Origin of the sequence: Streptomyces sp. NPDC047974 (genome assembly GCF_040653375.1) — a bacterium.
GTDB lineage: Bacteria > Actinomycetota > Actinomycetes > Streptomycetales > Streptomycetaceae > Streptomyces.
This window is the reverse complement of sequence record NZ_JBEZNU010000002.1, coordinates 279,039-372,250: the sequence shown is the minus strand read 5'-3', so window position 1 is coordinate 372,250 and position 93,212 is coordinate 279,039. Positions and strand designations below refer to the sequence as shown.

The 93,212-nt window shown below is 73.5% G+C and carries 75 protein-coding genes, 1 tRNA gene and 1 pseudogene (1 of these 77 only partly in view); 35 read left to right on the top strand and 42 right to left on the bottom strand.

What is annotated here, in order from left to right; translation table 11 throughout:
- The 3 genes from AB0E19_RS04825 to AB0E19_RS04815 form a co-directional block, all read right to left on the bottom strand.
- On the bottom strand, positions 1–945 hold a 945-nt coding region (locus AB0E19_RS04825), incomplete at its 3' end, for an SPFH domain-containing protein (RefSeq protein ID WP_362173289.1).
- A 90-nt stretch (positions 946–1,035) separates the two neighbouring features.
- Positions 1,036–2,145: a DMT family transporter gene (locus AB0E19_RS04820; protein WP_362173286.1), complete on the bottom strand. Its 1,110-nt coding sequence runs from the start codon at positions 2,143–2,145 to the stop codon at positions 1,036–1,038.
- Complete coding sequence (locus AB0E19_RS04815; protein ID WP_362173283.1) at positions 2,142–2,978, bottom strand: phosphatase PAP2 family protein; 837 nt, start codon at positions 2,976–2,978, stop codon at positions 2,142–2,144. The genes AB0E19_RS04820 and AB0E19_RS04815 overlap by 4 nt, the downstream gene beginning before the upstream one ends.
- A 191-nt stretch (positions 2,979–3,169) precedes the next feature.
- On the opposite strand from AB0E19_RS04815, the gene AB0E19_RS04810 reads away from it, so the two are divergent.
- Positions 3,170–3,772, top strand: a complete 603-nt coding sequence (locus tag AB0E19_RS04810) for a TetR/AcrR family transcriptional regulator (protein WP_362173278.1) — start codon at positions 3,170–3,172, stop codon at positions 3,770–3,772.
- A 29-nt stretch (positions 3,773–3,801) separates the two neighbouring features.
- Positions 3,802–4,170 (top strand): DUF488 family protein, encoded by a 369-nt coding sequence (locus AB0E19_RS04805; protein WP_362173275.1) that lies wholly within the window; start codon positions 3,802–3,804, stop codon positions 4,168–4,170.
- Here AB0E19_RS04805 and AB0E19_RS04800 read toward each other — a convergent pair.
- On the bottom strand, positions 4,167–4,688 hold the full coding sequence (locus AB0E19_RS04800) for a DUF309 domain-containing protein (RefSeq protein WP_362173272.1): 522 nt from the start codon (positions 4,686–4,688) through the stop codon (positions 4,167–4,169). The genes AB0E19_RS04805 and AB0E19_RS04800 overlap by 4 nt on opposite strands.
- 106 nt (positions 4,689–4,794) lie before the next feature.
- Between AB0E19_RS04800 and AB0E19_RS04795 the strand changes: the two genes are divergently transcribed.
- A tRNA-Pro gene (locus AB0E19_RS04795) sits at positions 4,795–4,868 on the top strand.
- A gap of 170 nt (positions 4,869–5,038) precedes the next feature.
- Here the strand turns inward: AB0E19_RS04795 and AB0E19_RS04790 are convergent.
- The 3 genes from AB0E19_RS04790 to AB0E19_RS04780 are packed head-to-tail and all read right to left on the bottom strand — an operon-like array spanning position 5,039 to position 14,055.
- Complete coding sequence (locus AB0E19_RS04790) at positions 5,039–10,015, bottom strand: hypothetical protein (protein WP_362173269.1); 4,977 nt, start codon at positions 10,013–10,015, stop codon at positions 5,039–5,041.
- Positions 10,016–10,048: 33 nt separating this feature from the next.
- The gene (locus tag AB0E19_RS04785) at positions 10,049–13,189 is read right to left on the bottom strand and encodes a caspase family protein (RefSeq protein ID WP_362173266.1); all 3,141 of its coding nucleotides are present in this window, start codon (positions 13,187–13,189) and stop codon (positions 10,049–10,051) included.
- Complete coding sequence (locus AB0E19_RS04780) at positions 13,186–14,055, bottom strand: hypothetical protein (RefSeq protein ID WP_362173263.1); 870 nt, start codon at positions 14,053–14,055, stop codon at positions 13,186–13,188. The genes AB0E19_RS04785 and AB0E19_RS04780 overlap by 4 nt, the downstream gene beginning before the upstream one ends.
- A 245-nt stretch (positions 14,056–14,300) precedes the next feature.
- Between AB0E19_RS04780 and AB0E19_RS04775 the strand changes: the two genes are divergently transcribed.
- On the top strand, positions 14,301–14,900 hold the full coding sequence (locus AB0E19_RS04775) for a HutD family protein (RefSeq protein WP_362173260.1): 600 nt from the start codon (positions 14,301–14,303) through the stop codon (positions 14,898–14,900).
- Here AB0E19_RS04775 and AB0E19_RS04770 read toward each other — a convergent pair.
- Positions 14,894–16,105, bottom strand: a complete 1,212-nt coding sequence (locus AB0E19_RS04770) for a pyridoxal phosphate-dependent aminotransferase (protein ID WP_362173256.1) — start codon at positions 16,103–16,105, stop codon at positions 14,894–14,896. The genes AB0E19_RS04775 and AB0E19_RS04770 overlap by 7 nt on opposite strands.
- A 110-nt stretch (positions 16,106–16,215) precedes the next feature.
- On the opposite strand from AB0E19_RS04770, the pseudogene AB0E19_RS04765 reads away from it, so the two are divergent.
- The 4 genes and pseudogenes from AB0E19_RS04765 to AB0E19_RS04750 form a co-directional block, all read left to right on the top strand.
- Positions 16,216–16,569: pseudogene (locus AB0E19_RS04765) on the top strand (helix-turn-helix domain-containing protein); the annotation flags it as partial.
- 93 nt (positions 16,570–16,662) lie between these two features.
- A complete protein-coding gene (locus tag AB0E19_RS04760) occupies positions 16,663–16,881 on the top strand; it encodes a hypothetical protein (RefSeq protein WP_362173253.1) in 219 nt (72 codons plus the stop codon).
- Between the two features lie 141 nt (positions 16,882–17,022).
- Positions 17,023–17,310 carry a hypothetical protein gene (locus tag AB0E19_RS04755; RefSeq protein WP_362173250.1) on the top strand — a complete coding sequence of 96 codons (288 nt, stop codon included), beginning with the start codon at positions 17,023–17,025 and terminating at the stop codon, positions 17,308–17,310.
- 202 nt (positions 17,311–17,512) lie between these two features.
- On the top strand, positions 17,513–18,718 hold the full coding sequence (locus tag AB0E19_RS04750; RefSeq protein ID WP_362173247.1) for an MFS transporter: 1,206 nt from the start codon (positions 17,513–17,515) through the stop codon (positions 18,716–18,718).
- Here the strand turns inward: AB0E19_RS04750 and AB0E19_RS04745 are convergent.
- The 3 genes from AB0E19_RS04745 to AB0E19_RS04735 are packed head-to-tail and all read right to left on the bottom strand — an operon-like array spanning position 18,696 to position 20,666.
- Positions 18,696–19,565 (bottom strand): class I SAM-dependent methyltransferase, encoded by an 870-nt coding sequence (locus AB0E19_RS04745; protein ID WP_362173244.1) that lies wholly within the window; start codon positions 19,563–19,565, stop codon positions 18,696–18,698. The genes AB0E19_RS04750 and AB0E19_RS04745 overlap by 23 nt on opposite strands.
- Positions 19,566–19,621: 56 nt before the next feature.
- Entirely contained in the window at positions 19,622–20,065 is a 444-nt protein-coding gene (locus AB0E19_RS04740; protein ID WP_362173241.1) for a hypothetical protein, read from the bottom strand.
- A gap of 4 nt (positions 20,066–20,069) precedes the next feature.
- Entirely contained in the window at positions 20,070–20,666 is a 597-nt protein-coding gene (locus tag AB0E19_RS04735) for an SRPBCC family protein (RefSeq protein WP_362173238.1), read from the bottom strand.
- 103 nt (positions 20,667–20,769) lie between these two features.
- Between AB0E19_RS04735 and AB0E19_RS04730 the strand changes: the two genes are divergently transcribed.
- Positions 20,770–21,438 (top strand): DNA alkylation repair protein, encoded by a 669-nt coding sequence (locus AB0E19_RS04730; RefSeq protein ID WP_362173235.1) that lies wholly within the window; start codon positions 20,770–20,772, stop codon positions 21,436–21,438.
- 206 nt (positions 21,439–21,644) lie between these two features.
- Here the strand turns inward: AB0E19_RS04730 and AB0E19_RS04725 are convergent, their stop codons facing one another.
- Complete coding sequence (locus AB0E19_RS04725; RefSeq protein WP_362173231.1) at positions 21,645–22,529, bottom strand: aldo/keto reductase; 885 nt, start codon at positions 22,527–22,529, stop codon at positions 21,645–21,647.
- Positions 22,530–22,543: 14 nt separating this feature from the next.
- Positions 22,544–23,482, bottom strand: a complete 939-nt coding sequence (locus AB0E19_RS04720) for an NAD-dependent epimerase/dehydratase family protein (RefSeq protein WP_362173228.1) — start codon at positions 23,480–23,482, stop codon at positions 22,544–22,546.
- Between the two features lie 126 nt (positions 23,483–23,608).
- Between AB0E19_RS04720 and AB0E19_RS04715 the strand changes: the two genes are divergently transcribed.
- Entirely contained in the window at positions 23,609–24,517 is a 909-nt protein-coding gene (locus tag AB0E19_RS04715) for a LysR family transcriptional regulator (protein ID WP_362173225.1), read from the top strand.
- A gap of 235 nt (positions 24,518–24,752) precedes the next feature.
- Positions 24,753–26,993, top strand: a complete 2,241-nt coding sequence (locus tag AB0E19_RS04710; protein WP_362173222.1) for a glycoside hydrolase family 9 protein — start codon at positions 24,753–24,755, stop codon at positions 26,991–26,993.
- On the opposite strand, the gene AB0E19_RS04705 is transcribed toward AB0E19_RS04710, so the two are convergent.
- A complete protein-coding gene (locus AB0E19_RS04705) occupies positions 26,990–28,006 on the bottom strand; it encodes a helix-turn-helix domain-containing protein (protein WP_362173219.1) in 1,017 nt (338 codons plus the stop codon). The two genes, AB0E19_RS04710 and AB0E19_RS04705, sit on opposite strands and share 4 nt — an antisense overlap.
- Positions 28,007–28,076: 70 nt before the next feature.
- On the opposite strand from AB0E19_RS04705, the gene AB0E19_RS04700 reads away from it, so the two are divergent.
- Complete coding sequence (locus AB0E19_RS04700) at positions 28,077–29,342, top strand: MFS transporter (RefSeq protein ID WP_362173216.1); 1,266 nt, start codon at positions 28,077–28,079, stop codon at positions 29,340–29,342.
- 9 nt (positions 29,343–29,351) lie between these two features.
- On the opposite strand, the gene AB0E19_RS04695 is transcribed toward AB0E19_RS04700, so the two are convergent.
- Positions 29,352–29,918 carry an NUDIX domain-containing protein gene (locus AB0E19_RS04695; protein ID WP_362173213.1) on the bottom strand — a complete coding sequence of 189 codons (567 nt, stop codon included), beginning with the start codon at positions 29,916–29,918 and terminating at the stop codon, positions 29,352–29,354.
- Between the two features lie 164 nt (positions 29,919–30,082).
- Between AB0E19_RS04695 and AB0E19_RS04690 the strand changes: the two genes are divergently transcribed.
- Positions 30,083–30,424: a GNAT family N-acetyltransferase gene (locus AB0E19_RS04690; protein ID WP_362173210.1), complete on the top strand. Its 342-nt coding sequence runs from the start codon at positions 30,083–30,085 to the stop codon at positions 30,422–30,424.
- A gap of 22 nt (positions 30,425–30,446) precedes the next feature.
- On the opposite strand, the gene AB0E19_RS04685 is transcribed toward AB0E19_RS04690, so the two are convergent.
- Both AB0E19_RS04685 and AB0E19_RS04680 read right to left on the bottom strand, forming a co-directional pair.
- Entirely contained in the window at positions 30,447–31,337 is an 891-nt protein-coding gene (locus AB0E19_RS04685; protein ID WP_362173207.1) for an acetylxylan esterase, read from the bottom strand.
- 144 nt (positions 31,338–31,481) lie between these two features.
- The gene (locus tag AB0E19_RS04680; protein WP_362173204.1) at positions 31,482–33,005 is read right to left on the bottom strand and encodes a cytosine permease; all 1,524 of its coding nucleotides are present in this window, start codon (positions 33,003–33,005) and stop codon (positions 31,482–31,484) included.
- 474 nt (positions 33,006–33,479) lie between these two features.
- Between AB0E19_RS04680 and AB0E19_RS04675 the strand changes: the two genes are divergently transcribed.
- From AB0E19_RS04675 to AB0E19_RS04665, 3 genes are read left to right on the top strand one after another with little or no spacing between them, the layout of a single operon-like run.
- Positions 33,480–34,889, top strand: a complete 1,410-nt coding sequence (locus tag AB0E19_RS04675) for a family 2B encapsulin nanocompartment shell protein (protein ID WP_362173200.1) — start codon at positions 33,480–33,482, stop codon at positions 34,887–34,889.
- A gap of 56 nt (positions 34,890–34,945) precedes the next feature.
- Positions 34,946–36,208 (top strand): family 2 encapsulin nanocompartment cargo protein terpene cyclase, encoded by a 1,263-nt coding sequence (locus tag AB0E19_RS04670; RefSeq protein ID WP_362173197.1) that lies wholly within the window; start codon positions 34,946–34,948, stop codon positions 36,206–36,208.
- A 29-nt stretch (positions 36,209–36,237) separates the two neighbouring features.
- Positions 36,238–37,116, top strand: coding sequence for a geranyl diphosphate 2-C-methyltransferase (locus AB0E19_RS04665; protein ID WP_362173194.1), 879 nt, complete (start codon positions 36,238–36,240; stop codon positions 37,114–37,116).
- 55 nt (positions 37,117–37,171) lie between these two features.
- Here the strand turns inward: AB0E19_RS04665 and AB0E19_RS04660 are convergent, their stop codons facing one another.
- On the bottom strand, positions 37,172–38,008 hold the full coding sequence (locus AB0E19_RS04660) for a glycerophosphodiester phosphodiesterase family protein (RefSeq protein ID WP_362173190.1): 837 nt from the start codon (positions 38,006–38,008) through the stop codon (positions 37,172–37,174).
- 89 nt (positions 38,009–38,097) lie between these two features.
- Here AB0E19_RS04660 and AB0E19_RS04655 point away from each other — a divergent pair, with 89 nt between their 5' ends.
- The gene (locus tag AB0E19_RS04655; RefSeq protein ID WP_362173187.1) at positions 38,098–38,220 is read left to right on the top strand and encodes a hypothetical protein; all 123 of its coding nucleotides are present in this window, start codon (positions 38,098–38,100) and stop codon (positions 38,218–38,220) included.
- A 64-nt stretch (positions 38,221–38,284) separates the two neighbouring features.
- Here the strand turns inward: AB0E19_RS04655 and AB0E19_RS04650 are convergent, their stop codons facing one another.
- From AB0E19_RS04650 to AB0E19_RS04635, 4 genes are all read right to left on the bottom strand, one after another.
- Positions 38,285–39,727 (bottom strand): GH1 family beta-glucosidase, encoded by a 1,443-nt coding sequence (locus AB0E19_RS04650; protein WP_362173183.1) that lies wholly within the window; start codon positions 39,725–39,727, stop codon positions 38,285–38,287.
- Positions 39,728–39,837: 110 nt separating this feature from the next.
- Positions 39,838–40,752 (bottom strand): carbohydrate ABC transporter permease, encoded by a 915-nt coding sequence (locus AB0E19_RS04645; RefSeq protein WP_362173180.1) that lies wholly within the window; start codon positions 40,750–40,752, stop codon positions 39,838–39,840.
- 3 nt (positions 40,753–40,755) lie between these two features.
- On the bottom strand, positions 40,756–41,763 hold the full coding sequence (locus AB0E19_RS04640) for a sugar ABC transporter permease (RefSeq protein WP_362173177.1): 1,008 nt from the start codon (positions 41,761–41,763) through the stop codon (positions 40,756–40,758).
- Between the two features lie 91 nt (positions 41,764–41,854).
- The gene (locus tag AB0E19_RS04635; protein ID WP_362173174.1) at positions 41,855–43,192 is read right to left on the bottom strand and encodes an extracellular solute-binding protein; all 1,338 of its coding nucleotides are present in this window, start codon (positions 43,190–43,192) and stop codon (positions 41,855–41,857) included.
- 360 nt (positions 43,193–43,552) lie between these two features.
- Between AB0E19_RS04635 and AB0E19_RS04630 the strand changes: the two genes are divergently transcribed.
- Positions 43,553–44,575 carry a LacI family DNA-binding transcriptional regulator gene (locus tag AB0E19_RS04630; protein WP_362173171.1) on the top strand — a complete coding sequence of 341 codons (1,023 nt, stop codon included), beginning with the start codon at positions 43,553–43,555 and terminating at the stop codon, positions 44,573–44,575.
- A 272-nt stretch (positions 44,576–44,847) separates the two neighbouring features.
- Here AB0E19_RS04630 and AB0E19_RS04625 read toward each other — a convergent pair whose 3' ends face one another.
- Both AB0E19_RS04625 and AB0E19_RS04620 read right to left on the bottom strand, forming a co-directional pair.
- The gene (locus AB0E19_RS04625; protein ID WP_362173168.1) at positions 44,848–46,599 is read right to left on the bottom strand and encodes a glycoside hydrolase family 6 protein; all 1,752 of its coding nucleotides are present in this window, start codon (positions 46,597–46,599) and stop codon (positions 44,848–44,850) included.
- A 53-nt stretch (positions 46,600–46,652) separates the two neighbouring features.
- Positions 46,653–48,230 (bottom strand): cellulase family glycosylhydrolase, encoded by a 1,578-nt coding sequence (locus tag AB0E19_RS04620; protein ID WP_362173165.1) that lies wholly within the window; start codon positions 48,228–48,230, stop codon positions 46,653–46,655.
- A 315-nt stretch (positions 48,231–48,545) separates the two neighbouring features.
- Here AB0E19_RS04620 and AB0E19_RS04615 point away from each other — a divergent pair, with 315 nt between their 5' ends.
- The 8 genes from AB0E19_RS04615 (at position 48,546) to AB0E19_RS04580 (ending at position 61,426) form a co-directional block, all read left to right on the top strand.
- Positions 48,546–51,461, top strand: coding sequence for a glycoside hydrolase family 48 protein (locus AB0E19_RS04615; protein WP_362173162.1), 2,916 nt, complete (start codon positions 48,546–48,548; stop codon positions 51,459–51,461).
- A 377-nt stretch (positions 51,462–51,838) separates the two neighbouring features.
- The gene (locus AB0E19_RS04610; protein ID WP_362173159.1) at positions 51,839–53,353 is read left to right on the top strand and encodes an alpha-N-arabinofuranosidase; all 1,515 of its coding nucleotides are present in this window, start codon (positions 51,839–51,841) and stop codon (positions 53,351–53,353) included.
- Between the two features lie 161 nt (positions 53,354–53,514).
- Positions 53,515–54,804 (top strand): extracellular solute-binding protein, encoded by a 1,290-nt coding sequence (locus AB0E19_RS04605; RefSeq protein WP_362173156.1) that lies wholly within the window; start codon positions 53,515–53,517, stop codon positions 54,802–54,804.
- Between the two features lie 11 nt (positions 54,805–54,815).
- Entirely contained in the window at positions 54,816–55,838 is a 1,023-nt protein-coding gene (locus AB0E19_RS04600; RefSeq protein ID WP_362173152.1) for a sugar ABC transporter permease, read from the top strand.
- Complete coding sequence (locus AB0E19_RS04595; protein ID WP_362173149.1) at positions 55,835–56,692, top strand: carbohydrate ABC transporter permease; 858 nt, start codon at positions 55,835–55,837, stop codon at positions 56,690–56,692. Before AB0E19_RS04600 ends, AB0E19_RS04595 begins: the two co-directional genes overlap by 4 nt.
- Positions 56,689–57,291, top strand: a complete 603-nt coding sequence (locus tag AB0E19_RS04590) for a hypothetical protein (protein ID WP_362173146.1) — start codon at positions 56,689–56,691, stop codon at positions 57,289–57,291. The genes AB0E19_RS04595 and AB0E19_RS04590 overlap by 4 nt, the downstream gene beginning before the upstream one ends.
- 311 nt (positions 57,292–57,602) lie before the next feature.
- A complete protein-coding gene (locus AB0E19_RS04585) occupies positions 57,603–60,335 on the top strand; it encodes a Tat pathway signal sequence domain protein (RefSeq protein WP_362173139.1) in 2,733 nt (910 codons plus the stop codon).
- A 17-nt stretch (positions 60,336–60,352) separates the two neighbouring features.
- Positions 60,353–61,426, top strand: a complete 1,074-nt coding sequence (locus tag AB0E19_RS04580; RefSeq protein WP_362173136.1) for a rhamnogalacturonan acetylesterase — start codon at positions 60,353–60,355, stop codon at positions 61,424–61,426.
- 24 nt (positions 61,427–61,450) lie between these two features.
- Here AB0E19_RS04580 and AB0E19_RS04575 read toward each other — a convergent pair whose 3' ends face one another.
- A complete protein-coding gene (locus tag AB0E19_RS04575) occupies positions 61,451–62,311 on the bottom strand; it encodes an ABC transporter permease (protein WP_362173133.1) in 861 nt (286 codons plus the stop codon).
- Entirely contained in the window at positions 62,308–63,303 is a 996-nt protein-coding gene (locus AB0E19_RS04570; RefSeq protein WP_362173130.1) for an ATP-binding cassette domain-containing protein, read from the bottom strand. Before AB0E19_RS04570 ends, AB0E19_RS04575 begins: the two co-directional genes overlap by 4 nt.
- Before the next feature lie 132 nt (positions 63,304–63,435).
- On the opposite strand from AB0E19_RS04570, the gene AB0E19_RS04565 reads away from it, so the two are divergent.
- Together AB0E19_RS04565 and AB0E19_RS04560 are read left to right on the top strand one after the other, a co-directional pair.
- Positions 63,436–64,629 (top strand): sensor histidine kinase, encoded by a 1,194-nt coding sequence (locus AB0E19_RS04565; protein ID WP_362173127.1) that lies wholly within the window; start codon positions 63,436–63,438, stop codon positions 64,627–64,629.
- A complete protein-coding gene (locus AB0E19_RS04560; RefSeq protein ID WP_362173124.1) occupies positions 64,626–65,297 on the top strand; it encodes a response regulator transcription factor in 672 nt (223 codons plus the stop codon). Before AB0E19_RS04565 ends, AB0E19_RS04560 begins: the two co-directional genes overlap by 4 nt.
- 216 nt (positions 65,298–65,513) lie before the next feature.
- Here AB0E19_RS04560 and AB0E19_RS04555 read toward each other — a convergent pair whose 3' ends face one another.
- Complete coding sequence (locus AB0E19_RS04555) at positions 65,514–68,396, bottom strand: glycoside hydrolase family 2 TIM barrel-domain containing protein (protein ID WP_362173121.1); 2,883 nt, start codon at positions 68,394–68,396, stop codon at positions 65,514–65,516.
- A gap of 263 nt (positions 68,397–68,659) precedes the next feature.
- Between AB0E19_RS04555 and AB0E19_RS04550 the strand changes: the two genes are divergently transcribed.
- The 4 genes from AB0E19_RS04550 (at position 68,660) to AB0E19_RS04535 (ending at position 72,620) form a co-directional block, all read left to right on the top strand.
- Positions 68,660–69,694: a LacI family DNA-binding transcriptional regulator gene (locus AB0E19_RS04550; protein WP_362173118.1), complete on the top strand. Its 1,035-nt coding sequence runs from the start codon at positions 68,660–68,662 to the stop codon at positions 69,692–69,694.
- Positions 69,681–70,223, top strand: coding sequence for a SigE family RNA polymerase sigma factor (locus tag AB0E19_RS04545; protein ID WP_362173115.1), 543 nt, complete (start codon positions 69,681–69,683; stop codon positions 70,221–70,223). Before AB0E19_RS04550 ends, AB0E19_RS04545 begins: the two co-directional genes overlap by 14 nt.
- Positions 70,223–70,858, top strand: coding sequence for a hypothetical protein (locus AB0E19_RS04540; RefSeq protein WP_362173112.1), 636 nt, complete (start codon positions 70,223–70,225; stop codon positions 70,856–70,858). The genes AB0E19_RS04545 and AB0E19_RS04540 overlap by 1 nt, the downstream gene beginning before the upstream one ends.
- 103 nt (positions 70,859–70,961) lie before the next feature.
- Complete coding sequence (locus tag AB0E19_RS04535) at positions 70,962–72,620, top strand: rhamnogalacturonan lyase B N-terminal domain-containing protein (RefSeq protein ID WP_362173109.1); 1,659 nt, start codon at positions 70,962–70,964, stop codon at positions 72,618–72,620.
- A 3-nt stretch (positions 72,621–72,623) separates the two neighbouring features.
- Here the strand turns inward: AB0E19_RS04535 and AB0E19_RS04530 are convergent, their stop codons facing one another.
- From AB0E19_RS04530 to AB0E19_RS04470, 13 genes are all read right to left on the bottom strand, one after another.
- Positions 72,624–73,742, bottom strand: coding sequence for a pectate lyase (locus tag AB0E19_RS04530; protein WP_362173107.1), 1,119 nt, complete (start codon positions 73,740–73,742; stop codon positions 72,624–72,626).
- A 40-nt stretch (positions 73,743–73,782) separates the two neighbouring features.
- On the bottom strand, positions 73,783–74,919 hold the full coding sequence (locus tag AB0E19_RS04525; RefSeq protein ID WP_362173104.1) for a pectinesterase family protein: 1,137 nt from the start codon (positions 74,917–74,919) through the stop codon (positions 73,783–73,785).
- A 105-nt stretch (positions 74,920–75,024) separates the two neighbouring features.
- Positions 75,025–76,320 (bottom strand): polysaccharide lyase family 1 protein, encoded by a 1,296-nt coding sequence (locus AB0E19_RS04520; RefSeq protein WP_362173101.1) that lies wholly within the window; start codon positions 76,318–76,320, stop codon positions 75,025–75,027.
- Between the two features lie 12 nt (positions 76,321–76,332).
- Positions 76,333–77,160, bottom strand: a complete 828-nt coding sequence (locus AB0E19_RS04515) for a rhamnogalacturonan acetylesterase (protein WP_362173099.1) — start codon at positions 77,158–77,160, stop codon at positions 76,333–76,335.
- The gene (locus AB0E19_RS04510; protein ID WP_362173096.1) at positions 77,157–78,494 is read right to left on the bottom strand and encodes a sugar ABC transporter substrate-binding protein; all 1,338 of its coding nucleotides are present in this window, start codon (positions 78,492–78,494) and stop codon (positions 77,157–77,159) included. Before AB0E19_RS04510 ends, AB0E19_RS04515 begins: the two co-directional genes overlap by 4 nt.
- Before the next feature lie 85 nt (positions 78,495–78,579).
- Positions 78,580–80,139, bottom strand: a complete 1,560-nt coding sequence (locus tag AB0E19_RS04505; RefSeq protein WP_362173790.1) for a family 43 glycosylhydrolase — start codon at positions 80,137–80,139, stop codon at positions 78,580–78,582.
- 32 nt (positions 80,140–80,171) lie between these two features.
- The gene (locus AB0E19_RS04500) at positions 80,172–81,023 is read right to left on the bottom strand and encodes a PmoA family protein (RefSeq protein WP_362173092.1); all 852 of its coding nucleotides are present in this window, start codon (positions 81,021–81,023) and stop codon (positions 80,172–80,174) included.
- A complete protein-coding gene (locus AB0E19_RS04495) occupies positions 81,020–82,189 on the bottom strand; it encodes a Gfo/Idh/MocA family oxidoreductase (RefSeq protein ID WP_362173089.1) in 1,170 nt (389 codons plus the stop codon). Before AB0E19_RS04495 ends, AB0E19_RS04500 begins: the two co-directional genes overlap by 4 nt.
- A 5-nt stretch (positions 82,190–82,194) precedes the next feature.
- On the bottom strand, positions 82,195–83,115 hold the full coding sequence (locus AB0E19_RS04490) for a carbohydrate ABC transporter permease (RefSeq protein WP_362173086.1): 921 nt from the start codon (positions 83,113–83,115) through the stop codon (positions 82,195–82,197).
- Complete coding sequence (locus tag AB0E19_RS04485; RefSeq protein ID WP_360607203.1) at positions 83,112–84,050, bottom strand: sugar ABC transporter permease; 939 nt, start codon at positions 84,048–84,050, stop codon at positions 83,112–83,114. Before AB0E19_RS04485 ends, AB0E19_RS04490 begins: the two co-directional genes overlap by 4 nt.
- Before the next feature lie 124 nt (positions 84,051–84,174).
- The gene (gene araD / locus AB0E19_RS04480) at positions 84,175–85,941 is read right to left on the bottom strand and encodes an L-arabinonate dehydratase (RefSeq protein ID WP_362173081.1); all 1,767 of its coding nucleotides are present in this window, start codon (positions 85,939–85,941) and stop codon (positions 84,175–84,177) included.
- Entirely contained in the window at positions 85,938–86,840 is a 903-nt protein-coding gene (locus tag AB0E19_RS04475) for a dihydrodipicolinate synthase family protein (protein WP_362173078.1), read from the bottom strand. The genes araD and AB0E19_RS04475 overlap by 4 nt, the downstream gene beginning before the upstream one ends.
- A gap of 2 nt (positions 86,841–86,842) precedes the next feature.
- Positions 86,843–87,502, bottom strand: a complete 660-nt coding sequence (locus AB0E19_RS04470) for a GntR family transcriptional regulator (RefSeq protein ID WP_360607197.1) — start codon at positions 87,500–87,502, stop codon at positions 86,843–86,845.
- Positions 87,503–87,780: 278 nt separating this feature from the next.
- Between AB0E19_RS04470 and yicI the strand changes: the two genes are divergently transcribed.
- Positions 87,781–90,021, top strand: a complete 2,241-nt coding sequence (gene yicI / locus AB0E19_RS04465; protein ID WP_362173074.1) for an alpha-xylosidase — start codon at positions 87,781–87,783, stop codon at positions 90,019–90,021.
- A gap of 171 nt (positions 90,022–90,192) precedes the next feature.
- Complete coding sequence (locus AB0E19_RS04460; RefSeq protein ID WP_362173787.1) at positions 90,193–90,993, top strand: alpha/beta hydrolase; 801 nt, start codon at positions 90,193–90,195, stop codon at positions 90,991–90,993.
- A gap of 103 nt (positions 90,994–91,096) precedes the next feature.
- Here AB0E19_RS04460 and AB0E19_RS04455 read toward each other — a convergent pair whose 3' ends face one another.
- Both AB0E19_RS04455 and AB0E19_RS04450 read right to left on the bottom strand, forming a co-directional pair.
- Positions 91,097–91,600, bottom strand: coding sequence for a hypothetical protein (locus AB0E19_RS04455; protein WP_362173071.1), 504 nt, complete (start codon positions 91,598–91,600; stop codon positions 91,097–91,099).
- Between the two features lie 164 nt (positions 91,601–91,764).
- Positions 91,765–92,970, bottom strand: a complete 1,206-nt coding sequence (locus AB0E19_RS04450) for an MFS transporter (protein ID WP_362173068.1) — start codon at positions 92,968–92,970, stop codon at positions 91,765–91,767.
- Between the two features lie 129 nt (positions 92,971–93,099).
- Between AB0E19_RS04450 and AB0E19_RS04445 the strand changes: the two genes are divergently transcribed.
- Positions 93,100–93,212, top strand: partial view of a metalloregulator ArsR/SmtB family transcription factor gene (locus AB0E19_RS04445; protein ID WP_362173065.1) — the beginning only. Its footprint extends 202 nt past the window's final position; only the first 113 of its 315 coding nucleotides appear in the window; its start codon is at positions 93,100–93,102; its stop codon lies beyond the right edge, outside the window.

Here is a 93,212-nt window from a genome sequence, read left to right as displayed (position 1 = left end):
GGTGAGGTGCTCGATCCGGGGCAGCTGCTCGGCGGCCCGGGTGAGCGCCAGGGCCCGGAGGACGGCCGGCTCGGCCGCGGCGTGCGCCTGGAGCCAGGCCGTCTGCGCGGCCGCCCGCGCCTCGCCGACCTCGCGCGCCGCCTCCGCCTCGGCCCGGGCCAGCCGTACCTTCCGTACGGCCTCCGCCTCGGCCCGTACCGCGTCGGCGGCGGCCGACTCCTCGGCCTCGCGCCGGGCGTTGGTGCCGCGCTGTTCGACGAGCCGCTCCTCCTGGCGGGCCAGCTCGATCTTGCTGGCGAGTTCGTTCTCGGCGATGGTCCGCTCGCGTTCGACCGCGACGGCGCGGCGCTCGTACGTGGCCCGGTCGGCCTCCTGCTGGATCTGCTCGCGCGCGGGGGTGCGCAGGGCGCGCTCGACCTCGGGCTCGGGCCGGAGCGCGACGACGCGGACGGCGACCACCTCGATGCCGGTGGCGGGGAGCCGGGGCTCGGCGGCGAGCCCGTCCGTGATCCGCTCGCGCACCGCCGCCACGCCGTCCACGAGCGCCTGGGCGAGCGAGGTGCGCGCGAGCACGTCGAGGGCGTGCTGCTGGGCGGTCTCGGTCAGCAGGGTCGCGATCTGCTCCAGCGGGGTGCCGCGCCAGACGCCGGTGTCGGGGTCGATGGAGAAGTCGAGCCGGGCGGCGGCGGTCGCCGGGTCCCCGATCCGGTACGTGACGGTGGACTGCACGCTCACGTCCTGGAAGTCCGCGGTCCTGGCGTGGAACGCCATCGCGAGCTCGCGGTCGTCCACCGGCACCTCGGAGAGCGCCGCGCTCAGCGGCCGGAACCAGAAGCTGAGCCCGGCCCCGTCGTGCGCGAGCCTGCCGCCCCGCTGGTGGCGGATGTGCGCGGTGGGCGCGGAGCGGAGATGGCGCCAGCCGGCCCGCCGGGTGATGTCGGCCATGAGAGAACCCCCTTGTCGTCTCCATGACGATAGGTCCGGGGACCGATTTTCGTCAAGGTGACGTTAAGGGGGTCGGGGGTGCGGGCGCGGTCAGCGGGCGGGCTCCGCCTCCGGTACGGGGGCGAGCGCGCCGCCCAGCGCCTCGGCGAGGCCCGTGGATCCGCCCGGCTCCGGCGCGGGCCCGCCCGGACCGGGCGCGGCGCCGGATCCCGGCACCGCGAGGGGCGCGCCCGGAACGTCCGCCGCCGCGGACCCCTGCCCCGCCTCCCGCTGCCCCGCCTGCGTCGGGACCCGCGAGCCTTCCGGTGCCGGCACCGGCGTGCCCGTCGTGAGCAGGACCACGCCCCGGGCCGCGACCAGCGCGCCCGCCGCGGCGGCCAGCCAGCCCCAGGCGCCCGCGCGGAAGGTCTCGCCGAGCAGCGCCACGCCGAGGACGGCCGCCGCGGCCGGGTTGGAGAGGTTCACGACCGCGAGCGGCGCGGCCAGGCCGCCCCGGTAGGCGGTCTGGGAGAGGAGCAGGCCGCCCATGGCGAAGGCGGAGATCAGCAGCGCGAGCGTGGCGGTCTGCCACCAGGCAGGGGTGCCGCCGGGCAGGCCGAGGGTCAGCGCGGCCGTGAGGGTCTGGGTGAGGGCCGACGCCACGCCCGAGGCGACGCCGGAGGCCGTGGCGTGACCCAGCCCGCCGGCCCGCACCCCGCCCCGCGCCGTGCCGTCCCCCGTACGCCCGGCCCGCCGGCCGCCCGCGAGCACCGCGATCAGCAGGGCCGTCGCCGCGGCGACCACCAGGGACTCCCGCAGGCTCAGCGCCTCGCCGGGCGCGGCCGGACCGGTCACCGCGACGAGACCGACCAGGCCCGCCAGGGTCCACAGCGCGCCCCGCCACTCGGTGCGGGTCACCCGTCGCCGGGCGGTGTACGCGCCCAGGGGCAGCGCCGCCACCAGCGTGAGCGCACCGAGCGGCTGCACCAGCGTCAGGGGCCCGTAGTGGAGGGCGGCGACGTGGGCGAGGGCGCCCGCCGCGTTGAGGCCGACGGCCCACCACCACTGGCCGCGCGCGAGCAGCGCCCGCAGTGCCCCGCGCCCCGTGGGGGTGGAGGGGGCGGCGGCGAGCCGGGCCTGGGCGACGGCGGCGAGCGCGTAGCCGGCGGCGGAGACGAGCGAGAGGAGCACCGCGAGGACGGTGGCCGCGACGCCGTTCATCGCCGCGCCCCGGCCGGTACGGCCCCGGTCCCGGCGGCGGACTCCCGCCGGGGACGGGGCACCCGCGGGGCGTCGGGCGCGGCGGGCGTCGCGGTGGACTGCCCGGGCGACGGCACGACGAGCAGCGCGAAGCCGAGCAGGACGGCCGCGGCGAGCGCGTCCAGCCAGTAGTGGTTGGCCGTGCCGACGATCACCAGGAGCGTGATCGCCGGATGCAGCAGCCACCACCAGCGCAGCGGCGAGCGGGTCGCGGCGATCAGGCCGATCGCCACCATCAGCGCCCAGCCGAAGTGCAGCGACGGCATCGCGGCGAACTGGTTCGCCATCGAGTCCGTCTCGGGGACCGCGCCGTACACGGACGGGCCGTAGACCCGCGCGGTGTCCACGAGGCCGCTCCCGGCGAGCAGCCGGGGCGGCGCGAGCGGGATCAGGATGTGCAGCGCGAGCGCCGCGCCGGTGACCAGCGCCAGGACGCGCCGGGACCACACGTAGTGCGCGGGGCGCCGCCAGTAGAGCCAGGCGAGGAAGGCGATCGTGGCCGGGAAGTGCACGGCCGCGTAGTAGGTGTTCGCGGCCCGGATCAGGGGCTCGGCGTGCAGCAGGAGCTGCTGGACGGCGCCCTCGCCGGGGAAGTGGAGGGCGCGTTCGGCGTCCCACACGAGGTCGGCGTTGCGGAAGGCGCGGGGCTCGTGGCCGTTGGCCAGCAGCCGGCCGAACTTGTAGACGAGGAAGAGTCCGGTGACGAGCAGCAGCTCGCGCAGGAGCGGTGGTCGCCCGCCCTCCGCCGGGGAAGCGGGGCGGAGCCCGCGTGCCCCGCGTATCCGGGTAGCCATGGCGCGGCACTTCCCATCCGTCAATCGGTCAAATGTGCAACAAGCGGAGGAACTCTAGATCCGATTTCATCGAGACGCAAGCGTCTCGATACGTTTGCGTCTCGATTGTGCACCCCCTACTCTCGTATGTGCAGGGAAGAGGGAGCTCGCGCCCCGCGCGCAGAGCCTCCGGAGGTATCCGGGAGGGACCGATGTCCACACAGGCCGCCACCGCCGCCGCCCGCCGCAGCAAGATCACGCCGGAGCGCGAGGCGGAGCTGTACGAGGCCGTGCTCCGCCTGCTGCGCGAAGGCGGCTACGACGCGGTGACCATGGAGGGTGTCGCGGCCCGCACCAAGTGCGGCAAGGCCACCCTCTACCGGCAGTGGGGCACCAAGCCGCAGCTCGTCACCGCCGCTCTCGCCGCCCGCCGCTGCGGGGTCTTCACGGGCATCGACACCGGCAGCCTCGCCGGCGACCTCCACGAGGCGGCCCGCATCGCCTCCGCCCGCCACGAGCACGACACCGAACTCATGGAGGCCGTCGCCCAGGCGTACCTCCACCACCCCGACCTGCGCGCCGCCATCCGCGACACCGTCATCGCCCCCGAGGTCGCCGCCATCGACGCCGTCGTGCACCGCGCCGTCGAGCGCGGCGAGGTCGCCGCCGACAACCCGGCCATCGCCTTCGTCGCCCCCAGCTTCATGGGCCTGCTCCGCATCGAACGGCTCCTGGAGGACCGCTTCCCCGACGCCTCCGCCGCCCGCGCGTTCGTCGACGCCGTCCTGCTGCCCGTCCTGCGCGTCGACGGGTGACGCGCCCCGGGCGCGCGCACCCTGGACCCATGCCCGCCACCACCCCCGACGTCCGCGTCCGCCGCGTCTACGACGCCCCGTCCCCCGACGACGGGATCCGCGTCCTCGTCGACCGCCTCTGGCCCCGCGGCCTCGCCAAGGCCGACGCCCGCATCGACGAATGGCCGAAGGACCTCACCCCGTCCACGGAACTCCGCCGCTGGTACCACGGCCCCGGCGAGGGCGACTACGAGGAGTTCCGCCGCCGCTACGAGGCCGAACTCGCCGCCCCCGAAGCGGCCGCCTCCCTCGACCGCCTCCGTGCCCTCGCCACGACCGCGACCCTCACCCTCCTCACCGCCACCAAGCACCCCGAGACCAGCCACACCACGGTCCTGCGGGACGAACTGACCGCCTAGGGCCCGTCCGGCCGCCCGCCCGTGAGCCGGGGCGCCTCCCCGCCGGCGTCCACCTGCGCGCCCCGCTCCACCCGGCCGGCCAGCTCCCCGGCCCAGCGCAGCAGGCCGGCGACGTCCACCCCGTACGTGGCGCCGCCCCCGTCCGCGTACCCCCCGACCCGCCCGGCACCCCGCCGGAGCAGCCGCGCCCCGCCCGTCGCGTTCCCCCGGGCGGCGTGCGTCAGCCCCACGGCCAGCTGCGCGAGTCCCTGCCAGAGCTCCCGCTCGCCGCCGGGTCCCGACTTCCAGGCGTCCTCGAACACCTCGTGCGCGTGGAACGGCATCCCGGCGTCCAGCAGCCGCTGCGCCTCCCGCACGGTCTCCCCGGGCGCCCGCACCACCCCCTCGGGCTGCCGTGCCACCCCCGCCGCCCCGTACGGCAGCGGCCGCCCCAGCCCGTCCCGGGGCCGGGCGCTGCGCGCCCGCCCCTCCGCGTCACGGTCCCGGCCGCGCTCCGGCCCTCCGGATTCCTCGCTCACCCGGCCATTCTCCGCCCCCGCCGACCGGAGTGTGATCGCCACCCGTGGAGTGGGGTAATGTTCTCCTGCACGCCGACGCGGGAAACACCCCGCCGCCGACGCGCACCGGGACGTGGCGCAGCTTGGTAGCGCACTTGACTGGGGGTCAAGGGGTCGCAGGTTCAAATCCTGTCGTCCCGACTCGAAAGAGTCGTCATCGTGGGGCCGTTTCAGAGAGATCTGAAACGGCCCCACGGTCGTTCTCGGCCTTGCGCGCCCCGAGCGGCCTTGCGCGCCCCGAGCCCGGGGACCGGCATCCCAGGCCTGGGGACCGGCAGCCCGGCCCCCCGGGGGCCGGGCCGTTCACGGGGCTACAGATCGAGCGCGCCCTTCGGGCTTGTGTTCGGGGCCGGCGGCCGGGGGCAGAGGCGATGCACGGCGGCGCGGAGTTCCTTCTCGCAGAGGTGGTGGGAGAGCCCGGGGCCGAGCGTCCTCCACATGCCTCCGGCGATCCGCGGGGTCCTGAAGTGCGCGCGGAGGACCGGGGAGCGGTCCGCCTCGCGGGTGAGCAGCGTGACGAGTTCGGGGTACGCGTCGGTGGCCTGGTGCCAGTGGGTGTCCAGCGGGCCCGCGGCCGGGAGCAGACCGGCGCGCGCGGCCGCGATCAGGACCCGGCAGGTGTCCTGGGGGTACCAGTGCTGGGTGCCGGACCGCTCGAAGGAGTCCACGGCCTGCGCGACCGTCGCGACCGACCAGTCGGACTCCGGCAGCCACGCGGAGGCCCAGGCCACCGCGGCCGGATGCGCCACGGTGTTGGGCCGGAGCGCCGGGACCACGTCCGGGATGTGGTTCCGGGCCCCGCACTCGTGCAGGGCCTGGGCCGCCCATCCGATGCCGTTCCAGTGGGCCTCCGCGTCCACCACGAGGCCGCGGCCCGCCACCTGCCCGATGAGCCGTCCCACGGCCTGCGCCAGGGAGTCGACGGACCGGTCCGCGGTCCGCGCCACCTTCAGCAGCTTGCTCGCCTGGTGGAGTCCGAGCGCGTGCGCCAGGACGTCGCCGGGCAGGCCGAGCACATGGCCGAGCACTGTGTCGAAGGCGTCCTCCCCACCGGTCAGCCACAGGGCCTGCAGCAGACCGGGGACCTCCTGGAGGTCCGACCGGAGCGCGAGACGGATCCGGTTGATCAGCCGGTCGACGTTGACGCTGGCGGCCAGCTGCTCACCCCACTGCGGCTCCCACATGTGGGCGAGCGTCAGCATCTCGTTGACCGCCCGCGGACTGGCGAAGAGGTGCAGGGTGGACTCCCACCGGGTGGTGACCAGGGTGTGCATCCACTCGGTCTGCTCGGTGCGGTTGGTCACCCCGAGCCGGGCCAGCGCCCGCCCGACGTGCCCCTGCGTCAGCGGGTCCTGGTCGAACTTGAAGGCCTCGACGAGCGTCATCCACCGCCGGCCGTCCCGCAGGGCGGCGAGCTCCGCTCTGCCGAGCCCCGGGACGCAGCGCTCCACCTCGCTCAGCAGCTCGGCGGTGAGCGGCGGATGCGCCACGCTGCGGAGGACGAGCTCCTGCAGATGCGAGAGCTCCTGCCCGGCGTGCGGCCGGCTCAGGGCGTCCACGGCCGTGGACGCGGCGCCCGGCTCCAGCGTCCGCAGCTGGCCGAGGGCGGTGGTGAAGGCGCCGATGCCACGGCAGACCTGGAGCCGCTCCGCCCAGTCCCACTGGGGGTGCTCCGCCATGAAGTTGTGCAGGACGATGCGGGTCGCGTCGGCGTGGCCGCCGGCCCGCAGCGTACCGGCCGTGACATGGAGCTTCTGGGCCACGTCGCTCGCGCCGCTCAGCAGCGGAGCCCGTACGGCCCGGTCGACCTCGATCCGCTTCGCGTAGTCCACGCCGATGTCGGGTACGAGCGCGAGCGCGAGGCGGTGGGTGTGCACCATGCTCTCCGGATCGAGCCCCGGCTGGGACATCCGGTCGCACAGCACCCTCCGGTCCAGGCGCTCGGCCAGCTTCTGCAGGAAGGTCTCGCCGAAGTACTCGTCCTGGATCAGCAGCATCCCCAGCCGCGGGCCCCAGGGCCGCGCCGTGCCGCGCTGGGTGTGGATGCTGGAGACGACGAGCCGCAGGGCCCCTTCCTCGATGTCCTGCCGGAAGTCCGCGCCCGCCTCCCACAGCCCCCGCAGCAGGTGGTAGACGATGGCGGGCCGGCGTTCCCGCCGCATGACGTTCTCGACGAACTCCTTGCCGATCTCCATGGCGAGCCGGTAGCTGAACCGCTCCCTGGTGGCGCAGTACAGGTCGTCCACGCGACTGACCGCGCCGAGCAGCATGCCGGCGCCCCGCGCGTCCTCGAAACTCCTGACGCTCTTGGCGAGTTCGCGGGCGAGCCGGGTGTCGGCGATCAGATCGCCGTCCCGGTTCTCCTGGTACAGCAGCGTCCGCAGCGTGCCGCCGTGGATGTTGCGGACCGTGGAGATCAGGATGGCCGCCTCGGCGGGCGGCGCCGCCTTCACCACGGGCACCAGAGTGCGCCCGAACTTCAGATGGTTGAGCAGCCGGTTGCACAGCCCGCGGTTGTTCTGCGCCAGGTCGAACAGGGCCTGGCTGATCTGGATGGCGTCCGAGTGCGCGAGCGCCGCCTGGAGCTGCGACTTGTACTGCTCGATGATCTTGTCCCAGTCGCCCGTGCCCTCGAAGTGCAGGCTCAGCGAGATCCAGGAGAGGATCGCGGCCAGGGACCTGTCCTTGGTGGGGGCCACCTCCAGGAGGCCCTGCGCGGGCTTGAAGAAGGGGCGCAGCGCCGTCGCCGGATTGTCCTTGCGGGCCTGCCGCGACTTGGCGAAGATCACGTCGTCCATGCGCCGCACGGCGATGAGGTCCCGGTGGTTGGCCGGATCGGCGTCGCGCGCGAGCTCCTCGGTGCGCTCCTCGAGCCAGTCGCAGACCGTCGCCGTCGGCGTGGTGCCCTCACCCGCCAGCTTGAGCAGCGCGCTGACGAGATGGTGCCGGTCGGTGAGGCTGGAGGGTCGTCCGAGGACCGTGTCCAGACCGGTCTCGCCGACCCACGCCACGAGATCCGCCGGCTCGGTCGTTCCCGAGAGCCGGAACTCGTCGTCCCACAGGGCCGAGAGCCCGAAGGTCAGGTCGCGTACCGTCAGATCGTCGACGCGCCTGAGGTGCCGCAGTACCGCCGGGAGGGCCGCCGCGGTCCAGTCGGCGTCGCTGTTGCGCCGGCACAGCCGCAGGACCTGCAGGGCCTTGCGCGGATGCGCCCGGGCGGCCCACTCCGTGATCGCCTCGCGGACCGACGGGAGCTTCAGCAGCAGCGCGAGCCGTTCCGGAGCGTACGCGGCGCACTTGCGCAGCAGCGCGTCGAGGCGCGGCTGGTCGTCGTCCCGGAAGAGCCCCACCACGTACGCCTCCAGGCGGGCGGGGAAGGCGTCGAGGCCGTCGGGGCTGGCGGCGGCGATCAGCGCCTCCGTCCGGACGGTGCTGGGGACCCGTGCCAGTCCCTGGTGGACGACGACGCCGAGCGCCTGCCGGGTCTTCTCGGGGATCGCCGCCACGCGGGCGACCGGGACCCCGTCGTCCAGCCAGGACACGGCGGCCAGCAGGTACACCGCGGCCCGGGCCTCGTCGTCGAGGGCGTCGCAGACGGCCTGCGCCCGAGCCCGTACGCGGCCTGCCCCGAGGCCCTTGTCGGGGAGCGTCCCGGCGGCGGCCGGCTTGTCGGCGGGTTCCTCGCGCAGCAGGTCGCCCAGGACGCCGAGATCCCCGTGGCACGCCTCGACGGCCAGGCCGACCGACGCCGTGTCGTCGGCGCGGACCCGGTACTCCCCGGGCGCCTGACGGATCATCCGCCGGGCCAGTTCGGGGACGTCCTCGGGCGGCACCAGGGTGACGTAGGCGGTCACCCCGTGGTTCTCCCAGCGGTTGGCGGCCCCGTCGACGAAACGGGTCAGCGCGAGCACGCCCACCTTCAGTTCGCCCAGGCACTCCAGGGCCTCCCCGATGTTGCCGTCCTCCAGGGCGAGGAGGTCCTCCAGGACCACGAGGGCCTTCCTGCGCCCGGTGTCGACGCCGGCGGCGGTCAGCGCGGCGCGCACCACGGGCAACAGGTCGCCGTCCGGAGGGAGTTGACGACTGTTCGGCGACAGGACGACGCTCTGCCAGCCGGCGGCCTCCAGCTTCCGCACCACCTGCTGGGCGCAGACCGTCTTGCCGCTGTTGCGCGCCCCGGACTGGATCACCCGGGACAGGGGCCGCTGGTGGTACCGCTGGAAGAGGAAGGAGGACCGCTCGAAGTCGACCAGGCGTTCGTCCGCCGGCCCGCTCCACCCCGGCTCGGAGTCGCCGGCTCCGGTCGCGTGGAGGATCCGCCACCCCTCCTCGTCGAGGATCTGCGCCGCCCGGCGGCCCACCGCGGCCTGCCACCGCTCGCCCCAGAGCAGCCGGGCGGCCCCGAGCAGGGTCGGTTCGGGGTCCGACGCCACGCTGCCCGCCCGGTGCAGCCGCCAGCCGTCGGCGGCCCGCCACAGGACGTCGAGGCCGGCTTCGGCGGCGGCCGCCGCGGCCTGTTCGGGGCCGGCCGGAGGCAGCCAGTCGCCGTCCTGCGAGATGCCCGCCAGGGCGAGGACGCCCAGCGTGCCGAGGTCGGGGAGGCCGCCCGCGGCGGCGATCCAGGACAGGGCGACGGCCAGCGGCGCGGAGTCCGGGGCGACGGTGGAGGGACTGAGCACGTACGGGGCGTCGATCCGCGGGCGCGCCTCGCCGGCGGGCTTCCGGCCCACCGTCGCCACGAGGGGCTCCGCCGCGAGCAGGCCCCGGTCGACCGCGGCGGGGTCGGGGAGCGGCGAGGCGGCCAGGGCCCCGTCACGGCCGGCCGGCACGAGGTCGGCGCCGGCGATGACGTACCAGTCGTCCACCGGTGCGAGGAGCAGGGGCATCCCGCCCACCGGCCTCGGCCCGGGCACGCCGACGCCGTCGGGCTTCACGTCGTCGACCCGGCCCACCAGCCGGAAGAGCTCGTCCAGCAGTCCGGCGTCGAGCTCGCCGAGGACGTCCTCCAGGTACGTGGCGCCCTCTCCCGCGTACTCGGACACCAGCGCGCCGGGGCCGATCGGCGTCTCCTCGCCGGAGAAGTCGAACGGGCGTCGGGGGAGGGGGATCCCCCCGTCCAGGGACCGCTGCCCGAGGTCCACGACCATGCGGAGCCGGGACTCGACGCGGACCCTGTCGACCGCGGGAGCCGTCAGGTCGGTGGCCAGCGCATGGAGCGCCATGTGCAGTTCATGGGCCAGGGACGACTCCCTGACGGCCGCGGGCACGCTCTGCTTCTCGTCGCTCACACTCGACTCCTCGACTCCCCGTATGCGTGCGGTTCATGGCGTGATGCGGACGAGGCCCTCGGCGGTGCCGACGAGGATCCGGCCGTCCCTGTGCAGGTCCACCGAGTGGACGTCGAGACCGATGTCGAAGTGCCGGGCCGGACCCGCACCGGTGGGGGACGAGAGCCGGATGTCGCCGTGGACCCCCGCGCTGACCAGCACCTGCGTGCTTCCCACGGTGCACAGGCGCAGTTCGCCGACACCGCTCGCGTGTTCCGTGATCCAGCGATGGGTGCGGCCGTCCCAGGCCGTCCACCGGACCGAACCGTCACCGGCCCCCGTGTAGACGCCGTGGGCGTCGGAGGCGATCTTCACCAGTCCGCGCTTCTGCGGCGGTTCGAAGGCGTGCAGGCGCTGCCCGTCGCCGTCCCACACGACCACCTCCCGGGCCGTGCGCGCCGCCACCCGGACTCCGGCGGCGGTCACCGCGCCCGTGGCTCCGCCCAGGCGGAGCCCCGGCCGGTCGACGCGACCGCCGGTGACCTTCGCCCTCCGCCGGTGCCACCCCTCGCTGCCGACGATCAGCAGGTCCGGCCCGACCTGGAAGCAGCTGTGGACGGGACCGGGCAGATCCAGATCCGGGATCTCCATCCCCCTGCGGTCCCCCAGGAGCGAGACCCATGCCCCGCCCGTGAGGTCCCCGACGAACAGTGCGGGCAGGCCCTGGTAGTCGATGACCGAAGAGGTGGTGATCCGCGGCGGGGCCTTCGCGCGGCTCCGCACCCATGCGGGATCGGGCTCGAACACGGTCCAGGCGGTGTCGTCGGCGTCGCCCGGCCGGTGGAGGACGGTGCTGCCGGTCAGCGCCAGTTCACCACCGTCGGGAAGGCAGTGGACCATCTTGACGCCCCGTTCCTCCGGGAGGTCGCGGTCCTCCGGCTCCGGGAGCGGGGACGGCGGCCGGCAGGCGACGGCCACGGCCTGCCAGCCCGAGGCGTACGCACGGGCCCGCCGGGCGAGTTCGTCCAGGGCGCGCACCTGGGCGTGGAGCGCGAGGCGGGCCAGGGTGTGCCCGTCGGGCTGCCACCGCGAGCCCGTCAGCTCCCGGCACAGGGCCCGGACCTTGGCCGCCCGGTCGTCGGTGGACTCCTGGAGGTGGCCCAGGGTCCGGTACAGCGCCTCGCCGTTCATGGCGAGCAGGAACTCGGGATCGTCGAGGAACTCGTCGAGTCGGCCGGCGAGGCGTGCGTGGTGCGGGAGGTGTTCGCGGGTGTACTGGTCGGCTCCGGACCAGTCGCGCTGTCCCGACGGCAGCAGGGGGAGCTGCTCGGTCATCGCCTGGACGAACCACTCGTGGTACTGGCGCGTGTCGGCGGACTCGGCCAGGTAGCCGGCGGTAGGAGGGCGGATGAGCCTCCAGCCGTGACTGTTCATGCCGTCCTCCGGGACGTCGAGGTGGTCCCCCGCCTCCGCGCACACGTCGTCGATGGCCGCCGGGCCCGCCGTGGGTCTGCCGGCCTTGCGGACCACCGCGGCCCACAGCCGTCCGTCGGCCGGGAGCCCGTCGCCGTGCGCCAGAGCGACCGGCAGGAGCAGGTCCCGGGCCCAATGGGGATCGTCGTCGTCGCGGTCGCGGCTGAGCCGTTGGAGCGCGTCGAGGAAGAGGTCGGTGTTGGACCGCTCGGCCTGGACCCTGGCGGTCGCGGGGTCCTGGCCGCTGGTGTCGAGGGCGAAGAGGTAGGCGCGGAGCCAGGACCGGCCGGCGGCCGCGGCCGTGGCGAGCGCGATGTCGCGCACCGACCGGGCGCTCGTGGTCGACCACCGGGTGCCCTCGCGGTTCCTGAGGACGTGTTCCACGAGCTCGACCAGGTCGGCCTCGTCGAAGTACGCGTCCGCGTCGAGGTCGACGACCGGCCCGTCGAAGCCGTCCGGCACCTCGCTGGTGGCCATGACGACCCGGGTCCGGGGCTGTGCGGCCAGGGGGACGAGGAGGGTGCTGTGGAGGAGCTCGGGTTCCTGGCTCGCGTCCACGGAGTCGAAGACGAGGCGGAGCCCCCGGTCGCCGAGGGCCTCCACCGGATCGACGCCGTCCTCCTGGTCGGCCGGAGCGAGGCGGGCCAGCTTGGACATCACGGAGGCCACGCTCTGGCCGCGGACGTCGAGGAGCAGGTCGACGCAGCCGTCGGGCGCGGCGGCGGGCGCTCGCGTCCCGGTGGGCAGCGGACGCTCCGGGGACGACGAGACGTGGATCCAGTCGAGGAGTACGGACTTCCCGGAGCCCTGCCCGCCGATGACGACGAGCGGCGCCCCCGGCTCCGCCGTCGGCGCTTCGACCAGATGGGAGGTGACGTCCTGGACGGCTCGGGCGCGCCCGCAGAAGACCCAGCCGTTGCGGTCGTTCGCCTCGGGCGGCCGCCGGACCGGGCGGCGGGGGTTGTGCCGGGGGTTGCGGAAGGCCCGGGTCTCCTCCCGAGGGGGGAACCAGTCGGGCAGCTGGGGCTCCCGGGGGTTCTTGGACCCCTTCCGCATGCGCTCCTTCAGCTCCGCGAAGAGCTTGTAGGCACCGAGGTACTCCTCGTCGTCTCCGGCGCGGGTGTTGCGCAGGGCGCCCGCGAAGGCGTCGGCGAAGTGCATCTGCTGGGCGTCGGTGGTGCCGTCCGTGGAACTGATCAGCGTGAGCAGAGGCAGGTCGGCACTCTTCGCGCCCTGCTTGCGCACCTCCTCCGCCAGCCGTTCGATCGCCAGGCCCGACCGGCAGGCGTCGAACAGGACGACGACCTCGCGCGGACGGGGGCGGCCGTCCGCGCCGGGAAGGATGATCGACATCAGCTTGGCGGCGTCCAGCATGCTCGCCCGCCTGGTGCTCGTGCTGTCGTGGGCGGCGAGCAGGCCGTCCCGGTCGCCGATGTCGACGCCGTGTCCGGAGTAGTAGAAGAGCAGGACGTCGGGGGGTGTGCCGTCGTCGCCCTCCAGGGCCGTCTCGAAGCCGTGCTCCAGGTCCGCGACCCCGGGATCGGTCTGCGAGCAGCGATGGATGGTGAAGCCGGCCTCGGCCAGGACGGCCCGCATCATCCGCAGCTCGTCGGGCACGCGAGCCAGCGGCTTCAGTCCTTCCCCGAACGTACTGGTCCCGGAGACGAGCGCCACCCGGACGAGGTCCGACGGCCTGCGGGCCGCGTGCGGAGCCGTCGTCACCGGTCGGTGGCCGGCAGCGCCCTGGCGACGGCCTCGGCCACCTCTTCGGTCGTGAGGTAGCGGAGCACGGAGTGGCTGCCGAAGAAGTACTTGCCGGGCCTGTGCCAGGGAAGGTTGACGACGGGGCGGTCGTCGACGTCGCCGAAGGCGGGCGCGAGGTGCTTGACCAGGGCGATGGGATCGTCCTTGGCGGCCACGTTGACCCAGCGCTCGACGGGCGGCAGCGCGTCGCCCGCGGAGGGCGGCGACGGCAGCAGCCGGTCCTGGACCGCGCGCAGCCCCAGGGGGGAGCCGAGGCTGATGAAGGTGTGCACGTTCCACTCGGGGTGGGCGCGGAGCGCCTCGTAGGCCACGACGGAGCCGAGGGAGTGCCCGATGACGACCCGGGTCTCCGGGGTCACGACCCGCGCGAAGCGCTGCTGCGCGCAGGCCCGGACGGTGTCGGAGGCGTCGAGATACCGGCGGACCTGCCGGATCATCCAGATGACGGTACGCCCCATGGGCTTGCCGAGCCCCTCGTACCGCTCCAGGCGGCGCAGGGCGATCTGGCCGATGCCCTTGCCGTCGGCCAGGGGGGCGTCGGTCCCCTCGGCGAACGCCTCCAGGAGCTCCAGTTCGAACGGGTCGCGCACGTCGCCGATCTTGAACGAGGGGATGTCCGCCAGCTCGTCGTCGGCGCCGACGCTCTTGGTGTCCCGGCTGCGGAAGCAACTGCCGTAGTACACGGCGGCCACGTCCGCCGCGTCCGGCACCGGGTGCGCGGCGTCCGTCATGCCCACCCGCAGGGCGTCGTACCACTCGGTCAGCATCGTCTCGGCGTGCTTGTACTGGTAACCGATGCCGTGACAGACGACCACACGCGACATTGCGCCCCCCTCGTGCCCCGGCCGCAGCGCCGGACCAGAAGACCTGAGGGACCATCATGCCGCATTTCCCGGCGGCGGTTAACTGCTACGTACGTTCGGTCGGAGCGTGTGCCGGATGGTGTGCCGAGGCGGCGCGGGAGGGGGTGCCGAGGCGTGCGGGACGCGTGCCGGGAAGGGCCGCCCGGGGCGTCGCGGGTTAGGATCCTGCGGCCCTTCGACCGCCCCGTGGACCAGGAGTCAGCCCTATGCACCGCTTCGATGTCGAGACCCTGGCGGCGGGACGGTGGCGGAACGGCGGGGGCGTGACGCGGGAGATCGTCTCCTGGCCGGCGGGGGCCGCGGACTTCGCATGGCGGGCGAGCGTCGCCGACATCGAGGCGGACGGGCCGTTCTCGGCGTTTCCCGGGGTCGACCGGACGTTCACGCTGCTCGCGGGCGGGGGCGTGCGGCTGACGGCGCCGGGGGGTTTCGACCGGACGGCGCGGCAGGGGGAGCCGCTCGCCTTTCCCGGTGACCTGGAGCTCACCGCCGAGCTGGTCGCGGAACCGCCCGGGGGCGCCTGCCGCGTGCTGAACCTCATGGTGCGGCGGGGGCGCTGGACGGTCCGGGTGGAGCGCGTCACCGGTGCCGTCGCACCGCCGGCCGGTCACGCCGGGGTGCTCCTCGTGCGGCGCGGGCTCTGGCGTGCCGGCGGGGAGGAGCACCCACTGTCCGCGGGGCGGGGCGTGTGGTGGGGAGGGGGCGAGGGCGTCGGGGGAGAGGGCGTCGGGGGAGAGGGACTCGTGCCGCTGTCCTCCGAGGCCGTCGCCCTGTGGGCGGATCTCGCGCCGGCGCCCGGTTACTGACGGTACGTCGAGAGGAAGCGGCCGATGCGGTTGATGGCCGTCTCCAGGTCGTCGGCGCGCGGCAGCGTGACGAAGCGGAAGTGGTCGGGGCGCGGCCAGTTGAAGCCGGTGCCCTGCACGATGTGGATCTTCTCGCGCAGCAGCAGGTCGAGGACGAGCCGTTCGTCGTCGACGATCTTGTGCACGGCCGGGTCCAGCTTGGCGAAGGCGTAGAGGGCGCCCTTGGGCTTGACGCAGCTGACGCCCGGGATCTCGTTCAGCGCCTGCCAGGCGACGTCGCGCTGCTCGGTGAGCCTGCCGGTCGGCAGGGTCAGGTCGTGGATCGTCTGGTGGCCGCCGAGCGCGGCCTGGACGGCGTACTGCGCCGGCACGTTGGGGCACAGGCGCATGCCGGCCAGCATGGTCAGCCCCTCCAGGTAGTCCGCGGCCTGGTCCTTGGGGCCGGAGACGACCAGCCAGCCGCTGCGGAAACCGGCCACCCGGTAGGACTTGGAGAGGCCGTTGAAGGTGAGCGTCAGGACGTCGTCGGCGAGCGCGGCGAGGCAGTGGTGCTCGGCGCCGTCGTAGAGGATCTTGTCGTAGATCTCGTCGGCCAGCACCATCAGGCCGTGGCGGCGGGCGAGTTCGAGGATCCCTTCCAGGAGCTCCTTCGAATAGACCGCGCCCGTGGGGTTGTTGGGGTTGATGACGACGATGGCCTTGGTGCGGTCGGTGATCTTCGACGCGATGTCGTCCAGATCGGGGAACCAGTCCGCGTCCTCGTCGCACAGGTAGTGCACGGCCCGGCCGCCGGCGAAGCGCACGACCGCCGTCCACAGCGGGTAGTCGGGCATCGGCACGAGGACCTCGTCGCCGTCGTCCACCAGTGCCTGCACGGCCATCTGGATCAGCTCGGAGGCGCCGTTGCCGAGGTAGACGTCGTCGACGGTCACGCCCGTGACGCCGCGCTGCTGGTAGTACTGCATCACCGCGCGCCGGGCCGGCAGGATGCCCCGGGAGTCGCTGTAGCCGTGCGCGCGGGGCAGGTTGCGGATGATGTCCTGGAGGATCTCCTCCGGCACCTCGAAGCCGAACGGCGCGGGGTTGCCGGTGTTCAGCCGCAGGACGCTGTGACCCGCCTCCTCCAGGGCGTTGGCCTGGTCGACGACCGGGCCACGGATCTCGTAGCACACGTCCTTCAACTTGCTGGACTGTCGAAACGTCATCTGCGGCCTCCCGACCGTCACTGTCACCACCGTCATCCGCGCCGCTGCGGTTACTTTGTTCTACCAAGTACCCACTTGGAAAGTCCAACCTTTTGGCTATGCTGGCCACCATGCCACGCCGAAGCTACGACCAGTACTGCGCCGTCGCCCGAGCCCTCGACGCGGTGGGGGAGCGCTGGAGTCTGCTGATCGTCCGGGAGCTGCTGCACGGCCCGCGGCGGTACACCGACCTCCACGCCGACCTCCCCGGCGTCTCCACCGACATCCTCGCCGGCCGGCTCAAGCAGCTGGAGGGCGAGGAACTGGTCGAGCGACGCCGCCTGGAGCGGCCCGCCAACGGGACCGTCTACCAGCTCACCGCGCGCGGGGCGGAACTCCGCCCGGTCGTCGAGGCCCTGGCCGCCTGGGGCCTCGACGCGCTCGGCACCCCCCGCCCGACGGACGCCGTCCGCACCCACTGGTACACCGGGGCGTGACGGCGAGGGAACCTTTCCTCCCTCCGCGCCGTCCTTCCTTTCGAAACGGTGATCCATCGTGTGCGAGCCGAGCGAGGTGCCATGCGGACGAACGACCCGAACACCCTGGAGACCACCCTGGCCGACGGCCGGCGGATGACCCTCTCCCTGCCCGCCACGGACGCCGGCTGGGCCGCCGACGGGCTGGCCGCGCTGCGCCCCGTGCGCCCCACCCACACCGGCCGCGGCGAGGAGCCGCCCGCCCTGCCCGAGCGCCCCGCCCTCCCCATGGAGGTCGCCCTCCTGGGCTTCGGGATCTAGCAGCCCCGGCTCCGGCGCCCCGGCTCCGGCGCCCCGGCTCCAGCGCCCCTCCGGGGCGGCGGAGCGGGTGCCGTGGCCGGCCCGCCGTGGTGTGCTGGAAGGCGAGGGGGGCGGACCGTCGCCTCACGAGGAGGAAGGGTCATGGCGATCCTCGTCCACGCCGTCCTCGACGGAGTCACCACGGAGCAGTACGACACCCTCAACGCCCGGCTCCAGTCGACCCCCGAGATCTTCGACGGATGCATCTCGCACGCGTGCGTGCCGACCGAGAGCGGCCTGGAGATCTTCGACCTCTGGGAGAGCGAAGAGCGGATGAAGGCCTTCGCCGACAGGATGATGCCCATCGCGACCGGCCTCGGCTGGCCGGAAGGACCGAGGCCGCGCGTGGCGGAAGTCCACCACCACTGGGTACCGGGCGCCGGCGGCTGACGCGGGCGGCTGACGGCCGCCGCACGGCCGCGGCCCCCGGCCGGGCCCGTACGGCGGACTCCTCACACCCGCCGCACGACGGCGCACGCGTACGCGCACCCGTCGTCGTACGCGCACCCGTCGTCGTACGCGTACGACAACGGTGTGGCCGGCCTGCCGCGCTGCCCGTGCCCGACGGGACGGGCGGGTTACGGTCGCCGGTATGGCCGATGATCGACGCGGATGGCTGCGGTGTCTGCTCGCCGGAGCGGTGTTCGTGGTGTGCATGGCCGGCACCACGCTCCCCACCCCGCTCTACCCCCTCTACCAGGAGGAGTTCGGCTTCTCCGAACTCACCGTCACCGTGGTGTACGCCGTGTACGCCTTCGGCGTCCTCGCCGTGCTCCTCCTCGCCGGCAACGCCTCCGACACCATCGGCAGACGCCCCACCCTGAGCTGGGGCCTCGCCTTCGCCGCCGCGAGCGCCGTCTGCTTCCTCTGCGCCGACGCCCTCGGCTGGCTGTACGCGGGCCGGCTGCTCTCCGGCCTCTCCGCGGGCCTCTTCACCGGCGCCGCCACCGCCTACGTCATCGAGCTGGCCCCGCCCGGCGGCACCGCCCGCGCCACCCTCGTCGCGACCGCCGCGAACATGGGCGGCCTCGGCTGCGGCCCCCTCCTCGCCGGACTCCTCGCCGAGTACGCCCCCGAGCCCCTGCTGCTGCCGTTCGCCGTCCACCTGGCCCTCGTCGCGCTCTCCGCCCTGGTGCTGCGGTGGCTGCCCGAGACGGTGGAGGAACGCCGGCCCCTCAGCGCCGTACGCCCCCGCAGACCCGCCCTGCCGGCCCGCGTCCGGGCGGTGTTCGTGCCCGCGGCCGTCGCCTCCTTCGTGGGCTTCGCCCTCTTCGGCGTCTTCACCTCCGTCAGCCCCGCCTTCCTCGCCCGCTACCTCCACGTCGACGACCACGCCGTCAGCGGCCTCGTCGTCGCCCTCGCCTTCTTCGCCTCCACCGCCGGGCAGGTCGGCGCCGGCCGCGTCGGCGCCGACCGCTCACTGCCGCTGGGCTGCGCCGTCCTCTTCGCCGGACTGCTCCTGCTCGCCCTCGCCCTCGCCACCGACCACCTGCTCTTCATCGTGCTCGCCGCCCTCGTCGGCGGCACCGGCCAGGGCCTCGCCTTCCGCGCCGCGCTCTCCGCGGTCGCCGCCGCGTCGCCGCCCGACCAGCGGGCCGCCGTCATCTCCTCGCTCTTCGTCGCCGCGTACACCGGCATCTCCCTCCCGGTGATCGGCGTCGGCCTCCTGGCCGACCCCCTCGGCCTGGAGGGCGCGGGACTCGTCTTCATCGCCTGCATGCTGGTCCTCGTCGCCACCGCCGGCGCCTACCTCCTGCGGCGCGCCCGCGCCGGGACTAGCGCCGGCCCCACACCGTGAGCATCCCGGCCGACAGCGCCGCGCACTCCTCCGACTCCAGATAGCGCACCGCCTCGTCGAGGCCCGCGTCGTCCACCAGGCCCGTCGCCACCATCGCCGCCCTGCTCCGCTCCCAGGTGTCCGCCCAGAACCGGCTGATGGGGCTGCCCGGCAGCAGCGGCGGCACATGGATCTCCGCGCCCACCCGCCGCAGCCCGGCGGCCCGCAGCCACGCGGGGGAGGACGGTACCCAAGAGACGTCGGTGCCGATCGTGTCCCGCAGCCCCCGCCACATCGCCCGCATCGCCCGGGTGTACGGCGTCTCCGGCGCCACCCCGCTCGTCAGGTCGACGGCGTCGCTCAGCACCAGCACCCCGCCGGGCTCGACCAGCTCGGCGAGCCGGGCCACCATCCGCTCCCGCCCGGGCAGGTGCATCAGCACGAACCGCGCGTGCACCAGCCGGAACCGCCCGGGAGCGAAGTCCGGGGCCGTCACATCCGCTTCCCGTACGTCGAGCCCCGGCACGGGCCGTTCGGCGAGGAACCGCACGTCCCGGTCGACCGCGAGCACACCCTCCACGCCCGCTTCCGTGAGCAGCCGCCGGGACACCGTGCCCGTCCCGGCCCCCACGTCGAGGCAACGCCAACCGGGCCCGGCCCCGAGCGCCCTCAGCCGCGTCAGGGTGACGTCGTCGTAGGCGAGCGCCCCGTAGTCGATCCGCCGCCCCTCGCCCGCCGCCTCCGGCGGGAACACGTCCTCCCCGTACCGCCCGCCCCCACCGGCTCGGGACGGCCGAGGGTCGGGGCCGGGGTCGGGGCCGGGTTCGGGTTCGGGGCCGGGTTCGGGTTCGGGTCCACGCGATTCCATGCACCGATCGTGCGCCGCCCCGGTCACCCGGCCCCCGCCCGAGGCGGCCGTTCGGCTCAAGCGGCGTCCGGGGCCGTCCGGGCCTCGGGCGTCCCCGTCAGATGGACGAGCATCAGCGCGTGGTCCGCGCGCGCCAGCTCGTGGCCCTGCCCGTCGGTCAGCCGCCCGGTGACCCGGTAGAGGCCGCAGTGGGCCCGTCCGACCGGCATCCGCCGGGGCGGCAGCCGCACCTCGTACGGCCCGCCGCGGCGGAAGCCGCCGAGCGGCGTCCGGGTGGTGACCGGCGGCTGCTCGCCCCCGGTGCGCCGCTCCTCGAAGGCGAGCCCGTCGACCGCCCGGCCCACCAGGAAGGTCAGGCCGACGCTCACCACCGCGCCCTCCGGGACCACCAGCGGACCGGCCTCCTCGGCCGGGCCGTCCAGGCCCACCACGAGCCGTCCCCGCTCCTCCGTGTGCAGGGACACGTCGAGGAGCCGGAAGCCCGGTCCGGAGCCGCTCACGGTGTCACGGTCCGTCGTCGTGGGGCGGTGGGGCGTCACGCCGCGGCATACCGCCGGGCGCGGCCCGGGGCATGCCGCCCGCCGGCCTGTCGTCGCCCGGTGGCATCCGGTACTCCGGCAGGTCCGCGCCCGGCTCGGCAGCGGAGCTGTCGGCGGGGCGGAGCCGTCCGCGCCAGCCGCCCGTCGCCCGCTCGCGGTCCTCGATGAAGTCCTTGAACCGGTGCAGGTCGCCCTCGACCCGCTGCTCCACGAAGCCCATCGCCTGCGCGGCCCGGTCGGCCAGGCCGGAGGTCTCCACCTCCATCCTGAGCCGCACGAGGGTGTGCGCGTCGTCGACCCGTTCGAAGGTGACGACGCCCCTCTGCCGCACGTCCCCGCCGACCGTCCGCCAGGCGATCCGCTCGTCGGGGAGCTGGTCGACGATCTCCGTGTCGAACTCGCGGCTCGCGCCCGCGACCTTGGTCCGCCAGTGGCAGAGCCGGTCGTCGAGCTGCCGGACCTCCTCGACCCCGTCCATGAAACGCGGAAACTCCTCGAACTGCGTCCACTGGTCGTAGACCCGGCGCAGCGGGGCCTCCACCTCGATCGTGTCGTACACCATCCCGGTCATCTCCCTGTTCCCGGCGCGGCTACCCGCGCCGGGAACCCGTAACCCTCGGACCGTAGGGTGAGGGCGGTACGCGAGGAGAGCGCAGGAGGACCGGATGGCCGGGGAGACGGTGGACGAGGTGCTGGCCGAGCTGGCCGCCCTGGAGGACCCCCGGACGCGCGAGGTCAACGCGCGGCGCGGTGACGACCACGGGGTGAACCTCGCCAGGCTGCGCGCGGTCGCCAAGCGGCTCGGGCCCCGGCACGAGCTCGCCCGCGAGCTGTGGGCGACCGGGGACACCGCCGCCCGGCTCCTCGCCACGCTCGTCTGCCGCCCCAAGGAGTACGGGCGCGACGAGCTCGACGCGATGCTCCGCGAGGCACGTGCCCCCAAGGTCCACGACTGGCTCGTGAACCACGTCGTGAAGAAGAGCCGCCACACCGAGGAGCTCCGCCTGGCCTGGCGCGCCGACGCCGACCCCGTCGTCGCGAGCGCCGGCTGGGCGCTCACCACCGAGCGGGTCGCGAAGCGGCCCGACGGCCTCGACCTCGACGGCCTCCTCGACACGGTCGAGGCGGAGATGAAGGACGCCCCCGACCGGCTCCAGTGGGCGATGAACCACTGCCTCGCCCAGATCGGCATCGAACACCCCGCCCTGCGCGAACGGGCCCTCGCCATCGGGGAACGCCTGGAGGTCCTCAAGGACTACCCGACCCCCAAGGGCTGCACCTCCCCCTACGCCCCCGTCTGGATCACCGAGATGGTCCGCCGCCGCGAGGGCTAGGCCGTTTCTTTCGGATCATGCCGGGCTCGCGTCGCCTGGCACGCGCGCTCGCCGCGTTGTCGTCGGTCGCCGATGCTCCGCATGGACTCCCTCCTCCGCCTTGCGACCGCACGCACCAGACGCCGCTCCCTGATCCGGCCTGATCCGAAAGAAACGGCCTAGGCCGGAAGCGGCAGCGGCCCCGGCAGGTGCCCGTCGTCGGGGTCTCAGCCCGGCTGATCGCCGTCCAGTTCCCTCAGCTCGCGCGGGTCCAGCGTGAGCTCCGCCGCCTCGGCGGAGTCGGTGATGGACGCGGGGCGGGTTGCTCCCGGTACCGGGAGCATCGCGGGGGAGCGGGCCAGGAGCCAGGCCAGGGCGACCCGCTGGGGGCTGACCTCGCGGTCGGCGGCGACGCGGTGGAAGGCCGTGCCGGCGGAGGTGGGGCCGGACGGGCCGTCGAGGGAGCTGCGGGAGATCCCGCCGAGGGGGCTCCAGGGCAGGAAGGCGAGGCCGAGCCGTTCGCACAGCCGCAGTTCGGGCTCGCTGTCGCGGACGGCGGGCGAGTACCGGTTCTGGACGGAGACGAGTCCGTCGCCGAGGATCCGGTGCGCCTCGTGGATCTGGTCGGTGGTGACGTTGGAGATGCCGGCGGCGCGGATCGTACCGGCGTCGAGCAGCTCGCGCAGGGCGCCGACGGAGTCCGCCCAGGGCACGGCAGGGTCCGGCTTGTGCAGCTGGTACAGGCCGATCGCGTCGGCGCCCAGGCGCCTCGCGGAGGCTTCGGCGGCCCGCTTCAGGCGGGCGGGGGTGGCGTCGACGGTCCAGCTGCCGTCGCCGGGGCGGCCGCGGCCGCCCTTGGTGGCCACCAGGACCCGGGAGGTGTCGCCGCCGTACCGGGCCAGGGCGCGGGCGATGAGCAGCTCGTTGTGGCCCATTTCGTCGGCGTGCCAGTGGTAGCTGTCGGCGGTGTCGAGGAGGGTGACGCCGGCGTCGAGGGCGGCGTGCAGGGTGGCGAGGGCCTGGTTCTCGTCCGGGCGGTGCTCGATGGACAGCGGCATGGCGCCCAGGCCGATGACGCTGACGGTGGTGTGGGCGAGGGCGCGGTAGCGCATGGGGACCTCGTTCGTCAGGGGGTGGGAGCGGGGGACACGGCGAGGGCCTCGGCGGCGGCGCCGGGCAGCCAGTCGGCGGTGCGGGAGAAGCGGAAGCCGAGCGCCTTCGCGCGGGCGTTGTCCATGGCGTAGTGGCGGTCGAAGGAGAACGGCGAGGCCTCGGCGCCCGCCGGGACGGTCCGGTACACGGCCTCCCGGCCGGCCGCGGCGGCCACGGTCCCGGCGAGGCCGTACACGTCGAGCGGGCCGTCGGAGCAGGCGTTGACCGGGCCGGTGAAGCCGGCCGTGGCCGCCCACTCCAGAAGCCCGGCCAGCTCCTCGTAGTGGAGGAAGACCGTGGGCAGCGCCCGCGCGTGCACGGCGATCTCCTCGCCCCGGGCGATCCGGCCGGCGTAGTGCGCCAGCCGGCCGGTGAACTCCCGCGCCCCGCCGCCGAGCACATGAGCGGCGCGCACGGTGGCGAAGGCGAAGCCGCCCGCGCGGGCGAGGACGGCCTCGGCCTGGCGCTTGCCCTCGGCGTAGTGCGCCTCCAGGTAGGCGTCGTCGTGCCAGGGGAGGTCCATGGCCACCCGCCAGACGGCCGGGTCCACGCTCTCCTCCGGCACGGGCGTCCCCGGGGGCACGGCGGGCAGGGCGGCGGTGGCGGGGTCGTAGACCTCGATCGTGGAGGTCATGACGTAGCGCCGGGTGCGGCCGGCGAAGGCGCGGGCGGCGACGGCGGCCTGGACGGGGGTGTAGCAGACCTGGTCCACCACGGCGTCGAAGGCCCGGCCGGCGAGGGCGGCGGTCAGGGCGGCCTCGTCGTCGCGGTCGACGACGAGGTGCTCGACGCCGGCGGGCGGCGCGGCGGAGCCCCGGTTGATCACGGTGACCCGGTGGCCCGCGCCGCGCAGGCGCTCGACCAGGAGCTTTCCGAAGTACCGGCTTCCGCCGATGACGCAGATCCTTTGCATGCCCCCATCCTGGAGACCTACCGTCATCAGCAGAAGTACCGATCTTCTGGATGCGTATGAAGGAAAACTGTCGATGAGGGAGGACTGTCGAGTCGATGAGGGAGGACCGTTGATGGGGGAAGACCGTTGATCGACGTGCAGCGGCTCCGTGTCCTGCGTGCCGTGGCGGAGCACGGCAGCTTCAACCGGGCGGCCGCGGCCCTCCACCTGACTCCCTCGGCCGTCTCCCAGCAGGTGGCCGCCCTGGAGCGCGGCCTCGGCGCCCAGGTGGTCGCGCGCAGCACCCGCGGTGTGACGCTCACCCGGGCCGGCCGGATCATGCTGGGCGCCGCCGAGTCCGTCGCCGCGGAGCTGGAGCACGCCCGGCAGCGGATCGCCGCGCTCGGCACCGGCCGCACCCAGCTGACCGTCGCCGCCTTCACCAGCGGCGGCAGGCTCCTGCTGCCCGCCGCCCTCACCCGGCTCATGGCGGACCATCCCCGCACCGTGCTCCACGTCAGGGAGGGCGAGCCCGAGGACACCCTGCCGCTGGTGCGCCAGGGCGCCGTGGACCTCGCCCTCGCCTACCACTTCGACGGTCCGCTCCCGGTCGGACCGGGCGCCGGTTCCGGCCTGGAGTGGACGCCGCTCCTGGAGGACCCGTTGCACGTCGTCCTGCCGCGGGGGCACCGGCTGGCCCGTCGCGACGCGCTCGACCTGGTGGACCTGGCGGCCGAACCCTGGGTGCTCGGCTGCCTGAAGACCGAGGCGTACCTGCGGCGCTTCGCCGAGCGCGCGGGCTTCGATCCGGAGATCCGCGGGACCACCACCGACTACTTCTTCGCCCGCTCCCTCGTCGCCGCGGGCATGGGGATCTCCCTGGTCCCCTCCGTCGCGCTCGTCCCCGAGGTCCCGGGGGTGCGCACCGTCCCGATCACGTCGCCGGGCCCGGTCCGGCACATCGGCGTCGCCACGCTCGGCGGCCGTGACCGGCCCGACGTCACCGCGCTCGTCCGGGCGCTGCGCGAGGAGGCGGCGCGGCACGGCGGGGGGTGAGCCGCCGGTGACGGACGGTGGACGGGCGCTTCCTCCGGGCCCGTTCGCGCCCGTCCGCGTCCCTCGGCGTCCGTCCGGGCCCGTCCGTGCCCGTTCGCGTCCGGACCGTTGACGGCCCCGCGCTCCGGCCACAAGGATGGCCCCACTCGCTTGGGAGCGCTCCCACCTCCGCCGAGAAGCGCGGCGGCGCAGGGGGGCGGGCGCGCTCCACCGACACCCCCACGAGGAGCGGACGTTGAACCGACGCAGAACCGCCCTGCTGTCCCTGACGGCCCTGCTGGCGGCCGGCCTGAGCGCCGTGCCCGCGGGCACGGCCGGGGCGGACGAGGTGGAGCAGATCGTGAACGGCGCCTTCGACGACGGCACCGCCCCCTGGTGGACGAGCGGTGTCACCGCCGGCCCGGCCGACGGCGGACTCTGCGCCGACGTGCCGGGCGGCACCGTGAACCGCTGGGACGCCGGGGTCGGCCAGAACGACCTCACGCTCGCCGCGGGAGAGACGTACCGCATCGCCTTCCGCGCCACCGGCACTCCGGCGGGCCACTCCGTCCGCGCCGTCGTCGGCCTCCAAGTCGCCCCGTACGACGCCTATTACGAGGTCGTGCCGCAGCTCAGCGTCTCCGGCGACAGCTACGCCTACACCTTCACCTCCCCGGTCGACACCACCCAGGGGCAGGTCGCCTTCCAGCTCGGCGGCGCCGCCGACGCCTGGCGGTTCTGCCTCGACGACGTCTCCCTCCTCGGCGGGGTGCCGCCGGAGAAGTACGAGCCCGACACCGGCCCCCGCGTCCGGGTCAACCAGGTCGGCTACCTGCCCCGGGGCCCCAAGAACGCCACCCTCGTCACCGAGGCGACCACCCGGCTCCCCTGGCGCCTCGACGACGCGGACGGCACGGCGGTCGCACGCGGCTGGACCGTGCCGCGCGGACTCGACGCCTCCTCCGGGCAGAACGTCCACTCCCTCGACTTCGGCCGGTTCCGGGAACGGGGAACGGACTTCACCCTCACCGTCGACGGCGAGACCAGCCACCCCTTCGACATCGGCACCGCCGCCTACGACCGACTGCGCCTGGACGCGGCGAAGTTCTACTACACCCAGCGCAGCGGCACGCCCATCCGCGAGGACCTGCGCCCCGGTTACGGCCGCGCGGCCGGCCACGTCGGCACCGCGCCCAACCAGGGCGACACCCGCGTCCCCTGCCAACCGGGCGTCTGCGACTACACCCTGGACGTCAGCGGCGGCTGGTACGACGCCGGCGACCACGGCAAGTACGTCGTCAACGGCGGCATCTCCGTCTGGCAGCTCCTCTCCACCCACGAGCGCGCCCGGCACGCCCGCACCGGCGACGCCGAGGCGCTCGGCGACGGCACCCTCGCCCTCCCCGAGAGCGGCAACGGCGTCCCCGACCTCCTCGACGAGGCCCGCTGGGAGCTGGACTTCCTCCTCAAGATGCAGGTCCCCGACGGCGAACCGCTCGCCGGCATGGCCCATCACAAGATCCACGACGAGCAGTGGACCGGGCTGCCGCTGCTGCCCTCCGACGACCCGCAGAAGCGCGAACTCCACCCGCCGACCACCGCCGCCACCCTCAACCTCGCCGCCACCGCCGCCCAAGCCGCGCGCGTCTACGAGGAGTTCGACCCCCGGTTCGCGGCCACCGCGCTGACCGCCGCCCGCAAGGCCTGGGCCGCCGCCCTCGCCCACCCCGACGTCCTCGCCTCCGAGAGCGACGGCGTCGGCGGCGGCACCTACGCCGACGCCGACGTCTCCGACGAGTTCTACTGGGCCGCTGCCGAGCTCTACCTCACCACCGGGGAAAGGCCGTTCAAGGACCACGTCCTCGCCTCGCCCGTCCACACCGCCGACATCTTCGGCGCCGTCGGCTTCGACTGGGCCAGGACGGCCGTCCCCGCCCGCCTCGACCTCGCCACCGTCCCCAGCCGCCTCCCCGGCCGCGACCGGGTCCGCGCCTCCGTCCGCGCCGGAGCCGACCGCTACCTGGCCACCCTCAAGGCCCACCCCTACGGCATGCCGTACGCCCCCGAGGGCCAGCGGTACGACTGGGGCTCCACCCACCAGATCCTCAACAACGCCGTCGTCCTCGCCACCGCCTACGACCTCACCGGCGCCGCCGCCTACCGCGACGGCGCCCTCCAGAGCATGGACTACGTCCTCGGCCGCAACGCCCTGAACCTCTCCTACGTCACCGGCTACGGCGAGGTCGGCGCCCGGAACCAGCACAGCCGCTGGTACGCCCACCAGCTCGACCCCGCGCTGCCGCACCCGCCCGCCGGCTCGCTCTCCGGCGGCCCGAACTCCAGCATCCAGGACCCGCTCGCCCAGGCGAAACTCCAGGGCTGCACCGGGCAGTTCTGCTACATCGACGACATCCAGTCCTGGTCCACCAACGAACTGACCATCAACTGGAACTCCGCCCTGACCTGGATGGCGTCCTTCGTCGCCGACCAGGCCTAGCCTGCCTCCGGCACCGCCCCCGCCCCCGCCCCCTGCGCCCGGAAGGCGCGCCGGTAGGCGGCGGGGGTGGTGCGCACGGCCTCGTGGAAGCGACGGCGGAGGTTCACCGCCGAGGAGAGGCCCACCCGGTGGGCGACGGTCTCCACCGGCAGGTCCGTCTCCTCCAGGAGGGCCCGGGCCGCCGCGATCCGCCGGTCGAGGAGCCAGCGTCCCGGGCTGATGCCCAGCTGCTCGCCGAAGCGCCGGGTCAGCGTGCGGGGCGAGACCCGGGCGCGGGCCGCCATGTCGGCGACGGACAGCGGCTGTTCGAGCCGCTCGCCCAGCCACTCCAGGAGCGGCGCCAGCGAGTCCGCCGCCGGCCCGGCCGCCGGTGGCTCGGCGTACTGGAGCTGGCAGCCCTCCCGGTGCGGCGGCATCACCAACCGCCGGGCGATCCGCGTCGCGTACCCGGCGCCCTGGTCCGCGCTCACCAGGTGCAGGCACAGGTCCACGCCGGCCGCGCCGCCCGCACTGGTGGCGACGTCGCCGTGGTCCACGTACAGCACCGCCGGGTCGACCCGCACCCGGGGGAATCGGGAGGCCAGTTCGGCGGCGCGGGACCAGTGGGTGGCTGCCCGCCGCCCGTCGAGGAGCCCGGCGGCGGCGAGCACGAACGCCCCCGCGCACAGGCCGACGACCCGTGCCCCGCGCGCGTGCGCCCGCCGCACCGCCGCGACCACGGCGGGCGGCACCTCGCTCCCGGCCCCGGGCCCCCACCCCGGCACCAGCACCGTGTCCGCGTCCTCCAGCGCGTCGAGCCCCGCGCCGACCAGGAGGTCGTAACCGGCCTCGGTGCGCACCGCCCCCGGCCGCTCCGCGCAGACCTCGAAGGCGTACCGCGCCGGCACCTCGGGCCCGTGGTCGCCGAGGACCGCGGACGCGCAGGCCAGCGGGAAGACCGGCTGCGGCGGCACCAGCAGCGCCACGACCCGGTGCGGGGCGGGGAGTTCGGACCGGGGCGGCGGCGAGGTCATGGCGCGAAAGTACCCCATCGTGTCGTTCGGGACACTGGGGACCGCCAAAGGTCCGGACCAGCATCGTCAGGTGACCACCGAGCAGTCAGAACAGCAGACCACCCACGCCCTCCCGGCCGGCCCCCAGGACTCCCCGACTCCCTTGTGGGACCGCCGGTTCGGCCTCTACTTCACCGCCCGCGCGGTCTCCCTCCTCGGGGACGCGATGATGCCCGTGGCCGCCGCGCTCGCCGTCGGCGCGCTGTACGGCGTGACCGGCGTCGGCCTCGTCCTCGGCGCCTGGACCGGCACCTTCGTCCTCCTGGTCCTCTTCGGCGGCGTCCTCTCCGACCGCTTCGGCGCCCGCCGGATGATGGTCGGCGCCGACCTCGTACGCGTCGCCACCCAAGGAGTCCTGGCCGTCGCCTTCTTCGCCGGCAGGCCGCCGTTCTGGCTGCTCGTCGCCATGGCGGCGGTGGCCGGGGCGGCCGTCGCGATGTTCCTGCCCGGGGTGAACGGCATGGTCCCGCACGTGGCCCGCGACCCGCACCGGGCCAACGCCACCCTCAAGGTCGCCGACGCGCTCGCCCACCTCCTCGGCCCCGCCCTCGCGGGCCTGCTGATCGTCGTCGCCGACGCCGGCACGGTGTACGCCATCGACGCCGCCACCTTCCTCGTCAGCGCCCTCTGCCTCGCCCTGCTCCGCCTCGCCCCACAGGCCGACACGTCCCGTCAGGTGAAGGAGAGTTCGCTCCGGAGCGATCTGCGCCGAGGGTGGCGGGAGTTCCGCGCCCGCACCTGGATGTGGGCGGTGGTCCTCGTCTGGGTCGTCCACGGCGTGCTCGTCTTCGGCCCGCTGGTGCCGCTCGGCTCGGCCCTCATCGGCGCACGCCTCGGCCCGGACGCGTACGGCCTGGCGGTCTCCTTCCTCGGCGCGGGGACCGTGCTGGGCGGACTCCTGGCCCTCCGGCTGCGCCCCGCCCGCCCCCTCGCCGCCGGAGCCGGAGCGATGCTCCTCTACGGCGCGCTGCCGCTCGCGATCGCCCTGGACACCGGGCTGCCCGTCCTCCTCGCCGCGCACGCGCTGGCCGGGGCGGCGCTCGCCTTCTGGTCGGTGATGTGGGCCACCAGCGTGCAGACCCACACCCCGCCCGAGGTCCTCAACCGCGTCAGCGCCTACGAACTCGCCGGCTCGGTCTCCGGCATCTCCGCCGGCCAGCTCCTCGCCGGCCCCGCCACGGCCCTCACCAGCCCCCACCACTTCCTGCTCCTGTCGGCGGCGACGTGCGTGGCGGCGAGTGCCGCCCTGCTGGCCGTCCCGGCGATCCGCGGCCTCCGCCGCGCGCAGGGCACCTGAGCGCGGGGGCTACTCCTCCTCTCCGGCGGGCGGCTCGTCCCAGTCCCAGGCGCCGACGTACGCGGCCGTGCCGGTGCGCCGGGCCTCCGCGAAGGCGGTGAGGCGGGCGAAGTCGCGCGGCGGCATCAGCGGTCGCCACCGGGGGAGCGGCAGGACGCGCACCTCGTCGTGCTCGTCCGGGTCGAGCACGAGGCCCTCGATCTGCCGGTCGGTGAGGCGCCCGCCGTCGAAGACGTACCCGGCGGTCGCCAGCGGCCACGCGGCCCCCGGAAGCCCGAAGACGGCGGCGAGGAGACGGGGCGGTCCGTGCACCACGAGCCCCGTCTCCTCCTCCGTCTCCCGCACGGCGGTCCGCCACGGCCGTTCCCCCGCCTCGGCGGTGCCGCCCGGCAGCTGCCAGGGGTGGTCCGGGCTGTACACGGCGTGGAGCTGCACGGGCCGGTCGTCCATGTCGGTGAAGTACACGGCGCCGAAGAGGGTCGCCTTGGGCAGCGTCGCGACGAACTCGTCGACCGGGAGCATCGCCCGGCACCCCGCCGGGTCGGCGGCGGGGGCGGGGGAGGGCAGGGGGTGCATGTCGGGCCTCCGGGGTGGGGGAGTGCGGAGCGGCTTCGCCGGGTTCAACGAGCCCGCCCCGTTCGGAGTGCACAGCGGTTTCGGCCGTGCGCCCGCCCGCCACCTGCGGATACCGAGGCGTAGGGTGGAGTCGCGTCCGACCGCCACGACTCCGAAAGGCCCCCATGAGCGAGCAGACCGTCGCGCCCGTCGTCCGCCGCGTCGACGAGCGCCACCGGTACGAGATCCTCGTCGACGGAGCCCGGGCCGGGCTGACGGCCTACCGGGACCGCGACGACCGCCGCGTCTTCTTCCACACCGAGGTCGACGGGGCCTACGCGGGCCAGGGCCTGGCGGGGATCCTCGTCCAGCAGGCCCTGGACGACGTACGCGCCTCCGGCATGCGGATCGTGCCGGTCTGCCCGTACGTCGCCAAGTTCCTCAAGAAGCACGAGGAGTTCGCGGACATCACCGACCCGGTCACCCCCGACGTCCTCCAGTGGCTCGACGCCCGCCTGGGTCGCTAGGCCGTCTCCTCCGGGTCAGGGGTCAGACTCCGCCCGGGCCCGGGATCAGCCGGGCGCGTTCGTTGCGGTCCCAGCCCGACCACAGCCCGTCGTCCGCGCAGTAGCCGCAGCCGGGGCCGAAGAAGAACCCGCGCGCGTTCTCGTCGTCCATCAGCCAGAACCGCAGCCACGCCGTGGTCGGCGCGCGGAATGCGCCGCCGTCCCCGATGGACGACAGGTGACCGGCGCCCCGCACCTCGCCGTACACGGCGGGCAGGTGGTCCGAGTCGCGGTAGAGCGCCTTCACCAGCGCCGGCCACACCGTCAGGTCACGCTCGCCGGCCAGGTAGAAGACCGGTACGCCGGTGAGGTCGGGGTCCGTCAGAGGCCCCGGCTGGATCGGGACCGCCGTGTCCACGCGCGCGTCGACCGCCGCGTTCACCGCCGCCGCCCCGCCCTGCGAGTGCCCCGCCGAGCCGATGCGCGCCAGGTCGACCCGGCCGAAGTACTCGCTGCCCGGGTCGGCGTTCCGCCGCTCCAGGACGTCGATGCCGGCGCGCATGCTCAGCGCGAAGTTCGAGGTGGGCGTGTTGGCAGCGGCGACGATGAAGCCGTGGCTCGCCCAGTGCCGCAGCAGCGAGCTGTAGATCCCGGGTACGGCCCCGGTGCCGTTCCCCCAGATCACCACCGGGTGCCGCTCGCCCGAGGCCCCCATCGTGCGCGGGTGGTAGAAGGTGTGCACCACCTCGATGTCGACGTCCACCTCGTAGGGGCCGGGCCGGTCCCAGTCGGTGCCGACCGGCGGGATCCCCGCAGCCGTGACCGTGGTCGTGGCCGTCGTGTCCGGCTCCGCCGTCGCGGCCGGTGTCGCGCCGAGCGTCAGCAGCACGCCCAGCAGCAGGCCGCCCAGCAGGCGGCTCGTTCTCCCTGACATGGGAACTCCTCCGTCGTTCCGTGGGGTCGCGCGTCCACGCGACCGTGGCCAGGGACATCGTGGAGCGGCGCGCCCCGCCTGTCTGTGCGCGCGGGCCCAGTCCTGCGGGAGCGGGACTGGGCACCTGCCCAGCCCGGCGGAGCGTCAGCCGCCCGCCGGGGCAGCCGTGGCGGCGGTGGCCCGCGCCCGCAGGGTCAGCGCCGTGTACAGCCCGCCGGAGACGATCAGGCCCACGAGCCACCCGTAGGCGTCGAGCGGCGCCAGGAAGGGGAGCGGCGGATCCTCGCCCGCCCCGCCCACCGCGAGCACCCCGCCGGCCAGGAAGGCCACGACGGCCCGCCAGTTCCAGCCGCCCGCGTACCAGTACGGGCCTCCGCGCCGGTACAGCTCGGCCGGGCGCAGCCGGGTCCTGCGGACGACCCAGTACTCGGCGACGAGGATGCCGGACACGGTGCCGAAGAAGCCCTCGACCGTGTCCGCCCACTCCAGCACCGGGTAGTCGCCGGTGTCGCGGGTCTGCCACACGACCGCCGAGCCGACGAGCGCCGCCACCACCGCCGCCCCCCGGAAGCGGAGCAGCGACGGGACCGTGCTCGACAGGTCGTACGCCGCGGAGACCAGGTTCATCCCCAGGTTGGTGCAGAGCGTGGCGACGAGCAGCATGACCGCGGCGAGCAGGGTGCCGCCGGGCATGTCGCCCAGGGCGTGCCGCACCAGCGGACCGGAGCCGGACTCGTACCCGGACCCGGAGACCAGCGCCATCGTGTACAGCAGCGTCCCCGTCATCACGAGCGCGAGCAGCCCCGCGACGCCCGGCCGCGGCCCGGAGCCCGTCCGCTCCGCCCGCCGGCGGGCGCCGCCCAGGTGCACGAGGTCGGGCACGGTCAGGCCGACCGCGGCGAACAGGGCCGTCGCGGAGGCCAGCGCCGGCGCGGCCGCCGTCCAGAAGTCCGCGCCCCAGCCGATCGGCCGCTCGGGCGCGGGCAGCATCGGGCCCTCGGGGTACGCGTACACCCGGAGGTAGGTCACCAGGAGGCCCAGGATCAGCACCGGCGCGGCGAGGTTCGCGAAGACGCGCAGCCCGTTCGGACCCTTGGTGATGATCCACAGCTGGAGGCCGACGAAGACGAGGAAGGCCGGGCCCACGAAGCCGCCGAAGTCGGAGGAGTCGTCCCCGGCCGCGAGCAGCAGGAGGCCCTGCACGGCCAGGTCCGCCTGGAAGCCGAACCACACGCACGCCGAGGCGAAGCGGAGCATCGCGGGCAGCGCGGCGCCCCGGATGCCGAAGGCGCTGCGCGCGAAGACCGCGAAGGGCACCCCGTACCGGTCCCCGGCGTGCTCCACCAGGAACGACGGCAGCAGGACGAGCAGTTGGGCGATGCCGCAGATCAGCAGGGTCTGCTGCCAGGAGAAGCGGTCCTGGCCGGGCATCCCCGAGAGCATCAGGTGCGCGAGGCTCCAGGACACGCAGACCCAGACGGCGGCGAAGTCCCACCAGTGCCAGCGGAACTCCCCGGAGTCGGCCGGCAGCAGATCGGCGTTGGCGTACCGCGGGTCGGGCGCTCCCGGCGCCCCCGGCGGGGGAGCGGACCCCCGCGACGGCGCCTGCCCCCGCGCCCGAGCCGGCCCCTGTTCCCCCTGTGCGTACGGATCCGGTGACGCGCTCACCACGCTCCCCCCACGACCCCCTGGTCGCACTCCCGTCATCGTCCCACGAACGCCCGCTCGGGGCACAGGAGTCCGCGTTGACGCCCGCCGTTGACTTGTGTGATGGACAGGGCGGGTTGTCAAGAGGGGGCTGGTGGGGTCGAGGTGGCCGGAACGCATGCCGTCCGATCGGGGCGCCGGGGCACCCCGAGGCGCCCACCGGCCAGCTTGCCGCCCCGCCACCCCCACGCGTGGCGGAAAGTCGACCGACCGGGCGGTAAACCGGCCCACGAACAAGATCACTGCATCGAGGTAATGCCCCTCGGTCGGCAAGGCACGGCGTGCTGACGGACCGTTACTGTTCCCCGGGTCTGGGCGGACGGCATGACCACCTCCCCCCGGACCACCTCCCTCCGTACCTCCATTCCTCCCCTTCGACCGGTCCGGCGTGCCGCCGTGCCCGGTCACCACCCTCGCTAAGGAGAGACCGGTCCGATGACCGTCGACACCAGCCCGGAAGCCCAGGCGGCACCCCCGCAGCAGTCCCTCAGCACCCACGCCGCGCGGAACCTCGCCTCCACCACCAAGTCCGCCCCGCAGATGCAGGAGATCACCTCCCGCTGGCTGCTGCGGACGCTCCCGTGGGTGGAGACCAAGGGTGGCGCCTACCGGGTCAACCGCCGCCTCAGCTACACCGTCGGCGACGGCCGGGTGGAGTTCGTGCAGGACGGCGCCACCGTCCGCGTGATCCCCCGCGAGCTCGGCGAACTCGCCCTGCTCCGCGGCTTCGACGACGTCGAGGTGCTCACCGCGCTCGCCGACCGCTGCGTCCAGCGCGACTTCTCGGCCGGCGAGATCATCGTCACCCGCGGCAACCCGGCCGGCGAGATCCACCTCCTGGCCCACGGCCGCGTCGCCCAGACCTCCGAGGGACCCTACGACGAGGACATCGCCGTCGCCGTGCTCGGCGACGGCGACCGCTTCGGCGAGAACGCCCTGCTCGACGCCGACGCCACCTGGGACTACACGGCCACCGCCGAGACCGCGGGCACCCTGCTCACCCTCTCCCGCGCCGACTTCGCCGCCGTCATGGCGAACGCCCCGGCCCTCCAGGCCCACATCCAGGCGTTCTCCAGCCTCCCCGACCAGGCGCAGAACAAGCACGGCGAGGCCGAGATCGCCATGTCCTCCGGGCACGTCGGCGAGGCCGTCCTCCCCGGCGCCTTCGTGGACTACGAGCTCAAGCCGCGCGAGTACGAGCTCTCCGTCGCGCAGACCATCCTCAAGGTCCACACCCGCGTCGCCGACCTCTACAACGGCCCGCACAACCAGACGGAGGAGCAGCTCCGCCTGACCATCGAGGCCCTCCGCGAGCGGCAGGAGCACGAGCTCGTCAACAACCGCGAGTTCGGCCTGCTGCACAACGCCGACTTCAAGCAGCGCATCCAGACCCACTCCGGCCCGCCCACCCCGGACGACATGGACGAGCTGCTCAGCCGCCGCCGGGGCACCAAGCTCTTCCTCGCCCACCCGCGCACCATCGCCGCCATCGGCCGCGAGTTCAACGCCCGCGGGCTCTACCCGGACCACGTCGACCTCGGCGGCCAGTCCGTGCCGGCCTGGCGCGGCGTCCCGATCCTGCCCTGCAACAAGATCCCGATCACCAAGGAGCAGACCAGCTCCATCATCGCCATGCGTACCGGCGAGGAGAACCAGGGCGTCATCGGCCTGCGCCAGACCGGCCTCCCGGAGGAGTTCGAGCCCGGCCTCTCCGTCCGCTTCATGGGCATCAGCGAGCAGGCGATCATGTCGTACCTCGTCACCACCTACTACTCCGCCGCCGTCCTCGTGCCGGACGCCCTCGGCGTGATGGAGAACGTGCAGATCGCCCGCCGCCGCGACTGACACCCCGTCCGTCCCGGACCCGGGACGGACCAGCCCACCCAGCAAGGAGCTGACGGATGCCCGACCCCGGGCTCTCCCCCCTGCCGGCGCACCCGCCCGCGGCGGCGGCCCGCCTCGGGGCCGACGTCCTCGCCGCGGCGCTCGCCGGCCCGGCCGCCGAGGCGCCCGCGCCGGCCGCCGCGCCCGGCTGGATCCCCGGCGGACCCACCGGACTCGGCACGACCGCCCTCTCCCTCGCCCGTCCGGCGGCGGTCCCGGAAGCGTTCCCCGTGCCCGTCCCGGCGCCGGACGCCCTTCCGGAGCCCGCCGGGCAGCCGTCCGCCGCCCCCTCGGCGGCGGAGGGCCGGCCCATCCCGGGCCTCTACTTCCACCCCGTCCCCGACCCCGATCCCGTCCGCGTGGACGAGCTCAGCCGCCGGATCAAGGACTGGGCCCTGGACGAGGTCCAGCTCTACCCGGAGGAGTGGGAGGGGCAGTTCGACGGCTTCTCCGTCGGGCGCTACATGGTGGCCTGCCACCCCGACGCCCCGACCGTCGACCACCTCATGCTCGCCACCCGGCTCATGGTCGCGGAGAACGCCGTCGACGACTGCTACTGCGAGGACCACGGCGGCTCGCCGATCGGCCTCGGCGGCCGTCTCCTCATGGCGCACACCGCGCTCGACCCCGTCCACACCACCCCGGAGTACGCGCCGGCGTGGGCGGAATCGCTCGGCTCGGACGCCCCGCGCCGCGCCTACCGCTCCGCCATGGACTACTTCGTCCGGGCGGCCTCGCCCTCCCAGGCCGACCGCTTCCGGCACGACATGGCCCGGCTCCACATGGGCTACCTCGCCGAGGCGGCCTGGGCCGAGACCGACCACGTGCCCGAGGTGTGGGAGTACCTGGCCATGCGCCAGTTCAACAACTTCCGCCCCTGTCCCACCATCACCGACTCCGTCGGCGGCTACGAACTGCCGGCGGACCTGCACGCCAGGCCGGAGATGCAGCGGGTCATCGCCCTCGCGGGCAACGCGACGACCATCGTCAACGACCTGTACTCCTACACCAAGGAACTCTCCAGCCCCGGCGTCCACCTCAACCTGCCGGTGGTGCTCGCCGAGCGCGAGAAGCTCTCCGAGCGCGACGCCTACCTCAAGGCGATCGAGGTCCACAACGACCTCATGCACGCCTTCGAGGCCGCCGCCGCCGAGGTGGCCGCCGCCTTCCCCGTCCCCACCGTGCTGCGCTTCCTCAAGGGCGTCGCCGTCTGGGTCGACGGCAACCACTACTGGCACCAGACCAACACGTTCCGCTACAGCCTGCCCGACTTCTGGTAAACACCGTCCCGCAAGAAATGGATTCCTCTGTGACCACCGAGCTGACCTCCACCGACGCCTCCGCGATCATCCCCGGCCCGGCGACGCCGTACCAGGGCGACATCGCCCGCTACTGGAACGCCGAGGCGCGGCCCGTGAACCTGCGCCTCGGTGACGTGGACGGCCTCTACCACCACCACTACGGCATCGGCGCCGTCGACCACGCCTCCCTCGGCACCCCCGAGGACAGCGAGTACGAGAAGAAGCTCATCACCGAGCTGCACCGTCTGGAGTCCGCCCAGGCCGAGGTCCTCCTCGACCACCTCGGCACCGTCACCCCCGCCGACACCCTCGTCGACGCCGGCTGCGGCCGCGGCGGCTCCAGCGTCATGGCCCACCAGCGCTTCGGCTGCAAGGTCGAGGGCGTCACCCTCTCCTCCACCCAGGCGGAGTTCGGCAACCGGCGCGCCCGCGAGCTCGGCATCGACGACCACGTCCGCGCCCAGGTCTGCAACATGCTCGACACCCCGTTCGAGAAGGGCTCCGTCACCGCCTCCTGGAACAACGAGTCCAGCATGTACGTCGACCTCGACGACCTGATGGCCGAGCACTCCCGCTTCCTCAAGGTCGGCGGCCGCTACGTCACCATCACCGGCTGCTGGAACCCGAAGTACGGCCAGCCCTCCAAGTGGGTGTCCCAGATCAACGCCCACTTCGAGTGCAACATCCACTCGCGCCGCGAGTACCTGAAGGCGATGGCCGACAACCGCCTGGTGCCCCAGGCCGTCATCGACCTGACCCCCGACACGCTGCCCTACTGGGAGCTGCGCGCCACCTCGTCGCTGGTCACCGGCATCGAGGAGGCGTTCATCGAGTCGTACAAGGACGGCTCCTTCCAGTACGTGCTGATCGCCGCCGACCGCGTCTGATCCCCTGCGCGGCCGGTCAACGGGCCGGGTCCGTCCACCGCGACGGGCCCGGCCCTCAGCGCTGCCCGGCGCGCGCGGCGTTCCAGCCGGCCAGCTCCGCCGGACGGTCCGTGATCACCCCGTCCACCCCCAGATCGGCGAGCGCCCGCCAGCGCGCCGGCGCGTCGACCGTCCACACGTTCACCGCCACCCCCGCCGCCCGCAGCTCCGCCACCACACCCGGCCGGGCCGACAGACCCCGGTCCGACACGTGGTACGCGGCCAGGCCGAGGTCCCGCGCCACCGCCACCGGATCCTGGTCGAGCCGGTCCCGCAGCAGCGCCCGCGGCAGCTCCGGCGCCAGCTCCCGCGCGTACCGCAGCGACACCGCGTCGAAGCTCTGCACCACCACCCGCTCCGCCATCCGCTGCTCCCGCACGTCCCGCACGATCCGCGCCACCTCCGCCCGGGAGTGCGCCCCCTTGACCTCCAGGAGCAGCCGCCCGCCCCGCTCCCGCAGGTCCGCCAGCTGCGCGGCGAGCGCCGGCACCCGGGCCCCGGCAAAGGACGGCGCGAACCAGGCGCCCGCGTCCAGCTCGTCCAGCTCCGCCGAGGTCAGCTCCCGCACCGCGCCCGAACCGTCGGTCGTCCGGTCCACCGTCGCGTCGTGCACCACGTACGGCACCCCGTCGCGGCTCGGCCGGACGTCGTTCTCGATCCACTCCGCCCCGCCCCGGCGCGCCACCTCGCCCGCCACCAGCGTGTTCTCGGGCGCCGCCGAGGACGCGCCCCGGTGGGCGATCACCGTGAGGGTACGGGCCGGGGCCGCCGTCGGCGCGGGGGCGGCCACCAGGAGCGCGGTGAGCGCGGCACCGGCGAGCGCGGCGCGGCGGCGGAGGCGTACGGGAGTCACGGGCGGTGACCCTACCGGCGGCCCCGGACCGTACCGCCGCGACGCACCGGCGCCGAACCCCTCGGTGATGCGTCCGGGTCTGCGGCATCGTGGGAGGGCGCCCGGAGCCGTGCCATGGGGGACACCGGCCGGGCCCGGGACGGCTCGACGCGCTCGGCGAGGGCGTCGCCGGCGGCATCTACGTCATCGGCTACCGGGTCGTCGACATCTGAGGAACCATCGGACATGCCCGGTGGCCGTGCCGGTGAGGACCGGCACGGCCACCGGGCCGTCGGCTCAGTCCGCTTCGGGCGCCCGCAGCTCGCCCGAGCGGGCCACGCCCGCGTACCAGCGTGCGCTGGTCTTCGGGGTGCGCCGCAGGGTGTCGTAGTCGACGTGGACCATGCCGAACCGCTTCGCGTAGCCGTACGCCCACTCGAAGTTGTCGAGGAGCGACCACAGGTAGTAGCCGCGGACGTCGATGCCGTCGGCGATCGCCCGGTGCACCTCCGCCAGGTGCGCGTGCACGTAGGCGGTGCGCTCCGGGTCGTGCACCCCGCCGTCCTCGCCGACCGCGTCCTCGTACGCGGCGCCGTTCTCGCTGATCACCAGCGGCAGCCCCGGGTACGCCTCCGAGGTCCGGCGCAGCAGGTCGTACAGGCCGCTCGGGTCCACCGGCCAGCCCATCGCCGTCCGCTCGCCGGGCGCGCGGTGGAAGGCGACGGAGTCGGCGCCCGGCCACGGCGAGTGGGCGCTGTCGCCGTGCCCGTCGTCCTGCGGCTTCTCCTCGCCCTCGGCGACGTGCGCCACGAGCGTGGGCGCGTAGTAGTTGATGGCGAGGAAGTCCAGCGGCTGGTTCGCCGTCGCCGTGTCGCCGGGCTGCACGAAGGACCAGTCGGTCAGGTGGCGGGTGTCGGCGATCAGGTCCTCGGGGTAGGCACCCTCCAGCATCGGGCCGAGCCAGACGCGGTTGCCGACGGCGTCGATCCGGCGGGCCGCCTCCAGGTCCTCGGCGGAGCCGCTGCGCGCCCGTACCTCGTGCAGGTTGAGCGAGACCGCGATCCGACGGTCCGCCGGCAGCGAGGCGCGCAGCGCCTGGACGGCGAGCCCGTGGCCGAGGTTGAGGTGGTGCGCGGCGCGCAGCGCGGCGACCGGGTCGGTGCGGCCGGGGGCGTGCACCCCGGAGCCGTACCCGAGGAAGGCGCTGCACCAGGGCTCGTTGAGCGTGGTCCACCGCTTGACGCGGTCGCCGACGGCGTCGGCGACGATGCCCGCGTACTCGGCGAACCGCTCGGCCGTCGCGCGCTCGGGCCAGCCGCCCGCGTCCTCCAGCTCCTGCGGCAGGTCCCAGTGGTAGAGGGTGAGGGCCGGCTCGATGCCGGCGGCGAGCAGCTCGTCGACGAGCGACCGGTAGAAGTCCAGGCCCTTCTGGACGGCCGGACCCCGGCCGGTGGGCTGGACGCGGGACCAGGAGACGGAGAACCGGTAGGCGTTCAGGCCGAGTTCGGCCATGAGCCCGACGTCCTCGCGGAAGCGGTGGTAGTGGTCGACGGCCACGTCCCCGGTGTGGCCCTCGAAGACCTTGCCGGGGGTGTGGGAGAAGGTGTCCCAGATGGACGGGGTGCGGCCGTCCTCACGGGCGGCCCCCTCGATCTGGTAGGCGGCGGTCGCCGCGCCCCAGAGGAAGTCGGAGGGGAACGTGCGGGTGGCGGTGAGCGGCCGGGTCTCGGACGCGGTCATAGGAGGGCGCTCCCAACGCGGGGTACGGGTCGGCCCGTGACGGGTCCGGCGACTGCGGCGGACCCGTACGGAGCCGAGAGGGTGGCGGTACGGAGAGGAGGGCGGGCCGGTCAGCTCTTGACGGCGCCGGCGGTGATGCCGCCCACGATGTGCTTGCCCAGGAAGGCGAAGACCAGCAGCAGCGGCACGGTCGATATCAGCGCGCCGGTCAGGACGATCGCGTGGTCGACGGTGTGGTTGCCCGCGCCGAGGCCGGCGAGCGCGACCTGGAGGGTCGGGTTGCCGTCCGGGGTGAGCGCGATGAAGGGCCAGAAGAAGTCGTTCCAGGACTGCACGAAGACGAGCATGCCGAGCACCGCCATCGCCGGGCGGGCCACCGGGAAGACCACGTGCCAGATGATCCGCAGGCTGTGCGCCCCGTCCATGCGGGCCGCCTCGACCAGCTCGACGGGGAGCGCCTCGACGAGGAACTGGCGCATGAAGAAGACGCCGAAGGCCGCGACGAGCGAGGGCAGCACGACCGACTGGAGCTGGTCGAACCAGCCGAGGTCGGTGATGATCTGGTACAGCGGGATGACGCTGAGCTGCGGCGGGATGGTCATCGTGGCGACCACGAGGGAGAGCAGCATGCCGCGCCCCTTGAAGGGCAGTTTGGCGAAGGCGAAGCCGGCGAGCGTGGAGAAGAGGACGGTGGAGGCGGCCACCAGGCTCGCCACGACCGTGGTGTTGATCAGCGCCTCGCCCATGTCGACCTGGTCCCAGGCGAAGCCGAGGTTGTCGAGGAGGCGGGAGCCGGGCAGCAGCGGTGCGGGGGCCTGGACCACCCGGTCGCCGGTGTGCGAGGCGGCGACCACGTTCCAGTACAGCGGGAAGAGCGAGACCACCGTGGCGACGACGAGCAGCACGTAGGTGAGCGGTCCCGCGTGGTGCTGCCGGCCCGCGGTCTGGCGGAAGCGGCGGCGCGGCGGGCGCTCTCCGGCCGTCTTCGGTTCGACGGCGGGCGTGGAGTCGAGGGTGCGGGCCATGGGTCAGTCCCCCAGCTTCTTGCGGTTGCGGCGGGAGACGAGGGCCTGGATGCCGCCGATGAGCAGCAGGAGCGCCAGCATGACCCAGGCGATCGCGGAGGCGGAGCCCAGCGCGCCGGTGATCCAGCCCTTTTCGTACATCAGGAGGCTCAGTGTCTGGAACTGGTGGCCGCTGCCGCCGCTGATGCCGACGCTGCCGCCGAAGAGCATCGGTTCGCCGAAGAGCTGGGTGGCGCCGATGGTGGAGACGATGATCGTGAAGAAGATCGTCGGCCGGATGGAGGGGATGGTGACGCTGAGGAACTGGCGCCAGCGGGAGGCGCCGTCGAGCGAGGCCGCCTCGTAGAGGTCCTGCGGCACGGCCTGCATGGCGGCCAGGTAGATCAGCGCGTTGTAGCCGGTCCAGCGCCAGGTGACGATGACGGAGATCGCGATCTGCGCCGGCCACTTGGAGTTCTTCCAGTCGATCGGCCCGATCCCGACCCAGTCGAGCAAGCTGTTGATCATGCCGTAGTCGGTGTTGAAGAGCTGGGCGAAGACCAGCGTCGCCGCCGCGATCGAGGTGGCGTACGGGGCGAGGATCGCGACCCGGAAGAAGCCGCGGCCGCGGAGCTTGTAGTTCAGCAGGTGGGCGAGGCCGAGGGCCATCAGCAGCTGCGGGACGGTGGAGATGACACCGATGGTGAAGGTGTTGAGGAGCGCGTTCCAGAAGAACTCGCTGGTGGCGAGGTCGGTGTAGTTCTCCAGGCCCTTCCACTCGGCGGTGCCGCCGAGTTCGACCCGGTTGAGCGAGAGCCAGCCCGTGTAGATCAGCGGGAAGAGGCCGAAGGCGGCGAAGGTCAGGAAGAAGGGGGCGACGAAGACGTACGGGATCGCCTTGACGTCCCAGCGGTAGAGGGTGCTGCGCCAGCCGCCCGGGCCGGAGCGTCGGCGGCGGCCGCGCGGGGCGGGCGGGGAGGGCGGTGCGGGGGGCGGGGTGCCGCCCCGCTCCGCCCGTACGGAGGTGGCCACGGGTGGCGTCCTTCCAGGTCGATGCGTGCGGTGGTGCGGACGGCGCCGGCCCGCCGCCGGCAGGTGGCGGCGGGCCGGCACGCGGTCCCCGCTACTGGGCGATCTTGTCGTCGACCAGCTTCTTGACGTTCTCCCAGGCCTTGGCCGGGTCGGTGCCCCGCTGCTCGATGTCGAGGATGCCGTTGTCGGTGAGGAAGGTCTTCACCTGGCCGTCGTAGCGGCTGATGACGGCGGGGGTGATGCCGGCCGCCGCCGAGGAGAAGATCTTGCCGACCGGGGTGTCGCCGAAGTACGGCAGCTTGGCGTTCTGCACCGCCGGGGAGAGGAGGGTGTCCTTGGAGGACGGGATGTTGCCGTTCACCGCGAAGACCTTGGCGTGCTGCTCGGGGGCGGTCAGCCAGGCCGCGAGCTCGGCGGCCTCCTTCGGGTGCTTGCTCGCCTTGGGGACGCCGAGGAAGGCGCCGCCCCAGTTGCCGGCGACCGGCGGCGCGGCGATGTCCCACTTGCCCTGGTTGGCGGGGCCGGCCTGGTCCTTGATGATGCCGGTCATCCAGGACGGGCAGGCGACGGTGGCGAACTTGGAGTTCTTGAAGGCGGCGTTCCAGGTGCCCGCCTCGTCGAACTGGCGCAGCTTGGCGGTGAGTCCGCCCTCGGCGGCCTTGACGCCGAGCTCCCAGGCCTTCTTCACGCCGGGGCTGTTCTCCCAGTCGAGCTTGCCGCTGGAGTCGGCGTACTGGACGGGGTCGCTGGAGAGCACCGCGTTGAACAGGCCGCTCGCGGAGTCGTGGAAGGCGGTGCCGGCCGGCGCCTTCTTCTTGTACGTCTCGCCGACCGTGAGGAACTTCGCCCAGTCGCCGCTCCACAGCTTGCCGACCTCGTCGCGCTCGGTGGGCAGTCCGGCCTTGGCGAAGAGGTCCTTGTTGTAGCAGACCGCCATGGGGCCGATGTCGGTGCCGAGGCCGATGACCTTGCCGTCGGCGGTGGTGGCCTGCTTGACCTTCCAGTCGAGGAACTTGGAGGTGTCGGCGCCGCCCTCCTTGACGACGTCCAGCCACTTGGCGGCCATGCTCGGGCCGGTGGCCTCGGCGATGTAGCCGACCTCGATCGCCTGGATGTCGGCGGTGCCGCTGTTCTGGGAGAGGCGCAGCTTCAGGGTGTCCCAGTACTTCTGACCGTCGGAGACGTTCGACTCCTCGATCTTGATGTTCGGGTGGAGCCGCTCGTACTCGGCGTAGAGCTTCGCGCCGGTCTTGTTGTCGTAGCCGAACGAGCCGAAGGTGCCGACGCGCAGGGTGATCTTCCCGCCGTCCTTCCCGGCCTCGTCGTCCTCGTCGCTTCCGCAACCGGTGAGCAGGACCGTCCCGGTCACCACTGCGGCGACCGCCGCGGCGGCCGTACGGCGTCCGCGTCTGCTGCTGGAAGTGCCCATTCCACTCTCCTCGTCCAAGGTGGTGCTCGTTGTGCGCCAAGAGGTCCGGTCGGCTGCTCGCGGCTCGGCGGGCCCTGCGCGGACCTGATGCAGGCTGTGCCGCCCCCCTGATGGGAGCGCTCCCACGTCGTTGCCGGAAGGTTGCCGCCGGGGGGGTGGGGGTGTCAAGACATGAACGCGGATTCGTTACCGGAAGGTGTTCCGCGGGTTTCCGGAGCCCCCGGCGCCGGTCTTCACGTCATCTCCTGAACGCGCGCGTGGCGGATTCGCGTCGCCGTACTCTAGGGTGGGAGCGCTCCCATTCCGGTGTGCCCGGCTCTGGCGAGCGGCACGAGGTCCGACGAGGGGAGCACGGCGACGGTGAACGGACGGCAGAACAGCAGACCCACCCTGGAGCAGGTCGCGGCCCGCGCCGGAGTCGGCCGGGGCACCGTCTCGCGGGTCATCAACGGCTCCCCGCGCGTCAGCGAACAGACCCGCGCCGCCGTGGCCCGGGCCGTCGCCGAACTCGGCTACGTACCCAACCAGGCCGCCCGCGCCCTCGCCGGCAGCCGCACGGACGCCGTCGCCCTCGTCATCCCCGAGGCCGAGGCGCGGCTCTTCGCCGAGCCCTACTTCCTCGACCTCATCCGCGGCGTCAGCGCCGAACTGGCCGAGGCCGACAAGCAGTTGCTGCTCACCCTGGTCCGCAGCGAGCAGGAGCGGCAGCGCTTCGAGCAGTACCTCGCCGCCCAGCGCGTCGACGGCGTCCTGCTCGCCTCCGTGCACGGCGACGACCCGCTCCCCGACCGCGTCCGCGAACTCGGCATCCCGGTCGTCATGAACGGCCGACGCTCCGAGGCCGAATCCGTCCCGTACGTCGACTCCGACAACATCGGCGCCGGCCGCGCCGCCGTCGCCCACCTCGTCGGCGGCGGCCGGCAGCGCATCGCCACCGTCACCGGCCCCCTGGACATGTACGTGGCCCGGGCCCGCCTCGGCGGCTACCGCGCCGGCCTCGCGGAGGCGGGCCACGCCCCCGACGAGGGCCTGGTCGCCGCCGGCGACTTCACCGAGGACGGCGGCCGCGCGGCCATGCGCGAGCTCCTGGAGCGCCGCCCCGGCCTGGACGCCGTCTTCGCCGCCTCCGACGTCATGGCCGCCGGAGCCCGGGCCGCCCTCCGCGAGGCCGGCCGGCGCGTCCCCGAGGACGTCGCCCTCGTCGGCGTCGACGACTCCCCGGTCGCCCGCCTCATGGACCCGCCGCTCACCAGCGTCCGCCAGCCCATCGAGGAGATGGGCCGCACCATGGCCCGCATGCTCCTCGACGATGCCACGGGCACCCGGGAGGACACCCCGAAGCGCGTCCTGCCGACGGAACTGGTGGTCCGGGAGTCCTGCTGACGGGCCTTGCGCCGGCGCGCGTGCCGCCGGCGGGTCTTCTGCCGCCGGGCCTCCTGTGGAGGGGCGGGCTGCCGGCGTCTCCTGCCGCCGGGTCTTCCGCCGGGCGTGCTGCCGGCGGGTCTTCCGCCGCCGGTCTTCCGCCGAGGGGCCTCCTGGCGGCCGGCGGCATGCGAGAGGCCGGACGGGGTTCCCGGGCCCGTCCGGCCTTTGTCGCTTCCCCACGGGGCGCCGTCCCGGTCCCGCCGGGCCGGGACGGCGCCCCCTGCGAGGGGTTACAGCGCGGGGTGCGCGTTCTTCATGAGCTCCTGGAACTGGGCCGAGAACCACTGGCCCGAGATCGGGGCGTCGGGGAGCGCGCCGGACATGCTGTTGCCGTTACGGGCGTTGCCCGTGTAGGTCGGGTCGCACATGCGGTCGAAGCCCTTGCCCTCGGTGTTCGGGATCTCCTTCGACGCGCCGTCGGACTCGCCCGGGGGCTTCATCCAGACGTACGCGTCGATGCCCGCGGCGGGAGCCGCCTGGGGCCGCTCGCCGAGGCCGGCGCCGGACTGGTTGCACCAGTTGCCGAGGTGGATGCGGCGGTCGTAACGGCCGCCGTTCACGTAGGTGTCGACACTGGTGAGAGCACCCGGGGCGGTGGGCCGGGCAGTGCCGCCCCAGCCGTTGCGGGAGGTGTCGATCAGCATGCCGAGCTTGCTGTCGAAGCCGATCGAGACGAGCTTGTCGCGCATCGCCTGGGCGTAGGACAGCTCGTCCGTGTACTGGTTCCAGTCGATCCACTTCGACGTGCGCACGGAGGTGCCGTTGACGCTGTCGGAGATCTTGAAGTGGTCCTCCTTCAGGGCGCTGTAGTTGGCCGTGTTCACGATGAAGCCGTGGACGTTGGCGACTGTGGAGCCCTCGGCGGTCGCGGCCGTCTTGAACAGCTCGGCGGAGGGACCGAAGTTGGAGTCCCAGCCCAGCCAGCCGTGGTGGCCCGCGTCGACGTAGTTGTAGACGTTGGGGATCGCGCCGAGCTTGTTGAGCGCGTAGCCGACGCCCTTGATGTAGTTGCCGTTCGCCTTCATCACGTCGCAGTTGTCGGTCGCGGTGGGGCGGCCGGAGACGTTGGTGACGAGGTTCGGGAGCGAATCGATCTCGACCGTGGTGACGATCCGCAGGCCCGCGTACTTCGGGTCGGCGAGGATCGCGGCGATCGGGTCGATGTACTCGCTCTTGTAGCGGTCGATCTCCGTCGGGCCCAGCTCGCCGTTGGAGGCGAGCGCGGCGCAGTCGCGGCCGGGCAGGTTGTAGACGACCAGCTGGACGACCAGCTCGCCGGAGCCCTTCTGCACCAGGGCCTCGTCGAGGTGGGCGCGCAGGCCCCGGGCGCCGGGCGTGCCGTTGATGGCGGCGATGCGGTCCATCCAGACGCCGGTGGGCTGGTCGGCGATCCGGCTGCCGCCCGGCTCCGCCGCGGCCTTGGCGCGCCAGTCCGGGTTGACGTACACCTTGGCCCCGGCGTACGGGTTGTCGGCCTTCGCGCCCGGCGGGGTGGTGGGCGGCGTGGTCGGCGGGGTCGTCGGCGGCGTGGTGGGCGGGGTGGTCGGCGGGTCGGTCGGCTGGGTGGCGGTGTTGCAGGTGACGCCGTTCAGCTTGAAGGTGGCGGGCACCGCGTTGGTGCCGCTGTAGGAGCCGTTGAAGCCGAAGGACGTCGAACCGCCGGTCGCGAGCGCCCCGTTGTAGGACATGCTCTTGGCGGTGACGGCGGCGCCGGACTGGGTGATGGTGGCGTTCCAGCCCTGGGTCACCTGCTGGTTGCCGGCGTAGGACCACTCCAGGGTCCACGAGGACGTCGGGTCGCCGGTGTTGGTGACGACGACGTTGGCGCCGAAGCCGGTGCTCCACTGGTTGGTGACGGAGTAGTCCACCTTGCAGCCGGGGGTGGCTGCGCCGGCGGTGGAGCCGAAGACCGTGGCGGTCGCTCCGGACGCTGCGATGAGGCCGAGGGCCGCCAGGAGGGCGGTACGGCTGGTGCGGCTCATGGGGGTGGGGATTCCTTTCTGGGGATTCTTCGGATGTACGTGACCGGCGGAGGTCACGGGGCGAGGGCGCGCAGGTGGTCGCGCAGCCCGATGCCGAATGCGGTGGGCGTGCCGTCGTACGAGGTGATCAGCGCGGGACCGGAGTTGCAGTTCCAGGTGTTCCAGGTCCAGCCCAGGTACGAGAGCCCGCGGTCGTCGAACCACTCCATGACGCGGTCGATGAACGCGTGCCCGCAGGTGTTCTCGCCGATCTCGCCCGCGAGGAGAGGCACTTGGGCGGCCACGGGGGCGAGGGTGTCGTTCCAGCACGTCTCGGTGGAACAGGTGTTGAAGTTGTAGACGTGCCAGGCGGCGGCCAGGTTCGCCGCCGGATCCGTGGGGCGGTACGTGAGCCACTGGCTCAGGTCGTTGGAGTACGCGATGCCCGGGACGAGGACGAGGTTCTTCGCCCCCGTGGCGCGGACCGCGTCCACCAGGTCCTGCATGCCGGCGACCTCGTACCCGATGCCGGGACAGGTGCCGCCGTCGCGCCAGCAGGTCCATGCCTGGGTCGCGGTGGAGGTCGCCCGGTCCGGATAGGGCTCGTTGAAGAGGTCGAGGACGACCCGCTTGTCGTTCTTGAAGGTGTTCGCCACCGAGGTCCAGAACGCCGGGGTGTACTGGGCGTTCGGCATCGGCTTCTGGCAGCTGGCGTGCACGTCGGCGCAGCCGGAGGAGTTTCCGGTGTACTGGCCGTGGGTCCAGTGCAGTTCGACGACCGGGGTCATGCCGTGGGCGAGGACCTTGGTCACCAGGTCCTTGACGGCGTCGATGTAGTTCGTGCCCCGGTACTCGGGCTTGATGTTGTCCAGGCCCAGCCAGCACTCCTCGTTGAGGGGGATGCGGACCGTGTTGGCCTTCCAGTCGGCGATCGCCTTGACGGAGGCGTCGTCGACCGGACCGTCCCAGATCCCGTAGCCCTGCACGCACATGAACTCGCCGCCGGAGCGGTTGACGCCGAGGAGTCGGCGGACAGCACCGTTCTGGTCGGTGAACTTGTTGCCGGTGACGGTGAGTTCGGGCGCGCCGGAGACCGGGGTGGGCGGCGGAGAGGTGGGCGGGGTGGTGGGTGGTGTGGTCGGGGGAGTGGTGGGCGGGGTGGTCGGAGGGTCGGTCGGGGGAGTCGTGGGCGGAGTGGTCGGAGGCGTACCGGTGGGCGGAGTGGTCGGCCCGTCCGCGTTGCAGGGCACACCGCCGAGCGTGAACGCGGTCGGGGCCGTGTTGGCCCCCGTCCACGAGGCGATGAAGCCCGTCGTCACCTGCGCGCCGGAGCCGAGAGAGGCGTTCCAGCTCTCGTTGACGACGGTCACGGCGGCGCCGGACTGGGTCCACTTGCCGCCCCAGCCCTGGCTGACCTGCTGGCCGGCCGGGAAGGAGAAGCCGAGGCTCCAGCCGTTCAGCGCCGTGCTGTTGTTCGTGACGGTGACGGCACCCTGGAAGCCTCCGGTCCACTGGTTGGTGACCGAGTACTCCACGGTGCAGACGGGTGCGGCCGCGGCTCCTGAGGCCGTACCCACGACGGCGAGCGCGGTGCTCGCCATCGTGACCGCTGCTCCTGAGAGCAGCGCGGTGAGACGTGGGGGTCGTCGCATGAGCGAGTCCTCACAGCGAGGGCACGCCCCCTACGGCGTGCCGACTGGATGGAATCGCTCCCACTGGTCGGGCAGACCGTAGCGGCAACGGCGGCCAAGCAAAAGAGGAGTTGGGGAAATTGCTCGTCGTTTGCCTTCGACTCTTCACGCATCTTGACGTGGTTGCGTCACGCTTGCACAGTGGGAGCGCTCCCACTGGTTCATGGCTTGTTCACGCACCCCCCGTACGGCCCGTTTCCCCGCACCACGACCGCGCTCCGTACGGCCCGCTCTTCGCACCACCCGACCTCCCGAGCCGCGAGGAGATCCACCCGCATGCAACGCCTGAGACCACGCCGCCCACGCAGGCACCTGACCGCCCTGACCGCCGCGCTCGCGCTCCCCCTCGGCCTGCTGGCCGCCGGCGCCGGAGCCGGCACCGCGCAGGCCGCCGCCATCGCGTGCAGCGTCGACTACAAGACCAACGACTGGGGTTCGGGCTTCACCGCCGAACTCACCCTCACCAACCGGGGCACCGCCGCCATCGACGGCTGGACCCTCACCTACTCCTACGCCGGTGACCAGAAGCTCACCAACGGCTGGAGCGGGGTCTGGTCCCAGACCGGAAAGAACGTCACCGTCACCAACGCCGGCTGGAACGGCACGATCGCCGCCGGCGCCGCCGTCACGGCCGGCGGCCAGTTCACGTACAGCGGCGCCAACGCCGCCCCGACGGACTTCGCCGTCAACGGCACGTTCTGCGCCGGCGCCCACCAGCCGCCGGTCGCCGTCCTCACCAGCCCCGCCGCCGGCGCGGTCTACGCCCAGGGCGACGCCGTCCCGCTCGCGGCCACCGCCGCCGCGGCCGACGGCGCCACCGTCGACAAGGTCGAGTTCTACAGCGACACGACCCTGCTCGGCACCGACACCACCGCGCCCTTCACCTACAGCGCCGCGGGCCTCGCCACCGGCGCCCACTCGCTCTACGCCAAGGCGTACGACAGCCAGGGCGCCTCCGGCGAGTCCGCCCCGGTCGGCATCACCGTCGCCGCCGGCCCCGCGCTCGTCGCCACCCCCGGCCAACTGGCCGTCCGCCAGGGCTCCACCGGCACCTTCGACCTCAAGCTGTCGAAGGCCCCGACGGCGAACGTGACCGTCACCGTGGCCCGCGCCTCGGGCAACACCGGTCTGACGGCCTCCCCGGCCACGCTCACCTTCACCCCGGCGAACTGGAACACGGCCCAGAAGGTGACCGTCACCGCCGCCGCGACCGGCACCGGCGTCGCCGTCTTCACCGCGACCGCCCCCGGCCACGCCGCGGCCGAGGTCCAGGCCACCCAGCTCGCCGCGGACTCCACCTACGACGCCCGCTTCCTCGACCTGTACGGGAAGATCACCAACCCGGCCAACGGCTACTTCTCGCCCGAGGGCATCCCGTACCACTCCGTCGAGACCCTGATCGTCGAGGCCCCCGACCACGGGCACGAGACGACCTCGGAGGCGTACAGCTACCTCATCTGGCTCCAGGCCATGTACGGCAAGATCACCGGCGACTGGGCCAAGTTCAACGGCGCGTGGGACACCATGGAGAAGTTCATGATCCCGACCCACGCCGACCAGCCGACGAACTCCTCCTACAACGCCTCGAAGCCCGCCACCTACGCCCCCGAGTGGGACCTCCCCTCGCAGTACCCGGCGCGCCTCGACTCCGGTGTCACCTCCGGCTCCGACCCGATCGCGGCCGAGCTGAAGAGCGCCTACGGCACCGACGACATCTACGGCATGCACTGGATCCAGGACGTCGACAACGTCTACGGCTTCGGCAACGAACCGGGCAAGTGCGCCGCCGGACCGACGGCGACCGGCCCCTCCTACATCAACACCTTCCAGCGCGGACCGCAGGAGTCCGTCTGGGAGACCGTCACCCACCCGACCTGCGACAACTTCTCCTACGGCGGCAAGAACGGCTACCTCGACCTCTTCACCGGGGACGCGTCCTACGCCAAGCAGTGGAAGTACACCAACGCCCCCGACGCCGACGCCCGCGCCGTCCAGGCCGCCTACTGGGCCGACCTCTGGGCCAAGGAGCAGGGCAAGGGCGCGCAGGTCTCCGCCACGGTCGGCAAGGCCGCCAAGATGGGCGACTACCTGCGGTACGCGATGTTCGACAAGTACTTCAAGAAGATCGGGAACTGCGTCGGCCCCACCGCCTGCCCGGCCGGCACCGGCAAGGACAGCTCCCACTACCTGATGTCCTGGTACTACGCCTGGGGCGGCGCCGTCGACACCTCCGCCGGCTGGTCCTGGCGGATCGGATCCAGTCACGCCCACGGCGGCTACCAGAACCCGCTCGCCGCGTACGCGCTCAGCGAGTACGCCCCGCTCAAGCCCAAGTCGACCACCGGGCAGGCGGACTGGGCGACCAGCCTCGACCGGCAGCTGGAGTTCTACCGCTGGCTCCAGTCCAGCGAGGGCGCCATCGCGGGCGGTGCCACCAACAGCTGGCAGGGCCGCTACGCCACCCCGCCGGCCGGCACCCCCACCTTCCACGGCATGTACTACGACGAGAAGCCCGTCTACCACGACCCGGCGTCGAACCAGTGGTTCGGCTTCCAGGCCTGGTCCATGGAGCGCGTCGCCGAGTACTACCAGCAGACCGGTGACACCGCCGCGAAGACCGTCCTCGACAAGTGGGTCTCCTGGGCGCTGTCCAAGACCACCATCAACCCCGACGGCACCTTCCGCATCCCGTCCACCCTCCAGTGGTCCGGCGCGCCCGACACCTGGAACGCGGCGAACCCCGGCGCCAACAACGGCCTGCACGTCACCGTGGCCGACTACACCAACGACGTCGGCGTCGCCGCCGCCTACGCCAAGACCCTGACCTACTACGCGGCCAAGTCCGGCCACGCGGAGGCCAAGCGGGTCGCCAAGGCCCTGCTCGACGGCATGTGGGACCACCACCAGGACCCGCTCGGCATCGCCGTCGAGGAGACCCGCGCCGACTACAACCGCTTCGACGACCCGGTCTACGTCCCGAGCGGCTGGACCGGCGTGATGCCGAACGGCGACGCGGTGAACAACACCTCCACCTTCGCCTCGATCCGCTCCTTCTACCAGGACGACCCGGCCTGGCCGAAGATCGAGGCCTACCTGGCGGGCGGCGCCGCCCCCGTCTTCACCTACCACCGGTTCTGGGCCCAGGCGGACATCGCCCTGGCCATGGGCTCGTACGCGGAGCTGCTCGAATAACAGCCCGCCCCGCGAGAGCGGGCTCCGCGTACGACGAGGCCGGGCGGTCCCCGAAGGGGGCCCGCCCGGCCTTCGGCTTAGGCGGGTGGGGATATTCAGGACATTGGATCCGAGACCTTGGATCCTGGATCCAACCTCCTGGATCCAACCTCCTGGATCCAACCTCCTGGATCCAACCTCCTGGATCAGGCGTTTGGGATCCCGGATCCGAGCTCGTGGATCCGATCTATGGGATCCGATCCCCCGGATCCCGGATCCCGGAGGTTGGATCCAGGATCCAGACCGCCGGTGATCCATTGACCCCACGCCGACCCCCCTCTTACGTTCTCGTTCGGACATGCGGCCGTTGGCCGAAATCTCGAACGAGAGGATTCTCCGTGTCACTTCCCGAGCGCACCGCCCGCTTCACCCTCGACCCCGACTTCACCGTCGGCCCCGTCGACCCCCGCCTCTTCGGCTCCTTCGTCGAGCACCTCGGGCGCTGTGTCTACACCGGCGTGTACGAGCCCGGCCACCCCGCCGCCGCCGCCGACGGCCTGCGCACCGACGTCCTCGACCTCGTGCGCGAGCTGGGGGTGACGGCCGTCCGCTACCCCGGCGGGAACTTCGTCTCGGGGTACCGGTGGGAGGACGGTGTGGGGCCGGCCGAGGAGCGGCCGCGGCGGCTGGACGTCGCCTGGCGGTCGACCGAGTCGAACCGGTTCGGGCTGAGCGAGTTCATGGGGTTCCTGCGGAAGCTGGGGCCGCAGGCCGAGCCGATGATGGCCGTGAACCTCGGCACCCGGGGCATCGCGGAGGCGATGGACCTCGTCGAGTACGCCAACCACCCCGGCGGCACGGCCCTCTCCGACCTGCGGGTGAGCCACGGCGACAAGGACCCGTTCGGCATCCGCCTGTGGTGCCTGGGGAACGAGATGGACGGCACCTGGCAGACGGGGCAGAAGACCGCCGAGGAGTACGGCCGGCTCGCCGCCCAGACGGCCCGCGCGCTGCGCCAGATCGACCCGGACCTGGAACTCGTCGCCTGCGGCAGCTCCGCCCGTGACCTGCCGACCTTCGCGGCCTGGGAGGCGACGGTGCTGGCGGAGACGTACGAGGTGGTCGACCACGTCTCGCTGCACGCCTACTACGAGGAGACGGACGGCGACCGGGACTCCTTCCTCGCCTCCGCCGTCCACATGGAGGCGTTCATCGAGGAGGTCGTCGCCACCTGCGACCACGTGGCCGCGCGGCTGAAGTCGGAGAAGCGGCTCACGCTCTCGTTCGACGAGTGGAACGTCTGGTACCAGCGCCGTCCCAACCCGCACCCCTTCGACGACTGGCAGGAGGCGCCGCGGCTCCTGGAGGACGTCTACACGGTCACCGACGCGGTCGTCTTCGGCTCGCTCGTCATCACGCTGCTGCGGCACGCCGACCGGATCGCCGTGGCCTGCCTGGCCCAGCTCGTGAACGTGATCGCGCCGATCATGACCGAGCCCGGCGGGCCCGCGTGGCGGCAGACGACCTTCTATCCGTTCGCCCAGGCCGCGCGGTACGGACGCGGGACCGTGCTCGACGTGCGGCCGGTCTCGCCGGCGTACCGCACCGAGAAGTACGGCGAGGTGCCGCTGCTGCACGCGACCGCCGTGCGGGCGGAGGACGGGAGCGTGACGGTCTTCGCGGTCAACCGCGACCGGCACCGGGCGCTGCCGCTCGACGTGACGCTGCGCGGCTTCGGCCTGGCCGAGGTGGTGGAGCACAGCGCGCTCGCCGACGCCGATCCGGAGGCCCGCAACACCCTGGCCGCGCCCGACCGGGTGGTGCCCCACGCGGTGGCCGGCACGGAGCTCGTGGGCGGGGTCCTGAGGGCGGTCCTGGAGCCGATGTCCTGGAACGTCATCCGGCTGGCCTGACCGGCCCCTCTTTGAATCCTTTCACTGTGGTGGGGTGCGCCCGGGGTTCGAAGCGCTTCGAAAGATCCTGTCCGAAGCGTTGACGTGGCTGACGGGCAACCCTACGGTGACCCAGCAAGCGCTTTCCTGAAACGTTCTAATCACGCGCGGGAGGACGAACTGTGCGTACTCATGGCACTGTCGACCGTCGGAGTCTGCTGAAGATCACGGGTGGCTCGGTGGCGGCACTCGGCCTGACCGCGGCGGGCTGCGGAGGCGGCTCCGACTCCGCCGGCGGCGACGGAACCGTCACCATCCGGTACACCTGGTGGGGTTCCGACGACCGCGCCAAGCGGATCAACCAGTCGATCGCCCTCTTCGAGAAGAAGTACCCGAAGATCAAGGTGAAGACCGACTTCCAGCCGTACGCCGACTTCTGGAAGAAGTTCAACACCCAGGCGTCCGGCGGCAACACGCCCGACGTCTTCCAGAACGCCATCGGCTTCCTGCGCAAGTACGACGCCAAGAACGTCCTCCTCGACCTGCGCGAGCAGGTCGAGGCCGGGAACCTCCGCCTGGAGGGCTTCCGGGCCGGCCTGGAGAAGTTCGGAGAGGTCGACGGCAAGCTCGTCGGCGTCCCCGTCGGCTCCAACTCGATGGCCCTCGTCGTCGACGAGACCGTCTTCGCCAAGGCCAAGGTCACCCCCAAGCCCGGCTGGACCTGGGACGAGTACCACGACGCCCTGGCGAGGATCCAGGAGACGGCCGGCCGGGCCGGCGACGCCGGACCCTACGGGATCATGTACCTGTACGACCTGTTCCTGCGCCAGCAGGGCAAGGCCTTCTTCACCGCCTCCGGACTCGGCTTCACCGAGGCCGATCTGACGGACTGGTGGAACAAGGCCGCCGAACGCGTGAAGTCCGGCGTCTACGCCGACCCGAAGAAGACCATCCAGGCCAAGCCGAAGTCGGCGGTCACCGCCGAACTCGCCGGCTGCGAGTTCACCTGGGACAACTTCACCGTCCGCTACGCCTCCGAGGGCAAGAGCCGGTACGGCCTCGCGCCCATCCCCACCACCGACGGCAAGCGCACCGGCCAGTACCTCGGCTCGCTCATGCTCAGCGCCTCCAAGCGCACCAAGCACCCCAAGGAAGTCGCCCAGTTCATCGACTTCATGGTCCACGACCCCGAGGTCGGCGCGATCATGGGCTACGACCGCGGCGTCCCCGCCACGGAGGCGCAGAACGCGGCCTACGTCCCCACCGACGAGGTCGGCAAGCAGATCGCCGCGTACGAGAAGCAGCTCGTCGAGAGCCGTGTCCTGGAGCCGATCACCCCGCACCCGGCCGGCGCCGACGTCTGCGAGGCGGCCTTCCTGCGCCTGTCCGAGGAGATGTCCCTCGGCACCCGGACCGTCGCCGACGCGGTGAAGCAGTACTTCACCGAGGCGAAGACGGCCCTCTCGGCCTGATGGACGCCGCCGTGACCACCGCACCGAACCCCGCCGCGCCGGAGTCCCCGGCGGCGGCCCCGCCGGGGGAGGGGGCCGCGCCCGCGGTCCCCGCCCCCTCGGTCGGGCGCCCCCGCCGGACGGCGGGCCGCGCCCCCCGGCGCCGCAACGCCCGCGAGAACCTCGCCGGCTACCTCTTCATGTCCCCCTGGATCACCGGCTTCCTGCTGCTGACCGCGGGGCCCATGGCCGTCTCGCTCTACTTCGCCTTCACCGACTACAACCTCTTCGATGCCCCCCGCTGGATCGGGCTCGACAACTTCACCGAGATGTTCGGCGACCCCCGCTGGCGCACCTCCGTCGAGGTCACCGGCTGGTACGTGGTCCTCGGCACCCCGCTGAAGCTGGCCGCCGCCCTCGGCGTCGCCCTCCTCCTCAACCAGAGCCGGCGCGGACAGGGCTTCTACCGGGCCGCGTTCTACGCCCCCTCGCTCATCGGCGCCAGCGTCTCCATCGCCATCGTCTGGCGCGCCCTCTTCGCCGACAACGCGCCCGTCGACCGGGCCCAGCAGCTGATCGGCCTCGACCCGGGCGGCTGGATCGGCGACCCCGACAAGATCATCTACGCTCTGGTGGCGCTCACCGTCTGGCAGTTCGGCGCTCCCATGGTCATCTTCCTCGCCGGGCTCAAGCAGGTGCCCCGCGAGCTGTACGAGGCCGCGCAGATGGACGGCGCCGGACCGTGGCGCAGGTTCTGGAGCATCACCCTGCCGATGATCTCCCCGGTGCTCTTCTTCAACGTGCTCCTGGAGACCATCCACTCCTTCCAGATCTTCGGCTCCGCCTACATCATCGGAAGCCAGGGCAACGCCTGCGGTCCGGCCGACGGCACCCTCGTCTACACCTGCTACCTCTACGTCCAGGGCTTCGAGAACAGCCGGATGGGCCTCGCCTCCGCCATGGCCTGGATGCTGCTGCTCGCCGTCGGCCTGGTCACGGCGGTCCTGTTCTGGTCCCAGCGGCGCTGGGTGCACTACGAGGAGGGGGGCCGATGAGCCTCGTCCGTACCGGAGCGCGGGGCTTCCGTGCCGGGTCTCTCGCCTGGCACCTCGGCTCGCTGGCCGTCCTCGCGGTGGTGCTCTACCCGGTGATGTGGGTGATCGGCGGGTCGTTCAAGCCGAACGACGAGATCGTCGGCAGCCTGAACGTCCTGCCGACGGACCCCATCACCGACAACTACCGGCGGCTCGCCGACGGCATCGCCGACATCCCCATCTCCACCTTCTTCGGCAACTCGCTCTTCCTGGCCCTCGCTTCGGTCGTCGGCGTGCTGGTCTCCAGCTCGCTCGCCGCCTACGCCTTCGCCAAGATCGGCTTCGCCGGCCGCAATCTGCTCTTCACGCTGATGATCGGCACCCTGCTGCTGCCGTACCACGTGCTGCTCATCCCGCAGTACGTGCTCTTCCAGAAGCTCGAACTCATCAACACGTACACGCCGTTGCTGCTCGGCAAGTACCTCGCCACGGATGCCTTCTTCGTCTTCCTGATGGTGCAGTTCATGCGCGGGCTGCCGAAGGAGCTGGACGAGGCGGCCCGGCTCGACGGGTGCGGGCACCTGCGGACGTACTGGTCGATCGTGCTGCCGCTGTGCCGGCCGGCGCTGATCACCAGCGCGATCTTCACCTTCATCAACGCGTGGAACGACTTCATGGGCCCGCTGATCTACCTCAACGAACCCGAGAAGTACACCGTGTCGCTGGGCCTCAAGATGTTCGTCGACCAGGACGGCGTCGCCAACTACGGCGGCATGATCGCGATGTCGCTGGTGGCGCTGCTGCCCGTGGTCGCCTTCTTCCTCGCCTTCCAGCGGTACCTGATCGACGGCATGGCCACCTCGGGGCTCAAGTGACCACCGCCGGCGCCCCGGTGCGCGGCGCGCGCTTCCTCGCTCGCTTCGCCGTCTTCGCCGAGTGCCTGCTGACGGGGGTGTGGATCGCCGTCGCCGCGCTCCCGCTCGTCACCCTGCCGGCGGCGCTCGCCGCCGGCGCCGGGCACCTGCGGCGCACCGTCGAGGACCAGGAGACCGGGCTGCGCTCCTTCGCCGCCGAGCTGCGCGGCGCCCTGCGGGGCGGCGGCTGGGCGGTGGGCCTGGCCTGGTGGGCGGCGCTCGCCCTGGTCGGGGCCGACCTCGCGCTCGTACGGGCGCTGCCGGTGCCCGGCGGGCGCGCGGCCGGGGCCCTCGCGATCCTCGCGGTGCTCTGGGCGACCGTCACCGTGCTCCGGGCGGCCACCGCCTGGCGGCCGGGCGCGACCTGGCGGGCGCTGCTCCCGGGCGCCTGGCGCCGCTCGCTGCGGGACCCGACCGGCTCCCTGCTCGTCGTCTGCGGCCTGGCGGTCGTCGCCGCCTCCGCCTGGTTCTCCGCCCCGCTGGCGCTGCCCGCCCTGGGCCTCCTGGTCGCCGGGGCCCTCGCCGCCGAGCGCCGTACGGGCGCCCCCGCGGCCGTCTGACCCCCTTGCCCCTCTCCGGGGCGGGGGCTCCCGGGCCGGGACCGCCGCGCCGGGCGGCGCGGGCCCGCCGGCCCGCGGGACCGCGCGCCCGGCTCCGTACCCACGTGCACATGTACCCCACGTGCGCAGACACTCACGTGCGCAGACACCCACGTGCACACGCACCCCGTGTGCCTACGCGTCCCACGCGCACGCGTACCCGCGTACCTCCCCCTATCCCCGCACCCCCGCACCCCCGCGCCTCCTCCGCGCCTCCTCCGCTCCTCCCCTCCCTCGGGCGTGCCGCAGGCGTGCCCTCGAAAGGAGTCCACGTGTCCTCGATACCTCGTCGTTCCCTCCTCAAGGCGGCGGCCGTCGCCGGTGCCGCCGCCCAGTTCAGCTGGGCGCTCGGGCGGAGCGAGGCGCAGGCCGCGCCCGCCGCCGAGCCGGCCGCCGAGGAGCGGCCCGCGAGCATCACCTGGCTGGAGCCGGGCGGGCTCGGGGCCGCCGGCGGGTCGACCTTCGGGGTCGCCTGGCCGAAGGGCGTGCACCCGGGGGACCGGGAGTTCGCGCTCACCACCGCCGACGGGGCCCCCGTGCCCGTACAGACGTGGACGACCGCCCGCTGGCCCGACGGGTCGCTGAAGTGGACCGCGCACGCGGTGGGGCCCGAGGCGGCCGGGGCCGAGCGGTACGCGCTCGCGCCCGGTGCGCCCGCGGCCGGCGCGCGGCAGGTCGCCGTCACCGAGACCGACCGCAGGATCACCGTCGACACCGGTGTCGTCAAGGCCGTGCTGTGGAAGGACGGCGGCAAGCTCGTCGAGTCCCTCACCCGCGACGGAGTGAGGATCGCCACCGACGGGCGGCTCGTGCTGCTGCGGCAGAGCGACCTCGACGACGGCGACCAGGGGAACGCCAAGTGGGAGCGGTTCGACGGCGAGATCTCCGGCGCCGTCGTCGAACAGGCCGGTCCCGTACGGGCCGTGGTCCGGATCGACGGCAAGCACCGCAAGGGAAGCCGGAGTTGGCTGCCGTTCTCCGTCCGGCTCTACTTCTACGCCGGCTCCGAGGCCCTCCGGATGATCCACACGATCACCTACGACGGCGACCAGAACAAGGACTTCATCCGCGGACTCGGCGTCCGCTTCACCGTCCCGATGCGCGACGCCTCCTACGACCGGCACGTCCGTCTCGCCGGCGAGGGCGCGGGCTTCCTCACCGAGGCCGTCCAGGGCATCACCGGTCTGCGCCGCGACCCCGGCGCCGCCGTCCGCGCCGCGCAGGTCAAGGGGGAGCGGCTGCCCGACCCGGCCACCTGGGACCAGCGGGTCACCAGCCGGCTGCAGTACATCCCCACGTGGGGCGACTACACGCTCTCGCAGCTCACCGCGGACGGGTTCGGCATCCGCAAGCGCACACAGGACGGTCACGGGTGGATCCCCGCCGGCGGCGGGCGGCGCGCCGGCGGATTCGGTTACGTCGGGGGCGTGAGCGGTGGCCTCTCCTTCGGGCTGCGGGACTTCTGGCAGAAGCACCCCGCGCAGCTCGACGTCCGGGGCGCGGCGGGCGACGAGGCCGAGGTCACCCTCTGGCTCTGGTCGCCCGAGGCACAGCCCATGGACCTGCGCTTCTACCACGACGGCATGGGTCAGGACACCTTCCCCGAGCAGCTCGAAGGCCTCAACATCACCTACGAGGACTACGAGCCCGGCTTCGGGACCCCCTACGGCATCGCCCGCACCAGCGAGCTGATGTTCTGGGCCAACGCCGCCACCCCGACCGCGAGCGCCCTCGTCGCCCAGGCCGCCGCCGTCCGCGTCCCGCCGCAGCTCGCCGCGAGCCCCGAGGACCTGGTCCGGGCCCGCGTCTTCGGCGGACTGTTCTCGCCGGTCGACCGCTCCACCCCCGCGAAGGCGCGGATCGAGGACCGGCTCGACTACCTCTTCGCCTACTACAAGGACCAGGCCGAACAGCGCCGTTGGTACGGCTTCTGGGATTACGGCGACATCATGCACACGTACGACGAGGACCGGCACCAGTGGCGGTACGACGTCGGCGGCTACGCCTGGGACAACTCCGAGCTCTCGCCCGACCTGTGGCTCTGGTACGCCTACCTGCGCTCCGGCCGCTCCGACGTCTTCCGCTTCGCCGAGGCCATGACCCGGCACACCGGCGAGGTCGACGTCTACCACCTGGGCCAGTGGGCCGGGCTCGGCACTCGCCACGGCGTCCAGCACTTCGCGTGCAGCGCCAAGCAGCAGCGGATCTCGACCGCCGTCTACCGTCGGCCCTACTACTTCCTCACCGCCGACGAGCGCGTCGGCGACCTCATGCACGACCTGGTCGACTCCGACGAGACCTTCCTCGTCCTCGACCCCATCCGCAAGATCCGCACCGAGCCCTACACCCCCGACCGCCACGCCCTCTCCATCGGCTTCGGCACCGACTGGAGCGGTCTCGCCGCCGCCTGGCTCACCGAGTGGGAGCGCGGCGGGCCCAAGGCGGCGAAGGCGGAGGCGCGGCTGCGCTCCACCATGGAGACCATCGCCGCCCAGCCGAACGGCTTCGTGCAGGGCACGGGCCTCTACGACCTCGACACCGGCCGCTTCGCGGTCGCCGAGCAGCCCGTCGTCGGCGTCTCCCACCTCTCCGCCATGTTCGGCCTCGTCGAGATGTGCGCGGAGCTCATCGACCTCGTCGACATGCCGGACTTCAGGTCCGCCTGGCTCGACTACTGCCGCTACTTCAACGCCTCCAAGACCGAACAGGCCGCCCGCTACGGCAAGAACTTCGGCACCCTCCTCCTCTTCCAGGGCCACTCCCGCCAGGACGCCTACGCCGCCGCCCAGCTGAACGACGCCCAGCTCGCCCAGCGCGCCTGGGCCAGGTTCGACAAGAGCGACGGCTACACGTCCGCGATGGTCTGGGACAAGACCCCCGTCCAGGGGCCGGCGGCCCTCGAACCCGGCTACGAACACCTCTGGATCAGCACCAACACCACCGCCCTCTACGGCCTCGCCGCCATCCAGAACCTCGCCCTCGTCGGCGACCACCTCCCCAAGTGACGGACAGGAGAAGCCCGATGAAGAGGACCGTGGTCCTCGCGGCGAGCCTGCTCGCGCTCCTCGCCGCCACCGCACCCGCCACCGCCCACGCCGCCACCCCGTACGGCCAGGGCCTCGACCACTGCACCCCGGCCGCCGAAACCGGCGCCCTCGCCTGCCACTTCGACCTGCCGCCCGGCACGTACGACGTCACCGTCACCCTCGGCGGCGACACCGCGGGGGCGACCGCGATCAGCGGCGAGACCCGGCGCGCCCTGCTCGCCGAGACCGCGACCGGGGCCGGCGAACGCGTCCGCCGCTCCTTCACCGTCGACGTCCGCGACCCCGAGGGCGAGCCCACCGGCGCCACCGGCACTCCCGGCCTCGACCTGCTGCTCGGCGGCGCCGCCCCGAGGGTGGAGGCCCTCCGGGTCACTCCCGCCCCCACGGCCACCCGCCTCTTCCTGATCGGCGACTCCACCGTCTGCGACCAGCCCGGCGACCCGTACACCGGCTGGGGCCAGCGGCTGCCCGTCCACCTGAAGCGGGGGGTGGCCGTCGCCAACCACGCCGACGGCGGCGAGAGCACCGTCACCTTCCTCGCGAACCCGGCCCTCTTCGACCGGGTGGAGGCCGCGATACGCCCCGGTGACCCGGTCCTGATCCAGCTCGCCCACAACGACAAGCAGACCGACGCCGCCGGCTACCGGGCCAACCTCACCACCCTGGTGGAGCGGGTGCGGGCCCGGGGCGGCGAGCCCGTCCTCGTCACCCCGATCGTCCGCCGCTGGTTCAACGCGGACGGCACCCTGGACAACGGCATCGCCCTGCTCGTCAACGGCCTCGGCGTCGACCACCCGGCCGAGATCCGGGCCCTCGCCACCGCCCTGGCCACCCCGCTGATCGACCTCACGGCCCTCACCAGGGCCCGCGTCGAACAGCTCGGCCCCGAGCCCTCCAAGGCGCTCTACCTGACGACCGAGAAGCGGGACAACACCCACACCTCGGTCCGCGGCGCCACCGAGTACGCGGCGCTCGTCGCCGCCGAGTTGAGGGCCCAGGGCCTGCTGCCCGAGCGGGCGCTCCGCCGGGGGACCGTCCGCCAGGGATAGTCCGGCCCCGGTGTCCGGGCCGGCTCAGACGTCGCGGTGGCGGACCGCCGCCACCGCGACGGCGAGCCCGGCCACGCCCCAGGCGCCGAGGACCGTCCACGCCTCCGCCACCGTCGCCGGGTACTTCTCCATGACCGGCAGCGCCGGGTCGCGGACGAGCGTCGCCCAGGCGTCCAGGGGCAGCAGATGGCCCGTCTCCCTGACCCAGCGGTACGTGTCGCCCTGGAACAGCGCGGGCAGCAGCACGAGCACGCCGATCACCGTGACGGCGGCCCCGGCCGCGTGGCGCACCAGCGCGCCCGACGCCATGCCCACGAGCCCGCACACCGGCGCGAGCAGCGCGGACGCGGCGACGGCCCGCGCCGCGCCCGGATCCGACAGCGACAGCCCGCCGTGGTCCCGCAGCAGCGCCTGCGTCGCCGCGAACGACGCCAGGGCCACACCGGCGCCGAAGACCAGCAGCACCGCCGTCACCACGACCGCCTTCGCCGCGACGACCGACCGCCGGTCCGGCACGGCGGCGAACGTGGTGCGCGCCAGGCCCGTCGCGTACTCGCCGGACAGCGCGGCCGCGCCGAGGCAGGCGGCGAGCACCATCAGCAACTGCCAGGCGGGATCGACGAACGCGGTCCCGAGCGCGTCGAACGCGAAGGGAGCGGGGTCGGGCGCGCCGTCCCGTCCCGGGCGCGGACCCCGGTCGAGCCGGTCGGCGTTCGACCGGGCCGCGTTGACGCAGATCCCGGTCACCACGAGGCCGCCCAGGCCGAGGGCGTACGGGGTCGAGCGCAGCGACCACAGTTTGATCCACTCCGAGCGGAGCAGGTGGCGGAAGAGCGCCCGGACCGGCGGCGGGGCGAGGTGGCGGACGGGGGCGGTGGCGCTCATCGGGCGGACTCCTCACGGCGGGACACGGGCGGTACGCGCGGGGGAGCGGCCGGGTGTTCCGGGTGTCCGGTCCCCGGCCCGGCGGGCTGCGCGGCACCGAACTCGACCCGGTCGGCGGTCAGTTCCAGGAACACCTTCTCCAGTGAGGCCGTCGTGGCGGTCAGTGCGTGCAGCCGTACGCGGTGCGCGTGCGCGAGGTCGCCGACGCGTTCGGCGCCCACGCCGGTCACCGTCCAGGCGCCGTCATCCGCCTCCCGGAGCACCGCTCCGGGTTCGGCCCGCAGCGCGTCGGCGAGGGCCGACGGGTCCGGGGTGCGGACCGTGACGGTCGTGCCCCCGCCCCGCGCGGCGAAGACGGCGAGCGGCTCGGCCGCGACCACCCGGCCCCGGCCCACCACGAGCAGGTCGTCGGCGGTGTGCTCCATCTCGCCCATGAGGTGGCTGGAGACCAGGACCGCCCGGCCCTCCGCGGCCAGCGACCGGAACAGGCCGCGCACCCACCGCACGCCCTCCGGATCGAGGCCGTTGAGCGGCTCGTCGAAGAGGAGGACCGGAGGGTCGCCGAGGAGCGCGGCGGCGATCCCGAGCCGCTGCTTCATGCCCAGGGAGAAGCCGCCGATCCGCCGGCCGGCCGCCGCGGCGAGACCCACGGACCCGAGGACCTCCTCGACCCTGCGGGCCGGAAGCCCGTTGCCGTGGGCCAGCGCGCAGAGGTGGGCGCGGGCGGTGCGGCCCCCGTGCACGTCGTGGGCGTCGAGGAGGGCGCCGACGTGCCGGAGGCCGCGCGGCCGGTCGCGGAACGGCCGCCCGTCGACCGTCACCGTGCCGGAGGTCGGCGTCGTGAGACCGAGGATCATGCGCAGGGTGGTGGACTTGCCCGCCCCGTTGGGTCCGAGGAAGCCGGTCACACGGCCCGGCCGGACGGTGAAGGACAGCCGGTCGACCGCGGTGACGGGGCCATAGCGTCTGGTGAGTGCGTTCGCTTCGATCACGCCGTCCACGCTGCCCCCGGACCGCCCCTCCCCGCATCGGCCGGCGGGCGCGCTCCAGGGCCCGCCGTGCCGCCCACGGGCGTAAGCCCCCGGGCCGATGCGCCGTCCCCGGGCGCTTCCTAGGATTCCCGCATGACCGTTCCCCCGGCCGTGACCCGCGCGCTCACCTGGGTCGCCGCCCTCGCCTACCTGGCGGTGCCGACCGTCGTGGTCCTGCACACCGCGGAGCCCACCGGGATCCGCCTGGCGCTCCCCGTGCTGTCGGCGGCCCTGGTCGTGCCGCTCTTCCCGCGCCACCCGGGGACCGCGCTCGGCGTGCTGCTCGCCGGTTCGGCCCCGGCCGCGATCGCCGCCTCCTCGCGGATCGCCGCCGTGTACTCGCCCGGCACGACCGCCGGCTGGCAGCTCGGCCAGGCGCAGGCGCTCCTCGCCGCCCTCGGCGTGGCGTACGTGGCCGCCACCCGCCGGCCCCGCGCCGCCGCCGCGGCGGCCGCCGCGACCCTCGCCGTCCAGGCCCTCTCCCTGGTGTTCGCGCGCACGGGCGCGGACACGCACGTCTCGCACCTCGTCGTCCTCGGGCTCACCACCGCGCTGGCGTGGACGGGCGGGCACCTGCTGCGCGAGCGGCGCCGGCACGCCCGGGAGCTGCGGTCCAGGGAGGCGGCCGAGGCCGTCACGGCGGAACGGCTCCGCATCGCCCGCGAGCTGCACGACATGGTGGCCCACAGCATCGGCGTCATCACCATCCAGGCCGGTGTCGGCCGCCGGGTCGCCGGGGCACGGCCGGAGGAGGCCCACCGGGCGCTCGCCGCCATCGAGAGCACCGGGAAGGACACCCTGGCCGGGCTGCGCCGGATGCTCGTCGCCCTCCGCGCGGACGACCCCGAGGCCGCGCCGCGCGAACCCGCGCCCGGCCTCGCGGACCTCGACCGGCTCGTCGCGGCGACCGCCGACGCGGGCGTGCGCGTCGGCCTGGAGCGGCGCGGCACGCCCCGTGGGCTCCCGCCGGACGTGGAACTCGCCGTGTACCGGATCGTGCAGGAAGGAGTCACCAACGTGGTGCGGCACGCGCACACCGACGCCTGCCGGGTCGTCGTCGACCTGAGCGGTGACGCGGTCGGCGTCGAGATCACGGACGACGGCCCCGGCCTCCCGGCCCGGAGCGGCGGCCGCGGGGACGGCCGGCAGGGGTCCGGCGCCGGCTACGGCATCACCGGCATGCGCGAGCGGGCCGCGCTCCTGCGCGGCGAGTTCACGGCCGGACCGAGGCCGGGCGGCGGGTTCCGCGTCGCGGCCCGCCTGCCCGTCCCGGAGGAGGCCCGGTGACGGCCGCCCCGGTCCGGCTCCTCCTCGTCGACGACCAGCCCCTCATCCGGGCGGGCCTGCGCCTGCTCGCCGCCGAGACGCCCGACCTCGACGTGGTCGGCGAGGCCGCCGACGGCGCCGAGGCGGTCGCCCTGGCCGAGCGGACCCGGCCCGACGTGGTGCTGATGGACGTACGGATGCCGGGCATGGACGGCATCGAGGCGACCCGGCTCATCTCCGAGGGCCCCAGCGGCGCCCGGGTGCTGGTCCTCACCACCTTCGACGACGACGAGAACGTGTACGGGGCGCTGCGCGCCGGAGCGTGCGGCTTCCTCGTCAAGGACATGGACCTCGACGACATCCTGGGCGCCGTCCGGGTGGTCGCGGGCGGGGACGCGCTGATCGCCCCGGCCGTGACGACCCGCCTGATCGCCGCCTTCGCCCGGCAGCCCGCCCCCGTCGTCCCCGCTGCCCGGCCCCTCCCGGAGGCCGTCACCGACCGCGAGCGGGAGGTGCTCACCCTGGTGGGGCGCGGACTGTCCAACCACGAGATCGCCGGGGAGCTCTTCATCAGCCCGGCCACCGCCAAGGCCCACGTGGCCCGGCTGCTCGGCCGGCTCGCCGCCCGCGACCGCGTCCACCTGGTGATTCTCGCGTACGAGTTCGGGCTCGTGGGCCCCGGCCGGTGAGCCGCGGGCGGCCGCAGGATGCCGCTGATCACCGCCGCCGTGCTCCGTCGCGGCGGCGCCATCGCCTTCCCGGGCGGAAACAGTCCAAGGACGTCCTCGACCCCTTCGACTACCGCGACCCCGTCGACCAGAGCCTCGACATCCTGCGCGCGGTCCTCGCGATCGCGGTGATCCGGCGGGTGACGTCCGGTCGGCCCGCCGGTCCGCTGCCCTACGTCACCATGACCCGAGCGGCGCGAAGGAGAGCGAGAAGGACGCCGGGGCCGCCTCCAGGCGGTGCTCGGGCAGCACGCCCGGGCCGCAGGACTGCGACCCGATGCCGTGCAGCGCGTGGTCCAGGTTCAGCCACAGCGTGTCGCCCGGCACCAGGTCGGGGCGGTGAGCGGCGGCGTCCAGCTCCGCGTGCGTCCAGCGGCGGGCGGTGAACCAGAACGACGGCTCGCCCTCGATCCGCAGTCCCGCGCCTCCGCCCGTCAGCTCCAGCCACCGGGTGTCGATCCGGGCGCCGTTCTCCTGCGGGCGCACGTACGGGGTCTGCAGGCCGGCCACCGTGGACCCCCAGGTCCCGAGGCGGGCCGCCGCGCGGGTGTCCGGGTACGCCTCGCCGGGGCCGCCGCCGTACCAGTCGGCCCGGTCGAGCGCGGCCGGAAGGCCGAGCCGGACGCCGAGCCGGGGGAGCGGCACCGGCCAGTCGCCCTCGGGCGCCACGTCCACGCCGAGCCGCACCGCCGTGCCGTCCGAGGTCCAGCGGTACGTGACGGCGAGACCGACGTCGCGGGCCGCGGGCGCCACCCGGGCCCGCACCGTCACCCCCTCGCCGTCCACGGCCACCCCGTCCGTGCGGTGCCGCATCCGGTGCAGGCCCAGCTCCCGCCACAGCGGGCCGAAGCGGGCGTCGGGCTGCCACGGCGCGCCCTCGTCGTTGTCCGTCGGCGCCCGCCACACGTCGAGGCCGAAGCCGGTGACCGGCTGCCCCGCCAGGAGCAGCGGCACGCCGGTGCGGGCGTCGAGGACCGCCGGTCCGAGGGCGATCCGGCCGCCGTCCGCGACGGCGGCGACCCGCGCGCCGAGGCCCCGGGCCCGCCGCGGTGCCGCCGCCGGCAGCTGGCCCCACGCGACCTCGTGCCCGGCCGGTGCCCAGGCCGTCGCCTTCGCGAGCAGCGCGCGTACCGTCCACACGCCCTCGGCGCCGGCCGGGTGCTCCGGCACGGCCGGGAGCTCCACCTCGGCCTGCTCCCCGGGCGCCGACGGCGGTACGTCCAGGGCCCCTTCCGCCACCACCGCGCCGTCCGCCAGGAACTCCCACGCGAAGGCGAACCCCGACAGGTCCGCCACGTCGTGGAGGTTGGTCACCCGGGCCGTGCCCGCCCGTCCGCCCGGCTCGATCCGGACCGGCTCGATCACCTTCTTGTACGCGGCCAGGCCCGGCGAGGGCGTGCGGTCGGGGAAGAGCAGGCCGTCACAGACGAAGTTCCCGTCGTGCAGCTCCTCGCCGAAGTCGCCGCCGTAGCCGTACCCGTGGACCGGGTGCGCCAGGCCGTGGTCGATCCACTCCCACACGAAGCCGCCCTGGCAGCGCTCGTACCGCTCGAAGAGCCGCTGGTACTCGTCGAGCCCGCCCGGGCCGTTGCCCATCGCGTGCGCGTACTCGCAGAGGACGAAGGGGAGTTCGCGGCGGCGCTCCGGTCCCTCGTCCGCGCGCCGGCCGATCTCCTCGACCTCGGCGTGCGGCGGGTACATCCGGGAGTACACGTCCACGTCGGCGCAGGAGCGGTCGCCCTCGTAGTGCACCGGCCGTGAGGGGTCCCGGTCGTGGATCCAGCGCGCCATCGCGCCGAGGCCGGCGCCCGTGCCGCACTCGTTGCCGAGCGACCACAGCACCACCGACGGATGGTTCTTGTCCCGCTCGACCAGCCGGGCCGCCCGGTCGAGCAGCGCGGGCGTCCACCGCTCGTCGTCCACCGGATTGCCGCGCCAGTCCAGCTCCTCGAAGCCGTGCGTCTCCAGGTCGCCCTCGTCGATCACCCACAGCCCGTAGGAGTCGCACAGGTCGAGGAAGGCCGGGTGCGGCGGATAGTGCGAGGTCCGTACCGCGTTGATGTTGTGACGCTTCATCAAGTCCACGTCGGCGCGCATCGTTTCGAGATCCAGCGTCCGGCCGGTCTCGGGGTGGAACTCGTGCCGGTTCACGCCCCGGAAGAGGATCCGCCGCCCGTTCGCCTTCAGGACGCCCTCCTCCACGTACACCGAACGGAAGCCGATCCGCAGCCCGATCCGCTCCCCGCCGGCCGTCAGCTCCCCCTCGTACAGCCGGGGCACCTCGGCGCTCCACGGCTCCACCGGCACCGTGACGGACTCCCCGGCCGCCAGGTCGAGTCCCAGCTCCGGCACCCGCACCCGGGCGGGCACGTCGCAGTCGACCCGCAGCTCGCCGGTCCCCGCCGCGTGGTCGTACGAGGCGTGCACGAAGAAGTCGCCGGGCGCTCCGGACGGCCGGTGCAGCAGCGTCACCTCCCGGAAGATGCCGGGCAGCCACCACTGGTCCTGGTCCTCCAGGTACGACCCCGAGGACCACTGGTGCACGCGGACCGCGAGCACGTTGTCCCGCTCCCGCAGCAGCTCCCCGACCGCGAACTCGTGAGCGAGCCGCGACCCCTTGAACCAGCCCAGCTCCGTGCCGTTCAGCCACACCCGGGCACAGGACTCGACGCCGTCGAAGCGGAGCACCGCCCCGCCCTCCGCCGGCCAGCCGTCCGGCAGGTCGAACCGGCGCAGGTGGTCCCCGGTCGGGTTCTCGTCGGGCACGTGCGGGGGGTCGACCGGGAAGGGGTAGAGGACGTTCGTGTACGCGGGCCCGCCGAACTCCCCGTCCTCGCCCTGGAGCACCCAGTGCCCCGGCACCGGGACGGTCCGCCAGCCTCGGGCGTCGAAGCCCGGCTCGGCGAAGGAGGTGCCGCACGCGTCGGCGGCGGGGGAGAGGCGGAAGGCCCAGTCGCCGCCGAGCGGCAGGCGCGCGGCGTCCGAGTCCCCCGTCCAGGCGCGGGGCGGCAGCGTGCCCCGCTCGGGGGCGAAGGAGGTGTACCAGGGCAGATCGGTCATGGCGTTCCCAGGGAGAGGCGACGTGAGAGGGAGAGGAAGGAGGGGCGGGGAGAAGGACCACCCGCCAGAAAGCGCTTGCGCGACCGGTTCCATCCCACCGCCCCGCGCGCCCCCGCACAACCCCACCCGGGCCACCGGCCCTTGGACTCTTCGCGCCCCGCCTGGACAGTCCGACGAGCGGCCGCTTAGGGTCGGGGGTCCCTGTCGTCGACGGGCACCCCACCCACCCGGAGAAACCCCCGGACCAGCCGAGGAGCGCGCACGTGGTCACCCTCGCCGACGTCGCCCGTCACGCCGGTGTGTCGGCCAGCACCGTCAGCTACGTCCTCAGCGGCAAGCGCTCCATCTCCGCCGCCACCCGCGAGCGCATCCAGGACGCCATCGACGAGCTCGGCTACCGCCCGCACGCCGGGGCCCGCGCCCTCGCCGGCGGCCAGACCAGCATCCTCGCCCTGATGATGCCGCTGCGCACCGGCCTCTACGTGCCGGTGATGATGGAGATCGCCATGGCCGTCACCACCACGGCCCGCGCCCACGGCTACGACGTGCTGCTGCTCACCGGCGAGGAGGGCCCCGAGGCCGTCCGCCGCGTCGAGGGCAGCGCCGTCGCCGACGGCATGATCGTCATGGACGTCGAACTCGACGACCCCCGCCTGCCCCTGCTCCGCGAGGCCGAACGGCCCTCCGTCCTCATCGGCCTGCCCGCCGACACCGCCGGACTCGACTGCGTCGACCTCGACTTCGCCGCCGCCGGCGCCCGCTGCGTCGACCACCTCGCCGGCCTCGGCCACCGACGCCTCGCCGTCCTCGGCGAACCCCCCGCCGTCTACGCCCGCGGGACCGGCTACGCCGAGCGCACCCTCACCGGCGTCCGCGACGCCGCCGCCGGACACGGCCTCGACCTGCTCCACCGGCCCGTCGACGGCACCTACGCGGCCGTCTCCGCCGCCGTCACCCGGATCTTCGAGGAACGCCCCGGCACCACCGCCCTCCTCGTGCAGAACGAGGCCGCAGTCGAACCGCTCCTCGCCGTCCTGCGCCACCAGGGCAGGGCCGTCCCCGAGGACGTCTCCGTCGCCGCCGTCTGCCCCGACCAGGTCGCCGCGCACGCCTCCGTACCGCTCACCGCCGTCGCCGTGCCCGCCCAGGACATGGGACGGATCGCCGTCGAGCGGCTCGTCGCGCGGCTGCGCGGCGAGCCCGCCCGCGGCACCGAACTCCTCGCCCCCCACCTCACCGTCCGCGCCGCCACCGGCCCGGCGCCCACCGCACCGGGGGACGGCAGTGCCCGCCGCTGACCCCGGCGAGGAGCGCGACCGCGCCGCCGAGTTCCGCGACTTCTTCGACCGCCACTACGCCGAACTCGCCCGCCTCGCCCACCTCCTGACCGGCGAGACCGACGCCGCGGACGACCTCGCCGCCGACGCCATGCTCGCCCTCTGGCACCGCTGGGACCGGGTCCGCGCCGCCGAACACCCCGCCGCCTACGCGCGCGGCGTCGTCGCCAACCTCGTCCGCACCCGCATCCGGGGCACCGTCCGCGAGCGCCGCCGCATCGCCGCCTTCTGGGACCGCCGCCCGGAGCACACCGAGGACCCCGACGTGCCCGCCGTCGTCGACGTACGGACCGCGCTGCGCGCCCTGCCCTTCCGCAAGCGCGCCTGCGTCGTCCTGCGCCACGCCTTCGACCTCTCCGAGCGCGACACCGCCCTGGCCCTCGGCGTCTCCGTCGGCACGGTCAAGAGCCAGACCGCCAAGGGAATGGCCGAACTCCAGAGGCTGCTCGACGGTCGGGCCGCCACCGAACTCGCCGCGGGGAGGCGCTGATGGACGAGACACGCCTGCGCGGCGAACTGCGCGAGGCGGCGGCCGCGCACCGCCCCGACCACGCCCGGATGCTGGCCCGCGTCGAGCGCGGCATGGCCGCCCCGCCGCCCGGCCGCGCCGCCCCGCCCCGCCGCCGCTGGACGGTCGCGGTCGCCGTGGCCGCCACCGTCGCCGGGGTCCTCGGCCTCGGCGGCCTCGCCGCCACCACCCTCCAGGACCGGCCCGCGCCCCCGCCGGTCGCCGCCGTGCCCGGCCCGACGGCCCGCGCGGCCGGCACCATCGACCCCGGAAGCAACCGCTGGTGGGCGCAGAGCGACCTCGCCGTCACCACGGACGCCGAGGTCACCGCCCTCACGGTCGAGCTGCGCGTCGCCCTCACCGGCGGCGTCGTCCGCACCGGCCACTGGCAGACCCGTCCCGCCGACGACTTCACGGTCGCCGTCGCGGAGGAACCCGGAGCCCTCGTCTACCGCTGGACGCTGAAGGAGGGCCGCGCGGTCCCCGCCGGCCCGCACACCTTCGCCGCCCAGTACAACCACGCCGAGGGCACCCGCGACGCCTCCGCCGACACGTACTCCGTCGTGCTCATCGCCCCCGACGGCGGCCGGACGACCCTCCGGGGAGGCTTCGGCTGAGTCCCGGGAAACGGCCTTGAAACGTTTCGACGCACGAGGCAACCCTTTCCCCGCCCCGCGGCGACCTACGGCTGCCCCCCACAGCCACCGAAGGAGCCGCACCATGCAGCACCACCCCGTCCGCCGCCGCACCGTCCTCGGCGCGGCCGTCGCCGCCGGCGCCCTCGCCGCCACCGCCGCGGGAACCGCCGCCGCGGCCGGCTTCGGCTGGAGCGACGACGGCGCGCACTACGTCCTCGACACCGGCGCCGGCCTCGTCTTCAAGGTCTCCAAGACCGACGGCGACCTCACCTCCCTCGTCTACAAGGGCAAGGAGTACGAGAGCTACGGCGGCAAGCACTCGCACGTCGAGTCGGGCCTCGGCGCCTCCACCGTCACGCTCCGGCAGGTCGGCGCGACGATCCTCGTCACCGTCGTCCACGGCACCCTGCGCCACTACTACGCGGCCCGCTCCGGCCACAACAACGTCTACCTGTGGACCGACAAGGCCGACACGTCCTTCACCGCCACCCGCTTCATCGCCCGCCTCAAGCCCGGCGTCTTCCCCGGCGAGGGCCCGGACTCCTGGGTCGAGGGCGCCGACACCGTCATCGAGGCCGGCGACGTCTGGCAGCGGGCCGACGGACACACCCGGTCCAAGCACTACTCCGGCGTCCGCGTCATGGACTACGACCACGTCGGCTACACCACCGGCTCCGTCGGCCTCTGGATGGTCCGCTCCAACCACGAGAAGGCCTCCGGCGGACCCTTCTACCGCTCGCTGCTGCGCCACTCCAACGAACTCGGCGTCGGACTCTACGAGATCCTCCACTACAACCAGTCGCAGACCGAGGCCATGCGCTTCGGCCTCCAGGGGCCCTACCTCCTCGCCTTCACCGACGGCGGCACCCCCGCCCCCGCGCTCTTCCCCGCCGAGCACGACACGAGCTGGGTCGACGGACTCGGCATCCCCGGCTGGGTCGGACCCGCCGGACGCGGCCGGGTCGCCGGCGTCGGCCTGAAGAACATGGACCCGAACCACCCGTACACCATCGGCTTCGCCAACGCCGACGCCCAGTACTGGACCCGGGCGACCGCCGGAACCGGCGCGTACTCCTGCCGCGGCATGCTGCCCGGCACCTACACGCTCACGGTCTACAAGGGCGAACTCGCCGTCCACACCACGACGGTGACCGTCACCGCCGGCGCCGCCACCGCCCTGCACACGCTCACGATCACCGGAGACCCGAGCACCGCGCCCGCCGTCTGGCGGCTCGGCGACTGGGACGGCACCCCCGCCGGCTTCAAGAACGCGCAGCTCATGACGGTCGCCCATCCGGCCGACGTGCGGGCCGACTCCTGGACGGGGAACGTCGTCGTCGACGGCGCCGACCCCTCCACCGCCGTGCCCTGCTACCTCTGGAAGGGCGTCAACGACGGCTTCCTGATCTACTTCCGGCTCACCGCCGCCCAGGCCGCCGCCGCGCACACCCTGCGGATCGGCGTCACCACCGCCTTCCTCAACGGCCGCCCCCAGGTCACCGTCAACGACACCTGGGTCTCCGCGATCCCGTCACCGCCCGCCCAGCCGTCGACCCGCTCCCTCACCACCGGCTCGTACCGGGGCAACAACCACACCTTCACCTACAGCGTCCCCGCGAGCGCGTGGAGGGCGGACCCGTCCCAGTACAACGTGCTCCGGCTGAACGTCGTCAGTGGTTCGACCGGAACAGGCTTCCTGAGCCCGGGCACCGCCCTCGACTGCGTGGACCTGCTCGTCTGACGGCTAGTCCATCGTCGAACCGATCGTCGTCGACCCCGTCGTCAGGAACGTCGTCGCCGGCAGCGAACCGTCCGCCTTCCTCGCCCCGTACGCGCTCGTCGGGTCGGTGGAGAGGAACGCGGGCGTGGCGATCCCGGAGTCCCAGTTGTTGCCCTGGGAGACGACCGACGAACCGGCCGCCACCGGACCGCCGCCGTTGGAGACGGCGAGGTTCTTGCCGAGGCGGGCCGCGCCCGTCGCGAAGTAGTACCCCTTGTTCCCGTTGGCGTAGGCGGTCGTCCGGTTGATCTGGATCGCGCCCTTGTTGCTGTTCTCGGTGAAGCCGTTGCCCGCGTTGTCCCAGGCGGCCGAGTTGTTGACGGCATGGGCGACGACCTCGCCGTCCCCGCCCAGCTTGTAGCCGTTGCCGTCGCCCGCGAAGGCCGAGTCGGACCAGCGGTTCCTCCCGTTCCCGTACGCCCAGGTGTGCTCGACCGTCACCGGGCTCGACCAGGACCACAGGTCGATGCCGTCGTCCGAGTTGTTGAAGAGCCGGGCCCCGGTGATCAGATTCCCGCTGCCCGAGCCGTACTTGACCGCCACACCGTCCGCGTTCTCCCCGTGGGTGGCGGCGTCGTAATGCCCGTACGAGTCGAGGTTGCGGACCACGTTGTCGTTCGTGTCGGCGCCGGTGAGCGTGAAGCCGGAGTCGCCGCCGTTGATCGTCCTGATCCGGTTCCACTGGGTCCCGGTGCACGAGGTGCAGACGACCGCGCTGTCGGGGGAGTTCTGGAAGGTGAGGTCGTTCACCGTCCAGTGGTCGGCGGTCAGTTTGAAGATCCACGACCCGGCCGGAAGGTTCGAGCCGTCGATCCTGACGGTCTCCGCCCCGTACGGGCGCAGCGTGATGCGGCTCGACGCGGTGCCGTTCGCGGTCGACTGGAGGGTGGCCGTCGGGTAGTAGGTGCCGCCCCGGATCTGGATGACGGTGCCGGGGGTGGCGTTCTTCACCGCGTTCGCCAGGTCCGTGGAGGTCGAGACGGTGACGGTCGCGGCCTGCGCCGGGGAGGCGAGGGCGGTGAGTCCGGCGGCCGCGAGGGCGGCGGCCACGAGCAGGGTGAGACCGCGGGGGGTACGAGACATGACGTGCGGGGTCCTCTCGCAGGGGGGAGAAGCAGGGGAATCAGAGGCAGAGGGTGCCGTCCGGGGTCCAGTCGCCCAGGTACGCGGCCGGGGTCGCGGCGGCGGCCTGCGCGGCCGTCAGCAGCGGGCGGTTCTCCGGGACGGTGACCTCCGCGCCCCGGCCCGTGTTGCGGTACTCCGCGAAGCGCTGCTGCTGCCACGGGTACTCGGCCCGCATGTTCGCGTACGGCGCCGCCGCGTCGGTCCCCGCGGACAGCACGCTCTCGCGCACCACCAGCGACGGCCAGGCCGTCGTGTCCGAGCCGGGCACCCACGGGCGGGCCAGCTTGTAGTAGCCGTCCGGCGCCTCGCTGGTGACCCGGCACCGGGTGGCGAGGAAGCCGTACGGGTTGGCACGGGCCGTGGAGGGGGCGAAGACGAAGCCGTACGGGGCGCCGGCCAGGTCCGTGCGGACCAGCGTCCGGAAGTGGCAGTGCTCGAAGACCGCCGTGGCACGCCCGAAGACGAAGTCCACGTCCCCCTCGACGTAGCAGTGCGCGTAGTACTGCCGGGCGAAGGCCGCCGGCGACATCGAGTCCGCGTACAGGGTGTCCTGGTGGCCCAGGAAGCGGCAGTGGAAGAACGCCGAGCGGTCGCCCTGCGCCTTCAGCGCCACGGCCTGCGTGCCCGGGTTCCCCGGCAGGTCGGTGCGGAGGAAGTCGTTGGCGAAGGTGACCGCGTGCGCGGTGAAGTCCGCCGCCTGGAGGGTGACCGTCGCCGACCCGGTGGTGCCGTACGTGCCGGAGCCGTCCGGCTTCGGAGTGCCCGCGGCGTTGTCGTACACCACGACCACGTCCTTGGCGTCCCCGCTCGCCCCGATCCACGTCATGCCGGTCCGGGCGGCGGTCACCACGACCGTCTCCCGGTACGTGCCAGGCGCCAGGACCAGCGTCCACCCGGTCCCGGACGCGGCGCTCACCGCGGCCTGGACCGAGGTGTGGTCGCCGAGGCCGCCGGGGTGGACGTACAGCGTCCGCGCGGAGAGCCGCGCGGCGGGCGAACCGTACCGCCCGAACGGACCGGGGGCCGCGGAGGCGGCGGCGGGCGCCGCCGGCAGGGCGAGGGCGGCGAGCGCGGCGCCGGCGCCGGTGAGGAAGGCACGGCGGCCGGGTGAGGTGCGGGGGTCGTGCGCGGGCATGCGGAAGCTCCTTCGGGGCGGGGGAGGAAGTGAAGGACCGGGCCGGGGCGGGCGCGACGGGACGGGGGTGCCGCGCTCCGCCCCGGCCCGGGGCAGGGGGCTCGCTCAGCGCAGGCGGCCGGAGCCGGCGTGGACGCCGACGAGGAACGGGACGGCCAGCGGGTGGTCCACCCGGGTGCGCAGCGTGGGCGTCCAGCCCGCGTCGCCGCGCAGCGTCTCCGCGGGGAACTGCTCGTTGTGGACGGCCAGCAGGTCGACCGGACGCCCGTTGACGTAGTTGCCGGTGGTGGTGACGGGCGCGTCCTTCCACTTCTTCAGGATCTGCCCGGCGGGCACCTCGGAGCCGAGCGTGAAGGCGTTCTTCTCCGCGTACAGCTGGGACTCCTGGCCGATGCCGAGGCTGTACACGTAGTTCGTGTCCGGCACCACGAAGTGGTTGTTGTACGCGTCGACCTGGCCGAAGCGCACGCGCGGCGCCCGCTCGACCACGCCGTCGAAGAGGTTGTGGTGGAGGGTGACGCGGAGCTTGCCGCGGTCGGTGGCGCCCGCGCTGTCGCTGTTGCCGATCATCAGCGTCTTGTCGTGGTCGGTGAAGACGTTCCACGAGACGGTGACGAGGTCGGCGCCGCGCACCACGTCCAGTTCGCCGTCGTGCTGCTGGTACACCTCGCCGTAGTACTCCGGCAGGGAGCTGTCCGGGTAGCGGCCGTCGGTGAAGGTGTTGTGGTCGATCCAGACGTGGGTGGAGCCGTACACGACCAGGCTGTCGTACTCCGAGTTCCAGGCGCCGGTGGCGCCGTCGGTCGGGTCCCACTGCGGGAAGCAGTCGAGCGGGCTCTCCAGCTTCAGGTTGCGGATCACCACGTTGTCGACGCCGGTGACCTGGAGGCTGCCGCCGAGGATCGTCGCGTCCCGGCCGACGCCCACGAGGGTGGTGTTGGCGGGCACCTTGACCTTGATGGCCTGCCCCTGGGCGGTGGCGGAGGCGGCGCGCGCCTGCTCCTGCGGGCCGCTGACCTCCGTTTCGTACCCCCACACGGCGGGGTCGTAGTCGGCGAGGTACTGCGGGAAGGAGTAGCCGGGGGCCTCGAAGGCGGCGCAGCCGGCCTCGACGGCGTCCAGGGTGCCGGCGACCTTGACGATCCGGGGCTCGGTGCCGGGGACGGCGAGCGCGGCCCGCAGCTCGGCCCAGGTGGTGACGGTGAAGACGCGGGAGGTGTCGGCGGCGGCGCCGCCGGTGGTGCCCGTGCCGTCGGAGGCCCAGCCGTCACCGGCGGGGAGGGCGGCGCGGGCGGGGTCGGAGCCCGTGGGGTGGCCGGAGTGGGCGCCGGCGGCGGGCGCGGTGACGGTGAGGACGAGGGCGGCGGCGGCCACCGCCCCGAGCTTCGTGGTTCTGTTCACGCGCGGTTCTCCTCAGGATGCGGACGGGACGGCCGGGGGCCAGGTGATCCGGTCGGTGGGGATGTCGTCGTCGAGCCGGCGGGTCTCGCGCGGGGCGAGGACCCGGGTGCGGAGCAGTTCGCGGGCCACGAGCCGGGCCACCTCGATCGCGCCGGGCGGGTTGAAGTGGGTGTTGTCCTGCTCGGTGGCGGTCCAGTTGAAGTACGTCTTGGTCGCCTCGGGGCCGAGCCGCTGCCACAGCGCCAGGGACAGCGCCTCGATGTCGAGGAGCGGTACGCCGGAGGCGGCGGCCACCGCGCGGGCGGCGGCCGGGTAGTCGCCGAGCGAGCGCTGGGCGGTGCCGGCGGCGTCGAAGCGGCGCCGCTCGACGGAGGTCGCGATCACCGGGAGCGCGCCCCGGGAGCGGGCGGCCTCGACGAAGACCCGCAGGTTGTCCCGGTAGGCGCCCCAGGGGGCGGCGTACCGGGTGGGGTCGGTGGACTTGGAGTCGTTGTGGCCGAACTGGACGAGCAGCACGTCCCCCGGGCGGAGCGCGTCCGTGATCGGGTCGAGCCGTCCCTCGTCGAGGAAGCTCTTGGTGGAGCGCCCGTTGACGGCGTGGTTGGAGACGGTGGTCTCCCGGTGCAGGAAGAACGGGAGGGCCATGCCCCAGCCGGTCTCGGGGGCCGCGTCGGAGTACTTCTGCGCGGCGGTGGAGTCCCCGGCGACGAAGAGGGTGCGGGGGCGTCGGGAGGAGGACCCGGCGGAGGCGTCCTCGGTACGGGCGGCGGCCGGCCGGGCGGCCAGGGCGAGCACCAGGCCCGCCCCGGCCGCGACCGCCTCACGGCGGCCGACCGTCACTTCTGCTGCTGCTTCCACTCGGCCTGGGCCTCGTCGAGCTGCGCGGCGAGGCTGTCGGCGAACTCCTTCGCCGTCATCGAACCGAGCAGCACCTTCTGGAAGTCGGCCTCGTTGTCGGCCTTGGAGATGGTGTTCCAGTCGGGCAGGTAGTAGGGCAGCTGGACGATGGTCGCCTTGCCGCTGAAGAGGACCTCGGCGGCGAGCCTGGTCGTCTCGGACTCCTTGAGCCACGGGTCCTGCGCGGCCTCGGTGTGGGCGGGGATGGCGCCGGCGGACTTGTTCCACTTGGAGTTGGACTCGTGGGAGGCCGCGAACTCGATGAACTTCCAGGCGGCGGCCTTGTTCTTGCTGCTGGAGAAGAGGCCGAGGCCGTCGACCGGGTTGGACACCATCACCCGGGTGCCGTCGTCGAGCGTCGGGTTCGGTATGCCGCGGAACTTCTCGGTGCCGAGGGCCTTCACGTGGTCCTGGTAGGAGCCGAGGTTGTGGTTGAGCATGCCGATCTGGCCGCTGTCCCACTGGGCGACCATCTTGGTGAAGTCGTTGTTGACGTCGGCCGCCGGGGTGGTCTTCTTGAACAGGGCGGCGTACTTCTCCAGGGCGGCGACGTTCTTCGGGTCGTTGACGGTGGTCTTGTCGCCGTCCCAGAAGCTCTGGATGCCGCTCTGGCCGTACATGGCGTCGAGGGCCTGGGCGATGGAGCCGGCGCCGCCGCGGATGGTGTAGCCGAACTGGTTCTTGTCCTTGGCGGTGAGCTTCTCGGCCGCCGCGTAGAACGCCGACCAGGTGGACGGCTCCTGGAGACCGGCCGCCTTGAAGAGGTCGGTGCGGTAGTAGAGGACGCCGTTGCTGGCGGAGGTCGGGACGGTGAAGAGCTTGTCCTGGCCGCCGGCCGCCTTCACGGACTCGACCATGCCGGGGTTCAGCTTGCCGAACAGGGAGCTCTTCTCGATCCGCTCGTCGAGCGGCTCCAGCGCGTTCTGCGCGGCGATCCCGGCGAGCATCGCCGCGCCGACGCCGCCGACGTCCGGCAGCGCGCCGCCCTGGATGGCGGTGTCGTACTTGGACTGCACTTCCTTGGAGGCCACGCCGACGTACTCGACGTCGATGTCCGGGTTGGCCTTCTCGAAGTCGGCGATGATCTCCTTCCAGACGTCGGTGCGGACACCGCCGTTGTTGTCCCAGAAGGTGATCTTGCCCTTGCCGGATCCCTCGGTGCCTCCGCCGCCGGCGGCGGCGCTGCCGTCGTCACCGCAGGCGGTGGCGGTCAGCGCGAGGACGCCGGAGACGGCGAGGGCGAGGGCGGCTCTGCGCCGTCCGGGGAAGATGGTCATCGTCGGCTCTCTTCTCTCGGGGTGGTGCGGGGGATGGGGATGGCGCGGGTGGCGCGTGTGGGGGAGTACGAGGGCCCGCCGGGGTTCAGCGAGCGGCGGCGGAGGGGGTGGTCAGGACGCGGAAGTCGTCGAACACGCCCGTCCCGGCGTGCCCTTCGCCCTCCGGCGCGGCGGCGAACAGTCCGAGCAGGGCGCCCACCCACCGCCAGGGGGTGGCCGCGAACTCGGGGCCGAGCCGGACGGGTCCCTCGCCGGCGTCGTAGGAGAAGCGGCAGCGGGCGTCGGCGGTGACCTCGATCCGCAGCAGCGCCTCGGCGGAGTCCAGGGGCCGGGCGCGGGCCGCGTCCCGCTCCCGGTCGGCGTTGGCCGGGGCGAAGCGGTGGACGAGCAGCGGCCCGCCGTCCGCGTCGCGCTCCAGGCCGATCCAGGCGTAGGCGTCGCCGAGCACGACCAGACCGGCGCGTGCCCCGGGCACCTCGGAGTCGAGGCGCAGCCGGACCTCGACGGTCAGGGCCCCGGCCGGCAGCCGCTGCGTCAGCACGTGCGGCACGGACCGCAGGTCCTCGGCGGCCCGCCCGGACCGGAGGCAGGCGAGGTGGAGCCCCCGCCCCTCGTGCGCACGCGTCCAGTCCGCGCCGGGGTTGGCCGTCCACTGCCACTGCGGTCCGAAGGCGCCGCCGGGGAAGGCGTCGTCGACGGCCGGCCGTGACGCCGGCCCCTCCGGCAGGTCCGGCTTGCGGTGGACGCGGACTGGGGAGCCCTCGTCGCCCAGGACCGGCCAGCCGTCCGCGTCCCAGCGCATCGGCTGGAGGTGGACGAGCCGGCCGTGCGCACCGGTCTGCTGGAAGTGCAGGAACCAGTCCTCGCCCGTGCCGGTGCGCACCCAGCCGCCCTGGTGGGGGCCGTTGACGTCGGTGTCGCCCTGGGAGAGGACGATCCGTTCCTCGTACGGGCCGAAGAAGGAGTCCGCGCGGAAGGCGCCCTGCCAGCCGGTGGCGACGCCGCCGGCCGGGGCGAGGATCCAGTAACGGCCCTCGTGGCGGTACAGCTTGGGGCCTTCCAGGGTGAACCAGCCGGGGACGAGGTCGGCGTCGACGAGGGTCCGGCCCTCGTCGAGGACCTTGGTGCCGTCCGGGCTCATCCGGTGTCCGGTGAGCCGGTTGTTGAACCCGGCCCGGGACTTCGCCCAGCCGTGCACCAGATACGCCTCGCCGGTCTCCGCGTCCCACAGGGGGCAGGCGTCGATGAGTCCCCGGCCCTCCTTCACCAGGTGCGGACTGCTCCACGGCCCGTCGATCGACGGGGAGTCGATCCGGAAGATCCCGTGGTCCGGGTCGCCCCAGAAGATCCAGAACCGGCCGTCGTGGTGGCGGAGCGAGGGGGCCCACACCCCGCGGTCGTGGCGCGGGCGGGTGAACTCCTCCTCCGGTACGAGCCGTTCGAGGGCGTGCCCGACGAGCGTCCAGTTGACGAGGTCGCGGGAGTGCAGCAGCGGCAGTCCGGGGGCGCGGCCGAAGCTGGAGGCGGTGAGGTAGTAGTCCTCGCCGACCCGGACGACGTCCGGGTCCGACCAGTCGGCGGCGAGCACGGGGTTGCGGTACGTGCCGTCCCCCAGGTCGCCGGTGTCCACGGGCACCCCGGCCATGGGCACCCCGGCGCCGGGCACCACGGTCGCGTTCACGACGCCACCGCCTTGCGGACCAGGGCGGCGGCCCCGTCCCGGTCGAGGCGCCCGTCGGCGACGACGGTGACCACGCGCCGTACGAAGGTCTCGCCGGCCGGGACCGCGAGCCGCTCCCCGTACGCGAGGGAGGAGCCGACGCCCGGGTACTCGGCGGCCCGCACGAACCACGGGTCGCGCCGGGTCGTCCCGGTCGCCCCGGCGAAGACCAGCGTCCAGCCGTCGCCGCACATCGCCACCCAGTCGGCGCGGGCGCCGTGCACGGCCTCCTCGCCGGTCGCGTCGGGGCCGAACACCCCGGGTGCGGCGGGGGACTTGGGGGCGCGCCAGAAGAAACCGCCGTAGGCGGCGCCCGGGCGTCCGTTGGTGGCCGGGCTGCCGATGGACAGGTCGCGGCCGGAGACGTTGGCGACGGAGAAGGTGAGGTCCAGGGCCCAGGCCGTGTCGGTGAGGGCGACGGCGGCGACCGTGCGGTGCTCGGCGAGCAGTCGCTCGCCGCGGGCCGTCCAGGTCAGCTCCTCGACGAAGCCGTCCGGGTCGCACAGCTTGAAGCCGTCGTGGCGCTGTGTGCCGTGGTTGTCGAGCTCGACCGAGCCGCGGCCCCGGACGAAGGTCCGCCCGCCCCAGAAGTTGTGTCCGGCCACGTCCGGGACGGCGACGGAGACGCCCAGGTGGTGCACGTGGTCCTCGGGCAGCACCTCGGTGACGGCCCGCCCGGCGAGCGTCGTCACCGGGTGCAGGTAGGGGCGCGGGGAGTGGTCGGCGGCGAGCCCCGGCCGGGTCACGTACCGGGCGACGGTGCGCCCCGCGACCCGCAGTGCGGCTCCGGTCGTCGCGTCGGCGCTCATCGGACCACCGCCGGCGCCGGTGCCGTCCACGGCGCGCCCAGCTCGGAGTAGAGCCGCAGCTGCTCGGCGCTCGCGTCGACGAGCGCCTCGACGCCCGTCACGACCCGCCGTTCGGCGCTCGCGTCGCCCTCACCGGGGGCCGTACGCCAGTGGGCGGCGTCCATCGGCAGCGGGTCGGGCGCGGTGCGGACCGCCTCGACGACGCGCATGAAGGCGCCGGTGGCGTCCGGCGGGACGAGCAGTGCGGTGCCGTCGGTGACGTGGGCGAGCAGGTTCTCCAGGAGGTCGGTCCGGCCGTACACGAGCTCCTCCGGGCCGTGTCCGGCGCGCTGGAGGAGGATCCGGTCCTCGCGGTACCAGAAGGTGACGCGGCCGCGGGTGCCGTGCACGACCACGTACGGCTCGCCGGTCTTCTCGGCGCAGAGCGTCGCCGCGACGGTCACCGGGAGCCCCGCGGTGGTGCTGACGCGGACGGCGGAGGTGTCGTCGGACTCGATGGCGTGGGCGTGGAAGAGCTCCGTCTCGATGCCGGTGACGTCCTCGGCGCGGGTGGTCCCGGCGAGCGCGAGGGCGGTGGCGACGGCGTGCGCGAGCGGGTTGGTCAGCGCCCCGTCGACGACGTCGAGGCCGTCGAGGCGGCGCCGGCCGGCCCAGGGGGCGCGCCGGAAGTACGCCTCGTCGCGGACCCAGGCGCCGGCCGCGCCGACGCCCCGGACCTCGCCGATCGCCCCGTCGGCGATGAGCGCGCGGACGGCGGGGACGGCGTGCGAGCCGAGCGACTGGAAGCCGATCTGGCAGGCGCGGCCGGCCGCGGCGACCCCGTCGGCCATCCGCCGGAACTCCGCGTAGGAGGGGGCGGGCGGCTTCTCCAGGAGGATGTCGGCGCCGTGCCGGGCGGCCGCCAGCGTCATGTCGGTGTGGGTCTGGATGGGGGTGCTGAGCACCGCGAGGCGTGCGCCGGTGGAGGCGAGCAGCGCCTCGAAGTCGTCGGACTGGGCGGGCTCGCCGAGCCCGTCGAGCTCGGCGGCGTCGAGCGGGCGGAGCTCGCAGACGCCGGCGAGGCGGACCAGGCCGAGGCGTTCGAGCCGGTGGATGTTGAGGAGGTGGCTGCGGCCGTGGCCGCGGGCGCCCGCGAGGACGACGGGCAGGGGTTCGCGTACGGGCATGGGGCTCATCCCTTCACCGCCCCGGCGCTGAAGCCGGTGACGAGCCACTTCTGGATGAAGGCGAAGACGATCACGACGGGGACGGCGGCGATGACCCCGCCGGCGGCGAGCGCGCCGAGGTCGACGCTGTCGGCGCCCATCAGGGTGTTGAGGCCGACCGGGATGGTCTGCTTGTCCTGGCTGCTGAGGAACATCAGGGCGAAGAGGAAGTGGTTCCAGGCGTGCACGAAGGCGAAGGAGCCGACGGCGACGAGGCCGGGCCGCAGCAGCGGCAGCACCACGATGAGGAAGCCGCGGAAGCGTCCGCAGCCGTCGACCCAGGCGGCCTCCTCCAGGGAGGGCGGCACGTTCCTGATGAAGCCGCTGATGAGGATCATCGACAGGGGCAGCTGGAAGACCGTCTCGGCGAGGATGACGCTGCCGATCGAGTTGATCATCCTCAGCTCGGCGAAGATCTGGAAGAGCGGGACGAGGAGCAGGGCGCCCGGCACGAACTGGGAGCAGAGCAGGGCCAGCATGAAGCCCTTCTTGATCCGGAAGTCGAAGCGGGCGAGGGCGTATCCGCCGGCCAGCGCGACCACCGTGGTGCTGATGAGCACCGCGATCCCGATCAGCAGGCTGTTCTGGAAGAAGACCCCGAAGCTGCGCTCGGTCCACACCTTCTCGAAGTGCTCGGTCGTCATCGGCCAGGGCAGCAGCGAGGTCGATCCGGCCGGGCGGACGGAGAAGAGGAAGATCCAGTAGAAGGGGACCAGGGTGAAGACGAGGTAGACGCCGAGCGGCAGGTAGATCTGCCAGCGGGGGACCTCGTCCCAGGCCCGGTGCCGGGTGCGGGCGGCGGCGGGCGGGGTGCCCTCCGGCGGGTCGGCGGGGGGAGCGGCCTCGCCGGCGGGGGCGGTGCGGGTGCGGGTGGCTGCGGCGGTCACTTGCTGTCGCCTCCGAACTTGCTCAGGCGCAGATAGACGATCGAGCAGAAGAGAAGGATCACGAACGCCACCGTGGTGAGGGCGGAGGCGTAACCGAAGTTGTGGGCGTCGACGCTGGTCTCCGCGACGTACAGCGGCAGGGTCGTGGTGACGCCGGCGGGCCCGCCGCCGGTCAGCGTGTAGAGCAGGTCGACGTTGTTGAACTCCCACACCGCGCGCAGCAGCGTGGAGAGCACGATCGCGTCCCGGATGTGCGGGAGCGTGATGTGGAAGAACTGCCGCAGCCGGCCCGCCCCGTCGACCTCGGCGGCCTCGTACAGATCGCCCGGGATCGACTGGAGGTCGGCGAGGATGAGGATGGCGAAGAAGGGCACGCCGCGCCAGAGGTCCGCGACGATCGCGGCCCAGAAGACCGTGCCGGTGTCGGAGAGCAGCGAGGTGCCGTACTCGCCGATGCCGAGGTCCGCCAGATAACGGGTGATGCCGGTCTGGGAGTTGTAGAGCAGCACCCAGATCGCGGAGGTCAGCACGCCCGAGACGGCCCAGGGCGAGAAGACCAGGGCCCGGCCGAGCGCCCGGCCGAAGAAGGTCTGGTTGACGATGAGGGCGAGCGCCAGGCCGAAGAGGAGCTGGAGCGTCACCTCGACCACGACCCACTTGAGGCTGAAGGTCAGCGTGCCCCAGAAGTGTGGGTCGTCCGTGAAGATCTTCGTGAAGTTGTCGAAACCGGCGAAGCCGTTCCGCCAGGGCTTGGTCGGGTTGTAGTGCTGGAGGCTGTAGTAGAAGACGCTCAGCACGGGGTAGGCGATGAAGCCCAGCATCAGCAGGCCTGCGGGGGCTATCAGCAGATACGGCAGCCGGCGGGGGGTCGCTCCCGTGCGGCGGCGCCCCCGTGCCGTGGCGGCTCGGGGCGGTTTGGTCACAGCTGTGGCCATGACGGCGGCTCCGTTCTCGGGCGGGCGGTGCGGGGTCCGCGCGCGTTCCACCCGTGGTGAAGCGCTTCGCGAACGGCGTTCGATATACCGAACAAAGGGGTCGGTGGCGAGGTAGGGCGGGTGCTCAGCCCGCGTACGGATCGGGGGTCGTCCCCGGCCGGGCCAGGAACTCGAAGTCGCAGCCGGTGTCGGCCTGGGAGATCTGCTCCATGTACAGCGCGCCGTAACCGCGCTCGTACCGGGCCGGCGGCGGGGTCCACTCGGCCCCGCGGCGCGCCAGCTCCTCGTCCGTGACGTGCAGGTGGAGGGAGCGGGCCGCGACGTCGAGGGTGATCGTATCGCCCGTTCGGACCAGGGCAAGGGGCCCGCCGACATGCGATTCGGGCGCCACGTGCAGCACGCACGCCCCGTAGCTCGTACCGCTCATCCGGGCGTCCGAGATCCGGACCATGTCCCGCACCCCCTGCTCCAGGAGGTACTTGGGGATCGGCAGCATCCCGTACTCCGGCATGCCGGGACCGCCCTTGGGGCCCGCGCCGCGCAGCACGAGGACGTGGTCGGCGGTGATGCCGAGCGCCGGGTCGTCGATCGTCCGCTGCATCGTCCGGTAGTCGTCGAAGACGACTGCGGGACCGGTGTGCTTGAGGAACTTCTGCTCCATGGCGACGTGCTTGACGACCGCGCCGTCCGGGCACAGGTTGCCGCGCAGCACCGCCAGTCCGCCCTCGGCGGCCAGCGGCCGGTGCCGCTCCCGGATCACCTCGTCGTTGTGGACGAGCGCCCCGTCGAGCTGCTCGCGCAGGGTGGCGTGGCCGACCGTCGGCCGGTCCAGGTGGAGCACGTCGGCGATGCGCGACAGGAAGCCGGGCATCCCGCCGGCGAAGTGGAAGTCCTCCATGAGGTACGCCCCGCCGGGCCGCAGGTTCGCGAGCACCGGCACCGTCCGCGCGATCCGGTCGAAGTCGTCGAGGGTCAGCTTCACCCCCGAGCGCCCCGCCATCGCGATCAGGTGGATCACCGCGTTGGTGGACCCGCCCAGCGCCAGGACGGCGGCGACCGCGTCCTCGTACGCCTCCCGGGTCAGCAGCTTCGACAGCCGCAGGTCCCGGCGGACCAGCTCCACGATCCGCAGCCCCGACGCGGCGGCCATCCGGTCGTGCCCCGACTCCACCGCCGGCACCGAGGAGGCGCCCGGCACGGTCACGCCCAGGGTCTCCGCCGCCGCCGTCAGCGTCGACGCCGTGCCCATCGTCATGCAGTGGCCGGGGGAGCGGGCGAGCCCGCTCTCCAGCTCGGCCATCTCGCAGTCGCCGATGGTGCCGGCCCGCCGCTCGTCCCAGTACTTCCACATGTCGGTGCCGGAGCCGAGGGTCTCCCCGCGCCAGTGCCCCGGTAGCATCGGGCCGGCCGGCACGAAGACCGTCGGCAGGTCCACCGAGGCCGCGCCCATGAGCAGCGCGGGCGTCGTCTTGTCGCAGCCGCCCATCAGCACCGCCCCGTCCACCGGGTACGAGCGCAGCAGCTCCTCCGTCTCCATCGCGAGGAGGTTGCGGTAGAGCATGGGCGTCGGCTTCTGGAAGGTCTCCGACAGCGTGGACACCGGGAATTCGAGCGGGAAGCCGCCCGCCTGCCACACCCCCCGCTTCACGGCCTGCGCCCGGTCGCGCAGATGGACGTGGCAGGGGTTGATGTCCGACCAGGTGTTGAGGATCGCGATCACCGGCTTGCCGAGGTGCTCCTCGGGCAGATAGCCGAGCTGCCGGGTCCGGGCCCGGTGGCTGAACGACCGCAGCCCGTCGGTGCCGTACCACTGGTGGCTGCGCAGCTCGTGCGGCTGCTTCTCCGGGCCGTCGTCCGGCGCGCCGGGCCGCACCTCGCGGTCCTCGCTCATACCGGCCACCCGCCGGCGATCGCCGCCACCTCGGCCCGCGCGTCCTCCGGGAGCTCGCGGCTCGGCGGCCGGATGTCCCGGCGGCACAGCCCGAGCGAGGCCAGCGCCTCCTTCACCACCGTCACGTTGTCCGCGCTGCCGTTGGCGGCGCGCAGCTCCTCGAAGCGGCGGATCCGCTCCCACACCTTCATCGCGGTGCCGTAGTCGCCCGCCCGCAGCGCCGCGAGCATCTCCAGGGAGAGCGCGGGCGCCACGTTCACGAGGCCGGAGGTGAAGCCGGTGGCACCGGCCGAGAAGTACGAGGGGGCGTACGGCTCCGCGAGCCCGGCCACCCACACGAACCGGTCGAGCCCCGCGTCCCGGGCGAAGCCCGCGAACCGCGCCGCGTCCGGCACCGCGTACTTGACGCCCACCACGTTCGGGCAGTCCGCGCCGAGTTCGGCGAGCCGCTCCCCGCTCAGCAGCGGGTTGCGGATGTAGGGGACGACGCCGAGCTCCGGCACCGCCTCGGCGATGGCCCGGTGGTAGTCGACCCAGCCGCTCTCGGCGACGTAGGGGTGCACCGGCTGGTGGACCATCACCATGTGCGCCCCGGAGTCCCGGGCGTGCCGGGCCGCGTCGACGGCGGTCGGCAGGTCGTGCCCGACGCCGACCAGGATCGTGGCGCGGCCGTCGGCCTCCTCGACCGTCGCCTCGGTGAGCGAGCGGCGCTCCTCGGGCGTCAGGGCGTAGAACTCGCCGGTGTTGCCGTTGGGGGTGAGGGTGCGCACCCCGCCGTCGAGCAGCCGGCGCAGCAGCGCCCGGTGGGCGGCGGAGTCCACCCGGCCGTCCTCGGCGAACGGCGTGACCGGGATGGCCACGACGTCGGCGAGGGCGGCCCGAAGGGTCTGATGAGTCATTGTCACTCACTGTCCAGGGGGTTCAGGGGGTTCGCGGGGAAGGCGCGGTCCACGAACGAGGCGATGTGGGCGTGCACCGCCCGGCGCGCCCCGTCGGCGTCGCCGGCGGCGGCGAGCCGCAGGATCTCGTCGTGCTCGGCGGCCTCCCGCTCCCAGGAGGGGACGGCGGCCCAGGCGACCGTGGAGACCAGCGCCGCCTGGTCGCGCACCTCGTCGAGCATCCGTCCGAGCAGCGGATTGCCGCAGGGGAGGTAGAGCGCGCGGTGGAAGGCCCGGTTGGCGAGGGACCGTTGGGCGGGGTCCTCGGCCTCGGCGGCCCGGGCGAGCGCCTCGTGGGCGGCGTCGAGGGAGGCCCCGGAGGCGACCGTCCGGCGGACGGCCTCCGGCTCCAGGAGCAGCCGGACGTCGTACACGGCCCTGGCCATGTCCGCGTCCACCATCCGTACGGTGACGCCCTTGTACTGGTTCATCACCACGAGGCCGCTGCCCGCGAGGGTCTTCAGCGCCTCGCGCACCGGGGTCTTGGACACCCCGAAGCGCGCGGCGAGTTCGGCCTCCACGAGGGCCTGCCCGGGTCTGAGGCCCCCGGTGAGGATGTCGTGCTTGATCGCCTCCAGGACGTACTGGGTCCGGGAGGGGATGGGGCTGGGGGCATAGGGCATGGAGCACTCTCAGATCTCGTGTACGACGTCTCGTGTATCGCGTCTCATATATGACGTACGAAGTGCAACGGCCATGAAGCTAAGGCGGCGCCGATGTTTCGTCAATGCTTCGCGCAGGGTTGATAGAAAGCGTTTTCTGCGTTCGGTCGGCCAGGGGCTCGGGAGGGGCTGTTCCCCTGTTTTGTTTTCTGGGATAACTATTGAGGGCGCAGCCCCTCCCCGGGCGCCCCGCCTCCCGCACCGCTCCCCACCGCCCCACGGACCCCGCGAGGACCCGCATGAAGTTCACCGACGGCTTCTGGCTGATGCGCGAGGGCGTCCACGCCTCGTACGCCACCGAGGTCCGCGACCTGCGCGTGGCCCCCGGCCGCTTCACCGCGCACGCCTCCGTCAAGCGGGTCCACACCCGCGGCGACACCCTGAACTCGGCGCTGCTCACGGTGGAGTGCCACGCCCCCGCCGAGGGCGTCATCGCCGTCCGGATCACCCACCACGCCGGCAAGGCCCACCGGGGCCCGGACTTCGCGCTCGCCGCCCCCGACCCCGACGCCGGGACGGTCCACGACGACGGCACCGCCGTCGAACTCGCCTCCGGCCCCCTCCGCCTCCGCCTCGACCGCGCCCGCCCCTGGAGCCTCGACTTCCTCGACGCCGACGGCCGCCCCCTCACCCGGGCGGGCCGCAAGGGCACCGCCTTCGTCACCACCCCGGACGGCGCCCACCACATGGCCGTGCAGCTGGCCCTCGGCGTCGGCGAACAGGTCTACGGCCTCGGCGAGCGCTTCACGCCCTTCGTCAAGAACGGCCAGACCGTCGACATCTGGCAGGCCGACGGCGGCACCAGCAGCGAGCAGGCGTACAAGAACGTCCCCTTCTACCTCTCCTCGCGCGGCTACGGCGTCTTCGTGAACCACCCCGGCCGCGTCTCCTTCGAGGTCGGCTCCGAAGCCGTCGGCCAGGTCCAGTTCAGCGTCGAGGACCAGACCCTGGAGTACCACGTCGTCGCCGGCCCCACCCCCAAGGACGTGCTGCGCCGCTACACCGCCCTCACCGGCCGCCCCGCCCTGCCCCCGCCGTGGTCCTTCGGCCTCTGGCTGACCACCTCCTTCACCACCCCCTACGACGAGGCGACCGTCACCTCCTTCGTCGACGGCATGGCCGCCCGCTCCCTGCCGCTCTCCGTCTTCCACTTCGACTGCTTCTGGATGCGCGAGTACCAGTGGTCCGACTTCGCCTGGGACCCGGAGACCTTCCCCGACCCGGACGGCATGCTCGCCCGCCTCAAGGCCCGCGGCCTGCGCGTCGGCCTCTGGATCAACCCGTACATCGCCCAGAAGTCCGCGCTCTTCGACGAGGCCGCGGCCGCCGGGTTCCTCGTGCGGCGTCCGAACGGCGACATCTGGCAGTGGGACCTCTGGCAGCCCGGCATGGCCCTCGTCGACTTCACGAACCCCGCCGCCCGCACCTGGTTCCAGGACACCCTCCGCCCCCTCCTCGACCAGGGCGTCGACTGCTTCAAGACCGACTTCGGCGAGCGGATCCCCACCGACGTCGCCTGGCACGACGGCTCCGACCCCGAGCGCATGCACAACCACTACACGCACCTCTACAACCGCACGGTCTTCGAACTCCTGGAGAAGGAACGCGGCCCCGGCGAAGCCGTCCTCTTCGCCCGCTCGGCGACCGCCGGCGGCCAGCAGTTCCCCGTCCACTGGGGCGGCGACTGCTGGGCCTCCTTCGAGGCGATGGCCGAGTCCCTGCGCGGCGGCCTCTCCCTCTCCCTCAGCGGCTTCGGCTTCTGGAGCCACGACATCGGCGGCTTCGAGGGCACCCCCGAACCCGAGGTCTTCACCCGCTGGCTCGCCTTCGGCCTCCTCTCCTCCCACAGCCGCCTGCACGGCAGCGACTCCTACCGCGTCCCGTGGGAGTTCGGCGAGACGGCGGTGGAGGTGGCCCGCCGCTTCACCCGCCTCAAGCACCGCCTCATGCCCTACCTGTACGCCGCCGCCGTCGAGGCCCACGCGACGGGCGTCCCCGTCATGCGCCCCATGCTCCTGGAATTCCCCGACGACCCCGCGAGCCGCACCCTGGACCGCCAGTACATGCTCGGCCCCGACCTCCTGGTCGCCCCCGTCATGACCCCCGGCGGCGAGGTCGAGGTGTACGTCCCCGAGGGCACCTGGACCCACCTCCTCACCGGCGAACGGGTCACCGGCCCGTGCTGGCGCCGCGAGACCCACTCCCTGGACAGCCTCCCCCTGTACGTCCGCCCCGGCGCCGTCCTCCCCCTGGCCGCCCCCGCCGACCGCCCCGACGCCGACTGGCCCGACGGCCTCACCCTCCTCGTCGCCCCCGGCGCCCCCGCCGGCACGACGACCACGGTCACGGTCCCGGACCACCGGGGCGCCCCGGCGGCGGTCTACACGGTGACGCACACGGAGACGGGCCCGGAGGCCACGGCGACGGGAACGGACCTGCCGTACCGCACGCGCGTCCTGACGGAGGACCTGGAGGTCTGAGGCGGAGAGGGGCGAACTCGGCCCGGACCGCGACGAGTCAGCCCCTCCGGTTCCCGGAGGCGCAGCGGCTATCATCCCGCCATGGAGCAGGGAGACCCCGGAGACTCCGGAGACCTCGGCGATTCCGGCCGCACCGGCGACGGGGCGGCCTTCTTCGCGGCGTACGAGGCCATGCTGCGGCGCTGGCCCGAGGACGTCGCCGCCCTCGACGTGCCGACGCGGTACGGCCCTACGCGGGTCCACGCCTGCGGCCCGGAGGACGGCGTCCCGCTCGTGCTGCTGCCCGGCGGCGGCACCACCTCCATGGCCTGGTTCGGCAACGTCGAGGACCTCGGCCGTGACCACCGCGTCTACGCGGTCGACGTCATGGGCGACGTCGGCCGCAGCGTCAACGACGGGGCACCGCTGCGGGGCGCCGGCGATCTGATGGCCTGGCTGGACGCGGTCCTGGACGGGCTCGGCCTGGAGCAGGCGCGGTGGTGCGGCCACTCCTACGGGGCCTCGATCGCCCTGCGCTACGCGCTGCGCGCGCCCCACCGCGTGAGCAGGCTGGCCCTCCTCGACCCCGCCAACTGCTTCGCCGGGCCGAGCCCCCGCTATCTGCTGCACGGGCTCCCCGCGCTCCTGCGTCCCACCGTCGCGCGCCGGCGGGCCTTCCTGTTGTGGGAGACCGGCCGGCCCACCGAGGACGCCGGCTGGCAGGACTTCCTCGACAGCACCACGACGGCGGTGCGCACCAAGGTCGTCGCCCTGCGCCGCCCCTGGCCGAAGGAGCTCCGGGCCTGCACCGTGCCGACCCTGGTCCTCCTGGCCGGACGCAGCCGGACCCACGACGCGCGACGCGTCGCGGCAAAGGCCCGTGCCCTCCTTCCGGAGGCCACCGTCACCCTCCTGCCGGACGCCACCCACCACACCCTCCCCACCGAGCGGCCGGCCGAACTCAACCGCCTGCTGACGCGGTTCCTGGCCTGAGCACGCCCGGCGCGCCACGACGCCCGCCCGGATGACGGGGCGGGCGTCTTCACGCGGGTGGTACGGGTGGTGCAGGTGGTGCGGGTGGTGCAGAGGGTGCGGATCAGCAGTTCTTGATCTTCCAGATCGGGTCCCAGTTCCACCAGGAGGGGGCGATGTCGGGCGCGGTGGAACTGTGGGCGACGGCGCCGGAGGAGTTGTAGAACCGGGCGACCGTGCCATCGGTCTGGGAGTTCTTGAAGCCGCCGCCGTCCCCGCCGCCGCTCCAGTAGGACAGCGAGTAGGTCTTGCATTGGTACAGGTCGAAGACCTTGTACTTGCCCTGGGTCGGATCCCATACGCGGGCGCACAGGCGACCGGACGGGCAGCTGTAGGTGCCGTCGGTGACGTAGCGGACGCGCTCGGCGGCCGGCGAGATCGTCGGTGCCGTCGCCCGCACGCCGACCTCGGCCGGCGCGGCGGCCGGCACGACGGTGACCGTCGGCGCGGTGTCCCCCACCGACCGGTCGGCGGATGCGGCGGCTTGGGCCGGCACGGTGGCCAGAAGGCCACCGATGACCAGACCCACCCCCGCGACGAGCCCCGCCGGCTTTCGACGTACCTGCATGCGTGGTCCTCCGTGTGATCGTCGGAACAGGATGCGCGCACGACCCAGTATCCGGCGAAGTCACCCGACCACAGGGCAAGTCGGGAGTTATGGCGAGAAGGCGCCAGACCGTCACCCAGGACGCGTCCGCGACCCCGATGACGCCCCGGTCCTGACCTGGGCAGTCATCGCACCGGCCGGCGCTCCGCACTCCCGGCCTCCGGCGCCGGGGCGGTGGCGGAGGCGGCCGGTTCGGCGGGCCGGCGCGCGGTGCCCCAGTGCCACAGGAGGGCGAGCCCGGTGACGGCGGCGGCCACCGGACCCAGCTCGGCCGGAGCGAGCCCGAACCGGTCCTGCGCCAGTCCGCCGAGCCCGCCGCCGAGCGCGATCCCCACGTACAGCGCCGACGAGTTGAGGCCCAGCAGGACCGGCGCGGAGGCCGGGGCGAGGGCGATGAGCCGGTGCTGCTGGGGCACGACGACGATGCCGACGGCGGCGCCCCAGACCGCACCCCAGACCAGGGTGGACGGAAGGCCGCGGACCGCCAGGGGGGTCAGCGCCAGGGCGAGGGCGGCGACGACCAGCGCGCCGGTGAGGACGTGCGCGGGGGAGTGGCGGTCGACCAGACGGCCCGCGGCGATGTTCCCGGCCAGCGTGCCGAAGCCCAGGACCAGCAGGACCAGGGTCGTCAGGGACCCGCTGCCGCCGGTGGCATCCCCCAGCGTGGGGGCGATGTACGTGTACAGCGTGTACGTGCCCAGGAGGGCGAGCGAGGTGACCGCGAGCAGTCCGAGGACCCGGCCCTGCCCGAGCGGGCGCATCCGGTCGGCCAGGGAGGCGGCGGGCAGCTCCACCCGGGGGAGCGCGACGGCGATCCCGAGCGCCGCGAGCAGGCCGATCCCGGCGACGGCCCACAGCGCCAGGTGCCAGTCGGCGCCGCCGACCAGCGTGCCGAGCGGCATCCCGAGCGCGGTCGCGAGCGTGAGACCGCCCAGGACGAACGCCAGCGCCCGCCCCCGGCGTTCCGGCGGCGCGAGGGCCGAGGCCGTACTGGACGCGGCGGCGGTGATCGCGCTCGCTCCCACGGCGGTGACGACCCGGGCGGCCATCACCACCCCGTAACTCGTCCCCAGCGCGGTCACGGCGTTCCCCGCCACGAACACGCCCAGCGCCACCAGCAGCGCCGACCGCCGGTCCAGACCGCCCGTCAGCGCACCCGTGACCGGCGCCGACAGCGCCGGCGTCAGGGCGAAGACCGTGACCAGCTGGCCCGCCGCCGGCGTCGACACGCCCAGGTCCGCGGCGATGGACGGGAGCAGACCCGCGATGACGTAACCGTCGGTGCCGACGGCGAACGTCGCCAGAGCCAGGGGGAGGAGTCTCTTCAGCACGGACGCGTGCCGCCTTTCCGGAGCGGTACGGAGACGGGGACGACCGCACTGTAGGCAACACATGGATGCTTGTCCATGTATCCATGCGTGGCTAGGCTGGAACGCGCCACGCACGGCGGGAGGAGAGCGATGCGCGAGGTCACGCACCCGGCGACCGGGGCGATCCGTCTGGTCGAGGTGTTGCGCGCCCTCGCCGACCCGGTACGCCTGGAGATCGTCCAGCGGCTCGCCGAGACCGGCGA

Excerpts from the sequence above, each read along its gene's own strand:
- AB0E19_RS04820 (WP_362173286.1), bottom strand. The coding sequence starts at position 2,145 with ATGAACGGCGTCGCGGCCACCGTCCTCGCGGTGCTCCTCTCGCTCGTC.
- AB0E19_RS04815 (WP_362173283.1), bottom strand. The coding sequence starts at position 2,978 with ATGGCTACCCGGATACGCGGGGCACGCGGGCTCCGCCCCGCTTCCCCG.
- AB0E19_RS04810 (WP_362173278.1), top strand. The coding sequence starts at position 3,170 with ATGTCCACACAGGCCGCCACCGCCGCCGCCCGCCGCAGCAAGATCACG.
- AB0E19_RS04805 (WP_362173275.1), top strand. The coding sequence starts at position 3,802 with ATGCCCGCCACCACCCCCGACGTCCGCGTCCGCCGCGTCTACGACGCC.
- AB0E19_RS04780 (WP_362173263.1), bottom strand. The coding sequence starts at position 14,055 with ATGTCGCGTGTGGTCGTCTGTCACGGCATCGGTTACCAGTACAAGCAC.
- AB0E19_RS04775 (WP_362173260.1), top strand. The coding sequence starts at position 14,301 with ATGCACCGCTTCGATGTCGAGACCCTGGCGGCGGGACGGTGGCGGAAC.
- AB0E19_RS04770 (WP_362173256.1), bottom strand. The coding sequence starts at position 16,105 with ATGACGTTTCGACAGTCCAGCAAGTTGAAGGACGTGTGCTACGAGATC.
- AB0E19_RS04760 (WP_362173253.1), top strand. The coding sequence starts at position 16,663 with ATGCGGACGAACGACCCGAACACCCTGGAGACCACCCTGGCCGACGGC.
- AB0E19_RS04755 (WP_362173250.1), top strand. The coding sequence starts at position 17,023 with ATGGCGATCCTCGTCCACGCCGTCCTCGACGGAGTCACCACGGAGCAG.
- AB0E19_RS04750 (WP_362173247.1), top strand. The coding sequence starts at position 17,513 with ATGGCCGATGATCGACGCGGATGGCTGCGGTGTCTGCTCGCCGGAGCG.
- AB0E19_RS04745 (WP_362173244.1), bottom strand. The coding sequence starts at position 19,565 with ATGGAATCGCGTGGACCCGAACCCGAACCCGGCCCCGAACCCGAACCC.
- AB0E19_RS04735 (WP_362173238.1), bottom strand. The coding sequence starts at position 20,666 with ATGGTGTACGACACGATCGAGGTGGAGGCCCCGCTGCGCCGGGTCTAC.
- AB0E19_RS04730 (WP_362173235.1), top strand. The coding sequence starts at position 20,770 with ATGGCCGGGGAGACGGTGGACGAGGTGCTGGCCGAGCTGGCCGCCCTG.
- AB0E19_RS04725 (WP_362173231.1), bottom strand. The coding sequence starts at position 22,529 with ATGCGCTACCGCGCCCTCGCCCACACCACCGTCAGCGTCATCGGCCTG.
- AB0E19_RS04720 (WP_362173228.1), bottom strand. The coding sequence starts at position 23,482 with ATGCAAAGGATCTGCGTCATCGGCGGAAGCCGGTACTTCGGAAAGCTC.
- AB0E19_RS04705 (WP_362173219.1), bottom strand. The coding sequence starts at position 28,006 with ATGACCTCGCCGCCGCCCCGGTCCGAACTCCCCGCCCCGCACCGGGTC.
- AB0E19_RS04695 (WP_362173213.1), bottom strand. The coding sequence starts at position 29,918 with ATGCACCCCCTGCCCTCCCCCGCCCCCGCCGCCGACCCGGCGGGGTGC.
- AB0E19_RS04690 (WP_362173210.1), top strand. The coding sequence starts at position 30,083 with ATGAGCGAGCAGACCGTCGCGCCCGTCGTCCGCCGCGTCGACGAGCGC.
- AB0E19_RS04685 (WP_362173207.1), bottom strand. The coding sequence starts at position 31,337 with ATGTCAGGGAGAACGAGCCGCCTGCTGGGCGGCCTGCTGCTGGGCGTG.
- AB0E19_RS04675 (WP_362173200.1), top strand. The coding sequence starts at position 33,480 with ATGACCGTCGACACCAGCCCGGAAGCCCAGGCGGCACCCCCGCAGCAG.
- AB0E19_RS04670 (WP_362173197.1), top strand. The coding sequence starts at position 34,946 with ATGCCCGACCCCGGGCTCTCCCCCCTGCCGGCGCACCCGCCCGCGGCG.
- AB0E19_RS04650 (WP_362173183.1), bottom strand. The coding sequence starts at position 39,727 with ATGACCGCGTCCGAGACCCGGCCGCTCACCGCCACCCGCACGTTCCCC.
- AB0E19_RS04645 (WP_362173180.1), bottom strand. The coding sequence starts at position 40,752 with ATGGCCCGCACCCTCGACTCCACGCCCGCCGTCGAACCGAAGACGGCC.
- AB0E19_RS04635 (WP_362173174.1), bottom strand. The coding sequence starts at position 43,192 with ATGGGCACTTCCAGCAGCAGACGCGGACGCCGTACGGCCGCCGCGGCG.
- AB0E19_RS04625 (WP_362173168.1), bottom strand. The coding sequence starts at position 46,599 with ATGAGCCGCACCAGCCGTACCGCCCTCCTGGCGGCCCTCGGCCTCATC.
- AB0E19_RS04620 (WP_362173165.1), bottom strand. The coding sequence starts at position 48,230 with ATGCGACGACCCCCACGTCTCACCGCGCTGCTCTCAGGAGCAGCGGTC.
- AB0E19_RS04615 (WP_362173162.1), top strand. The coding sequence starts at position 48,546 with ATGCAACGCCTGAGACCACGCCGCCCACGCAGGCACCTGACCGCCCTG.
- AB0E19_RS04595 (WP_362173149.1), top strand. The coding sequence starts at position 55,835 with ATGAGCCTCGTCCGTACCGGAGCGCGGGGCTTCCGTGCCGGGTCTCTC.
- AB0E19_RS04580 (WP_362173136.1), top strand. The coding sequence starts at position 60,353 with ATGAAGAGGACCGTGGTCCTCGCGGCGAGCCTGCTCGCGCTCCTCGCC.
- AB0E19_RS04575 (WP_362173133.1), bottom strand. The coding sequence starts at position 62,311 with ATGAGCGCCACCGCCCCCGTCCGCCACCTCGCCCCGCCGCCGGTCCGG.
- AB0E19_RS04565 (WP_362173127.1), top strand. The coding sequence starts at position 63,436 with ATGACCGTTCCCCCGGCCGTGACCCGCGCGCTCACCTGGGTCGCCGCC.
- AB0E19_RS04555 (WP_362173121.1), bottom strand. The coding sequence starts at position 68,396 with ATGACCGATCTGCCCTGGTACACCTCCTTCGCCCCCGAGCGGGGCACG.
- AB0E19_RS04540 (WP_362173112.1), top strand. The coding sequence starts at position 70,223 with ATGGACGAGACACGCCTGCGCGGCGAACTGCGCGAGGCGGCGGCCGCG.
- AB0E19_RS04535 (WP_362173109.1), top strand. The coding sequence starts at position 70,962 with ATGCAGCACCACCCCGTCCGCCGCCGCACCGTCCTCGGCGCGGCCGTC.
- AB0E19_RS04530 (WP_362173107.1), bottom strand. The coding sequence starts at position 73,742 with ATGTCTCGTACCCCCCGCGGTCTCACCCTGCTCGTGGCCGCCGCCCTC.
- AB0E19_RS04525 (WP_362173104.1), bottom strand. The coding sequence starts at position 74,919 with ATGCCCGCGCACGACCCCCGCACCTCACCCGGCCGCCGTGCCTTCCTC.
- AB0E19_RS04510 (WP_362173096.1), bottom strand. The coding sequence starts at position 78,494 with ATGACCATCTTCCCCGGACGGCGCAGAGCCGCCCTCGCCCTCGCCGTC.
- AB0E19_RS04505 (WP_362173790.1), bottom strand. The coding sequence starts at position 80,139 with ATGGCCGGGGTGCCCGTGGACACCGGCGACCTGGGGGACGGCACGTAC.
- AB0E19_RS04500 (WP_362173092.1), bottom strand. The coding sequence starts at position 81,023 with ATGAGCGCCGACGCGACGACCGGAGCCGCACTGCGGGTCGCGGGGCGC.
- AB0E19_RS04495 (WP_362173089.1), bottom strand. The coding sequence starts at position 82,189 with ATGCCCGTACGCGAACCCCTGCCCGTCGTCCTCGCGGGCGCCCGCGGC.
- AB0E19_RS04485 (WP_360607203.1), bottom strand. The coding sequence starts at position 84,050 with ATGGCCACAGCTGTGACCAAACCGCCCCGAGCCGCCACGGCACGGGGG.
- araD (WP_362173081.1), bottom strand. The coding sequence starts at position 85,941 with ATGAGCGAGGACCGCGAGGTGCGGCCCGGCGCGCCGGACGACGGCCCG.
- AB0E19_RS04475 (WP_362173078.1), bottom strand. The coding sequence starts at position 86,840 with ATGACTCATCAGACCCTTCGGGCCGCCCTCGCCGACGTCGTGGCCATC.
- AB0E19_RS04470 (WP_360607197.1), bottom strand. The coding sequence starts at position 87,502 with ATGCCCTATGCCCCCAGCCCCATCCCCTCCCGGACCCAGTACGTCCTG.
- yicI (WP_362173074.1), top strand. The coding sequence starts at position 87,781 with ATGAAGTTCACCGACGGCTTCTGGCTGATGCGCGAGGGCGTCCACGCC.
- AB0E19_RS04460 (WP_362173787.1), top strand. The coding sequence starts at position 90,193 with ATGCTGCGGCGCTGGCCCGAGGACGTCGCCGCCCTCGACGTGCCGACG.
- AB0E19_RS04455 (WP_362173071.1), bottom strand. The coding sequence starts at position 91,600 with ATGCAGGTACGTCGAAAGCCGGCGGGGCTCGTCGCGGGGGTGGGTCTG.